This window comes from Bacillus sp. OV166 (genome assembly GCF_900177675.1).
GTDB lineage: Bacteria > Bacillota > Bacilli > Bacillales > Cytobacillaceae > Neobacillus.
Map to the genome: position 1 here is coordinate 173,015 of NZ_FXWM01000002.1, position 115,343 is coordinate 288,357.

Here is a 115,343-nt window from a genome sequence, read left to right on the forward strand (position 1 = left end):
AGATAAAAAGGTGCCAACAACATATTCAAGGACAAATCCATTTCAAGCGAAAGTTCTCAAAAATGTAAATTTAAATGGAGCTGGCTCTAGTAAAGAAACGAGGCATATCGAGATATCGTTAAAAGGATCTGATCTTTCCTATGTCCCAGGTGATTGCCTTGGTATTATCCCTGAAAATGATCCAGAACTAGTGGCTTCCATACTTGAGGAAATGAAATGGGATGCAGAAATGGCTGTTACAATTAATAAGCAAGGTGATACACTCCAATTAAAGGAAGCGCTAATAACACACTTTGAAATTACGTTATTGACGAAAAAAATTATAAAGCAGGCAGCGGAATTAACAGAAAACGAAGAGTTACAAAAGCTTGTATCGGATGAAAGTATAAATCAACTGAAAGAATATATCGACGGGCGTGATTTGATTGATTTGTTACGTGATTTTGGTCCATGGAAAGCTTCTGCCCAAGAGATTGTCTCTATATTAAGAAAAATATCGCCACGGCTATATTCAATTGCAAGTAGCATTACCCCTAATCCTGAGGAAGTGCATCTAACCATCGGTGCTGTTCGCTACACGGCTCACGGACGAGAACGAAAAGGAGTTTGTTCTGTTTTATGTGCTGAACGTCTTCAAAAAGGAGATACACTTCCAGTATTTATTCAACAAAATAAACATTTTAATTTGCCAGTGTCTCAAGATAAAGATATTATTATGGTTGGTCCAGGAACAGGTATTGCACCATTCCGTTCTTTTATCCAGGAACTTGCAGTGAATGAAGCAACAGGTAGATCATGGCTATTTTTTGGAGATCAGCATTTAGCGTCGGATTTCCTTTATCAAAACGAGTTAGAAAAATATCAAAAAGACGGGGTACTGACAAGATTAGAGGCTGTGTTCTCCCGTGATACGACTCAAAAAGTATATGTACAGCATAAAATCCTTGAAAACAGCAAAGAATTATTTGAATGGCTAGAAAATGGAGCATACTTCTACGTTTGTGGAGATAAGCAATATATGGCGAAAGACGTACACAACACGCTTATTAACGTTATTGAAAAAGAAGGTATGATGACCCGTGAAGCAGCCGAAGCGTATCTAAATGATATGCAAAAGCAAGGGCGTTACCAACGTGACGTGTATTAAATTTAATAGGTGTGGGCGGCACTGTCGAAATATTTTCAAAAAGGGTGATTTTTTCCGCAATTAGCAATCATATGGGCACTCTTTTTTTGACAACCTTTTTCGGTATTGATCAGGTTGGTGGGTTCGTGTTATTGCTATTACTTTAATATTTGTTAAAATCCACAGAAAAATATGCTTGATTATTTTATATAGGTGGTGTTCCTTTTGTCATACTGAAAATATAATATAATAGTAGGAACTCGTAAAAACATAGCCTTTACTCAACGAGAGCAAAGGCTATTAAAATAGGGAATGTTTGTGATAGGATGATTTTGGGATAAGCTTTGATAGAAAAAGCACACAAAAGAAGAGGTAAGATGATTCCTCTTTTTATTTGCCTCAAAAACCATGGTTTTTGATAAGTTGGAAGTAGAATTCTTCACAAAAAGAGCAAAGCGTTTTCGTCCTCAATTATGAAAAAATTACTTATTTAATAACACTGAAATGCCATATACAATATTCAGGCCAAGTATAAAAGCATTTTTCCTTCGTACTCTTCGTTCCTTTCATCATCTACCCACAGGGTTTTTCTAATTGATCTAGATTCTTTTCAATTTAAGACAGTCATTCTTGTATTCTATTAGAGTTATATAAAATGAAACAAACTGTTTCTGAAGAATTGACTTGTTGAAATCTTATGATCAGTTTGAATTGCACTACCAAGTGAACGCTTATTTTGCTACTATCAAATACTATGTCGAGTCCGACATGTTTAGTTTGATTACTCCTTATTCAACATGAAATTGGTAAAGATTATAACATAGACGATAAGAAAAAAGAGTATCATTTCAGATACTCTTAACTTTAACTCGGTATATCAAATTCTAAATTAAATAGTTTTGTTTTGATAAAAAATTCACTCGGCTTTTCTGCTTTAAGTTTATCCAGTTCGAAAAAAATTTTTTTATATTCAACAATAGATATTTCCTCATAAATATAACGTTTTTGAAGGTAATCTAGTAATTCATTTACATGTGATGGTGTATCATTTTTTACTTTTGTTAATTGAACTATTAATTCCTCTACTAACATAGTAATCCACCCTTTCACTCGAATTCAATATAGATGTATGCGCTTTCAAATAGTATAACACGCAAATTGCTTGTGTTTTATTATTTGAAAATTCCAACTTTCGACATTTTCAGCATTATTATTTAATCTTGTCCTAATTATGTTTAAATAAAAAATTGTTTTTCTTTATTGAAAAGTTCGGCATCAAACCTCGCCCTTCAACCGATGCTGCGACCTTTCGGCAGCTAATCACATCGGATGCTCGGGATAAGTTTTTTAATGGTAAAAGGATATCGAGCACTTTGCCGTTAGGCGTCTAATACCTGCAATATGTTCGACTGCCACACTCGGACGGTAGTGAGCCTTCTTTGTTCTCCCCAATATAAATGTGAGGGCTTATGACCGTGTGAAGGGCGGGCTCCAGGCAAACAAATTCGGCAAAGGCAAGTAGGCTAAGGGGCAGTAAGGAAGCATTGTTTCTCAATTTATTGGAGATAATGATCGTCAAAGTCATGTGCCTTAAAGCGGAAATAGTGTGGTTGCTGTTCATCTTTGTCATGTTGGAATAGAATGCAAGATGCAAATACTCGATAAAGAGGAGATTTTAAGTTTTTGGAAGAAAGTTTAAAAAAAAGAAATCGGCTCGTCTGCCGATTTCTTCTATTCGTTTTTGTGGATTTTAACTTTATGGAAAATTGTGGATTTCATATTCCTCTTTTTTGTTTCTACTCGTTTGAAGTACATTAAAAAAGAATGATGTTCTCATTACCTCAGAAATCAAGTTTTTTCTAATGAGAGAGTAAGATGTTATTTCAACAATTTAGGTTGTAAATCCAACAGTGAAAGTTGAGTTATTTAAAATCATTTTATTTTTAAAGGTTCAAGTTGCTCTATAATTGCTTTTAAGGGCGCATCCGCTTGAATTAGGGCAGCTGCTGTATAAGCACTCTCAACTAAAGCGGTATCCATAAGGTGGATTTTTTTATCTGTCATTTCTATCGCTATTTCCAAGTTCATTTTTGCGCTGCCTAGATCATAGAAGGCATAAATTTCGTTCGCATGATTTTCCAAGATCGCTTGATGTATCTGATTAAAGCTTGTTCCTACATCACCTTCATCTGTTCCTGCAGCATTTGTGATAGAAACTTCCTTTGCTGCCTCTCTTAATAAATGTGTTAAGCCTTCTGCCAATTCTTTGATATGTGAAACAATGACAATACCATAAGCTTTTTTACTCATCAATAATATCACCTTCTAACAATGCTTCAAAATAATAACCGCTGGAAGTTGCCCCAGGATCCATATGTCCAATGGATCGGTCGCCAAGATATGAAGCACGGCCCTTTGTAGCTTTCATATCTTTTGTTTGATTCACAGCTTCTTGTATTGTTTCTTTATTTAATTTTCCAGATTCTAATGCATGAATCACAGGTGCCCAAACATCTACCATCGTTTTTTCACCAGGTTCTGCTTTTCCACGTTTTTGAATTCCTTCTAGCCCAGCATTTAGTATGGCAACTAAATCTTTTTCGTCATTACCAGCTTGCTTGGCCATTCCCATTAATGCTGATCCATACAGAGGGCCAGAAGCACCGCCAACTTTACTAAGTAACAACATTGATGCAGTCTTGAAGACATCTTGTACAGTTGTAAAACCGCCTTCTACCAATTTGTCTTCCATTGCCTTAGTCCCTCGTGCCATATTTGATCCGTGATCTCCATCACCAATGGCACTGTCCAATTCGGTTAGAAATTCTTTTTGTTCATTAACCTTTTTGGCAAAATTAATGAGCCAATTGGTTGCATTTTCAACCGTTAACATCGATAATTCCTCCTTCTATACCCATGCGGATGTAACAACTGGATGTTTTAAGTAAGTTGTCCACTTTTTATCGACTAACTGTATTAAAGTTAAAGAGAGACCTGCCATATCAATAGATGTCATAAATGAACCGACCTTCATAAAATTTATTTCTAGTTCTTCTTCATCTAATAATTTCTGTACATTATTAATAAAGATATATTGTTCCATTAATGGTGTAGCACCAAGACCATTCACAAATACTCCATAGTGATCACCTTTTTGCCAGTTAAACTCTTTTTTCAACTGGGTTACTAATTCTTTTGCAATATCTTGCGATGATTTAATTTTTTCCCTGCGGTAACCTGGTTCACCATGTATTCCAACACCATATTCCATTTCGTCATCCTCTAATTGAAACCCTGGTTTACCAACTTCAGGAACGGTTGCAGGTGATAAGGCAACACCGATTGTCTTAATATTTTGGACTAATTGTTCTCCTATTTTTTTAATTTCTTCAAGAGATAACCCTTCTTCTGAAGCAGCTCCTAAAATTTTATGAACAAGAATGGTACCAGCCACACCACGTTTTCCTGCAGTATATGTACTATTCTCGACAGCAATATCATCATCGACAATCAATTTTTCTACTTTGCTATCATTCAATTCAGCTAGCTCTTGTGCCATTTCAAAATTCATGACATCACCAGAGTAATTTTTAATTATGAGTAAAACACCTGCGTCTTGATCAGCTTTATAAATAGCTTGTACAATTTGGTCTGGCGTTGGCGAGGTAAAGACTTCGCCACAAACGGCAGCTGAAAGCATTCCTTGACCGACAAAACCTGCATGTGAAGGTTCATGTCCACTTCCACCTCCGCTTACTATAGCGACTTTCCCATTTTCTTCAAAGATACGATAAATAACACCTGTTCCATCTATCCGCTTAACTAATTGACCATTTACATAAGTAAATCCATTTAGCATTTCATCTAAAACATTTTTAGGGTCATTGATAATTTTTTTCATTTCTTTCCTCCAATTGTATATTTTGTAAGGACTAACACAATTGCTAATTTCTTCATTTTTTTGTTTATAAAATTATAATAATTTGGAAGTGTTTTATTGTAAACGGACTAATTAGGTTTTTGTCAAAAAATTCGTAAAATTTATTGTCTGTTTCATTGACAATGCCTTGTAAAATCAATATAAGTTGAATTTACGAGGTGTTTCAACATTTTTCTCTCACACTATCCGAATTGCCCAATGGGGAAATGGGTGAATTTCATACATTTGTTCTTGATCGCCCATTATTTAAAAAGAGATTAGAAGTGAATCATACCAATACTGTATTAAACAGCGGTCTATGGTCATTAGATATTAAAGGGTCAAAATTAGTAGCGAAATGATCTTCCCTAAATGAGGAGCTATTGTTGTTAGATTTAGCAATTAGACGATTCATTCATAGATTCTCTTAACAATTTTTAAGTATTTTTCTTTTGTAATTATCGGGATCTTATTAAATAAAGGCAATAGACAATGGAAATTTACATAATAAAAAATTCAAGAAGTCGATAATTCATCTTTCTGTCGTTCCGTTCGTGTCGCTTTGGCACTAAATGGAACGATAACACGGTCCTTACGGCTGGTGCTTACATTCCTTAGGCTCCTTTCCATTTACGGCAGGGCCGACGAACCAAACGAGTTTTAAAACCTTAAAGACCTTGGGATTCTCGCCCAATCCTAGCCAAAGGACCTTTGGATGGCAATATACGCACGACCCCTATTAATCTCTTTCTTTGTTCTCTTTATTGTAATCGTTTTATCAATAGGGCAGGTAAGGGTGCTACGTTAGCGCATCGCAAACTTTGTGATTTTTTTTTGAGAAGATCAATTTAAAAACTTCACAAATCTCAAGCCCGTTGACAGCCATTTTCGTAAAGATTCGGAGTGGTCAAACAAAGAGGGAGTAATATAGAATGGAAACAAGTTTTCATAGGTTGAAACATGGCTTTAGAAAAACATTTAGCCTATGCCGGGCAATTTCGGGGTTTACATAAATAGAGGAGCTAACTGCCATACATACAAAAAGACAGCTTCACCAAAAGTGAAGCTGTCCATAATGTAATCGGAATTAATTACTACAATTTTTTATTGAATTATAGTAGATTAACAGACTTTTTTAGTTCTATTTTTTGATTTTTCCTTGTAAAAAAGTTAAACCTTTTTCTATTCTAAATTTGCATGTCTGCCGTACATAACCCCTGATTCTAATCCCTTCTTATTCATAATCCTTAATATAACAGCATCAAAAAACAATAAGAGGGTTTGTTCAAATAGTGAACCCATCGGTTGAATGGTTTTGTAATCACTGTCTGCACCTGCTTTAGGTTTCGCAGGAATTTTGATTGCTAAATTGCTTAACTTTCCAATGGTTGACTCAGGAGAAATGGTAACAACTGCAACAGCTGCATCTAAGCTTTTAGCTCTTTCTGCCATTGATACGAGACTTTTTGTTTCCCCAGATCCTGAAGCAATAATTAAAATGTCGTCTTCTTGAACACTAGGGGTTACCGTTTCACCTACGACATAGGCATTAAACCCCATATGCATCAAGCGCATAACAAAGGATTTGGCCATAAATCCAGATCTTCCTGCACCAGCTACAAATACTTTTTTAGATTCAAGGATCCGATCAACTAAATTTTCAGCCTCATCGTCAGCAATTAAGTTGATTGTCCGATTTAACTCATTTACAATTTCAGAAGCATATTTAACCGTCGTCATATTAAATACCTTCTTAAGCAAAAGTCTTTTGTTTAATTAATTCTTGCATTTTAGCAGCTACAGCCTTTTTATTATCTTGGTTAGCAATACCGCCACCTACAATGACAAGGTCAGGGTTTGATTTAAGAACCTCTGGAAGTGTTTCTAATTTAATACCGCCTGCGATTGCAGTTTTTGCATTTTTTACGACACTTTTAATTGTTTCAAGGTCTTTAAATGAGTTTTGACCTTTTGCTTGTAGGTCGTAACCTGTATGGACACAAATATAGTCTACACCCATTTCGTCAACTTCTTGCGCACGTTTGGCAATATCTTTGACAGCAATTAAATCAATAAGGATTTTTTTACCTAGTTTTTTCGCTTCTGCAACTGCGCCTTTGATAGACTCATCTTCAGCTACAGCTAGAATAGTGACGATATCAGCACCATGTTCAGCAGCTTTTAAAACTTCGTAACCTGCTGCATCCATTGTTTTCATGTCAGCTAGTACTTGTAATTGAGGGAATGCTTCTTTAACAGCTTTTACTGCTTGAAGACCTTCAATTTTAACAACCGGTGTACCGATTTCTATGATATCAATGTAGTCTTTTACTTCTTCCACCAATTTAATTGCTTCTTCAGTATTTACAAGGTCTAACGCTAATTGAAGTTCCATTTTTTTCTCTCCCTAATATTTTTAATTTGTTTGCTACAATGCAATTATATTATGTAATTTCGGAGAAACAAAGTATGCACTTTTTTATCATATAGTGTATAAAAAGATACTGTGAGGGAATTGTATAAAGAAAATACTGATAACTGTCGGTTTTGAATTTCCTTTTGTACAAAGTATAAGATAGCCCCCTTGTGAATGAGAGAATATACCAAAATTAGACCACTTTACGATATAAAGCGGGAGTATAACACACATAAAAAAACAACATGCAACAACCTTTATAGGGATTGTTGCATGTTGTTTTTAATATGAACAAATTAGATCTTATACGAACTCCAAATCTCACATCTGCAAGATGGGTCATTAAAGAGATGCTTCATTTGGTACCCTAGGAAAAATAGTATAGCATTTGATACTAGATGACAATAAAGTGCGTACTTACAAATGAAATTTATGGATATTATACTTGTTTTATAACGAACTTTGAAAAAAATTGTTGGAAAATTCAATAATATGTAGATTTCAAATAGTTTACTTAAAATCTTGAGGGGGTACATACGCAGTGTTACCAACCTCAGGGAGTCAATTTAGTTTTATTTTTAGAAATTCTATAAAAAAACACTTCTTGTATAAATTTTATAGGTATCTTAGGAGGGAAAATCATGAATGTTGGGTTAATCGGTTTAGGAAAAATGGGATTAAACTTAGGTCAAAACCTATTGGATCATCAACACGAAGTAGTGTGTTTTGATTTAAATTCAAATGCGGTTGAAGAAATGGAGAGATATGGTGCAAAAGCAACATCAAGTTTACAGGAACTTGTAAATTCTTTAGAAACGCCTAGGATTCTTTGGATTATGGTTCCACATTCAGTTGTTGATTTAGTTATAAGTGAGTTAACTCCATTTTTAAGTAGTGGTGATATTGTAATCGAAGCTGGAAATTCACATTATAAGGAATCGATTCGTCGGTATGATGATCTTAAGAAATTGGGAGTCCATTTTTTAGATGTGGGAACCTCTGGAGGAATGGAAGGTGCCCGTAATGGAGCATGTTATATGGTTGGAGGTGATCAGGAAGCTTGGAGCAAAGTGGAACCTATCTTCAGAGATACAGCTGTAGAAAATGGGTATTTATTTGCTGGAAAGGCAGGAAGTGGTCACTTTTTAAAAATGGTTCATAATGGGATAGAGTATGGGATGATGGCTGCAATTGGAGAAGGATTTGAAATATTAGAGAAAAGCGAATTTAATTATGAATATGAAAATGTAGCAAAAGTTTGGAATAATGGCTCGGTTATTCGTTCATGGCTGATGGAGTTAATTGAGCATGCATTTTCTAAAGATCCAACATTAGAAGAAATTAAAGGAGTTATGCATTCTTCAGGAGAAGGGAAATGGACAGTAGAAACAGCATTTGATCTACAAACCGCCACACCAGTAATAGCAATGTCCTTACTGATGCGCTATCGGTCATTAGAAAATGATACATTTACAGGGAAAGTGGTTGCAGCATTGCGCAATGAGTTTGGAGGGCATTCTGTAGAAAAAAAGGTTGAAGCCTTAATAGGTTAAAATGAATTAAGAAGAATTTGTTTTAAATAAAGTTAAAACTAATGAATTTTGCTTTAATCAATGTAATAAGGGAAGATGAAAAATAACATGATTAACTATTTTTTCTTAAAAGGAGGCTATCATGATGACATTAATGTTAAAACGGTATTATATGAAAGAATTTGAACGTGAGAATTATGAAAAACAGGTACTTGAAGTAATGCCCGAATTAGATGAAGGTGTATTTGAATTAGATGATTTTGAAATAAGAGATTTAGTAGAAAATATGAATAAAAATCAACAAATTGCAATATAATTAACAATTTTTATGAGTTTTAATAATTGAGAAGTTATTTGTATATCTGTCAATATTAATTTGAGCCAGAGTGATTACTTCAAAATTAAGCCACTTGATGAGATTCAACTGCCATTAGTGGGATTAATTGGGTGTTTGGGGTTGTTCTTACCCTGGGAAGGGGCAAGAACCCCAAACACCTCGTAGTCTCGGTTATCCTTCTCCGATTTCTTTTTGCTTCATACTTTGGCGGAAGCGATATGATGCACCATTTAGTAGTTGGATGTGTATCCGGTGTGTTAAACGATCCAGTAAAGCAGCCGTCATTTTTTCATCTCCAATGAGGTTAGTCCATTCCGTAAATTCAAGATTTTTTGTGATGATCACGCTAGCTCGTTCATATCGGCTTGAAAAGAATTGGAATAAAAGCTCTGCTCCCATTTTTGAGAAGGGGACGTATCCTAATTCATAAATAAGAATCACATCAAATTTAAGCCACTTTTTTTCTAATGCCCCGAGTTTATGCTCTTCATGTGCCAGTAAGAGTTCTTCTACCAATTCAGAAGCTGTTATAAATTAAGTTTTGTAGCCGTTCTGAATCATTTCTATTCCAAGACTTATGGCTAGATGTGTTTTGCCAGTACACTATTCACTAGAAAAATAATAAATAATATTCTTTCTTTTCTCCACGAATTCACCTTTTGCTAGAGTGATAACCCTGTTCGGATAGTCTTCTAGGAAGTGTGCTCTAATACCAGTAGAACCAGAGGAGCAAATGCATATCATTGATGTGTCCGTATACTATTTAAACACCGTAATTAATGGTTAAGGCTCAACACCATCTGTGAGAAAAAACTTAGGCATGAACCCTACTCTGCTCTGGAATGGCGTTATGTTGAGTTTCCACATTCAGGCACTAAGTTACTTCTCACTACAGACCACTCTTCAGAAACCAATCTAATCAATCAACGCATGGCTTTGTTGCTTCCTTACTGTTTCAATAATTCTTAGATAAGATTACCATGCCTTTAGTTTAAAGAAATATACTTGAGATTGAGTAGGAAAATGATTCTGAAAACGAGTACACTAAGTAAAGTTTTGGAAGACTGCTTGGAGTAATAGGGAAGAAAGGAGAGAGAGGAAAAAGATACAGAATTAATCCAATTCTTAGATCTGGAAATTAGAACGCCAGAGTCCTAAATTAATAAATGCTCTTTTTAGTTTAAAGATAGTAATTGCTAAAGTATAAATAAACCCGTGAATATTTCAATTTATTCACGGGTTAGAATGTAGATTCATATATTCGCTAAATCGGTGAGAGTATACTAGGACGTAATTTTTCAATGGAATGAAGTATCCTAAAATCAAATTGCGGAAGAGGACTCTTGGGTTTGAACTAATTGTAAAAGGTTACGTACTGCATACGCAAAACCATCTTCGTCATTCGTTTTAGTTACAATAGTAGCTTTCTCTTTTATATTTAGAGGAGCATTTCCCATTGCTATAGAAGTGGTTGCTACTTCGAATTGGGCGAGATCATTACCACCATCTCCAAAGGCAATAATTTCATCGAAGGATAAATTCATGATATGTTGGTAGCGTAATAAAGCCTGTCCTTTTTGGGCGTCATTTGAAGTAATTTCTACATTGTTAGGAAAGGAAGAGGCCATAGCTATATCAAATTTATTTGTTAATCTCTTATTAACTTCCTCAATTTTTTCTAATCGGTCATTCTGAACCAATGCAATTAATTTATAGATTTTAAGGTTTTCTTTGTTTAAGATTTCATCGTAATTAAATTCACCGAAAAGTGTATCTAATTCTTCATTACTTTTATGATGTAGTGGAGGCAAAGTGGAAGGGAAACCACCATAATTAGTGTATACTAGAACATATACTCCTATTTTTTGTAAAGTATAGAATATTTTTTTATAAGTAGAAATAGGTATGGATGTCTCGAATAATAGGTTTTTTGTTTTTGAGTAGAGGACAGAACCGTTTAAACAAATTATCGGAACATCCATGTTTTGTATTTCTTTGATATTTACAATATCTTTATATGCTCGACCTGTGTTTAGAATGATTTCATATCCTTTTTTTTGCAATTCATTTAAGGCTGAAATATTTTCTTTGGATATTTGATGCTGAGAGTTTAGTAATGTGCCATCTAAATCAATTGAAACACATTTCATTGTTTGATCCCAATCCTTTCGTCTCTGTGCAAATTTTGTTCAGACTTACATGATACTACTTGTTGGGTTGATCAACTAAGGGTAATATAAACTTTGTTTTTCCATATCTTGTTGTTCTATGAGCATATTATTCTAGCTAAATTGGTAATAGCTGAACCTTTGTATTTTTTTCTAAGTTCTGGATCATTACATACCAAGATATCGGTTTATTCGATAAAACTGAATAATATCGTTTTAAAAATTTCACAATAATGTTTGTTGGTAGTTCTTTAATATTTTCATTAATTGGAAGAAAGCAAAGATCGAGTCCTGTTACGGGTTCACCATCATTGTTCCAAGATGGGTGGACATAAGGAAAATCAAGACGCTTATAGCCAAGATGCGACAATACCTCACGGCGGACATACGGATCCATAGGCTTAACACTGCCAAATTCATGATTCTCTACTTGGTAAGGGTCATAAATTTCAGCAAACATACCATATAATTCTTTCTCATTTTCGGCTGCTAAGGTATTAAGATCCTCTAACCTCATTTTAGATAAAAATGGACCAATCCCAAGACCAGCTTGGCCGATAATGGTGAAATCTGTCATGGCTATATTAAAGTCTTTGTAATAACGGTATTCTGTCGCTCCTAATACTTTCTTATTTTCAACTGCTACAAAAACCCGAATATTTGGGTCTTCCAAAGGCTCTTTCCATAAATTAAATTCAAGTACCTCTTCTGGAGGAAATACTTCTCCCATTAATTGATGCAATTGTTTAAAATAAGGATCTAGTATACTCGTAATTCGATGGTATTCCATTTTTTACACTCTCCTTTTGATGATTTAATCAGATAAAGGGATTTTTCCACTCCATCAACGTTCCAAAATTGCACGATTCTTCATCTTCTAAATAGTTTGCAACAACATGGATAGGGGAACGGCCACACCGAAGCAGAAATGTGATAACAGGGTCTTTTAATTCACCTTTGACAACAGATTTCAAGTATTGCTCGGGAGTCATTTCATTAACTTTTTTATGATAGCCTGGCATCCTACCTCCTCCGAGCAATCGCTCCAATCCTTTATGAACAACCACTTCATACATCGATAACATTAACCATTTTCCTAATCCGAGTTTTCGATATGAGGGACTTACACTAATATCAACCACATAGAGTGTATTACCGTCAGGATTATGATTCCGAATATAACCATTATCAGTAATTTCTTCCCATGTATGTTCTGGATGGTTAGAATCAAACTCAATCAATAGACCAGTCATTGAACCTGCAATTTTACCATCCACCTCAATGCAAAGGGCACCCTCGGGGAATAACGTAACATGATTATTCAATTGTTCCCTATTCCACCATAATTCAGGCGGAAAGGGTGGAGGAAAACTTTCCTGTTGAACACGGACCAAATCTGAAAAATCCCTTTCTTTATAATTTCGAATTACAGCTGGGATAGCACGATCCTTATCGAAGACAAAAAAATTTTTATAATACACTTTCTTCCCACCTACTTTTTGTTGAGTGAGTGCCTTTAAGGTAACCAATCTGGATATAAATCAGTACGGCGATCACGCCATGTGGTGACGGAACCACTATCACGAACTTGATAAAGCAGGTCTAAATCCAAGTCAGCTGTTACAATCATATCTTGATTAATTTCCCCCTCTACTTGAATACCGCGTGGAGGAAAAGGGATATCGTTTGGTGTAATTACTGCAGCTTGTCCAAAATTTGCTCGCATAAAGTCAACTGTAGGAAGTGAACCAACAGTGCCGGTGGTTACAACATAGATTTGATTTTCTATTGCCCTTGCATGACTGGTGTATCGAACACGATGGAATCCGTGCCGATCATCTGTACAAGAAGGACTGAATATTATATCTGCTCCCTTTGCCTTTGCTATTCGAACTATTTCTGGAAATTCGATATCATAGCAAGTTAACATGGCAATTGTCCCTTTTTCAGTTTCGAAGACTTCTAGTTTTTCACCAGGAGCTAATTTCCACTCTTTAATTTCAGTTGGAGTTAGATGAAGCTTTGATTGTTCGGCAATTCTTCCATCTGGATAGAATAGGTGGGCAACGTTATATAAATGTTCACCTTTACGGAGGACATGGGTTCCACCAATAATGTGCATTTTTGTCTGCACAGCAAAATTACTAAATAAGGATAGATACTGTTCTGTGAAATCTGGGAGATTTTGAATGGTCAAGGGATTCCCTTGTTTAGTGCCAATAGATAGTAATTGTGTGGTGAAAAACTCTGGGAACAAGATAAAGTCTGAATCAAATTCTTGAGCGGTTTTAATATAATGTTCCACTTGTTTGGAAAATTCTTCGAATGAACTTATTGTATGAAGATGGTATTGTACTGCAGAAACTCTTAGTTTCATAGCCTCGCTCCTTCGTTTACCCATGTTTCCATATAGATTTTTGTATTTTTATAATGTATTTTAAATGGATTTATTGTTATTATTAAGCACATAAAGATTTTTAACAAGTACACACTTTTTTGTTAGATAGTGAAAAAAAATATACTATATATAAAATTATATAAATGATTAATGAAGTTGTTTGCAGTTAAACAAAAGTTTAAATCGGGGGTTAATAGTGTAGAAGTCACTCAAGTAATTTCTTAGAAACCTTAATCAAAATTTTTAGGGAGTCAAAATAGAATGATATCTGTTGTAATTCAACTTAAATATAAAAGGGTATTTGGGAACATTTTATAAATGAGGTGCTCCTTTCGTTAAAAAAAATAACAATGAAAAAGAGTTTGGAACATTCTCCAAACTCTTTTTCATTGTTGATTGAAAGTTGATTATGGTTAGACTTTTCCTATTATTTAAGGTCTATTTTACCTCTTTTTAACCTATTTAATGTATGTTCATTAAAAATTTTGGTGAGTTAAATGTTTGACCCTGGTTTTATAATTACTTTTAAAAAATGTTATAGAAATGAAAAAGGAAAATGTTTATTGGATATCTGCCATAAGTGGGGCTTGGTGAGTTGAGTTATTTCTTATCCAATACCGTTTCCATATAATTTTTCCCCCATTCATACATAGATTCAAGAATGGGCATCAGGCTTTCCCCGTGTTCAGTCATTGAGTATTCCACTTTCGGTGGTACAACAGGGTAAACTTCACGATGGATAATGAGGTCTTCTTCTAGTTCTCGTAATTGATTAACAAGCATTCTTTGTGTAATCCCTGGCATCAGAGACTTCAGTTCGTTAAATCGTTTGGTTCCCTCTTTACCTAGATGCCATAAAATAAGCATCTTCCATTTTCCCCCAATAACGGCGAGTGACAATTCTTTTTCACAGTTAAATGCCCTGTCACCAATGTGTCTCATTATTTCCCTCCATTTATAAAGATTTACAGTATCTTTTTTTATACTATATGCTCATAAAGTGCTTACTTACGTGTATAAATTATCTGCATTATACTAGATTGAAATATGGTTAATATTTTATATACATCATTAGTATACTTTTTGATACTATATGATGTAAAAGTACATACTTATACTTAAATATTATACATGTTATGATTAGTTTTGTATAGGTTGTAAGGTAATCAGAATACATGAATTTTAAGTAGAAAAATAGGGCGAGGCTTTAATCAGTGAAGTAAAAACAAATGCTGTTATCCATTTACTCATCAATGAGGCTCATTCATTTTTCACCTTGCTTCTTTATTAGACTGTTGGAAGATCCTGACAGCCTATGAGCTAGGCCTAGCCACTAAGGCGGAGGAGTCAGCAGTCTATTATCCTGAGGATCTATTTGAAAAGGGGAAAAGGATCCTGACTGTACTACTGGATCCGGTCCAATCGTTTAATTAAATAATGGAGGGTGGTAAAGTGATGAAAAAGAAAAAGCAAAAGCCAGAGAGCCATGTGTTTTATCTTTGTACAGTATGTCATACACCTCATGTAGTACCTGACTATCTACTCCCACATATAGTAGATGGATCAGTATCAGGTAAACACTGTGGAGAGTGTGGATATGAGACCACCTTTACCACTCCATTTAAAGAACACATAAATGAATATTTACAAGAGATCCAAAAGAAGGAAATAGAGTGGATATAATTATCCTTGCCATAGGGTTCTCTGGGATGAAATGGGGCGATAGCTATACCAAGCTACGTACAGTTCTCAAAATAGTAATTGGAATATACCTCGATGTAAACGTTTTCTTTTATAGCACTTTATAAAAGGAGGATAGATATGCCGGTAGTTTCGATGAAGGATATGCTAATTGTGGGGAAAAATCGTAAATATGCGGTTGGACAGTTTAATATCAATAATCTTGAGTTTACTCAGGCAATTTTACAAGCTGCAAATGAAGAGAAGTCCCCTGTAATACTTGGGGTATCAGAAGGTGCTGCTAATTACATGGGTGGGTTTAAGTTCACTGTTCAAATGGTCAAAGAGTTAATGAAGGAATACAAAGTAACAGTCCCAGTAGCTATTCATCTTGATCAAGGTTCAAGTTTTGACATATGTATACAAGCAATTCATGCTGGTTTTACATCTGTTATGGTTGATGCATCTCAATATCAACTTGAAGAAAACATTAAATTATCAAAAAGTGTGGTTGAAGTCGCCCATGCAGTTGGAGTTTCTGTTGAAGCAAAACTGGGACGAATTGGGGATCAGGAAGATAGTCTTAATAGAGATGTAGATGCTACATGGGCTATTCCTTTAGAATGTGAGCAATTAGTTCGTGAAACAGGAGTCGATTGTTTAGCACTTTCCTTTGGTTCTTATAACGGACCATACAATTTTAGATTTCACCGAATGAAAGAGATAATGGATTTAACAGGTGTTCCACTGGCTCTTAACGTTGCCGGTTTTCCTATTAAGGATATTCAAAAGGCGATTTTTTTTGGCGCAGCCAAAATCGATGTTGATACTGAGAACCAAGTTTCTGCTACAGAAGTCGTGCGCTCTTTTTTAATTGAAAAGCCGAATAAATGCGATCCACGTATATTCCTGGGGCCCGCTCGTGAAGCAATTAAAAATACTGTCAAAGGGAAAATGCAAGAATTTGGTTCATCAGGTAGAGCTCAGTTAAAATACGAGGTCCTATATAGATAATAATTAAAAATAGTATTGATTTAATAATTAATTATGATAGTACAAGGGACTTTCAACTACCCTTTTAATATCATAAATTATATTTCATACAACTTTAAATGAATTTTTAATTCTTGGTGTCATAACAATTGATAGATGAAAATTTAATATATTCTCTTTACATTACTTTATTTAATGGTTTTTCATTTTAATATTATTTCACATTGTAGTTATGTTTTGCTATGATCAAAATTTTGATTAGGATGTGGTGGAAAACGATGAAGAATGAAAAATTAATGAAAGAGTTACTTGCAAATATTGATTCTAAACGTAAAGAAATGATTAAATTTGCTCGGAAAGTAGGCTTTACGAGTGAAAAAACAGTTAAATGCAGCCAAGAATTAGATATGTATTTAACCCAATATCAGCTAATTTTTTTAAAGAGGACATCCTGAAAACTATTTATAAAGCACTCAAACTGATGAATTATTGGATTATAAATCATGAGGATGTAATTCAAATTTTTAAGATTTAGGAAAAGTATGGGGGATAAAAAATTATTAATTTGTACATTCATTTTAAGTACTATGTTTTACAACTTTAAACCAGAAAGGGGTATTTTTATGTTAATGGATGTGTGTATTACTTGTGGGGATGAGTTATCAAAAATGGAAAGAAATAGATGTGAATGTTGGGAATGTATTGATAAGGCAATTGAAACCTATGGGGAAGATTTTTTAGATGAATAATCAATCTTTAGACAATAATTACAAAAATTAAATTAACAGTATTTAGTTAAACCCATACTTTTTCTAATTCCTACGCTTCTAGTATGTTAAATAATCTTTTTATTATAGCAATGGATAATCCCTCAACTCCCCTTATTTTCTTCAAGTCATGAAGCTCAATTTTGTAGTGCAGAGTACCACCTTACTGTTAACACCAAAAATATTAGCTTGATAGCTATTCGATTAAAAAAGGTTATTTTAACTCCTTCTGTAAAATCCATAGTATGAAGCATTTCCTAAGGTTTCTTGAAAGTTTTTATATTTGTAGATAAACTGTAATTCCTCATTATTCACTATTCTTTTCTTCAACTCTTACAAATAGTATGTTTTTTGACACTATATGATAAAAAAGTGCATACTTTGTTTTCTGAAAACTAAGTCTTAGAATAATGACTAGATGAAACATTACTTATGATCACTTTTTAATCACTTGAATTAGCATTATCTTCAAAATAATCAATATAAAGACTCTAATCCTAAAATTGAAAGGAAGAATTAATTATGACAAAACAACAGATCGGTGTAATCGGCTTAGCAGTAATGGGTAAAAATCTTGCGTTAAACATTGAAAGTAGAGGATATTCAGTATCAGTTTATAACCGTTCATCTGAAAAGACAGAAACATTTTTAAACAAGGAAGCAGTAGGCAAACAGGTTGTTGGCACATATAGTGCTGAAGAATTTGTAAATTCTTTAGAAAAGCCTCGAAAAATATTATTAATGGTAAAAGCAGGTAATGCAACAGATGCAACAATCCATTGGTTAAGACCTTTTCTTGAAGAAGGGGACATTCTTATTGATGGAGGAAATACTTTTTTTCAAGATACAATTAGACGGAATAAAGAATTAGAAGCAGCAGGTATTCATTTTATTGGCACAGGAGTTTCAGGAGGAGAGGAAGGGGCACTAAAGGGGCCTTCTATTATGCCTGGTGGTCAGAAAGAAGCCTATGAACTAGTAAAACCAATTTTAGAAGCAATTTCAGCAAAAGTAGAAGGCGATGCTTGCTGTACATATATCGGTCCTAACGGGGCTGGTCATTATGTAAAAATGGTTCACAATGGTATTGAATACGGCGATATGCAGCTTATATCAGAAGCCTATTTTATAATGAAACAATTACTTGGTTTAAGTGCTGGGGAGCTTCACGAAGTATTTTTAGAGTGGAATAAAGGCGAATTAGATAGCTATTTAATTGAGATCACAGCAAATATTTTTACAAAAGTAGACGAAGAAACAGGAAAACCACTTATCGATGTAATACTCGATTCAGCTGGACAGAAAGGTACAGGTAAGTGGACGAGTCAGAATGCTCTAGATTTAGGAGTGCCACTTCCGATTATTACTGAATCTGTATTTTCTCGCTTTATTTCTTCAATGAAAGAAGAACGCGTAAAGGCAAGCAAGTTGTTAAAAGGACCTAAGGTAAATACCTTTGAAGGTAATAAAGAAGAGTTAATTGAAGCGGTACGTAAAGCTTTATATATGAGTAAAATATGTTCTTATGCACAAGGATTTGCCCAAATGCGAACCGCATCTGAAGAATATAATTGGAACCTTCGTTATGGCGATATTGCCATGATTTTCCGAGGAGGTTGCATTATTCGTGCACATTTCTTACAAAAAATTAAAGATGCATATGACCGTAATCCTAGCTTGGAGAACCTATTATTAGATCTATATTTTCATGAAATTGTAGAAAGTTATCAATCCGCATTGCGTAAAGTAGTTGCAGTGGCAATTGAATATGGTATTCCGGTACCTTCGTTTTCTAGTGCTATTGCTTACTATGACAGCTATCGTACAGAAACATTACCGGCAAACCTCTTACAGGCACAGCGTGATTACTTTGGAGCCCACACGTACCAACGTGTTGATAAAGAAGGCATTTTCCACACAGAATGGTTTCAATAAAAATTATTCCTACTGGCTGGGCTGTTTACATTTAAAACAGTTTTGGTTTTACACAGTTAATAAATAGAACTTTAAAACTTATGTTTATTTTGACTCCGTCTATGTATCCTTGTTGAAAACAAAACAAATATAGTATTTATAAATAATAAGGACCAGGTTGTAATTTTATGTGATACAAAAGGTAAGTTTAAGAATAATACTTAAATGGTGATATAGGACCAGCTATTTTAAATTACTAGTTAAGCGAGGTGTTTATGATTAAAAAAATAGGGTTACTAGTCATGGCATATGGAACTCCTAATAACTTAAATGAGGTTGAATCCTACTATACTCACATTCGTCATGGAAGAAAACCATCTGTAGATTTGTTAGAAGATTTAAAAAGGAGATATAGGGGAATAGGTGGTAATTCCCCACTTGCTAAAATAACGCGAAACCAAGCGAAGCAGTTAGTTCTTAAACTAAATAATTGGTTTGAGACACATGAATTTGTTATGTATCTAGGATTCAAACATGCTGTTCCCTTTATTGAAGATGCCGTTCAGCAAATGAAGAATGATGGAATTGAAGAGGCAATAAGTATTATTCTTGCCCCACATTATTCTATTTATAGTGTAAAAGCGTATAATGATCGTGCTAAGACAATGTCTAAAAAAATTAATGGTCCTGTGATTCATGCCATTAATTCTTGGTATTCCGAGCCTAAGTTTATTACTTTTTGGGCAAATCAAATAAAGAAAATTATGCTTTCGATAGATGATTTCTCCAAATCCATTGTTATCTTTTCTGCTCATAGTCTACCAGAAAGAATTCTATTAAATGGTGATCCCTATCCTGAACAGGTTGCTAAAACAGCAGAATTAATAGCTAGTAAAGCCAATATAAAAAGTTATTCAGTTGGTTGGCAAAGTGCAGGTAGGACTGGAGAACCTTGGCTTGGTCCAGATGTCAAAGAGCTTACGAGAGGATTATACGAACAACATGGTTATACATCATTTATATACTGTCCTATCGGCTTTGTAGCCGAACATTTAGAGGTTCTATATGATATCGATTATGAGTGTAAATTAGTTACGGATAAGTTCGGCGTAAATTATTATCGTCCAAAGATGCCGAATGCAAATAATGGATTTATTGAAGGTCTTGCATCTGTTATCTCAAAAAAAGTCAGAGAAACTCAAAGAATTCTAGTTGAATAAAAGTTTAGGGATAAATAGATAGTCGTAATAGGGTTAAGCTTCAGGAGAAAAATTTTTACATCAAAAAGTATCAGATTATAAAAGTACATCCTATCGTCATTGAGAAATCCACTTCCATCTATATTGCGATTGTCCAATTATACTTGGAGGATGTTGGAACATTGTATGCGGTTGATGGTGATGGACAATTAGCTGTGATTATTTCCAGAAAAAATTTACTTCGGAAAAAATTAAATTACTGGTCCCCCTAATCGTATTTTGCGGTATCATAGCTTCGCTTGTTATACGAGATCTCTTTATCCCAACCAGCCCCTATCATATTTCTAAAAGTAGGGGCTTGACAGGATCCATGTTCCACTGGGGCTTATGTTCTACTCCGTCTATCGTTATAATGAACGATATAAAGAATGGTTAACCAGAAAATATAAAATGTACCCTATAGAGTAGACACCTTAAAAAAGGTCTGCGCTATAGGGTACTTTTATGTGTAATGAATAAAAAATGGGGAACTGGAGAAAAATCAAATGTCAAAAAACACTTTACTGAAAAGGAAATGAGAAACCTATCCAATAATCCTTATGTCAAATCTGTAAGTTCAAAGGGAATTACGTATACAGATGAGTTTAAAAGGATTTTCATAGCTGAAAATGAGAATGGAAAATTACCAAGGCAATTTTTTGAAGAAAATGGCTTTGATGTTGAAGTCCTTGGTATTGTCAGAGTAAATAGATCAGCTTCTAGGTGGCGAGCTGCTTATAATGAATCGGGTGTATTAGGACTTCTTGATATGCGTAAATACGTATGTGAATAATATCACCAGTTTAGAAATTATGAACATTAAGTTCCTTGTTAAACGGGGGGCAAGAGTTTAAGAAGTTCTGTAGCAACTCATCTTTTCATAGTGCTCTCAAAAAATGAAATGTGATAAAGAAAATGTTTTAGAGTATGTAGCAGGGTTAACCCTGTTTTTTTCATTAATGAAAGACTATTGTTTTTGATTTTGTATTATAATTGTTATTTTGCTTGTTCGTAAAAGTACACTTTTTCGAACGGTTGTTTTTTATTAAAAAAAGGCTTTTTTTGACGTTCGTAATACTTGAAAAATGATTTATGAACGTTCTTGGTTTTCATAGTACTTTTACGAACGTTTTTTGGTAGAATAAGAGAAAAAGAACCAAAATGAAGGAGATTCAAATGGACGTTCGAAAATTTGGTTACATACGAGTAAGCAGCAAAGATCAGAATGAATTACGACAACTTGAAGCCATGAAGGAAAAAGGGATAAATGAACGAGACATTTTCATGGACAAACAAAGTAGAAAAGATTTTAAGAGAGCTCAATACCAATTACTTAAGCGTATCATACGGAAAAGGGACGTACTCTATATTCATTCGCTTGATCGCTTTGGCCGGAACAAAGAAGAAATTCTACAGGAGTGGAATGACATTACGAAAAATATCCAGGCCGACATTGTGGTACTGGATATGCCCTTATTGGATACCACTCAATTCAAAGATAGTCTAGGCACTTTCATTGCCGACCTGGTTTTACAAATTCTTTCTTGGATGGCAGAAGACGAACGCAATCGAATTCGGAAACGGCAGCGTGAAGGCATTGAGGTCGCATTAAAAAATGGAGTAGTTTTCGGAAGACCGAAATCTGTAATAACAGAAGAGTTTAAACAAGTTTATCATCGATGGAAAACCGGAGAGATAACAGCAGTGCAGGCGATGCAAGAAATAGGGATTAAAAAGACAACTTTTTATAAGTTAGTTAAGGAGTACGAAAGAGAATTGAAAAGTCTCAATATATAATAGAAGAAACTCTTCAAAAAAAGCCTTTGCTCATCGAAAAAGCAAAGGCTTTTATTAAGAAAATAGGAAATATATGTTGAAGTTTAGAAGAGATTGTGAAGATTTGTACTTAAACTAATGGGGCAGAATACTTCAATAAAGTTTGTTTCCTTTGTATGACGGAATTATAAAAAAATGTACTTTTGAGGTGTTATTATGTCGGTAAATGGTCTTAATCATTTTTTATTTTCTGTGTCTAATTTAGAGAAATCGATAGAGTTTTATAAAAATGTGTTTGATGCAAAGTTGTTAGTCAGGGGCAGAAGTACAGCCTATTTTGATTTGAATGGTATATGGCTTGCCCTTAATGAAGAAAAAGATATTCCCCGTAATGAAATCAGCCAGTCATACACTCATATTGCATTTTCAATAGAGGAAGTTGAGTTTGATGATATGTATACTAAACTTGAGGGATTGAATGTAAACATCCTTTCAGGTCGTCCAAGAGACGAAAGAGATAAAAAATCCATTTACTTTACTGACCCTGATGGTCATAAGTTTGAATTTCATACAGGTACTTTACAAGATAGGCTGGATTATTATAAAAAGGAAAAAACAAATATGGAGTTTTACAATTAATAATTTCCCTGTTCAGATAAAAATTGTTTATCGAAAAGATTGTGAAGAAATACACTTAAAGTAACGGGGGCTTATGTTTAACAAGAAGTTGCTGCGGCAGCTCTTTTTCTTTATTGTGCTAACGTGCAGTTTAGTTGAACAAGGAAATCAACAATACGTATCGAATAATATTGTTAAAACAAATTTTTAAGGAGAAGGACAATGAATAATTTTAGCTTAATTAATGTTTTAATAGTTTTATCAGTAATCATTATTGTTGTTATAGCGTATATGCCTACGTTTTATAAAATCAATAAACGCCTTAATTACTTAGAAAATGAGATAAAAAAATTAAATGGAGAATAAACCTTGTTCAACTAAAGGGTGCGTTAGTTTAAGACTATAGGGGCTGCTCTAATGAAGATAATTGGAGAAGATAATGTGAAGATAGATATGGTATTTGATTATGAAATAGGTAATGATTTAACTTCAAATATACAAGAATTGTTAAGCGAATGTTTTCAAGAAGACTTTCCAAAAAACAGAATTTATTTCAAACAATTACCTCATTTTAGATTTGTAGTTTTTAACGACAAAAATCAACTTGTAGGACAGGTAGGAATAGATTACAGAGTGATGAATCTTAACGGAAATCCTATAAGAGTGCTTGGTCTAATTGATTTATGTGTCACCCAAAACACTCGCTCACAGGGGATAGGTTCGATGTTACTTTTAGAAATTGAACAGTTTTGTTGCAATAGAAATATTGATTTTTTATTGTTATTTTCTGACAACAAAACGTTGTATTTAAAAAATGGGTACAAGTCAGTTACGAACAAATGTAAATGGTTAAAAATTGACCATATAAGTCAAATTACAAGGGATATAGGTTATGAAGTAATTGATGGATTAATGATTAAAGAAGTTGGTAAGTCTGGTTGGAGCGAAGGAGATCTAGATTTTTTAGGCTATCTTTATTAAGCTAACGGGTCCGATAGCTGAATTGGGAGTTGTCGATACGGCAGCTCTTATTGCTTATTGTGCTAACGGGGCAGGTTTGTTGAAGAAGGATATTTTCTGTTTTAAGCGAATTAGAATTTCAAACAGACCTTACACAATACAGGTATTGAAAATAACAGGAACATAGGAGGTATGAGATATGAAGATCAATAGAATAGATCATGTGAGTATAAACGTAAATGATCTTTCAGAGGCTAAAGCGTTTTTTCTTGATTTAGGACTTGAAGTGCAAGCGGAATGGGAATTGGATGGAGAACAGTTGGACAGAATAGTTGGGCTTAATGATGTTAAAACGGCATGTGTAGGATTGGGGATGCCAGATGGTCAGGCATGGATAGAGCTAGTCAAATTTTATACGCCATCAGATGAAAAAGATATTCAGCAACCTTTTGCAAATACGCTGGGTATCCGACATATTTGCTTTGCTGTTGAAGATATTGAAGCTATTGTTGCAAAATTGAAAAAGAAGGGCACGGAAATCTTTAGTGAGATACAGCAATATGAAGAAAGTTATAAGTTATGCTACGTTCGTGGTCCAGAGGGAATTATTTTAGAGTTGGCGGAGAAAATCAAATAAATATTGAAAACTTTAAAGATTTCTTCTTAAACTATCGGGTAGCTTTTGTTAAGGAGATGACCGCTGCGGCGGTCATTTTTTCTTGTTGAACTGGGCAGATTAGCACAACAAGAGCTTCCTTTTTAGGAACATTTGCAGGATTAATAATCTTTTGTGTGGAATGTTTAACCTCATACATAGAACATCTGAAAAGGAGTGGGATAAACTATGAAAACACGAGTAACCGAGATTTTTGGAATTAAATATCCAATTGTACAAGGAGGACTTGCCTACCTTGCTTTTGCTGAACTGGCGGCTGCGGTCTCGAATGCAGGAGGACTTGGACAAATTACTGCGGCAACGCTGCGTTCACCTGAAAAACTTCGGGAGGAAATTCGTAAAGTACGCACACTTACCAATAACCCATTCGCCGTAAACTTTGCCATTGCAAGGCACGATGGACAATATAAGGAATTGCTTGAAGTTGCTATTGAAGAAAAGGTACCTGCAATTTCTATAACAGGAGCTAATCCTCAACCTATTTTTGAACGTATAAAAGGAGAAAATATTCTAACGCTTGTCCTTGTTGCAGGCGTTAGACAGGCACAGAAAGCAGAACAACTCGGTGCTGACGCTGTAATGGCAGTTGGACAGGAAGGCGGTGGACATTTAGGACGAGACGATATTGGTACAATGGTACTTATTCCTCGTGTAGTCGATTCCGTATCGATTCCGGTGTTAGCGAGCGGTGGGATTGGAGATGGACGAGGTTTAATGGCAGCTTTTGCACTTGGGGCAGAAGGAATTGAAATGGGTACTCGCTTTATTGCTACTAAAGAGTGCGTTCACGCAAACGAGAAATATAAGCAGGCAATTGTTAATGCGAAAGAGTCGGATACAGTAATTATTAAGAGAACAATTGGTTCACCAGGACGAGTCTTGAAAAGTGAATTTACTCTGGATATTATCGAACGTGAAAAAGAAGGAGCCACCTATGAAAATTTGCAAGAAATAATTAGCGGAAATGCTAATTGCAGATATATCTATGATGGAAATGAAGATGAAGGTTTTGGATGGGCTGGACAAGTAATCGGACTTATTAACAATATTCCTACTGTTCAGGAGTTATTTGATGAAATGATATTAACAGCAGAAAAAGGATTAAGCCGTATTGGTAATATTATCGGAGAGCAGACCCATCGATAATTATTTATTATATTTATGGACGTTATCTGAATCGTTAATGGTTGCTGCGGCAACCATTTTTATTAGAAAGCAAAGATTGTGAAATAAAATACTTAAGCTAACGGGTGCGTTAATTGAAGAGCCATCTGTCATGTTTGGAGGTGGAGGCTTTTGTTTCTACTTGTATCTAGCAAAAGAGAGTCTTATGCGGATTTACTCCTTCCTTAATTTGTTATAATAATATAATGGGGAGGGGTTTACTTGAGTAATGGAAGAGAACGAAAATCACTCAGAGAAAGAGCAAAAGAAATTATTGATGTAACCGCAGAAGGTGGAATATCAACTGTATCAGAGGTTTTTCTTGAGGGTGCTTTAGGAGCAGTTGTGCCAGGAGCAACTAGCGTTATTTTTAGTTACAAACAAAAAAGATTGGAAGATAACTTACTTCGATTAATTTCAGAACTTCAGAATAGGATATCTATCATAGAAGAAAATTTTCTTAGGATGTCACCTGAAAATCAAACATTAATTAAGGATTTTTTCGCTGGACTAATTTGTGATTATGTTATTGATGAGCAAGAGGAAGAGAAAATTAGATATATAGCAAATGGATTTGTTTCTCTAACAGGGCAAGAAACTCTTGAAACAAAGGAAACAATTATTTACTTGGACATCCTTAGGAATTTAAGAATGATTGACTTAAGGATACTTTTTGATAAAGACAAAGTTATTTTATATGATGGTAATTTTAGTGAATATCTTATCAGTTTAGGAATTGACAATGATCACTACAGAATGTGTAGAGAAAAACTACTTCGACAAGGTTTACTTAAAAGCTCATATGATGACGAATATCAAAAAATAGTTAAAAAAGTAAATGATTTAACCGATTGGGCACTGTCATTTCAAAAAGGAAAAGTAAATAAACTAGCAAGTAATTTTGCAAGTTTTAAGCCAAAGGACAGAGAAAACATTTCTTTAAGTAAATTAGGTCGTTCGTTTATTGAATTTTTCTCAGTTAGTGATGAAATAGAATAGCTGAAAGGAGCCTTTCAGGGCTCTTTTCTAGAATTGATTACTTATCTAAGAAATCCTCCAAAGTTTTATTAGAACTATTTAAATAGTTCTCAATTTTGCTACCAGTTCGCAGTTTTTTTGTATTCAAAAGGGATAGCATATCTATAATAAATGAAATAATAAGTTTGTGAATAAATGTACTTAAACTAATGGGTGCAAGACTTGAAGATCGGAGCTGTCATTTGGCAGCTTTTTTGTTTCGACTAACGGGGCAGGTTACTTGAAGAAGCACAAAAGAATCATACCGTGTATCGGCTATGGGGCGTATGAATTATCTGGCTTTGTAGGAAAATAGAGTGGAGGATGTGAGGTGACGATGTGGTTCTTTGTGCTAAGCGTAGTTGTACTTAACATAGTGTTCCTGTTCATGCCCAAAAAGCTGACCCCTATCGAGATATTTTCTACTTGTATGTTTGCGATGGTTTTTCAGCAACTCGTAGACCTCGCTTTAGACTTAAAACTCGATTGGTATGGTTATTTTGCAAAAGGCATACAATGGACGTACATAATCGCTATACTTGGAATTTATCCTGCAGCGAATGCAATATTTCTGAATTACTATCAATACATGAAGAATATATCACAGAAATTTTGGTATATCATTGGGTGCTCGGTTTTTGCTGTGGTTTACGAGTGGTTGGCGGATGTATCTGGATATTTCTATCATAACCAGTGGAAACTGTGGCAATCTGCAGTTGTTTATCCGTTCTTATACATTATCCTCGTGCTTGTTTTGAAGTTAGTTCGGAAGCTGATTTTACGTCAATTCGAGCGTATTTCCTAATAAGCACGTACTGGGAATTTAATTATTTTGTATAAGTGTAAAAGATAAAGCTAATCACTTCGGCAAGGGACTGGTCTTATGTATATTTTCATTAATACTTTTTATTTAATTGCGGGGTTAATATGGGGGGATTGGAGAAATTGGAAACAGTATTATCCCACCATTCTTTTTTTTATAATAGGAGACTTTTTATATAATTTTTTACTTTATAAGAAATCGATGTGGATTTTTCACGATTTAATTTTGCCTAATCATACAACGATTACCCTTTTATCGATGACAATTTCTTATACTGTAACCGTATTAATATACTTAGGAAAATTTCCTGAAGGTTGGATGAAACGCTTTTTTTGGTTTTTGTTATGGTCAGGAATTTATTTAGTTGCTGAATACTTTAACAATAAAATGGGATTTATTACTTATCATCATAGTTGGAATTTTGGTTGGTCTGTTTTCTTCACAAGTATCATTTTCCTTATTTTGCCGATTCATCAAAAAAACCCTTTGTTAGCTTGGCTCTTATCCATAATCATTATAATATCTTTACTAAATATCTTTGATGTGAAAATTAGTGATATGAAATAATAAAGATTTAAAGATAAGCCTATTCCAACTGTAGGCTTGTAATTGTTGGTATTTTTCAATTAATTTGGGCTACAGTAGTTCCTCAAATGCAATCAAAAAAATTTAAAAATTGCAAAGGAAACCATAATTCTTCGGTTAACTTTTGCTAGTTTGTGAAGAATTACACTTAAACTATCGGGTGCTTGAGTTAAACAAGAAATCTTAAAGGACTTGGATACTCTTCAAGTCCTATTTTGTGTCTATTAGAAGCGATTATTCGGAAGCATATTACTCTATAAAGCACACACGCCTGTAGATGCTCAAGATGGCTCGTGGAGGCGTTTTAGAATGTCTATCCTCCCCACATTCCTCCCCCTTCCCCCTTAATTCAGTTTTGCTCAAGATTGAATCTGAGAGCATTATGTAAGCCTGCTTTGTTGAGTAGGTTTGGTTAGTACCCATCTTTTATTTTGTCTGCTACTGAATGAAATATAACGTGTCTAGCACTTCGAATCTGTAGAGTTAACTCTACAGGAGGGTTTATTTGTTTAGGACAGCACAAATCACTGTATGGGAGTTTATGTAGATATAAGAAGGAGATAATTTTCAAATAGAGGTTAATCAGTTATCTTTCATTTTGAATACTTTTTCCCCTTTAACAAATAATACATATATAATTGGGTATTATTTGGAGGGTCTGTTATTCATGACTGAGAATAAAATTGATTTAACATCGTCCGAGATAGCATCTCTATGGACATCCTACATGAACGATAGTATGTCGATTCAATTTTTAAACTATTTTCTTAGTACAGTTGAAGATACAGAAGTAAGGTCAATTATTGAGATGGGTCATAGCATTTCATCTAGTCACCTCTCCTATTTAAGTGAACTCTTTCAACAAGAAAATATTCCTGTTCCCAATGGGTTTTCTGTGAGTGATGTTAATCTAAATGCTCCTCGATTATATACCGATGCCTTTATGCTTACATATCTCAACCATATGTCTAAAGCGGGAATGCTTGGATATAGTGGCTTTTTGTCTATGAGTGCAAGAAGAGATATTCGGAAATTCTTTAAGGATTCACTTATAAAGATATCTGAATTATATGATGAAAGTTCAGATGTACTTCTTCACAAAGGACTGTTTATCCGTTCACCATATATTGATTATCCTAAACAAAAGGATTTTGTTGACAGTAAAAGCTATTTAAGCGGTTTAAATCCATTTTCAAATAAACGACCGTTAAATGCTATAGAACTTTCTCACTTACATATGAATATTCAAACCAATTTAATCGGGGCAGCTTTATGTATTAGTTTTGCCCAATCTTCACCAAGGAAAGAAGTACAAAAAATTATGCTTCGAGGTAAAGACATTTCTGAAAAGCACGTCAAAATATTCACTGGTGTTTTACTTGATAATGATACACAGTCTCCTGTATCTGCTGATGTATCAATAACCAATTCAACTGCAGAGGTATTTTCTGATAAATTGATAATTTCCCATATAGGAATATTAACAGCAACGGGGTCTGGTAATTATGCAACAGCCGCCGCCGCAAGTCAACGAAGCGATTTAATCTTAAATTATGAGCGTCTTTCACTTGAGATTGCCCAATATGCTAAGGACATTGCCTATTTAATGATTCAAAACGAATGGCTTGAACAACCTCCAGGAACTATGGATAAGGTAAAATTAGCCAAACAAAAAAAGCAAAATTAAAATTGAAGTAATAGAGTTCATAAATAGCAACTCCTTTCTCAAGGGTTGCTATTTATTTTGCTTCATTAATTATGAGAAAAAAGGCAAGCACAATATTATGCTCGCCTCTCTTTTACATCAATGTGAACTAGATGATACTTATAGAATACTCAGTGCTTAATTAAAATTGGCATTCTTAATATAGAGTTTAACCATGATGTCTTCTTGTCTATTGAGATTGCAGCTTTCATTACCAAAAGAATTAAGGTTGAGATTAAGCTAATTAGAATATTCAAAGTATATCCCTCCACATCGAGGTTTAGTGTTAAATACAACACTAGGTTTTAGTTTGTTCCTAATAAACAAACTTATTCAAAATAAAATTAAAGGGTCGTGGTGGCGGTTTACGAGGTCTATATCCTATTAAGTTATTAGAATAAACTCTAGATTGAATCTGAGGGCATTCTGTAAGCCTACTGTGGAGATGCTCCTTTTCTAAAACCATTAACAAAGTGACCTCCTTCCCCGTGAGATACGATACTTTACTTAGAGAGAAGGTTTGTATAGCCTCGCCCCTGCATGGGGGGCATACATATCTCTCTTATTCTATATTTGTCTCTCTTATAAAATTAGTATCTCTTCTTACAGTACCACCATGTGTTATTTTGACGACACTCAATACCACATTCTCGGAAAGAAGTGTCATTTTCGTGACACTCTATTCCCGATGATTTTTATAAAGTAATTGGGTTTTTCTGTTAAAAAAACTATATTGATTGTGAAAGAATGTACTTAAACTAACGTAAGCAGGTTAGTTGAACAAGGGAATCCCTATTCCGTCCGCTGACGCACAGAAACAGGAGAAAATCGCCGTTTTTGGGGTCGGGTTTCCTGATTCTGATTATGCTGGGTATTTTTTCCACAAGAATGGCTGTCTCATGTGGTTTTGCTATTTCGCTAAATCAACAACAAAAATACACACTATGTACGCAAGGGGGAAGTATAGTTGAATTTGTAACATAAACTTTTGGCGGATGGCATTAAAAGGAAACAAATTAAAACATCAGGAATACTTAATATAAACAAACTGGTGAACCCTACTAGCGTGGTACTAGTAGGGCATGTAATTTATTGATTTAGTCCTTCATCAGTTACTATTGGGTTAATCTCATTCGTACTACCATTTTTATTTTTCTCATTTGTAGCATTTTGTGCCTCAAGTTGATTAAGCTGGTTTTTCACTGATTGTGAGTTTGTTAAATTATTTTGAATGTCTTTTTTCATTTATCCATTACCTCCTTTCCTAATTAGGTTTAGAAGACCAATCCAATTTTATTCAGGTTATAATTTTGAAATTTCCAGAGATATAAACAGTTTTTCGAACAGGAAAGTGGTTGCTATGGAGAGATTGTGAAACATTGTACTTTCACTAACGGGTAGCGTTAGTTGATCAAGACCGTCGAAATGACGGTCTTTTCTAATGAGTAAACATAATCGTAGAAATGTTTACTCTGTACATAAACTCGTTATGGAACTAACGTGGCAGTTTAGTGGAATAGTGGGGACGGATTATTTTAAATCTAATCGGGGAATATAAAACCGAATTAGCATTAATTGGAAGGAGGACTTCTTCATTGGTTCTTACCACTTTTATAAGCATATCGTTGCTTCTGGCACTCATTGCCCGATTTGCCGTGAGAACCCTTCACTTTTTTGAAATCATTTTTACTATCACGTTAAGTATTTTTTTGTACTTCACTGGCTGGTGCATATTTTTTTTCAACTACGGCGTGCTTTCCGTTTCAGTACAACCGGGGACATATTGCGGTTTTCTGATTTTTGGTTTAATAACGGTACCGTCGATCGTTCTCATAGAAGTGAGCATTGGCTTTTGGCGAGACAGTCTCAGGTGGAAGCTGCTGGTTTGGTTAGGTAGCTCGGGGGTGCAACTGGGGATGGAAGCATTGGCGGTAAGGGGAAAAGCGATCATAAATTACGCTTGGTCCATTCCTTCATCGTTCGCAGCGTGGATTGTGTATTTTGCCGTAATGTATATACTGGTGCATATGTATCGTAATATGCTCCGCAAGGATGTGTGGATCCCGTGATTCTGTTCCCACCCGAGCGATTCGATGCAAATGAATGGTTTATCTTCATTGTCAGCCTTATTGGGTACAGCCTTATGTGGATGCTGCCTAAGAGGTTTCCGCCTTCGATGGGATTGCTGATTTCTCTCGTCCCTCTGCTATTTGCCAAAATATTCGACACGATCTTGTCGTTACCACCTTTCGAGATGTATTATGTTAACGACACTAATAAAATGGAATGGATCGACCTGTTCTTGTATTTAATGTACCTGCCCTTCGGATATTTTTTTCTGTATGCGTACGACTGGTTTCGCCCTAAACCAGTCAGAACCGTTGCGATACTAACGCTTACTTCGATGCTTGCTGTGTTGTTCGAATGGATAACGGTAAAAGTGGGCGTGTTTCATTATACTGGTTGGCAAATTTACTATTCGCTACCCGTATATATCACAGTGCAAAGCTTATATATCATTTTATATGAGCATATGAATAGAGAATATATTCGTACCAAACGGTAGCTTCGAAAGAACATCCATTAAATACTGACTGTTTCGACCACGATCTAAAGGTACGCTCACGCATATTGTTCAACTAACGGGTGCAAGAGTTAAACAAGAGGTTGCTGCAGCAGCGTCTTTTTTTCTTATTGAACTTACGAAACAGGATAGTTAGTTAAATATGGTATTTACAATTGCAAAGATGAATTATATATATCCCCAAAAAAGTATTCTTCTCTATTGATTTTAGAGGATTTTGAGTATTTTTTTAACTTGATGTGCATTTGATGCTACCTTAATATAAACAAGTGCAAAAGTTTCTAAATAAGAGGTGTAATTATGAAGTTTGATGAGTTTACAGTTGGACAGGTGTTTGAAACTAATTCCTTCAAAATGACAAAAGCGGATATTATGAGATTTGCAGGAGAATTTGATCCTCAATATATGCATTTAGATGAGGAAAAAGCAAAGCAGGGGAGATTTGATGGAATCATCGCTTCCGGACTACATACATTAAGCATTTCAGTAAGGCTTTGGATTGAACAAGGTATCTATGGTGATGATATCATCGCTGGAACAGGGATGAATAATATGAAATTTATAAAACCGGTGTATCCTGGTGATGAATTGTATACCATCGCCAAGGTTATCGATAAGAAAGAGACGAAGAATGAATCGGGAATCATTACTGTATTGTTATCTACTTACAACGATAAAGAAGATAAAGTATTAGAAGTAGACCTGTCGGGATTGATTAAGCGATGATGTGTTGTAATTGAAAATAAGTGAAATAATCTACGCAAGTCAATTACGGCTTATGGGTTGAGTATTTTCATAATTTCATTTTTGGAAAGGGTCTTATTCCACTAAAGGGTGCAAGAGTTGAACAGTGGAGTTGTTGCGGCAGCTCCTTTTCCTGTTGAGCTAACGAAGCAGTTTTGTTAGAAAGTATTGTAAAAAAAAGTTAAATTTGTAATATAATATAAGTAATTCTTTGGTTAGTTTGGAGGTGTTATGATGATTTGGATTTATATATTTACACCTATCATTATATTGGTTGGAATAGCCATTTATTTTGACAAAAAATCTGGGGCGACTTCACCAGATGAAAGAACAGCTGATAAGTTAGAGGAATATCCACCAGAAAATCCTTTCGGACCCAATAATTTTTGACCTTAAAATGATTCAAATACAACTTTTCAAAGACAATGTGAAGGATTGTACTTAAAATAACGTGGTGCAAGAGTTTAAGATCAGTGGCTGCTTCGGCAGCTTTTTTTGTTGTTCCACTAACGGGGCAGGATAGTTAATTTAAAATATTTGGTAATAATAAGTGGAGATACTTAATCGAAAGAACGGTGGTATAAGGTGAACCCTACTTGGGGAGATGTAGTAAAAAAACGAGAAGAACTCTCAACATTAAACCTTGATTATTATCTAAGACACAATTTATTTAATTTTGATTGGTGGTTAATTCTAGCCTTAACGGTATTTAGTTACATTATTTGGTGTAGATTTGTTGATAAAAAGCGAATAAGAGAAATTCTGCTTTTCGGTCTTATGATAATAGCTATTGCTGATTTTATTGATGTTTTGGGAACTGGATATATGCTATGGGGATATCCAAATATGATAATACCAGCAGTTCCGCCTTTATACGGTGTAAACTACGCATTCCTACCTGTAACTTATTCGCTTATTTACCAATATACTCAAAATTGGAAATCTTTCATCATCGCTATGGTAATAATGGCTATTGTTTTTGCCTTTATTGGAGAACCACTATTTATATGGCTTAAAATTTATGATCTGCATAACTGGAAATCGATTTATTCATTTCCACTTTATATTATTTTAGGTGTGATTGTTAAATGGACAATCGATAAAGTAAGTTTTATTAGCAAGAAGCAAACCAGTTAAGAAGAGTATTGTTCAACTATCCTAACGAAAGATTTTAACTGGGTGGAAATGAAATTACCTCGATCAGAGGATTTACAGAGAAACTCCCTTTCAATATGAAGGGAGTTTTTCTTATGGCTTTAGAATGTGAAGGATTGCACTTAAACAAACGGGTGCTAGAGTTAAAGATTGGGGGTTGCTGCGGCAGCCCTTTTCTTGTTCCACTAACGGGGCAGTTTAGTTCAAGAATGTTTACAAGATTTTTTTCAACAATTGGGCGGAATAGATAAGTTAAATAGGAAAGGAATTTAAATATTATTAGAGAACTAATAGATTAGAAATAATGCATACTCATCAAGAGACATTAATATGCATAACAGTGATAAAGGAGTGATTAATTTGAGTGATTTGAAAGTGATTGAAACATACAAAAGCTATCTGCAAAACTATTCTTTGGAGCAACTAAGGTATATAACTGATGAAGGTGTTTGGTCTATCGGTCAAATGTACGACCATTTGATCCTCGTTGCCCATGAGTACCTTGACAATGTGGAAACTTGTTCGGCAGCAGAGGAAGAGCAAAAGCTTGGGAAAACGGAATTTGGTGAGCATTTATATAAAATTGGAGGATTCCCACCAATAAAAATCAAGTTACCGGACGAATTAAATACCCCACCAAGCAATTCGGATAGTAAAGAAAACCTTATGAGTAGGCTAGATCAGGTAATGCAGAGGTTGAGACAATGGGAATCTAAAGTAGATTCTATAAATCCAAATTACAAAGTAAAACATGAGGGCTTTGGCTGGCTTAACGCTAGGGAGTGGTACGATTTGGTAAGCATGCATTTCAGTCATCACTTGCGTCAGAAGTGTGAATTAGAACAAAAACTTGTGTTCTTAGAACTTACAAGCTTAATGAATTAGAAAGCGAGTGTTGATTTATTTATTAAACTACCATGAAAATTAACTTCTGTAACTTCGGTAAAAAGGCAATACTTAAATAGACGCAGCTCATCCATTTTTTAAAAAAGAGCGGGGCGCCTGATCAAGGTGTTTATGGACTACGAGAATAATGGATTAGGATGCTTCGGTAATTGTCACATTATAACCTAAGTTTTCTAGTCTTTGATCCGAGTGCCGTACAATAGATACTTGTCTTTGTTTATCAAAATAATCTTCGCCTAAGTCAACGTACATTTCTTTTCGGGTTAGAAGGTAATATGCGATTCGTAACATCGCATGGGCGACTACAATTGCTGCCTTTTTCTTTCCTTTTCGTCCAGCTGTGCGTCTATACAGTGCACCGTGGTCGTTGGAGTCAGACTAACGGATGGGCTCTAAGGCACCAGAGTTTATCGACCTTCCTCTCCCAGCCTTAGGAACAGTATCGCCGGATTCAATATATTTCCATTCTTTGCGCTTCATGGATGGCTAACGGGTGCAAGAGTTGAAGATTGAATGCTGTCGCTGTGGCAGCTTTTCTTTTTGAGCTAATGAAGCTGTTTACTTCAATTAGCAGGTTTGATGTAATAAATGAAGAATTAGTATTAAATTTAAAAGTGGTGATAAAATGAATTTCAAAGCTATTAAAGGTGAATTTAAAACTTTTGAACAATTGGTTAAATCAATTGATTCAATCCCCAAAAAACAATCAACCTTGTTAATTGGAATAGATGGTTGTGGGGGTTCAGGCAAAAGTACATTCGCAAATAAATTAAAAGATGAATTTTCTAATGTAACTGTTGTACATATGGATGATTTTTATTTACCTTCATTAAAACATATAAACACAAATCCAAAGCAAAAGCCCATTGGTGCAGATTTTGATTGGAAACGTATATTAGATCAAGTTCTTGAACCTATTAGTCAAAACAAAGAGGGTCATTATCAGCGATATGATTGGGAGAATGATGATTTAGCGGAATGGCACACCGTTCCTGTTGGAGGAACCGTCGTAATAGAAGGTGTTTATTCCATTCGTACGGAACTTGCAGATAAATATGATTTTACAATTTGGGTTGATTGTCCACGAGAAACAAGGCTTGCACGAGGTCTTGAAAGAGATTCGGAAGAAGCTCGGGATATGTGGGAAAATAATTGGATGATTTCAGAAGATATCTATGTTGAAGAAGATAAACCTTTTGAGAGAGCAGATCTCTTAGTAAATGGAACAAAATAAATAACTTATTCAGCTAACGGGTGCAATAGTTAAAGATTGAGCTGCCATTTTGGCGGCTTTCTTATTGAGCTAACGGAGCAGGTTAGCTGAAAAATAGTTTTCTGAGTCATCAACAAAAATAGGCCAGATTAGTGAAATAGGAGTAAGTAAATAATATTTGAATTAAAGGAATAATTTTAAGATTCTTTAAAAATAGAAACGGATAAAAATAGGATACATATTTGCAATTACTTTCCCTAATGGTAAATTCTCCTTTGGAAAAAGGTATAAGGATGTAGCTATCGAAATATATAGACAAATAGGTGATTTTATCGAAGATATTCCAAAGAATGAGGATTACCAGTTTATTGTGGGTGCATTTTTTAGAATGCAATTGAAAGAGGAGGAGAAATGATATGTCGCAAACAATAATTCCCAGGGCTGCTGTGCGTGGGACAGCATCCGGAGTTCTCTTCATGGCGTTTTTCGGTACTCTGTGGGCGGGAATTGGTATAAGAGGATTGCAGGGCTGGGGATTCCTTTGGCTTTTGATCTTATCCCTGTTAATTGGTGTCTTACTGCTTATAGGCGGAATCAAATTGATAAAGAATTCAAGAAGGTTATCAAACGCTATGATGGAAGGGGATGCTACCCGTCGTTCGAAACGAATGGGTATGATGTTCGGTATTATTTTTGGTTTAGAAGGCTTGTTGATTGCCGCCGCCAGCGCAATATGCAGTGCTACCAATCATTTAGATTTGTTTGTCCCTGTGATGGCCCTTATTGTCGGTGCTCATTTTTTTCCTCTAGCCCATCTTTTTCGGGTAAGGATCCATTATATTGCAGGTACACTCCTTTGCTTGCTTGCTACAATCACATTGCTAACATTACCTGTGAGAGTTACCTTGGGGCATCATCAAATTGAGGTATGGTGGGCAACTGTCGGATTTGGCTCAGCCCTGATATTGTGGGGAACCGGGGTCGCAGTTTGGCTTACAGGACTTAGACTGCTGAAAAGGGCTCGGAATGGATTCAAAGAGGATGTGGATTCTTTCCGGTTGTAATGCGCTCTTTTTGATTATTGAATTAAGTTATTGTTCTTGAACAATGTATGTAACTTGTCCCTATTTCCGACTTCTGGAGGGGTGCAAATAGCGCACAACAATTTTATTCAGCTAACGGGTGCTTGTGTTTAACAAAGGGTTGCTGCGGCGGCTCTTTTTCTTGTTCCACTAACGAAGCAGGTTAGTTGAAGAACGGTGTTTAACTTGTGTTCAACAATCGGGCCATTTTCTTGAATAAGAGAAGGGATTATTCGTAAATAAATCGAAGTTAATCAGAAGATGTTACTTAGTTTAACATCGGGACGTACTACTCAACATTAAGGAGGAGATTGAATGAAGTTATTACAAATTAGACTATTGGTTAGTGATTTTAAAAAAAGCTCCAATTTTTACAAAGATTTATTAGGACTTCCAATAAGTTGGTATGAGGAAGAAATGGAATATGCACTTTTCAATAATGGAGAAACGAAAATCGAGCTTTTATCCCGAAAAGCCATGGCAGAAGTGGTCGGAGAGGAAAATAAATTTTTAGAAGGGGAATCTCAATCAAAATTTCTACTTCAATTTGAAGTAGAAGATGTTGATAAGACTTATAACCGTTTAAGAGATAATGGGATTGAATTTATTACTAAACCACACGATCGTAAAGAATGGAGATCACGTATTGCACATTTTCGAGACCCAGATAGGAACCTTATTGAAATATATAAAATGCTGTAATTAATTAGGGATTTTTCAACACTTATAGTAACTCCGCTTCAATTTATTCGAACGGAGTTATTTGTGTTGCTACCGATACGAATTATTAGAATAATTTTATACAAGAAAAAGGAGGAATTAACGTGAGAATAAAAATTGAAGAATATGAACTTCCCCATATAGATTCAGGTCCTTATGGAATTACTAGGGGAAAAGATGGTGCCCTATGGTTTACACAACATAAAGCGAATCAAATAGGTCGAATGACTGTTGATGGTAAAGTGACTCATATTGATCTTCCTACTATCAATGCAGGTGTGCTATCTATCACTTCTACAGATCAGGGTGATATATGGTTTACTGAAAATAGGACAAATAAAATTGGAAAACTAACATTAACAGGTGAAATCACTGAATATACGCTACCGAACAGCGATTCTGGACCTTTTGGAATCACGCAAGGACATAATGGAGACATTTGGTTTACAGAAATGAGCGGAAATAGAATAGGGAGAATCTTATCATCAGGTGAAATTATTGAGTATAATTTACCAGTTCCTGATTCTTATCCTTCTTTTATTGTGGCTGGATCTGATCATGCTCTATGGTTTACTCAGAATCAAAGTAATCAAATAGGTCGGATTACGATAGGTGGGGAAGTGACTCCATATAAGTTACCCACAAAACAGGCTGGTCCTGTGGGTATTACAAATGGACCGGATGGTGCACTTTGGTTTGTAGAAATTAACGGAAATAAAATTGGAAGAATTACTACTTCTGGAATAATAACTGAGTTTACCATTCCTACTCCGAATGCTCGTCCACATGCAATTGTAACCGGCCCTGATCGTGCTTTATGGTTCACTGAATGGGGAAGTAATCAAATAGGTCGAATTACAATAAACGGTGAAATTACGGAATATCCTATTCCTACGAAAAATGCGGAGCCACATGGTATGGTAGTGGGGCCTGACAAGGCCTTGTGGTTCGCAGAGGAATGCAATAAGTTAGGCCGGTTAAGCTTTGTATAAAAACCTTGGAACTATTGCCATCTTTTGTAAAACTTGGGTAATAAGTTGGAAGAAGTAGTGACAAATATAAGATAGATTTTTTACGAAGTGGTTAAGGTTATGGTTATGCCATTAAAGGGCGCTTTTCTTTAATAAGAAGGCGTCTTTTTGTATGGAGCAACACATTTAAGGGATTGGAGTTTATTAAGGTGTAGAAAAGATTGTGAAGGATTCTACTTAAACTCCCTCAGTTTGATACGATTTTCTCCCGAATACTCGCTAACGGGTGCAAGAGTTGAACACGGTGTTGCTGTGCAGCATCTTTTTTTATTGTGCTTATGGGGCAAGTAAGTGCAATAAGAAAATGTTATTGAAGTGTTTTTATGCTTGAATATTCAACAACCATAATGCTAACGATAGAATGGGCTAATGAAGAAAGGGAATTTATTAATCACATATAACATCAAATAAAGGTTCAATCTTTATGATTCCATTTTGGGAACAATAAAATAGTAGATAAAATTTAAAAGAATAATTTAAAAGATACAAATTCTACACTTTATTACAAATGACATTCAAGGAGCATAATAATGAAAAAAATATTAATCTGCATGTTTGCAATTGTACTATTAGTAGGTTGCGGTAAGGAGAAAGTTAAAGAGGATACAGTCAAGGAAGAAACTAAACAAGATGAATTCAACCCTGAAGCATTCCTAAAAGAAGCTGAAAAGCACGGCTTCGAGTGGTATGTAGCGGAATCTGCAAAGTTAACACCAGAAGAAATATCAGAGCTCGAAAAATATCAAGCTGATAAAGAAGCTAAAGAACTCGAAGCGTATCAATCTATACTGGACAATGCAAAAACTAAGGAATCTGTTAATGATGAAGGTCAAAAAGTTATTGAATATACGATGGTAAATACATTGGGGCATGATAAAGAGTTCTTTCAATTGCATTGGGTAGAAGGAGAGGATGAGAATGTTTCCGAAACAGCCGATAATGTGAAGGATGGTCAAGAGTTCACGTTAATTGTAGACCCGGCTTTTGATAAAAAATTGGATGATATTGATTTGAGCACGTTGAGTTTGACTGGGAGTTAGAATGATAGCATGTTAGGCTGTTTCTTATTTTTGCCTTCAATTAACGGGGGGCGATGCATTAACCAGGTATCGCCTTTTTGGTTTGATTAACTAATTGGAAGGTTCTTTTCGGTCGCTGGCGGGTACAGCACTGGAATGAAATCGACACAGGGATCTCTGTTGTTATCGGAATAACAGCCAGAGCAGCATAAGGCTTATCACTTATACTAACCGAACTCCCGATAGTCACATGGTAAGGTATGCAGATGATTGTGTGCCACGAAAACTGGCGAGGTGTGCCTGAAAGGCACAATCAACTAGTTGTGCTGCACTCAAGATGAGAGTAGGCCTCTCGCAATCGCTATACAGGTAGAGGTTGCAAACCACCTTAAGGTGCTTTAGTCAAAAGCTATGGTATTGAGCGTTAAGGAAAAGGCAGAGCAAGACTTTGTCAGGTACGTATTAAGGAGACGAAAACCATTGAACCGCTGAGGAAGTATCGAAAGCGTAGTGATGTCATCAAAACTGAGGGGGAGTCGTTAACTCAGGATTAGTTCGGAGGGAACCTGTTTACTGTCCGTTCGGTGACCGGTATAAAGGCGGCGTGAACTTAATACAGGCTTGAGTGTGGAACGTGGGAACCTACGACATGGATGCCAAGGGAGAAATTCAAGTGGATGCACCACAAGAATCAGAGTACCAATGCCATGTATAGGGGCGGAATAACCCGTAGTAGTAATGAAACCTCCTAACGGAGGAGGAGCAAAGGGGTTATGTTATTCAGTTTTATGACCAAGTCAACCATTTAAATGGGAGGAACTTATGAATAAAACAAAGTCGTTTGCGATATCCAAAAAGGTAGTTTATGAAGCCTTTCTAAGAGTAAAAGCAAATAAAGGGTCAGCCGGTATTGATGAAGAGTCGATTGAAGAATTCGAAATGAATCTAAAAGATAATCTCTACAAACTATGGAACAGAATGTCCTCAGGAAGCTACTTTCCTCCAGCAGTAAAAGCTGTAGAAATACCGAAGAAAGGTGGCGGTACTAGGACACTAGGGATCCCAACTGTTGAAGATAGAATTGCACAAATGGTCGTGAAGTTGTACTTTGAACCCTCGGTGGAACCTTTCTTTCACAAGGATTCGTACGGTTATAGACCCAATAAAAGTGCAATTCAAGCATTAGAGATAACCCGTAAAAGGTGCTGGAAATACAACTGGGTTCTAGAATTCGATATAAAAGGACTATTCGACAACATTGACCAAGGTTTACTAATGAAAGCAGTGGAAAAGCACACAAGTAATAAATGGGTAAAACTCTATATTAATAGATGGCTAAAGGCACCTTTTCAAACAAAAGAAGGGATAGTAGAACGGACTTCTGGTACACCGCAAGGTGGAGTTATAAGTCCAGTTCTAGCAAATCTATTTCTTCATTACACATTTGATAAGTGGATGACTATAAACCATACAAATAATCCTTTTGCGAGATATGCAGATGACGCAGTTATCCACTGCGAATCAGAAGCTGAGGCAACAGAATTGCTTATATCACTTAACAAAAGGATGAAGGAATGTAAACTGGAACTACATCCAACCAAAACACGAATTGTGTATTGTAAAGATGCAGATAGGAAAGAAAATCACGAAAATATTTCGTTCGATTTTCTTGGATATACGTTCAGACCAAGACGTTCCAAAAACAGATGGGGAAAGCATTTTATTAATTTTACACCAGCGATTAGTAATAAGTCTAAGAAATCAATTCGGCAAAAAGTAAGGGACTGGAAGCTACAGTTAAAAGCCGAAAAGGACCTTACGGACCTATCAAATATGTTTAACTCACAGATTATAGGGTGGATTAATTACTATGGCAAGTTCTACAAATCTGAAATGTACTCAACATTAAGACACATCAATAAAGCCTTAATAATGTGGGCAAGGAAGAAATACAAAAGGTTAGCTCGTCACAAGAAAAGAGCTGAATACTTATTAGGTAGAATTGCAAAACAGATTCCAAAACTATTTAAACATTGGGAAATAGGTATCAAGCCTACGGCTGAATAATGGGAGCCGGATGAGCTGAGAGGTTCACGTCCGGTTCTGAGAGGGGCTACTGGGGAGGTTCCAGTGGCCTACTTGCCTTGTATGCTGTTTTCAATATAAGAGCGAAGCTTACTCGGAAGTTTCCTTGTTTACTCTTACCACAGTAATGTGTAAAACCTTCAAGATTTCTTCCATTCCTTAAAGCTGAGATTAAAGAAGTTTAGCTTAGAAATAGCTGAGGATAAAACCAAAATTATTTAAGAAATCAAAGGTTGTTGGTTTACCCTCTCCCGTTTGATTTGCATTTTTCTCCGCAAACCTCCCGAAGGGACCATGGCTTGGTGCCTCACTTAGCGCTTCGACTGAGATAAAGGAACTCATAAGATGTTAGCAGAGAAGGCCCATTTTGTTCGGGAAGAGATCAAAATCGTTTGCGTTGAGCTTTTTTCTTTATGTCCATAATAAAGGAGTACAAAGAACCTTCTTTGAGCTTTATACTAGTTTAAAGAGCAATTGAACAGTTCGAACCACATAACAACAAGAACAGTTAAGCAGTTTTCCTGTACTATGTACTAAAATCGCTAACAATCCAAATAACTCAGCACAAAACTTACGATACTAAAAAGTTATAAGTATAGTTAAAGATATTAAAATGATTCCGTCATTTTTAGTGATTAATAAATCTCATCTTTTAATCTTAGAGAGAGGTTTGTCAAAGGGAATGGTTTGATCACCTCCCTAATTATAGGGAGATGAAGCCGCAATTAATTTCGCAGATTATTTAAAAAAAATAGAGGTGTCTACTTAATGAACAATATTCTCATCATTGCTCCCTATGAAGCCTTAGTAGAGCAGGCCGAAAGAATGAATGAAATTTGTGATATACCTTATACCGTTATTCCAGGGAATCTCAAGGAAAATCTTGATGAAATCAGATCTTATATCAATCAAGGTGTAAAGATCCTTATCTCCCGTGGGGGAACAGCCCAAGCTTTACGAAATTCATTCGATTTACCTGTCATCGAAATACCTGTTACGTCTGTCGACATTTTAATGGCGTTAAGTAAGGCAAGTGAGCAAGGTTTTAAAAAAATCGCCTTTATCACGACGTTAAATATTTTATTTCAAGCTAAGCATTTTAATAACATTATGGACATAGATTTGCAAATCTTGCCCTGTCAAGATGCTAACGAAATACCTGCAAAGGTGAAACATCTAATAGAAGACCAGGGAATAGATGCAGTAGTGGGTGATGTAGTAGCCACACAACAAGCGATAGAGCGTGGAATCTATGGATGTCTTTTAGAATCGGGTCCTATGTCCCTTCAAATAGCCCTTAATGAAGCCGCAACAATTTTAAAATCAATGGAAAAGGAGAAGGCTCGTTTAAAGCAACTTGAAGCGATTCTTAATTTTACAACTGAGGCAGTTCTTACAATAGATGATAATGAGAAGGTTACCGTATATAATGCATCAGCTGAGAGAATATTTGGCGTGCCAATAAACCAGGTTCTCGGGAATAAGTTAACTGAGTGTTTACCCGAAAGTCTATTGAATAAAGTTTTATCCGAACATAATGAGGAAAAAAATATCCTTCTTAAGATTAATGGAAAGAAGATTGTTTGTAACCGGGTTCCTATTATCATTCATGGTAGGTTCCATGGAGCAGTGGCTATTTTTCAAGAAATTGGTGAAATTCAAAATTTAGAAATGAACATCAGGACTAGGCTTAATGAAAAAGGATTAGTGGCCAAGAAATCTTTCAATGATATTCAGGGTGGTAGCCCAGAAATGCTCAAATGTATTCAGCAAGCGAGACAGTATGCTAAATCTAACGGTAGAGTTTTAATTTATGGTGAGACGGGGACAGGAAAGGAACTCTTTGCACAGAGCATTCATAATGAGAGCAAGCGGGCTAAGGGACCTTTTGTTTCCGTTAACTGTGCTGCATTGAGTGAAAATCTACTTGAAAGTGAGCTTTTTGGATATGTCGAGGGTACTTTTACAGGTGCACTGAAAGGAGGTAAGATGGGGCTTTTTGAATTAGCCCATGGAGGTACATTATTTCTCGATGAATTAGGGGAAATCTCCCTTAATTTTCAAGCGAAACTCCTAAGGGTATTGCAAGAAAAGGAGGTTCGACGTGTTGGAGGAGATCGGGTAACTCCTATTGATGTTCGGATCATCTGCGCTACGAACCGGGATCTGCGTGAAGAAGTTCGATTGGGGCGTTTTCGTGAAGATCTTTATTACCGGCTGAGTGTATTGGAGTTACAATTAATGCCACTCAGGCTACGTAAAGACGACCTCGTCCCTATGGCTATAAACTTTTTCAAGAGTGAATGTATAAAAGAGCAAAAGGTTTTGTTTTTACCGCTGGATCAACTTTTTGATTGTCTAAAAAGTTACGATTGGTTTGGTAATGCACGGGAATTGCAAAACTTCATCGAAAGGTTAGTCATTAGTACAGAGGAGGGTGAAGAGTTAACAGAGTACAAGATTCGGGAGCTGTTGGCTGAGAAGAAAGGGAAACTTTACGACAGAGTGGGACAAAATCAAGACGAGTTACAGGTCACCATTTCAAATCGATTTGAGGATATGGAAAATCAGCTCTGGAAGCAGCTTCTTGAGCGTTATCATGGAAACAAGGATAGACTTTGCAAGGATTTTGGAATAAGTAAAACTACCCTTTGGCGTAAGTTGAACTTTCATAAATGAGTTGCATCATTTTATATTTGAAAAACAAATTCAAATATGAAAGATAAATTTAAATAAGCTTTTATAAACAGCTTCTTGTTCTTTACTGAATAGGAGCTATTTTTTGTGCCTGACAACCTTAGATTCGGCTGTTTGGTTATTTTTTTAAAAGTTTTATAGGAACTTGATTTTTGGCATGAAATTTGCATTTTAAATTTAGTATCCAGTTTGAAAGGCAAATTAAAGAGGAGGACTAAAATGTTTAAAGGAATTTTTTCACCCGTTATTACTATCTTGGACCAAGAAGGAAAGATTAATTTTGAGGGTATGCATGAACATATTGACTATTTGATTACTAATGGTATCGAGGGTCTGCTATTTCTTGGCAGCATGGGAGAGTTCTTCGCATTTAAACAGGAAGAGAAAAAGGAGTTTATTAAATTTGCAATCGAAAAGGTGAATCACCGGGTACCGGTTTTAATAGGGACAGGAGGAACCTCCGTCGAAGAAGTGGTCAATTTAACTCAGTTTGCGGAGGATGAAGGCGCAGATGCTGCGGTCGTTATCTCACCATACTATTTCAAGCTCGATGATGAAAACCTATATAACTATTATGCAGCTGTTGCTCAGTCCACTAAGCTTCCGATTATGATTTACAATTTCCCTGACAGGACCAATGTCAATATAAGTCCTGAGTTAGTTCTAATGCTTGCTCAAGATTTTCCAAATATTGTCGCAATAAAGGATACGGTCGATAACATTTCACACACTCGTCAGTTGATTCATGTTGTAAAATCTGCGGTTAAAGACTTCAGCGTTTTCTCTGGCTTTGACGAATATTTTATTCCGAATCTAATGGCCGGTGGAGACGGGGTCCTGTGCGGACTTACGAACATAGTACCGGAGCTTTTCAGTGAGCTTTTTAAAGCCTACCAGGGTGGGGATTTCTTTAAGGTCGTTTCGAGTCAGAAAAAAATTAGTAAGCTTTTGAGTGTTTATGATGTTTCACAACCTTTTGTTGCAGCAATAAAGACAGCGGTTATGCTTAGAGGAAGAACAATGATACCAATGGTCAAAGCACCAGGGACTATGTTGGATGAGCAAGGAAAGGAAAAAGTAAGAAGTATTTTGGTTACAGCTAACATTGATTGAAAAATAGGGGGAGAAAATATATAAAAGTTAAGGAACACCGGATGTTCCAAAGATTACTTTAAACCGGTAAAGTAGTTATAGTAGAGATTGAGAGACTAGTAAGATTAAAGAAAAGATTTATAGAAGAATAGAATAAAAAGGAACAATTTTATTTTACAAGGGAGGTCAAGTAGACCCCCTTGTTTTTTTATACTTTTGTTTTTTGAATTTTCCGATATTTTTTTGTAAGGGGGGGTATTTCTAAAGAGTTTTAGATGTGCTTAAACTTCACAGTTCTCCTTTTAGATCGAATTTAGGACATGGAAAAACAGCTCTGGAAGCAACTACTTGAACGTAATTAATGGATACACTTTACAAGGATTTAGTATAACAAAACTACCTTTTATGTCAAAAATTTACATTTTTAAATGAGTCTTCAAATCTTTCATATTTGAAATATGAATTTCAAATATGAAAGATTTGAAGTAAATAAGTAATTAAATTAAATAGTTTCTTGTTCTTTAATGAATAGGAGTTATTATTGTTGGAGCCTGACAAACCTTGATTTGATAGATTGTTTGGTGTTTTTTTTTTGAAAAATAATATCATCTTTCTTTTTGGCACGAAATTTGCATTTAAAATTTATGAGAACTCAAGAAAAATTTAATTGGGAGGGAAACAACAATATAAACGCTCTAATTAATATTTAAAAGGAGGACTATATGCGTATTATTTCTTATTTAAATGAAAAGTCAGTTCCAGTTCTTGCTGCTTTAACAAATGAGGGGCTTATCTATTCACTGCCGCAAAAAGACTTCTTGGAGTTAGCTCAGCAAGCCAAAGATCAAGATACTTCTCTTCTTCATTTTGTTGAAAGCGCTATCTCTACCTTAGATCCAATATCACAATCTCTAGAAAAACTATCATTGCTCGTTCCGATTGAAGCTCCTGAAGTGTGGGCGGCCGGTGTTACATATGAAAGAAGCAGGGACGCCAGAAACTTCGAATCTATTGATGGAATAAACGGTTTAACCACTGTCTATGACAAGGTCTATGATGCCAAACGTCCTGAAATTTTTCTTAAATCCACTGCCGCAAGGACAGTGGGTCCAAATGATAAGCTATATCTTCGAAGTGATTCCCAATGGCAAATCCCTGAGCCAGAATTAGGGCTTGTCATTAATAGCGAGGGAGAAATTTTAGGTTATACCATTGGAAATGACATGAGCTGCCGTGATATTGAGGGGGAAAACCCACTTTATTTACCCCAGGCAAAAATCTGGAGAAATTCCTGTTCTATTGGTCCAGCCATTCTTCTATCTGAAGCGGTTTCAGATCCTTATCAATTTGAAATTACCTGCAGAATCTATCGGAACGGCGATAAAGTGGTGGAAGGAAGGGCTAATACCCGCCAGTTAAAGCGGAAATTTGACGAGCTTGTTTCATATCTCCTTAAAGATAATCAGATTTTTAACGGCACTGTTTTATTGACAGGCACATGTATTGTTCCCTCAAATGAATTTACGTTAGCAGATGGAGACCAAATAGAAATTGACATATCTGATATTGGGGTTTTACAAAATACTGTCCAACTTGCAAAAAACGTAGTACACAATTTGTAAGCCATTCTCTAACTATTTTTAAAAGAAGACCAATATAAAGCAGGGGAGATTTAAGATGAGTACAGCTTTTAAAACGGTGATGATGAAGCCGAATGATAAAGTGGCTGTGGCTTTAGAGGGTATTCCAGCAGGGAGTCATGTCAAGGTCACATGCCAGGGGAACAGCTTTGACGTTGAATTAAAGGAAAAAATTGAATTCGGGCATAAATTCGCTGTCAAGTCGATCTCCAAGGGGGAGGATATTCTTAAATATGGTGAAGTGATTGGTTCAGCCACTACAAAGATTGATATTGGTGAACATGTTCATATTCACAATCTGGAAGGAAAAAGAGGACGGGGGGATAAAGTTGAATAGTGGAAAGAAGTTTTGGGGATATAGGCGCCCAAACGGTCAAGTAGGGGTAAGAAACCACGTGTTAATCTTGCCTACGATTACTTGTGCAACCCAGGCAGCAAAACAAATTACCGAATTAGTGCAAGGCACGGTCTCTTTTATACATCAGCATGGATGTGCACAGGTAGGTGTAGATTATGATCAAACATTCCGTACTTATGTAGGAATGGGGGCCAATCCGAATGTTTATGGCGTGGTAGTTCTAGGGCTTGGCTGCGAAACCCATCAAGCACGCAGTGTTGCAGGAGAGATAGCCAAGACAGGAAAGCCGGTTGAAGTGGTTTCCATTCAGGACCACAATGGAACACTTGGTGCCATCGCTGAAGGATCTAGAATAGCAGTGAAAATGGTACAGGATGCATCCGCCCAAATGAAGGAACTCTGTGATTTCAGTGAGCTCATTATCGGGACCGAGTGCGGCGGTTCGGATGCATGTTCCGGTCTATCAGCCAATCCAGCCGTAGGGGTCGTTAGCGACATGCTTGTTGATAACGGAGGTACTGCGATTTTAGCAGAAACGACAGAACTAATTGGTGCTGAACATCTATTGGCACAACGTGCAGTCGATGACAGGACAGCCAAGCGAGTATATGAAGTAATCGGTGCTATGGAAAATCGGGCCATCATGATGGGAGTAGATATCCGTACAGGGAATCCAAGCCCTGGAAATATCAAGGGAGGGTTGAGTTCTCTCGAAGAAAAATCATTAGGTGCTTCAAATAAGTCTGGCAGCAGCCCTTTACAAGAAGTGATCGATTATGCACAAGTCCCATCCAAAAAAGGTCTGGTTTGGATGGATACTCCGGGGCATGATATTGAACAGCTAACGGGGATGGTGGCTGGTGGAGCACAAATCGTTTTGTTTACTACAGGAAGAGGTACACCTACCGGATCACCTATTGCTCCTGTTATTAAAATTGCAACCAACACTGGAATTTTTGAAAGAATGGGAGATAACATCGATTTGAATGCCGGAACGATTATCGAAGGCATTGAATCAATTGAGTCGGTTGGCCAGTATATTTTTGATGAAATTGAGCTTGTTGCTTCTGGAAAGCTGACGAAGGCAGAAATTCTGAAGCAGTATGATTTTGGTATTTGGCGCATTGGCCCTACATTTTAGGAATATGGAAAGGAGTTTTAATCATGACCACTTCAGTTCAGGTAAAAACCCATCTTAACTATATTAACGGAGAATGGGTATCATCCCTCAGAAATAAAGTCGGCGCAGCCATTAATCCTGCCAATAAAAATGAAATCGTCGGCTACGTACAATGCTCGACAGGGGAAGATGTTGACAGGGCTGTGGCTGCAGCCAAAAGTGCGCAAAAAGAATGGCGCCGTCTTTCAGGAGCAGAACGAGGTGATTATCTCTATAAAATAGCAAATAGTCTGGAAAGGCGGCTTGAAGAGGTTGCCGAAACGATGACAAGAGAGATGGGTAAAACGTTCCCTGAAGCAAAAGGAGAGACAATGCGCGGGATTGCCATCCTCCGTTACTATGCTGGTGAGGGGATGCGCAAAACGGGTGATGTGATACCATCCACTGACAGCAAGGCGTTAATGTTTACGACACGCGTTCCGCTTGGAGTCATCGGTGTAATTTCTCCTTGGAATTTTCCGGTAGCCATCCCGATATGGAAGATGGCCCCTGCCTTGATTTATGGGAATACCGTTGTGATTAAACCGGCACAGGAAGCAGCTGTTACAGCAGCCAAGATTATGGAGTGTATGCATGAGGCCGGCATCCCGGCTGGTGTAGTCAATATGGTTACCGGGGCTGGGTCCGAAGTCGGCACAGCAATCGTCAACCATTCAGACGTAAACGGCATTACGTTTACAGGCTCCAATGCCACTGGGAAACAAATTGGTCAGGCAGCTTTGGCTCGCGGAGCAAAATATCAGCTGGAAATGGGCGGGAAAAATCCTGTCATTATTACAGCAGATGCGGATTTAGATCTGGCGGTAGAAGGAACAATTAGTGGCGGCCTTCGTTCGACAGGACAAAAATGTACTGCTACAAGCCGGGTATTTGTTCAGGCAGAGATATACGATGCATTTAAAGAGAAACTGCTTGAACAGGTAAAAAATATTACAATTGGAAACGGCATGGAAGGCACTTCATGGATGGGACCATGTGCCAGTGAGAATCAGATGAATACCGTACTCTCTTATATTGAAAAAGGGAAAGCAGAGGGTGCAAGATTAATATACGGCGGTGAACGGTACACGGAGAACGGAGGCGAAAACGGTTTTTTTGTCCAACCTGCCATATTTGAAGAGGTTACGAATGGAATGGTCATTGCCCAGGAGGAGATCTTTGGTCCGGTGCTGGCTCTTATAAAAGTGGAATCAATTGAAGAAGCGTTAACGCAGGCTAATGATGTCGAGTACGGGCTTAGTGCCTCCATTTATACAAAAGACATCGGCACCATGATGTCGTTTATCAACGACATCGAGGCTGGACTTGTACGTATTAACGCGGAAACTGCGGGTGTTGAATTACAGGCACCATTCGGCGGCATGAAACAGTCCAGCTCGCATTCCCGTGAGCAGGGCCAGGCTGCGGTCGAATTCTTTACCGCAATCAAAACAGTATTTGTAAAGGCATAGAAAGATAGATTCATTAAGATCGTTCCCTAAAATCTTCTTAGATTTTAGGGGGACGGCATTAAGTTAAAAAGGTTCATTTATTAATCTTGCGATCGTGTTTAAATGATTAGAAATAAAGCAGAAAATTGTAAGACTCAGAATTTTTTCCTCTTTAGACTGTGCACGATGGCTATCTATCATTTGATTAACCAAGGAATGTCTGAAATTGTTATAATATTCTTAATTTCATTTGGAAGCGATTTCAATAATAGGAGGTTTTAAAATGAGAGAAATAAATCAAAAAAGAACGAAAGTTCGATGGAAGATTGCCATCTTCATGTGGGCAGCCATAGCCATTAATTATTTGGACCGTACAGTCCTATCTGCCACCACTCCGTCTATAATGAAGGAATTTGGAATAAATGCTGCTGAAATGGGAATAGTCATGTCTGCTTTCTTTTGGACCTATGCGTTGTTTCAAATTCCTGCAGGGTGGCTGGCTGATAAAGTGGGACAGCGGTTCTCACTTGCTTTAAGCGTTGCCTGGTGGTCCATTGCTACGGCATTGACAGCTGTTAGCCAAGGAATGAAATCCCTCATCATATTTCGTTCCTTATTGGGAATGGGAGAGGCAGGAGCATATCCAAGCTCTGCCGGTGTGACTGCAAAATGGTTCCCTGATAAAGAACGTACAAGAGTGTCTGCTATTTTCGACAGCGGTTCTAAAGTGGGTACGGCAATAGCCATGCCGTTTGTTGTTTGGTTAATGACTGATTTTGGATGGAAAGTTCCGTTTATTGTATCTGGTCTGTTAGGATTAATTTGGGTAGCTGTTTGGTGGGCCTATTATCGTGATCCGGAAAAGCATTTGTATGTAAACAAAGAAGAATTAACCTATATTCGTGATGGTCAGGTAAAAAAGGAAGGTCTTGCTAAAGAGCAGCCGATGAAATGGTATCAACTTCTTAAATACCGTAATATTTTAGCAATGTGTGTTGGGTTTTTCATGTTAAACTATGCCATTTATTTTTTTATCACTTGGTTCCCGACTTATCTTGTACAAGAACGCGGCTTCCAATTGATGAAAATGGGTTGGGTATCCATGATTCCTCCACTCTTTGGTCTAGTTGCTGAACTTTTAGCGGGCTGGTTTTCCGACCATCTTTATTCTAAAGGCTATTCCTTAACCTTTGTTCGTAAATTAAACCTAGGTGGAGGTATGTTATTGGCAACCTCGATTGCTTTTGCGGGGCTGGTTAATTCAGCTGTTCTTTCTATCGCTTTACTATCGATTTCCTATGCGGGTTTAACGACTGCTGCTTGTGCTATTTGGTCACTTCCTGGAGACGTAGCCCCGGTAAATATGACTTCAGTTGTTGGAGGACTTCAAAACTGTGTGTCAAATATGGGTGGCATTTTGGGTCCGATTGTAACCGGCTTTATAATTTCTACTACCCACTCATTTACCCCTGCACTTATAGTGTCAGGAACTGCTACCTTAATCGGTGCATTAACCTATCTCTTTTGGCTTGGCAAAGTTGAACCTATTGTTCCTAAAACAAGCAGTAATCTAGGAAAAATAGATAACCATTCTATAAACATTTAAGAATCATAAAAGCTTATTAAAAGTTGAAAATAGAGGTTTTCATGTCCACGAATACTTAAAATAACAAAAGCGGACCGAAATGGCACAAGATCAAATCTTATACTAATCACTTAATGAGCTGTTCAAACTGCTGGGCAGTTTCTTTTTTTAATGACTGTGTTAAAGATTATTGTTGATTTTTAACATGTAAATTGAAGCGGAAGGGGATTTTTCAGGTGTAATACTTTAAATTCTTTATACTTTCTTCAACTAATGGGGTGCTTGTGCGACCGAGCATAGGTCGTATCATATAGCGGGTGGGATTCCCGTCGAGTAAGAACTAGCCATTCGCTCGTAGCGAGTCTTGGAGGGCTAAAGGTAACTTTAGTCTTTAAGCGTAGACAGTTAGGTGGAGCAGCCGTCAAGGCTGAGAATCTTATGGAGTGGAAGTCTCCTGTCATCAATTGACCGATTCGGATGACTAGCATATCCAATGCGTAACGGCCAATGCAAGCATGGTCCAATCGCGGTTCTATATCCACAAGGAACCTGGTATAAAGAAATGAATAAAACAAAAAGTGAAGAACTAATTCGTCAATTGAAAGAAAACGACAATGTTCATTTAGGCTCTGAACTTTATTACCATGATGGTAAAACATTTAAGAATCATGAGAGTGACCTTAACATCTTATCTCTTTCTCGAAAAAGCGTTTCTGTATAACAGGACGCTTTTCTACTGTAATAAGTGTCGAGTGACAATTGGTGTTTCATTATAATAAAGTGTTTCGAAATAAAGTCATTTAATTTGAATAAAGTTGTTTCTTCTAACAGTACTTTTCTTGGAGGGAAAATGATGTTCAAAACAAAAAGAAATTGCAGAATTAGGAGATTATATTCTTTTTAAAAATGGAATCAAAGGGATCGTTGAGAAGGTATATGAAAATTCGGTCATTGTGAATATAACCGAAAATAAGACGGAATGGCAGTTTGAAGGAAATAGAACCGTTGTGGCACATAAAAATTACAAGGTTTTGGTTGTGCATGATGTGAAAGCAAACGTCATTTATACCCGATTTAAAATAATCTGAAACAAATCCGTTTAAAACCGGAGTCTTACGTTCACATGAAAGGATTAGGGGAACATAGCATGACGGTAAAAGGCTTGTAAGTGCTAACTATAGTAACGCGATGCAAGCCAGCTAGGCAGTTACGTGCATATAGCAAGAAAAATAAATTATATCTAGCATTCCGTGTGCAGAAAAGGAATTCTTTACAGCACTTAAAATGATATTTGTATAAGGCTCTTAATCATAAGGGGTCCAGATTCCAGTTTAAATCCATTATGTGGGAATCTATATTTTAAAGTTATCTTTCCTGGCTACGGGGAGATAACCTTTTGTTTACCTTTTGAAAACAACCTTCCACATTCTTTTTCTGAAATTGGATGCAAAAAGATAGTATTGAAGCAGGCTGAATCAGGATTTAATCAAAACGTTGATTAAATAAGGCTGAAGTTGGTTTTTTATAAAGTGTTAATCTTATTGAAAATTAAATCTATTAATTCCTACTTGACCGATTGGAATTTGTGTATTAAAATTTCGATAATATTATTAGTAAATAAAAGAGGGGGAAGAGGATGAACACGATTCTTATTATTGTGAATATTGCTGTTTTGCTTTTGCTCATGTTTGGTTTGTTTATCTTGCAAAAGAAGCATGTATCTTTTTCAAAACGTGTTTTCATTGGTTTGGGTTTAGGTCTTATTTTTGGTTTTATTATTCATCTTATCTATGGAACAACATCCGAGGTTACAATAGGAACAATCGATTGGTTTAACATTGTTGGCAGTGGTTATGTAAAACTATTACAAATGGTTGTTATGCCGCTGGTATTCATTTCTATTGTCGGAGCCTTTACAAAATTAAAATTAACAAAAAATATTGGAAAAATTAGTGTTCTAGTTATTGGAATTCTACTTGGAACGACCGCCATCTCTGCAGCAATTGGAATTGGAGCAGCTTTAGGCTTTGGGCTTGATGGAATTGAGTTAACTGAAGGTGTGGCTGAAGCAGCTCGTAATGCGGAGTTACAGGATAGAGCTGCCGGGGTTCATGCTATGACAGCTCCTCAACAAATACTAGAGTTATTCCCAGGTAACCCGTTTTTAGATTTAACAGGCGCTCGTGCAACCTCAACGATTGCAGTCGTTATTTTTGCAGCTTTTATCGGAATTGCTTATCTTGGTGTAAAACGTAAGGAACCGGAGCATGCAGAATTTTTTGCGAAGATCATCGATACTTTATACGCAGTAATCATGAGGGTTGTAACACTAATTCTTCGTTTAACACCTTATGGTATTCTAGCAATCATTACTAAGGTTGCAGCGACAAGTAATTATGATGCCATCGTGAAATTAGGAAAGTTTGTCATTGCATCCTATGTGGCGCTTATTCTAGTGTTTATTGTGCATTTACTATTATTATCATTTGCAAAACTAAGTCCTCTTCATTATGTGAAAAAAGGCTTACCAACCCTGACATTTGCCTTTACTTCACGTACAAGTGCAGGGACATTGCCAATGACAATTAAAACGCAAACAAAGGATTTTGGTGTCTCTGAAGGGATTGCAAACTTTGCGGGATCCTTTGGACTTTCAATTGGTCAAAACGGATGTGCAGGTGTTTATCCAGCGATGTTAGCGGTAATGGTTGCTCCAGCTGCAGGTATTGATCCTACAAGTCCAGGATTCATATTCTCTCTTATTCTAGTAGTGGCAATCAGTTCATTTGGTGTCGCAGGTGTTGGCGGTGGCGCAACGTTCGCAGCCCTAATCGTGTTATCCGTAATGAACCTTCCAATTGCGATTGTCGGTCTACTAATCTCAGTCGAGCCTCTTATTGACATGGGCCGTACAGCCTTAAACGTCAGTGGAGCGATGACCTCTGGGGTACTAACAAGTAAAGCAACAGGTGAATTCGAAACAGAAGTATACAAACAACCCAACATTGTAGAAGCCTAAAAATGGTGAAATAAATGGGGCAGGCACCGATCATGGACAAATCAATGTGATTTGTCAGCTTGGAGTGGACAGTAATGTTTTTCCTGCTACTTTTAGTTTGATCGGTATTAAAGGATTTAATTTATGATAAGCAAAGAGACACCAAGGTAATGGTCCTTGTTGTCTCTTTCTATATTTTTAGTGTATTTCATTGCCGAAAAATCCTAATGCATATTTAATGCCTTCTTCAATTACATTTGTTTCATATCCTTCTAAGTCTTCATTGTAATTTCTTATATAGTTCTTGATAATGAATAACCGCTGTCTAAGTTAACATGAAGCAGGACTTCATATCAATTTGTTATTTTGATAATGGGATCATCGCGAAAGGGGTTCCAATCGTATTCCACAGGCTCTAATTCTGACATGAAAACAACTCCAAATTTTTCTTTCAATGATATATCAAGATTTTTACTGCTTTTATTTTAAGGAACATTTGTTTGATTTTCGAGACAGTCGCTTTTTCATGAAATTTATCATTTAACTACACTAAAAATTATCAGGGATTTGAAGAGATTTATAGATTCATACCTTCAGTGATTTAATAAATTGTGTTAGCTGCATTTAGGCTAGCTTTTTTTCTTCAGAAAAAGACTTGAAGGGCTTTTAAATAAATGTAAAGTACATTCTTTTGCGGCAGCACTACGAACTGATCAGAAAGGAAAGACGCCTTTCTGTCATTCCGTACGTGTCGCTTCGGCATTAAATGGACCGATAACCACGGACTGTACGGCTAACGCATTTCATTCCGTAGGTTCCTGTTCCATTTACGGCAGGCCGTCATACCGAACGAACCGAAAACTTATCCTCAAATAGAAAATCCTACTCAATACAATAATCAACATATTAAGTACGATATAGAATCAAACATTCCAGAAAGAGAAAAGGACACAGTAAGAATGGTCAGAAGTTTACCTCAGAATCAAAAGTACTTACTTTGGGATTTAATAATAAAATGTAGTAGTGATGGAATCACAATTTTTTATGGTGACAAAAGGACTCTAACGGTTTTATTGGAAAAAAACTTGATAATGATAAATTCATTCTATAAAGCTAAAAACAAGAAATTAGTATTTTTGTTTTACAAGGAGCTCCTAATTTGTTTCGTTATTTACAAAGAAAAAATAGATATTAAAAATTTATTTCTTAACAGGAAAAAACTATAAATAAATAAGACAGGGTTATTAAAATAATATTTCCCACAATTTGAAAGTGAAAAGAGATCAAAAATTATTGCACTGGACTACTAGAAATGTTATTATTCAAAAGCTGCTTCAATAAATATATCAATTGAAAATCAAATCTATTAAAAGAAATTAATTTTTAGTTGATTTTTATAGAACAGCATGATAAAATATTCTTTGTCGCTAATTTAAAATCAATAATTTTTAAAAAAGCTATTGACATTGTTAATATGAGATGGTAGACTAATATTCTGTCTCGAAAAATTGTTCTTTGAAAACTAAACAAACAAAATCGTGCAAACAAACAAAAATTATTAGTTTCAACTATGAAACTAGCCAACGTAACAAAATGAGCTAATCAACTTTCTTGGAGAGTTTGATCCTGGCTCAGGACGAACGCTGGCGGCGTGCCTAATACATGCAAGTCGAGCGAATCAATAGGAGCTTGCTCCTGTTGGTTAGCGGCGGACGGGTGAGTAACACGTGGGCAACCTGCCTGTAAGACTGGGATAACACCGGGAAACCGGTGCTAATACCGGATAATCCTTTTCCTCTCATGAGGAAAAGCTGAAAGACGGTTTCGGCTGTCACTTACAGATGGGCCCGCGGCGCATTAGCTAGTTGGTGAGGTAACGGCTCACCAAGGCGACGATGCGTAGCCGACCTGAGAGGGTGATCGGCCACACTGGGACTGAGACACGGCCCAGACTCCTACGGGAGGCAGCAGTAGGGAATCTTCCACAATGGACGAAAGTCTGATGGAGCAACGCCGCGTGAGCGATGAAGGCCTTCGGGTCGTAAAGCTCTGTTGTTAGGGAAGAACAAGTACCGGAGTAACTGCCGGTACCTTGACGGTACCTAACCAGAAAGCCACGGCTAACTACGTGCCAGCAGCCGCGGTAATACGTAGGTGGCAAGCGTTGTCCGGAATTATTGGGCGTAAAGCGCGCGCAGGCGGTCCTTTAAGTCTGATGTGAAAGCTCACGGCTCAACCGTGGAGGGTCATTGGAAACTGGGGGACTTGAGTGCAGAAGAGGAAAGCGGAATTCCACGTGTAGCGGTGAAATGCGTAGAGATGTGGAGGAACACCAGTGGCGAAGGCGGCTTTCTGGTCTGTAACTGACGCTGAGGCGCGAAAGCGTGGGGAGCAAACAGGATTAGATACCCTGGTAGTCCACGCCGTAAACGATGAGTGCTAAGTGTTAGGGGGTTTCCGCCCCTTAGTGCTGCAGCTAACGCATTAAGCACTCCGCCTGGGGAGTACGGCCGCAAGGCTGAAACTCAAAGGAATTGACGGGGGCCCGCACAAGCGGTGGAGCATGTGGTTTAATTCGAAGCAACGCGAAGAACCTTACCAGGTCTTGACATCCTCTGACACTCCTAGAGATAGGACGTTCCCCTTCGGGGGACAGAGTGACAGGTGGTGCATGGTTGTCGTCAGCTCGTGTCGTGAGATGTTGGGTTAAGTCCCGCAACGAGCGCAACCCTTGATCTTAGTTGCCAGCATTTAGTTGGGCACTCTAAGGTGACTGCCGGTGACAAACCGGAGGAAGGTGGGGATGACGTCAAATCATCATGCCCCTTATGACCTGGGCTACACACGTGCTACAATGGATGGTACAAAGGGCTGCAAGACCGCGAGGTTTAGCCAATCCCATAAAACCATTCTCAGTTCGGATTGCAGGCTGCAACTCGCCTGCATGAAGCCGGAATCGCTAGTAATCGCGGATCAGCATGCCGCGGTGAATACGTTCCCGGGCCTTGTACACACCGCCCGTCACACCACGAGAGTTTGTAACACCCGAAGTCGGTGGGGTAACCGTAAGGAGCCAGCCGCCTAAGGTGGGACAGATGATTGGGGTGAAGTCGTAACAAGGTAGCCGTATCGGAAGGTGCGGCTGGATCACCTCCTTTCTAAGGATAAAGCTGGACCTGTGAGCCAGACAAAACAGTTTGTGACACGATCTTTGTTTGTTTAGTTTTGAGAGTACAATTCTCTCAAAGCTTTTTTTAATCGTTCTTTGAAAACTAGATAATCGTAATGAAGAAGTCAATGTAAGAACCGAGAAAATGCCATTTTAGTTTTCTCTCTTATTAAGTTAAGAGAATAACCTTTTAGGTTAAGTTAGAAAGGGCGCACGGTGAATGCCTTGGCACTAGGAGCCGATGAAGGACGGGACTAACACCGATATGCTTCGGGGAGCTGTAAGTAAGCTTTGATCCGGAGATTTCCGAATGGGGGAACCCACTGTTCGTAATGGAACAGTATCTTTACCTGAATACATAGGGTATTGAAGGCATACCCGGGGAACTGAAACATCTAAGTACCCGGAGGAAGAGAAAGCAAACGCGATTCCCTGAGTAGCGGCGAGCGAAACGGGACATAGCCCAAACCAAGAGGCTTGCCTCTTGGGGTTGTAGGACACTCAACATGGAGTTACAAAGGAACGGGGTAGATGAAGCGACCTGGAAAGGTCCGTCATAGAAGGTAAAAACCCTGTAGTCGAAACTTCGTTCCCTCCTGAGTGGATCCTGAGTACGGCCGGACACGAGAAATCCGGTCGGAAGCAGGGAGGACCATCTCCCAAGGCTAAATACTCCCTAGTGACCGATAGTGAACCAGTACCGTGAGGGAAAGGTGAAAAGCACCCCGGAAGGGGAGTGAAATAGTTCCTGAAACCGTGTGCCTACAAGTAGTTAGAGCCCGTTAATGGGTGATAGCGTGCCTTTTGTAGAATGAACCGGCGAGTTACGATCCCATGCAAGGTTAAGTTGAAGAGACGGAGCCGCAGCGAAAGCGAGTCTGAATAGGGCGTATGAGTATGTGGTCGTAGACCCGAAACCAGGTGATCTACCCATGTCCAGGGTGAAGTCCAGGTAACACTGGATGGAGGCCCGAACCCACGCACGTTGAAAAGTGCGGGGATGAGGTGTGGGTAGCGGAGAAATTCCAATCGAACTTGGAGATAGCTGGTTCTCTCCGAAATAGCTTTAGGGCTAGCCTCACGTAGTAAGAGTCTTGGAGGTAGAGCACTGTTTGGACTAGGGGCCCTCATCGGGTTACCGAATTCAGACAAACTCCGAATGCCAAAGACTTATCCGTGGGAGTCAGACTGCGAGTGATAAGATCCGTAGTCAAAAGGGAAACAGCCCAGACCACCAGCTAAGGTCCCAAAGTATACGTTAAGTGGAAAAGGATGTGGAGTTGTTTAGACAACCAGGATGTTGGCTTAGAAGCAGCCACCATTTAAAGAGTGCGTAATAGCTCACTGGTCGAATGACTCTGCGCCGAAAATGTACCGGGGCTAAACGTATCACCGAAGCTGTGGATTGACATCTTAGATGTCAGTGGTAGGAGAGCGTTCTAAGGGCGTTGAAGCTAGACCGTAAGGACTGGTGGAGCGCTTAGAAGTGAGAATGCCGGTATGAGTAGCGAAAGATGAGTGAGAATCTCATCCACCGAATGCCTAAGGTTTCCTGAGGAAGGCTCGTCCGCTCAGGGTTAGTCGGGACCTAAGCCGAGGCCGAAAGGCGTAGGCGATGGACAACAGGTTGATATTCCTGTACCACCTCTTTATCGTTTGAGCAATGGGGGGACGCAGGAGGATAGGGTAAGCGCGCTGTTGGATATGCGCGTCTAAGCAGTTAGGCTGAGAAGTAGGCAAATCCGCTTCTCGCGAAGGCTGAGCTGTGATAGCGAGGGAAATTTAGTACCGAAGTTCCTGATTCCACACTGCCAAGAAAAGCCTCTAGCGAGATAAAAGGTGCCCGTACCGCAAACCGACACAGGTAGGCGAGGAGAGAATCCTAAGGTGAGCGAGAGAACTCTCGTTAAGGAACTCGGCAAAATGACCCCGTAACTTCGGGAGAAGGGGTGCTTTTTGAGGTGAATAGCCTCGAAGAGCCGCAGTGAATAGGCCCAGGCGACTGTTTAGCAAAAACACAGGTCTCTGCGAAGCCGCAAGGCGAAGTATAGGGGCTGACGCCTGCCCGGTGCTGGAAGGTTAAGAGGAGGGGTTAGCGCAAGCGAAGCTCTGAATCGAAGCCCCAGTAAACGGCGGCCGTAACTATAACGGTCCTAAGGTAGCGAAATTCCTTGTCGGGTAAGTTCCGACCCGCACGAAAGGCGTAACGATCTGGGCACTGTCTCAACGAGAGACTCGGTGAAATTATAGTACCTGTGAAGATGCAGGTTACCCGCGACAGGACGGAAAGACCCCGTGGAGCTTTACTGTAGCCTGATATTGAATTTTGGTACAGCTTGTACAGGATAGGTAGGAGCCTGAGAAGCCGGAGCGCTAGCTTCGGTGGAGGCGTCGGTGGGATACTACCCTGGCTGTATTGAAATTCTAACCCGCACCCCTGATCGGGGTGGGAGACAGTGTCAGGTGGGCAGTTTGACTGGGGCGGTCGCCTCCTAAAGAGTAACGGAGGCGCCCAAAGGTTCCCTCAGAATGGTTGGAAATCATTCGCAGAGTGTAAAGGCACAAGGGAGCTTGACTGCGAGACCTACAAGTCGAGCAGGGACGAAAGTCGGGCTTAGTGATCCGGTGGTTCCGCATGGAAGGGCCATCGCTCAACGGATAAAAGCTACCCCGGGGATAACAGGCTTATCTCCCCCAAGAGTCCACATCGACGGGGAGGTTTGGCACCTCGATGTCGGCTCATCGCATCCTGGGGCTGTAGTCGGTCCCAAGGGTTGGGCTGTTCGCCCATTAAAGCGGTACGCGAGCTGGGTTCAGAACGTCGTGAGACAGTTCGGTCCCTATCCGTCGTGGGCGCAGGAAATTTGAGAGGAGCTGTCCTTAGTACGAGAGGACCGGGATGGACGCACCGCTGGTGTACCAGTTGTTCTGCCAAGGGCATCGCTGGGTAGCTATGTGCGGACGGGATAAGTGCTGAAAGCATCTAAGCATGAAGCCCCCCTCAAGATGAGATTTCCCATAGCGCAAGCTAGTAAGAACCCTGAAAGATGATCAGGTTGATAGGTCAGAGGTGGAAGCGTGGTAACATGTGGAGCTGACTGATACTAATCGTTCGAGGACTTAACCAATTTTTAAGGCATACTCGTTTTTACAACTTCTTTTGCATTATCTAGTTTTGAGGGAATGATACCTCAACCAAATAGTCTGGCAATTATGGCGAGAAGGTCACACCCGTTCCCATACCGAACACGGAAGTTAAGCTTCTCAGCGCCGATGGTAGTTGGGACACGCGTCCCTGTGAGAGTAGGACATTGCCAGGCTACCCCTTTGGGGTTATTTTTTTGTCAAAATTTATTACGGCCCCTTGGTCAAGCGGTTAAGACACCTCCCTTTCACGGAGGTAACACGGGTTCGAGTCCCGTAGGGGTCACTATATTTGGAGGATTAGCTCAGCTGGGAGAGCATCTGCCTTACAAGCAGAGGGTCGGCGGTTCGATCCCGTCATCCTCCACCATATTATTTTTCCAAACTAATGCCGGGGTAGCTCAATTGGTAGAGCAACTGACTTGTAATCAGTAGGTTGGGGGTTCAAGTCCTCTCGCCGGCACCATGCTTCTTACAAAGGATTAGAGAATCATCTTAGGATGAGCCATTAGCTCAGTTGGTAGAGCATCTGACTTTTAATCAGAGGGTCGAAGGTTCGAGTCCTTCATGGCTCACCATTTAAAATTAATATGCGGGTGTGGCGGAATTGGCAGACGCACCAGACTTAGGATCTGGCGCCGCAAGGCGTGGGGGTTCGACTCCCTTCACCCGCACCAAAGTTTTTTGCGATAGCAAAATAACTTACCATATATGCGGAAGTAGTTCAGTGGTAGAACACCACCTTGCCAAGGTGGGGGTCGCGGGTTCGAATCCCGTCTTCCGCTCTCTATTTTTGCCGGGGTGGCGGAACTGGCAGACGCACAGGACTTAAAATCCTGCGGTAGGTGACTACCGTACCGGTTCGATTCCGGTCCTCGGCACTTAAAGTTTTTTGTGAAAGCAAAATAACTCACAATATATGCGCCCTTAGCTCAGCTGGATAGAGTGTTTGACTTCGAATCAAAAGGTCGGGAGTTCGAATCTCTCAGGGCGCACTTTAACGGGAAGTAGCTCAGCTTGGTAGAGCACTTGGTTTGGGACCAAGGGGTCGCAGGTTCGAATCCTGTCTTCCCGACCATTCTTCACTTAAATCTTAAGGGGCCTTAGCTCAGCTGGGAGAGCGCCTGCTTTGCACGCAGGAGGTCAGCGGTTCGATCCCGCTAGGCTCCACCATAATTTAATTGTATATTTGGCGGTGTAGCTCAGCTGGCTAGAGCGTACGGTTCATACCCGTAAGGTCGGGGGTTCGATCCCCTCCGCCGCTACCAAATGTTTCTTTAAATAAATTTTAACTTGGACCTTTAGCTCAGCTGGTTAGAGCAGACGGCTCATAACCGTCCGGTCGTAGGTTCGAGTCCTACAAGGTCCACCATTAGCTTTATATTTAATAAGGAGGAATACCCAAGTTTGGCTGAAGGGATCGGTCTTGAAAACCGACAGGCGGGTCATACCGCGCGGGGGTTCGAATCCCTCTTCCTCCTCCATATTTTTCAATAAAATAATAATTTCTATTGTCGCGGGGTGGAGCAGTCTGGTAGCTCGTCGGGCTCATAACCCGAAGGTCGTAGGTTCAAATCCTGCCCCCGCAATATGGTCCGGTAGTTCAGTTGGTTAGAATGCCTGCCTGTCACGCAGGAGGTCGCGGGTTCGAGTCCCGTCCGGACCGCCATTTTTATTCCGGTAGGTTAACTACTGTTGATATAAATTGTGTGGCTCAGTAGCTCAGTCGGTAGAGCAAAGGACTGAAAATCCTTGTGTCGGCGGTTCGATTCCGTCCTGAGCCACCATTAGACCTAATAATACCTTAGTCTATTTGACAATATGGAGGGGTAGCGAAGTGGCTAAACGCGGCGGACTGTAAATCCGCTCCCTCAGGGTTCGGCGGTTCGAATCCGTCCCCCTCCACCATTATTAGAGATATTAGTATTAATGATATAAAAAAAGTCTAAGAAATTTTGATATTGATTTCTATTATAAATTGTTGATTATGGCGGTTGTGGCGAAGTGGTTAACGCACCTGATTGTGGTTCAGGCATTCGTGGGTTCGATTCCCATCAGTCGCCCCATTTATTTTTAAATTATTGGGCTATAGCCAAGCGGTAAGGCATCGCACTTTGACTGCGACATGCGTTGGTTCAAATCCAGCTAGCCCAGCCATAATTAGGCAGCATAGCCAAGTGGTAAGGCAGAGGTCTGCAAAACCTTTATCCCCGGTTCAAATCCGGGTGTTGCCTCCAATTTTAGAAATGCGGGTGTAGTTTAGTGGTAAAACCTCAGCCTTCCAAGCTGATGTTGTGAGTTCGATTCTCATCACCCGCTCCAATGGGCCTATAGCTCAGCTGGTTAGAGCGCACGCCTGATAAGCGTGAGGTCGATGGTTCGAGTCCATTTAGGCCCACCATAATAAAATAGTATATTTTTTGTTCCACAGTAGCTCATTGGTAGAGCAATCGGCTGTTAACCGATCGGTCGTGGGTTCGACTCCCACCGTCTCCACTAATACATACTTGGTGTCAACCTTTAAAATCAAACCTTCAAGCAATGAAATGTTATCGAACGGTAATCGTGCAAGGGAATACTATCCCTATTTCGTTACTGCTTTGATTAATTCATTCTTGGAGGTTTTTTGTTATGGGAAGAAACACTAAGTTAGGAATATTCGATATTGAACTAGAAGAGGTTGAACACCAGCATAAACATAAAGTTAGTAGTTCGGTTGCTGTATCTGCTTTGCAAGAACGATTAGCAGTAACAACCGCATTATGGTCAGATAAAAGTAGTCCAAGAAGAGCTAAAACCAAAATAAAAAGAGGCTTATTTAGCCTCAGTTCTTTTTCCCTTTTCTATTTCATTCTTGATGCTCTTATAAATGAATACACCTTGTAATATGCTCAATACTGCTCCTAAGGCTATCTGTAAAAATGTCTCAGGAAAATTTATCTCAGGTTTTGTTCTTCTCATTCTACATCTAACTCCTTTTTTATTATCTTTTGTTAAATTTAGCTAAATAATGCAAACAGTGTAAAAAAAGTGGAGGAAAGGCATCAGCTCTAAAAGCTACCGGTGTAAAAGTTTCATCACTCTTTTCATGGAGCAATGAAACAACCATGGCTCCCCACTCGAAAAAAACGAACTAATATTCCTTTTACATAAGAAAGAACAAAGGAGACAAGTGTCATGATAGGAGATCAAGGTAAATTCAAATGGCAAGGTTTCACAAAAAATAAATGATAAAGGTGTAGGCATCTTTTTTTATTTTTCTATACCCTGGTATGGGACAAACTTGGATCGGGGAAGGATAGGGGTAAGGAGGCGATTAATAAATGGCTACATTCGAAGTTCTGTCCTTGATGCTTAGTTTTGGCATGTTTGTAATCGCTGTTTTGAATTTTCATGATAAAGATAAGAATTCTTGAACACGCTGAAAATGCGTGTTGTTTTTTTGTCTCGTATACATCGGTAGGAGAGGTTATTTTTAGAAAGAAGATGATCTAGTTCAAATATTGGCGGCATCACTACGGTCTGAAAAGGAAGCAAAAGACGCTTCCCATCATTCCGTACGTGTCGCGTCGGCACTAAATGGATCGGGAGGGTCTAACCGATATGGAAATTTTACCTTCCTAGGTTAGACCCATTTTAAAGGTGTTTCCGAATCTTGCTCAGTTGAATCAGTAGTAGCCGTATCTTGTGCCAACGGAATAACATAAATAATATTTTTAATATTTCAAATAATTTAAATGATTGACATAATGTCGCTATAGATGTAAATTACACATATAGAAGAATAATCCAATGGCAAAAGATAGCGCCAATCAAATCATTCAACTATCAAAGAGTTTTGTTCTGCCTTTTATATTATTAATTCTTAGTAGAATGTCACTTCATGGATACGAGCTATTTCAAAAGCTTGAAACATTTGGGTTTCATACGATTGATCAAGGAAGCTTATATCGGCTCCTTGGTCAGCTTGAAAAGGAAAACCTTGTTTCATCTGAAATGGGATACTACGGGAAATGGTTCGGCAAAGCGATGTTACAAAATCACAGAGGTAGGCGTTACATACTTAAAGGGATATGCAAATCAACTAGAAACCTACCAATCAATGTTAGATCAATTCTTCACAACGTATTCTAATTTACTAGAGCTCTTTATCCCTTCATTTAAAAGGAAGGATCCAATAGAGAAAGGCACCAATGACAAGAGGAGGAATGAAAATGAGTACAACGACAAAAATAAGTGAGCAAGCAAAGAAAGCTGCTGTAGTTAAGGAAGAAGGTTATCAAGTCATGCCATTTGTAGACACCTTATGGAATCAATTCGGGCTATCGTTAGATTGGGCAAAGGAACTACAAGAAAGTGGAGAAGAAGCTTATCTAAAGACTGTAAAAGAAACGATTAAGGTCAATAAAGACTTTAGAAATTCTTTTTTAAATCTTTATCAAGAATCTAAAAAGACCAACAGTGAAATCGTTGATAGTGTAAGTGCCCTTTATAAAAAAAATGATGCCTTCCAGATTGATTTTCCAGAGCTTACAGACCAATTTCGAGATGTATCTGATCGTGTAGAGAATCTAGCGTTAACTCCAATTAAATTATCCTTCGATCTAATGGATCGATTTGATAATAACCTTGTGGAAAATAGTGAGAATTATGTACACTATGTAAGAGAGCGTCGTAACGACTTGCTAAAAGTTACAAGTGATTATGTTGAAATTGCAAAAAACAATCATAAAAACATCGTTTCCATGATCGAGAAAAGTGTAAAGGTACTTGTTAACAAATAATTAATAAGGATAAATCATTAAGATTCATCCTTGAAAAATAGTAAAGAGACAATCGTTCGGGCGATTGTCTCTTTTTTAAATTCAAAATCTATTACTTGGATTATAGTTTAAAAATTTTAATGATAAAACAGTCCCTGAGCTATCTGCTTCCCAAGGACTGTTTTATTTTTCTTTAATTTTCGCTTAACAGCTGAAAATTGAAAGTAATTATCTACCAGAAAATAGGAAGGCACAGATTTCAGCTACAATCGTATCTTAAATTTAAGGATAGATTAAATAGAATATCTTTTTTCTTATTTTTTGTTCTTGTCCTTCGGATCAATCGCCATTCAAGGGGCAAAAAAGTTTTCGATGATAAATGGGCTATCTCTCATCGAAAACTTTTTGTGCTGTTCCCTTGACCGTCGATTGATGCCCACTAGTTCGTCTTACGGTTCAAAAGGCAAAAAATCATTCATTTTGGAACGGTTGTACCTTGGCGGGGAGCTTTTTAAGAACCCTTAATAAAAGTGAACTATCCGCCGTTTATTACATTGTATTTGCTTAGTTTCTTCTATTATATATACTCTCCAAATACTTCTGGCTTCCAGGCATGAATCGCATGGCGCTCTTTTTCAAATACCTTCTCCAAGTAGATCATTGTCGTTTCGATTTTCTCATGGCCAAGAGAACGCATAATTTGATAAATGTCCACCTTACTTAAATGTGAAATAATCGCAAAAGCATGACGAAATGTATGTGGTCCTACCGCTGAGGAACGATTCATCAGAAAAGGAAGTTTGGTTTCCGTAATAGTTTTGGTTAAATACTGCGATAAATAGGAAGGGGAATAGGATTTTCCTGTATTAGTTGTGACTAATGGGCTTTCCTTATCTGCAACCGTTATGTCTTCAAGCCCTCTTGCATTCCGAAACATTCGAATGCTGTTCACACTTTTTTCTCTTAAAGGGACCTGTCTCTTTTTGTTACCTTTTCCTAATACGTCTAGATAATATCCACCGCTGATTGAATCATATTGGAGATCTCTCACTTTTAACTTACAAAATTCTTCATTTCTTAATCCGGTTGTGGTCAGAATATGAATCATCGAAAAGGCAACAGGATGATTTATTTTATGGAAGTAAACGAGCAGTTGTTTCACTTCCTGTGGTCCTAAGTCACGATTAGGCCGGTCATCTTTTCTTACCGTTGCAGTAAAAAATCCTTTATTTAGTGGTTCACTAATATATTCCACTTCGTATAAGAACTGCAGAAAGTTTTTAATGATCGTTGTCTTTCTTGCCAATGTTGCTTGGGAGTACAAGCCTTTCTTCTGCACATATGGACTTCTGTTTGCCAACCATTCCTGGTATCGCCTTATATGGCGAGGGGAAATAGACTTGAATAAAGAACTTTCTATTATATTCTCAATATCAACATCAATCTCTCGGGAAAACTGGACTAGTTGTTCAACAAATTGTGTGATCTCCCGCCCGTATTCTTTGATTGTTCGTGGAGATTTATCATGCTGCCGATTCAAATGCTCCTGACGATATAAAAACCACTGTATCATTTCCACGTCAGAAAAATCAGAAAATTGCTTCTCTTGATTTTTTTCCGCAAGATCCAATTGCTCCTGCAAAAGAGGAATGGATGAACTATCCTTAATCTTCTTTTTCCATTCATCTATTTGAAGGTCTTTTTTACTTTCCATTGGGGTTTGCATATCTATACACCTCCTTTTTCTTAATTTCAAAAATAATACCATTATTAATTAATATATGTGTTCTAGTCAATGATTTAAGTTAGTTAGATTATAACAAATTTTAATTTTAATATAGATTTTTATCAACATAAAAAAATATTCCCTTTGTTTATATAATAATAGTTATTTATATTTTCCACTTTTATTTTAATCTATATAATTATTTATATTTAATAATTGATACATTATTTTTAATTTATTAAAATATCCATTAATATATTATTAAAGATATAATATTATAAGTAATGTCTAATTATCTTTTAATGATAAACAACATTATCTTTTTTATATTATTGTAAAAAAGGATAATAAAGAAATGATATCGAATGATAAAGACATACAACTTATAAAAGAAATTGTACCTGTTAATGAACAATTCGAAAATTAACTGAACGAATACTAAAAAATGATTAGCTTTGATTTGGCAGCTCTAAGGAGGAATAGTAGATGAATGAATGGTATACACAGAAAGAAGTAGCTGACCGATTAGGTGTTTCTAAACCAACGGTCTATCACTATGGCAAACAAGGAAAAATAAAAAAAATTATGGATCCTTACCGACTGCATAGAGAAGCTCGTTATTATAAAGAGGATGTGGACCGTTTAGCCATAGTGCGGAAACAGATTCCTACCGGAATGCGTCCGTCAGAAGTTGCAAAGCAGTTAGGATTATCCGTTCAAAGTGTCTACAAATATATAAAAGATGACACTATTAAAGCCTTAGAGGTACCTTTTGGTGATGAAAGAACCACATATGTCATATCAGAAGAGGCATTTGAGGAAGCAAAAGAATTGCTGCAATTTTCGGAATCAGAACGTGTTCGGAAAATTGAATATTATGAATCCAGCAATGATATTGCACTCTTTCAACTATTCCAATCTTCAGATAACCTAATAGCTCGAGTTATAAGGAATAAGGAACTGGATTGGGGATTTTATCTTCCAAACTATCAAAAGTGGGTTAATTATGAAGAGGGCACTGAAAGATATTCATTGAACCCTTGTTATGGCATCCATAAAGAGCCATTTGACAATAAAGGTTACGTTCACATTAAGATTCTAAAAGGGGAAGATATATTGTACCCTTTTATTGACTTCATTTATGAATTGTGGGGTATTGAAAACTTAGGAATCCGTGAGCATGATCTATGGGTTCATATATCATTGAAAGCTGGAGAAGTGCCGTTTACTGAACTACCTTTTCCCATTGAACAGCTACTTCTTCATGTACAAGAAGGAACTATTGAAATAGCTGAAGGTTTAGTGATTGTCAGAAGTGCTTATCGAAAAACGAATTTGGAATTACCAATAAAAATTTTAGATAAAGTAAAGCAATTTGCTGAAAATGAGAAAATAACGATGAGTCAATGGGTAGAAAGGGCACTTCAGCAATCCATCGATGAAGAGGAATAAAAATTAAACTTATATTGTAAAGTGATTCAAATGGCTGTAACCAAAGCAACTGTAAAATAGTTTAGTGATACACCACTCATGTTAAAACAGGATCAAAAGGAATGTACCTAGTACGAGTGGGGAGTACTTTATAAAATGTTAGCATTGTTTTAAAAATAGTTCGTGGATAAGAAAAAACAAGGGATTATATAAGTTATTCTCTTGTTTTGTTCTTGTATTTATGTTTTCACTATTGTGGAAAACATAAGGAGAGTCTGGAAGGTTTGTCATTAATGGCGTTTATTGGAATGAGTGCTGGCTCATTAATTCAGTGCAAGCATTTGAACAGTATTTGTTTACTGTTTTAATGATCATGATTTTTGAGCTGCTCTAGAGATTTCTTGGTGGAACCACTTTTTTATTATTCAGATTTAGAGACCGAATGGAAGAAGAATCTCAAACAAAATTGGATATTTATGTTACATTGGTTTGGAGTTTGTGAAGGATTGTACTTAAACTAAAGTAAGCAGTTTGGTGGAAGAGTCCAGTTTGATCTTTGTTCAGCAATCGGGCCATTTAATGGAGGAAGAATTTCAAGGGTGAATTAGAAAAAATACTTTTTAAGTTGAGATCGAGATAAAAATTGATCAAATTTTATAATAAAAAACGCCATTTTAAAAAAGTTTGATTAAAATGGCGTTTCTTCATTTGCTGTTTAATAAGTATTCGAGAGAAACTGTTAATATTGCTTTTTTCTAAAGCTATATATTATACTCTCGAACTAAAAGGGAAAAATAATGGCTGGTCGTCTTTTAAGTTTTATAAAATTAATGTGCATTCATTTCTTCTGCAATTTCTTCTCCACTTAGATTAGAAAAATAATAAGTCGGCCAATTGTCTAATTCATTTAAAAGAGTGTCATGATCTTCATCTCCAAAATAAATATGGTAATGTTCTGATTTTGTTGGATAAATACTATGATCACTGAATTGAACATGTTTTGGTACACCATCTACTTCTCCAACTAAATCAAATAAATAACGAACGCCTCTATTTCCGGATTCATAAGTCAAAATTTTGTATCCATCATACTTATATTCTCCTGTTTTTCCTTCTCCATTTTTATAAAATGTCATCGTATCATCTTTTATAACGATTCGTTCAATGTCTGTTTCATACCCAACTTTATAATATTCTTTGTACTCTTCAAAGATTTTATCTTTGTTTGTTTCTACTTTTTTCTGTAAGACCTCATCTAAAGTTCCATCTAATAAGTATGGATAGACTGATTGCCAATCTCCTTCCCAATCTGATAATTCTCTATCTTCAACTTCGTCATCTTCAAATATCCCTGAATATATTTCTTTCTGCTTTTCATCATCGTGACTATGGTTATGATTGGTACTTTCAGTAGATTCAGAATCAGAGGGAGCATTTCCGACAGGTGTGTCTACTTTTTCTTGACAGCCTATAAGGATTATACCTAATAAGAAAAACACAAATATTGATTTGATAAGTTCCTTTTTCATAAATAAAATATCTCCTTTTCCTTTTTAATAATCGATGCAAATCGTAACAATTCCTATTTATAACCTTTATGAATATACTATGTTTTAAATCTTCTGTCAATATAAAACGTAATGATTATGATTTGTGTTATTTTTGTAATTTAATAAAAGAACGAATGTATATAATTAAATAAATTTTAAACAAAAGATTGTAAAAAAATGTACTTAAACAACGGGAGTATTCTTCAATAGGTAGAACGCTTTTTTTACTAAACGGGTGCTAGTTCAATAAGTGCGATCCATCTTAAACAGCCTTTTATCTTCAACAATCGGGCGCTTTTCTTAAATAAGAAGACGTCTTTGTAATGAGTTAAATTCTAGAACAATCTATTTAGGGATTGGATTATGTTAAAGTGTATAAGAGATTGTGAAGGTTTCTACTTAAACTATAGAGTGCAAGTGTTGTAAATCGGAGCTGTCATTGTGGCAGCTTTTTCTTGTTCCACTATCGGGGCAGTTTAGTTTAAGTATATTTCTTCACAAAGTTATAAAAAAGCTGATTTCCAAATTAGGAGAATCAGCTTTTTGCTATTTAATTCTTAAATTCATAGTTTGTCTCTAAACCTAATACCTACCGTGCGTTTGAGACTGCATGTACACGACCGTATGAAACTGCTGCTACAAAAGCTGCAAACACTGCTGATGCTGCACCGAACCAAGTGATTACCATGACTGACATGCCTCCGACAGCACCCCCCCCCATGCCAGCACCCGCAGAAGTACCTAATTGCACAAATGAATTGTTCAGGCTTAGGAAAATACCAGAGGCATTAGGTACAAGAGATACTAAGTTAAAGTTCTGAGGCGATACAAACGTCCATGCAGCTATCATCCATAACATAAGTAACACAATGGTGACGATGACCGATCCAGAGAATATTGACAATAGAGCTAGGGAAATCGCTTGGATACCCATTCCTCCCACAAGTGTGCGGGTAATGCCCACCTTATCTGCCAAAGATGGATTGAAGAGGGAGAAAAAACATAATCTAGACTAAGAGATGGAACCTTTTCCAAGTACTTTTGTTTTTCTATATTTCCATACATAAATCGACAAAAAAAAGACCCCAAATAGGGTCCATTCATTAATTCAAAGTGTTTCTATAAACATAAGGGTCATTAGGCTTTGGAATGGTTTTGTAGCTTGTTACTTTTAAAACAGGAATTTTGGTTTTCATTTGTGGATAATAAACTGTATCCATTGTTCCTGTTACTTGATACCATTGGTCATTCGGTATGTGTACGTTTTTCGGGAATTGAATCATCATTCCAAAGGCACCAGAGTCAGCGACACAATGAATGAGCCCAAATCGAAGTAAAAACAGCTGGTTAGGTTGTTCTCCTGGACCATTGTAAGTAAATCCTTTCATGGTAAGAGTTTTCCCTGCAAAAGCCCCTGAAAAATTATACATTACTTCTAACCCGACTAAATAGTCTTTATCCGTTAAAGTAATATTATTTTTTGGAATATAAGACTTAGACTCTTTCCTTACTAAATCCTCAAAATCAGTTTGATTCATGAATTTACTCATATCAGGATTTAGAACTTGGTGCATCCCTTCCCGATTAGTTCCGTCTTCTAATGTTGGAAATGAAAACCCCTTTGCATCCACAAGCTGTGAATCAAGAGTTGCCACTGGCAAAACTACTCCAGAAATAGCAGGAATTAACACAAGCGTGTAAGCCAAGAATTTTTTTATCTTTTTTCCAGCAGATTGTTTCTTTTTTTCGTGACCATGTTCATGATGGTGTTCATGCTCATGATGATCGTGGCTACATTCACAATCATGATGTTTCTCTTTCTCGTCTCCAGATGACCATAATTTAATTCCTTCGACAACTGTAAGTATGAATAAAATCACGATCATACTTGCAGATAAGAAGCTATACTTCATGTTTATATATTTTGAAATGTTTCCTGTGGCATGCAGCATAAGAAACAAGTTTGTAGTAAGTATTAAAATAAGGACTTTAAACATCATCCCACATCCTTTACAAAAGAAGTGAACCAATGAATACAAATGAAGAAATTAATGAAACTAAAAGAAGAGCAAATTTTGCTTTAAAAGACCCAAACATCATAAGTAAATTTTTAATATCTACCATATTGCCAAACACTAAGAAAGATACAACTGAAGCTTGGGGAAAAAAATTACGAAAAGATGCTGCTACAAAAGCATCTGCTTCCGAACAAACAGATAAGATAAAAGCTAAAGCCATCATAACCAATATAGCAGTTACGTGCGTACCGCCCAGTGTTGTTAATATCCGAGTAGGTACATAAACTTGCATAGTAGATGCAATTAGTGCACCCAGCACTACGTATTTTCCCATACTAAAAAATTCGTCAACGGTGTGGTTAAAAACACTCATTAATTTTTGTTTAGTATTTTGGTGAGAATGGTCATGAGTGTGTAATTCACTATTTTCCTTTAATGGATTCTCCTTTATGACAAAAGATAATACAAGACCAACTAAAATAGAAACACCTATCGCTAACCCTGCTCGGTACCCTACCATCTTCCAGCTATCTCCGAAAGCAATAAATGTAGCAAATAAAACAATCGGATTGATAATTGGTCCAGAAAGCATAAAGGAAATGGCTGCATGTGGGGCGAGCCCCTTTTTTATGAGCCTCGTAACGATGGGAACAATGCCACATTCACACCCTGGAAATAATACTCCCATTAAACTAGCAGCAATAACAGATAAAAATCTATTTTTTGGCAGAATTTTAAGTAATGTATTTTCAGAGATAAAAACTTCAATCAATGCAGAAATAAATGCCCCCACTACAATAAAAGGGAATGCCTCGATGACGATACTTATAAAAATGGTGTTTAATTGTAATATTCGGTCCATGCAATTTCCTCCTGTGGTAGAACACAATTGGTTTCTTTAAAAAAATAAATTCTGTCATATCAAAAATATCACTAATTTGATATGTTTTGATTTTCCATATGGGGTAGATATGTTTCCCATTAAAATATATTAAACAATCTTTGTGATGAAAATGTTAACAGTTCAAAAGAATTTTCTAATTGTTTTATTTGAAACCAATAATAATTAGAAATAGAAAATCCAGCACAATTACGGCTGGATCTCTCTGTATTAGGTAATGGTTCGTTTACCCAAAAATGATTCTACTACTTAAATGTGAATATTTTATGAATAGATAAAAATAAATGCCTTTAATCTTGTTGTTAATTTGATGGAGTAATCATTTTTTTCATTAATAAATAAAGGGCTATTCAATTTTAATGCCTGCATCAAATACATAGGGCTGCTGTGGAGCAACAATTTTTGAAAGTTGATCAATTTTTATAACGGGAATTGTCTCCCCATTGAATTGGGTTTGCTCAATTTTCCCTGTTACTTGAACCCATTTATCCTTCGACAAGGCAGCTACCTCTCCTTTTGCCATCATTCCATAAACTGAGGCATCGGCAACACAACATGTGATTCCAAATCGAGCAACAATAATCTGGTTTTGCATAAATTCTTTTTCCCGATACACAAATCCTTTTGTGGTTACGGTTTTTCCAATCATCACATTTAAATTATCTTGAATAATGTTCATTATGTTTACATACTGGTTATCGTCTATATTAATGATATTAGCCTTTAATATTTTATTCTTCAACGCATCATAATCTTTTTGAGTTAAAGGCTCAGGTTGATTATCAAGTACATTTTGTGTGTTAGTTGAAGTATTAGTTTTATTGGTATTAGATGATGATGGTAATTTTGGACTGTTATTTAAAGTTATATTTTGTTTAGACGGTTGAGAACTAGCTCCTAATTTAATTGTTCTATTCATTGCAACAGAGCTGCCTAGAACATTGTTCGAGAAAAGAAATCCTGTGGTTATAGGAATAATAAACAATAAATAAAGAAAGACACTTTTCCCGAAAGAGGAAGGATAGTTATGATCCCCGTCACAATCACAATGATAAGAATGATTTTGCCCTGAAGTTCCTCTCATAATCAGAAGAACTCCAAGAATAAGGCATATAAAGAGTGTAAAGTAAATAAATCGAATCATTTTTGGTGCGATTAAAAGAGATATATTATTCGTTAGAAGTAATTTGAGTAACAGTAGCATAAATCCAATCAAAATGATTCCCCTGATAAGATGATGAAAAGAAAAATCTTGGACTTTATTAGGTCTCAGCATTGGACACCCCTTTTATAAAAAAATTAGTTGAAAAATATAAACGGAAAAATAGACGACAAGAGGAGTTACCATTAGTAGATATAGGACGAATTTTTTCTTAAAAAAACCAAATAACATTAAGGTGTTTTTTATATCAATCATAGGACCGAAGACTAGAAATGCAAGGATGGAACCTTCTGTAAAAGTGGAACGAAAAGAAGAGGCTACAAAGGCATCTGCTGAAGAGCATAGAGAAAGGACGTAACCTAGTCCCATCATAGCCATTGGTGCAAAGGTTGTGCTTGTCCCTATTGATAAGAGAACATTTCGGTCTAAGAAGGCTTGAAATAAACTGGCAAGAAATGCACCTATGAATAAATACTTCCCTGTATCAAATAATTCATCACTTGCATGATAAAGTGTTTCTAATAGTTTATTTCCTCTTTGGTGGTTGTGGTGGTGATGGTTTTCCTTCTGCATTTTAAGAATATTTTCACCTTTAAAGCGTCTGTAAATGATTAATCCAATAATAATGGAACTTATAAATCCTACAAACATCCTTGCATTGGCTACATAAGGTGTGCTTTTAAATGCAAAATAAGTAGACGCATAAACGACAGGGTTTAAGATTGGAGCACTAAGCATAAATACAACACCTACATGTGAAGGCATGCCTTTTTTTATTAACCTGCGTACGACAGGAACGATGGCACACTCACATATAGGAAAGATAATCCCAAGTAAGGCAGCAGGTATAAGGGCTAAATAGGCATTACGGGGCAAAACCCTTCGGACTACATTTTCGGAAACAAATGATTGGATAATAGCTGATACAAATACACCCAGTAAAATAAATGGAATAGCTTCTAAAATAATACTAAGAAAAATGGTATTTACATTAAAAAACGTACTTGGGATTCTAGTAAAAATAGTGATGTTTTTTAGCTCCTCCGCAAAGAGAAATAGAAAAAGGAATAAACAAAATAATAGAAAAACAAGACTATCTTTAAACATCTTATATATAATGGTCACAGCAATTCTACCTCCTCAAATCTATCATTCCTATCATATGGATATGCGATTATGATTCGTTTATTTCATTAAAATTTGATGATTGACATGAATAAAAAATCGTTATAAGATTTAATTCGTAATAATTACGATTTGTATATTACTAATAATCTTAAATAATACAAAATAATTATTCGATTTAAATCGTAATAATTCCTAATTAAAGATAACTTTGGAGGTAAATGAACATGAAAAGACTCTTAGTCCTATTAATTATTTTTCTATTAATGGTAAGTGGTTGCTCTAACACAGCGTCAACGAAAAGTGAAAAAACAAGTGAAGAATCTAAAAAACTGCAAATTGTCACTACTTTTTATCCGATGTACTACTTTACAAAAGAGGTGGCTGGCAGTTCAGCAAACGTGGAACTATTAATACCAAATGGTGCAGAACCACATGATTGGGAACCGACAGCAAAGGATTTGATAAAAATTCAAAACGCCGATGTTTTTATTTACAATAGCCAATACTTTGAGCTTTGGACTGAAAAAGTATTGAAAAGTATTAATGATTCCAATTTAAAGGTTGTTGAGGCTGCTAGTGGGATTAAATTGATGGATGCACTCGAATCAGAAGATGATGAGGAACATGGTCATTCGGAACATACATCGTCTGTAGATCCTCATGTCTGGCTTTCTCCAGTTCTAGCTCAGCTAGAAGTAAACACTATTGCTAAGGCTTTAGAACAGGCAGATCCCAAAAATAAAGACCAGTTTCAAAAAAATGCAGAGGCTTTAAATGCGGAGCTAGCTGATTTGGACCACTTATATAAAGAGACTATCGATAAAGCCAAGAAGAAAGAATTTGTTACACAACATGCTGCATTTGGATACTTGGCAAAACAATATGGATTGACTCAAATTCCTATCGCAGGATTATCACCCGATGTCGAACCAACATTAGGAAAATTAACTGAATTAACAGAGCTAACAAAGAAGAAAAATACCGAAGTTATTTATTTTGAGGAGATGACATCTTCAAAAGTGGCGGAAACGTTAGCAAAAGAAATAGGTGCTAAAACGGAAGTATTAAATCCATTAGAGGGATTAACGAAGAAAGAGCAAGAAAAGGGCTTAGACTATTTAGATGTTATGAAAAATAATCTGGAGTCATTAAAATTATCGATTTTAGATTAGTTATCTAATTTGGAGTTAATTAATAATTTTATAAAAGTTTATGATTTTATTAATTTATCTAATGGTTTACGCTGCCTTTTTCTGCTTTTCTTTTTGAGCTAAAAGGGTAGCGTTTAGTTGGATATCATTAAAAGGAATTTTCTAAAAATAAATGATTCAAATAACAAGAATTTTATATTGAGCTTGACATGATAAAAAGAACTCATGTAAAATACAAATCGTAATGATTTCGATTTATTAAAAGGAGGAAGTTCTATGAGAGTAAAAATAACTCTTCAATGTACAGAATCAGGTGACAGAAATTACATCACTACTAAGAACAAAAGAAATAATCCTGAAAGACTGGAATTGAGAAAGTATTCTCCTAGATTGAAACGCTATACAATACATAGAGAAACGAAGTAGATACAAAGTTATTTGTCAGTCTATGGACATAAAGAATGTTCCGATGATTCATGGATAAGTATAATGTTTAAATCGTAATGATTTTGATTTAAGCGAAATGGAAGGAATGATAAAATGAAAGATATTAAAATTCCAGTAACCGTTTTAAGTGGCTATTTAGGTGCAGGTAAAACAACATTATTAAATTATATTCTTCAAAACCGTGAGGGATTAAGAGTTGCGGTTATCGTCAATGACATGAGCGAAATTAACGTAGATGCCGAATTGGTTAAACAAGGAGGCGGGCTTAATAGGACGGAAGAAAAACTGGTAGAACTAACCAATGGATGTATTTGTTGTACTTTAAGAGAAGATCTTTTAAAGGAAGTGAAACGGCTCGTCCAAAAAGGAAACATTGATTACATTGTGATTGAATCAACAGGTATTAGCGAACCAGTACCAGTTGCTCAAACATTTTCTTATATTGATGAAGAATTGGGGATTGACCTGACCAAGTATTGTCGGCTAGATACCATGGTCACGGTGGTTGATGCAAATAGGTTTTGGCACGATTTTGCCTCTGGTGACCTGCTATTAGAAAGAAATCAGGCATTAGGTGAAGATGACGATCGATCTGTTGCGGACTTATTAATAGACCAAATTGAGTTTTGTGATGTTTTAGTCCAAAATAAATGTGATTTACTAGAAGAGGAGCAATTAAGACAACTGGAGGTATTTTTAAGAAAGCTCCAGCCTGAAGCAAATTTCCATCGTACCGTAAACGGAAAACTTCCACTTAAAGAGGTATTGAATACAGGTTTATTTAATTTTGAAACTGCAAGCCAATCGGCAGGATGGTTAAAAGAATTAGAGGCACCTGAGCATAACCCTGAAACGGAAGAGTATGGGATAAGCTCCTTTGTTTATAGAAGTTTGGTTCCATTTCATTCTGAAAGATTTAATCGTTGGGTAGAGGAAATGCCTGAAGTGATAGTGAGGGCAAAGGGAATTGTATGGTGTGCAACTAGAAATGACTTAGCTTTATTATTCTCGCAAGCTGGTCCATCGATACAATTAGAGCCTGTTTCTTACTGGATAGATTCTTTACCTTCTGAACAGCAAGCTCAGTATTTTGAAGAAAATCCTGAATTAAGAGATGATTGGGATGAAAAGTATGGAGATCGGAAAAATGAACTTGTCCTAATTGGAATCGACATGGATAAAACCCTTGTAAAAGCCTCTTTAGACAGATGTTTGTTGACCGATGAGGAGATGACACAAAATTGGAATGAAATGAATGATCCTTTTGAATGGACCATTACGACAGCAGTATAAGATATAAATTTCCAACAAATACCTTACAATTAAGTGTATCCAGTAATAATATTTTTACTATTTCCGCAGAGGTAATGCTGAAGCACTTTGTCCTTTTTTATGTAAGAAAAAGTAAGTTTGTGAAGAAATGTACTTAAAGTAACGGGTGCAAGAGTTGAAGATCCAGCTATTATTTTAGATGGTGTGTTATGAAGTTAATGTAATCAGGAGGTTTGAAGAAACTTTCATACTATACTGAAGATTTAAGTGAAATCTCTGTCGGGAAGTATACAAAAGTAGAGAGGGAAATTTAAGAGGTAAGCACCAGAAAGTGCTTACCTAATAACCTCATCCAGAGAAATGATTCTATGCTTTAACTCCTTATTCGAATCTAAAACACCTATTACAAATTGATTATCTTCTGTTATTGTCGCATATCTGAAATGTTCATCCCCATTAATAAGGAAAGCTGTTTCCTGTTTTGCCTCCAACTTAGCAAAGACATCATCTGTGTAATCAAGTGGTAGAAAATCATCTAATCCTTCTGTTGGTCTACCAACCCATTGGAAGAGGAAATCTTTGATTGCATATTGCTCAATCATCGATAAATTTTTCTTGAATTTTAGTTTATTCACCAATATTGTGTTCACTTAATCACTCCTCAGAAAGTATGTATAGTTTATACTTTAAAATACCTAACTACAACGGTATTACTGTGACATATTATTTACATTTTATTTCGAGTTAATGAAAATATGGGTCCAATTTGTCAATCCTTTTTTCTTATTGTGCAAACGGTCAGGTTGGTGAAAAAAGAGAAAGCCCCAAAGTAAATATTTACTTGGGGGGATGTTTTTCATAGGGAAGATATGGAACTTTCTTAGGCGTATATGTAATTACATCAGAAGAATAAATTTCGATTATTAATTTGTTTTCTATCGATTTTGCAAGTATGAGTATAGGTTGATTGTAATCATTTTTAAAGATTAAATCAGGTCCATTCCAACTAACGGTGGCATCCCGCTTTGGTGGAACGTATGGAACCTCTCTACTGTGTGAATTACGCTGAACAACTTTTAAACCAGCATTATCAACTGCATTAAAAAGGGTAGATGATACTTGACAAATTCCACCACCAAAGTCCTCTGAAAATTCCCCATTAACGATTACCGTAGCTGGCATATATCCTTTTCCTGCTGTTCTTTCTCCAACCACTTTATTAAAGGAAAATATTTCACCTGGAAAAAGAACATAATTATTAATGGCTTTTGCAGCAAGATAAATATTATTGTTTCTTTCTTTTTTATTGGAATTGAAGAATGTTACATATTTCCCTATTTTTTCACCTCTAATATTTCCAAGTAATTCACTGTCGACCCTTGGATAAATAGCTATTAAGGGGACTTCTAATGTGGATGAGCCATTATTAAAATAATAAGAAAAAATATTTTCTGTGAAAACTTGGCGGTTTAAACGGTAACCGATTTGTTCTGGTATAATATTTCCGTTTTTATCTATAATTGCATTTTTAGGATTTTTAGTTACATGCTGGTCAATATCGTCCATGAATTTTTTAAACTTTTTTGTATCCAAAATGGGTAATATAGGCAAGTACATCGAAAAGGTAGTACGGTTGGCAACGGAGATAGGATCACTGTTGTTAGTGATTACTAAACTTCCTGGCATAATCACTTGTTGAGATAAAATTATTAGTCCAAGCATCCAACTGAAATTCATATGCTTAAAACCTCCCTAATTTAATTATGAGTTAAAATATCCATTTCATGTAATTGCGGCTATTCTTTTATTACGGTCATTTCTGGAAATAAAACCTTTACAACAATGATTGTGAAAAATTTCACTTAAAGTAACGGGGTATTTAGTTGAAGAAGAAATGCATAAATATTTAAATACGAGTGATTTTCAAATATTAATTTATGGGTGTGCGAATTAAGAGGGACTTAATTAATTTAAGGGAGATAATACAGGAGGATAGAACTACAATATTTTTTCTACATAAACAAAATTAAACCAAACAACATATACTAACAATATGTGGTAAACCAAAAAGAAGACCGTGGCCGATGGACACGGTCTAAAAAACAACTCAAGCAGTGAATGAGTAATCTAACCTCGTCGGCCAAAACAGGGTGGATTATTCTTTTTGTTTTTTTGTTTGCTCAAGTGACCTCACCTACATATTTATTTTGGTTAAAATAAGTTTATTAAGTTTCTAGTACATAAGGTATTTACGGTAATTGTATTGTTTTGATATGCTCTAAATTCCGACAAACCGTTTCCCCTTCAGCTGTTATAAGAATCAACTTGTTATTACGAACCTTTTGGAGTAAGCCTATTTTTTCAGTATCTTCTCCACCATCTATAATAACTAGTTGATTTTCTAATCTTTTCAACTGTTCATCAAAAGATCTAGCTAAAGGAGTCGATATAGGCACCAGGGGTAGATTCTCCTTGTTTAAGGAATACGGTATAGTATTAGGGGGATACGGAATTATCCATTTAACATGATTCATCGAAATAAACATTGTTTTGTACACAGGGGAGTGAAAAACAAAATAGTCGTTCATAATACTGGTTATATAACCATGAATGGATTTATTCCCTGTGACATAAATCTTGACAAACAAACCTTTAGCAATAGTTAATGATTTTCGAAACGATATGACATCCAATTCAATTGGTTTTTCTGAAGGAGGGTTATAAGTGGTATATTCTTCTTCTAAACTGGTTTCTTTCAATCTTTGAACATGAACAAATGGAATGTAGAGGTATGAATCGGTCCTGCCATCGTATAAAACAATGATGTCCAACCCAGCATCTATTAGGATTCCCTTGTGAATAACGCCTCCTGAAATTTCAACCTCAATAAATATTCCTATTGAATCTACAAAATCAATAAGCATCTCAATTCTCCTTTTTTCTCAAATTATCGTTGAAGTGCTCCACTAAAGAGCCAAGAAACCCAATAATACAAGACAACTAAGGTAAACAATGTCGCAGGGGGAATAACGACAACTGTGATTTTTATATATTGCCACCAACTGATCATTACCTTCCCTTTCCTTACGATATGCATCCACATCAGCGTAGCAAGCGTTCCCATTGGAAGTAATAACGATCCCATGTCGCTGCCAATTACGTTTGCTAAATAGGCAATTTTCAATTCGAGTAAACTTAGATTCATATGCGTTAACGTGAGTGTTCCAACCATGAGTGCTGGGTGATTATTAAAAAGATTGGAGAGAACAGATAGAAGTACACCCATCATGACACTCGCATGCAGCAGGCTTCCAGAAACGATTGGTTTCATGAATCCAATCAACCAGTCCGTTAAACCAATGTTATTGAGACCGTAAATGATGGTATACATACAAAAGGCGAAAACGATAATATACCACGGCGTTTTTTTCACCATATCGGCAGGGGATATTTTTAAATAAGCCCATCTCCATGCTAAAAGAACAAGCGAGCCGATAACAGCCATAAGAGAAACGGGAATGTTTACAAACGAAGCGACAAACAGGCTACAACGGACAGCAAATACGAAAAGAAGAACATTTCTCATAAATCTTGAACGAGCTTTTTCCGTATCATGCTGAAGAATTCCTATACTTGATTTAAGTGGGTGGTAAGAGGAACTTGTCAGACCCGAAACATTAGTAGGAACGGTTTTCGGCAAGATTTTTCTAAATCGTAGGAACAGGAGAACAACTAGCAAAAGTAAACCAAGAGTTGCTGGAACAAACATCATCGCCGTATGCAAATACAAACTCATATGCACAATTTTTAGAGCGATCAAATTTACAATGTTACTTACACCAATTGGAGCACTCGAAGCAGTCGCAATTAATGCTCCAGACAGCAAATACGGAATTTTTTGATGGTTTTTTAAGCCCATGTTGTTTAATAACATGACTAGGATTGGAGTTGTAATTAAAATACTCCCGTCGTTATTAAAAAAGAGTGTCATGAGAAAACATAAAAGATTGACGTACCAGAATAAACGTACCCCTGACCCCTTTGCCATGGCAGCCAGTTTTTCTGCTACCCAATTAAAGAATCCAAAACTTTCTAAAACAATCGCCATGACAATCGTTGCCATAATCGTAATGGCGGCACCACTTATGGTGTTTGTAATTATACCCAGGTCTGTTAATGAAACACTTCCACTAAGTACGACAATGACCGCACCTATTGCAGCAGGTATGGCTTCATTAATGTTTCTAGGTCTCCAAAGAATAAATCCGAGGGTAACCAAAAAAGTGATGATGGTTATCCAAACGGTTAAATGACTCATATTTTTTCTCCTTTCATCTAGCTAGTTTTTCATGATGTATCCATGAGACGACCTAACCACCTCAATAAGTTAGTCCACTCTTGTCCCCCCCTTCCATCTATCCCTCTTGTTAGTTTGTACTGTATTTATATGTATCAAGAATAGGACATGCTTTGGGTTTGTACCCGTTTTTCCAAAAAATCAAATAGAGTCTAAAAAACAATGATTCAAGTAATTACACATGTCAAGATAGAAGAACATACCTAATTACAAGAATTAACCCTTATTATTAAATTGAAGTAGTTTCTAATGGCAAAAATAAAAAGCGATACTAAGTAAGCGTCGCCCGATATGGTTTAACCTTATTTTTAACCTTCTGCTTATGGCTTTAAGTAGGCATGGAATTTTCTTAGTTGGAATAACGATGCAGATTGTGAAGAATTGTACTTAAAGTAACGGGGGCTTATGTTTAACAAGAAGTTGCTGCGGCAGCTCTTTTTCTTTATTGTGCTAACGTGCAGTTTAGTTGAACAAGGAAATCAACAATACGTATCGAATAATATTGTTAAAACAAATTTTTAAGGAGAAGGACAATGAATAATTTTAGCTTAATTAATGTTTTAATAGTTTTATCAGTAATCATTATTGTTGTTATAGCGTATATGCCTACATTTTATTAAATCAATAAACGCCTTAATTACTTAGAAAATGAGATAAAAAAATTAAATGGAGAATAAACCTTGTTCAACTAAAGGGTGCGTTAGTTTAAGACTATAGGGGCTGCTCTAATGAAGATAATTGGAGAAGATAATGTGAAGATAGATATGGTATTTGATTATGAAATAGGTAATGATTTAACTTCAAATATACAAGAATTGTTAAGCGAATGTTTTCAAGAAGACTTTCCAAAAAACAGAATTTATTTCAAACAATTACCTCATTTTAGATTTGTAGTTTTTAACGACAAAAATCAACTTGTAGGACAGGTAGGAATAGATTACAGAGTGATGAATCTTAACGGAAATCCTATAAGAGTGCTTGGTCTAATTGATTTATGTGTCACCCAAAACACTCGCTCACAGGGGATAGGTTCGATGTTACTTCTAGAAATTGAACAGTTTTGTTGCAATAGAAATATTGATTTTTTATTGTTATTTTCTGACAACAAAACGTTGTATTTAAAAAATGGGTACAAGTCAGTTACGAACAAATGTAAATGGTTAAAAATTGACCATATAAGTCAAATTACAAGGGATATAGGTTATGAAGTAATTGATGGATTAATGATTAAAGAAGTTGGTAAGTCTGGTTGGAGCGAAGGAGATCTAGATTTTTTAGGCTATCTTTATTAAGCTAACGGGTCCGATAGCTGAATTGGGAGTTGTCGATACGGCAGCTCTTATTGCTTATTGTGTTAACGAAGTAGGTTAGCTTAAGAAAGATTTTATTTCATTTCCCTATTATTGGGTTTTACGATTAAAATAGATGCAGGTTGATAAGGGGGCACTGACTATTATGAGGGTTAATCAAAGAGCAATATTTATTAATGAAAGACAAATTCATTACACTTATATTGAAAATGGAAGTCCAGTTGTTTGTTTTATGTTCTCTGGGGCAGGTTACACATATGAGAAGCCATTATTTTATTATTCAACAATGATAATGCTTGAAAATAAGTATGATGTTGTACATATTCATTATTCTTATGAACAGGACATATTAAAACTTCCTTTAAGAGATATAACACAAATAATCTTTAATGATGTAAATCCCGTTATTACTGAGGTGCTTAGAGATAATCAATATCAAGAAATTGTGTTTTTAGGAAAATCACTTGGTACAATTCCTATCATTAATGGACTTATGAAAAATGATATGTATTTAAATTCTAAAATGGTTTTGCTTACACCATTACTGAAGTATGATTCAATTTATGAAACCTTACTGATATGCAATCATTCATCCCTAATTGTTATAGGAGAAAAAGACACTCATTATATCCCAAGCAAAATTGAATCAATAGCAAACAAAAACAATATAAAAATTGCAAAAGTCCCCATTGCCAATCATTCTTTAGATATTGAACCATTTAATACTTCAATGTCCATCATAGCTATGGAAAAGGTAATGAAAAGATTGGACGAATTTATAAAATCATAATTCTTCTTCAACTAACGGGTGCTTGAGTTGAGTAAGGTATGGCTGCTGCGGCAGCCTTTTTCGTTGTTCCACTAACGTAAGCAGATTAGTATAACAAGCAAAAGTGATACAATAATAAAATAGGTCTTGTTTTCAAGGAGGTAAAACATGGATTACATTTCACCGAAAGAAGCGGCGTTAAAGGTGAAACGGTGGCCTAAAGATACCATAGCGGCGGGTCGTCGTCATACCGTTGGTCTTAAATCTGACGGAACGGTGACGGCTGTGGGTGATAATAAATATGGCCAATGTAATGTAAGCGGTTGGCACGATATTGTGGCGGTCGCGGCGGGTAATGTTCATATGGCGACGAACACGGGTAATGCTCATACAATCGGTCTTAAATCGGACGGTACTGTGGTGGCTGTGGGTTGGAATAAGCATGACCAATGCGATGTAAACGACTGGCGCGATATTGTAGCGGTTACGGCGGGTTGGCGTCGTACCATTGGGCTTAAATCGGATGGTTCGGTGGTAGCTGTGGGCCGAAATAATGAAGGTGAATGCAATGTAAGCGGCTGGCATGATATTGTGGCGGTCGCGGCGGGTGACTGGCATACCATCGGTCTTAAATTGGACGGCACGGTGACGGCTGTGGGTAATAATAGGTATCGCCAATGCAATGTAAGCGACTGGCTCGGCATAGTGGCGGTTGCGGCGGGTTATCTTCATACTGTTGGGCTTAAATCGGATGACACGGCGGTTGCTGTGGGTCAAAATAAGGTAGGCCAATGCGATGTTAGCGGCTGGCGCGGTATTGTGGCGATAGCGGTGGGTAGTAGTCATACCATCGGCCTAAAATCGGACGGTACTGTGGCGGCTGTGGGCTGGAATGAGTATGGTCAATGCAATGTAAGTGACTGGTGCGATATTGTAGCAGTTGCGGCGGGTTGCGCTCATACCATCGGCCTAAGATCGGACGGCACGGTGGTTGCTGTGGGTGATAATGAATATGGCCAATGCGATGTAAGCGGCTGGCGCGGCATCCAACTGCCCGGCAATTAGTTTTCGGGTAAAAAGGATACAGTTCCTGCAACTAGTAAATCAAAAAAAGGATTAAATATAAAAGGTAAAAATCCCCTCTTCAGCTAACGGGTGCAAGAGTTTAAGATCGGTAGCTGCTTCGGCAGCTTTTATTTTTGCTTGTTCAACTAACATAGCAGGTTAGTTGAAGAAGGAATTGATATTAACGTAGCATTTGACTCAAAGGGCGACATAAAAAGATAATTAAAGAGGGTTCTAAAATAATTTTTAGAACCCCTCTAGTGATTATTAGTATCCTCAACACATGAAGGATGCTCCAACAATGATTAAAAGGATGAATAGAACAACAATCAAAGAAAAATGTGCCCATTTCGCCACCTTGGTAGCCCATCAATCATCACCACCTTTATTAGACATCTATAAAAGAGCTTTCGGGCTCTTTTTTCTTGTAATATTTGAATTCACCAATTAACTAAAAAAGTGCATTTAATCTTTTAAAATAGGTAGTAGTTTAGTCAGTTATAAATGTCACTCATATTCTATAAAGACCATTTGGACAGGTTTATTGTAAAGGAAGTGAAAACATGCGTTATGTAAAACATCAATCTACTGCGAATAAAAAGATCTCCAATAATGAAACGAACGATGATATTGAAGTAAGTATTATAATACCTTCCCGAAATAAGTATCCGTTAAATTTATTTACCCTTTATTCACTTGAAAATCAATCCTTTAACGTTAAGAAGATGGAAGTAATTTTTATTAATGATGCATCTACTGATGAAACAGAAGAAAAATTAAAAAACTATCATCCTCCCTATATTTTTAAATATATTCACAGCACACAAAAACTCGGAAGAGCCAGGGTTAGAAATTTAGGTATCGAATCAGCAAGCGGCAGGATTCTTATTTTCCTTGATGCTGAAATGATTACTGAACCTGAGTTTGTACAAAATCACTATAACTATCACCATATAACCGATAATCTGATTGTGACAGGCACGATGCATTCAAAAGCTCTATATTCTTGTATTTTCCCCGAATTTTCCGACCAATTCACACCCTGTTAGAAATGCCATCCATGGAAACATGAACCCTTCTAACTTTACATTGTAATTACTAATTATTTCTTCGAACCATGGGTACGCAGACTGTTCAAAAAGAAGAAACCTGAATTTGGGAATTACTCTTACGAATATGGCTTTGATATGGACTGTAGACTGCTACGAGTAAAGGGTGTAAATGAGTTTACAACTCCAGACAGTGGTTTTAACGAAGAGTATTTGATATATATCGGAGATGTGGTTTATGGTTTGGAATTTGATAACTTAGGCGAGTTGGGAGTGGTGTCCAAGTGCATTTACGATAACGGAAAATTAATGAAGTATGAACGAAGCGTGTGCGGGATGAAGAAATTTGCCGACCTTCATTATGAGGAATACACATACGACAACAATAGGCTTTCCGAAGTAGATTTCTTTTTTAATATTACGCCGCAATTAGAACTGTACGAAGAGCAAAGATTGCGTGTAGAACACGATGAAGATGGTAATATCATTAGGTTAATCAGCGATGAAATTGTTGATGGTAAAGCAGAGCAGTATATATATAATGTTAAACCGCCCAAAAAATAAGTGGCTGCACTAAAAAGATAACAGGATAGGGGTAGCTCTATACACAAAAGGTGAGATTAATTTGGCTTTTTATAGGATTTTCTTATTAAACAAACGGGGTGCAAGAGTTAAAGATTGGGATGGCTGTGGCGATCCCTATTTTTATTGCACTAACGAAGCAGAATAGTTGTAGAAGAACATAATAAAAACAGTGCATATGTAAAAGCTAATTTCTATTACTTGAAGTTTGGATGGTTCTAATGACAAAAAGATTTAAAACTATTTTAATGACGCTAATCATAATATTTTTTGTATTTATGGCTGGTAAATATCTATTTGATTTCTTATTTGCGGATATGTGTGGAAATGATATTAAACAAAAAATCCCTTCTCCCAGTGGTGAGAATGTGGCTTACATTTTCGAAAGAAGTTGTGGTGCGACAACGGGATTTTCACCCCAATTATCGATTTTAAATAAAGATGATGATTTTCAAAATGAATCTGGAAATACATTTAGGTCAGATAAAGATTTTTCGATTGAATGGCATAATGAAAAGAATCTAAAAGTTATCTATGATAAATCTTCCGAAACTTATGAAATGGATAAAAAGGTGAATGGGATTAAGATTGAATATGTAGGTAAGTAAAAGCCTGTTATATTATAATAAGTTATTAAGCTAACTGGGTGCTTTACTTTAATAAGAACAACCAAAGAATAAAAAACAAATATCTACATTTCATGAGTGGCTGACAAGTCGCTCTTTTTTTTTATGATTTTTTAATTTTCTTAAACATTTCAGACATCAATTCACGGTTCTCCATTCTCAATGCTTTTTCTTGTGTAGCATATTCTTTACAGATATTTATAGAATGTTGTAAATCTGTCTGAATAATATCCATTTTATATTCATCAATGTCTCCAATTAGATAGTTGATCATATATTCAAGATGTTTTGAAATAGTATTTTGTTTACTCTGTTTAATTTTAATTCCTTTAATCTCATTGTTATTCATTTTTATCTTTTTAACGTACTGTTTGATTTTCTCTGTATTCTGCTTATTATCTGAATCAAGTGTAACGTCAAATAATGTGACTAATTCTTTCTTGTTTGGTTTCATTACAATCAATGTTTCATTGTTAATATAGTAATCAAGTGTATCTCTTCTTGCTGGAGCATAATTCTCTATTAGTAATTCAGCATTGTTTACAAATTCTAAGATTCTATAGGCTACCTCATACTCATTATTCGTAATAAATTTATTGATTTCACTTTCTCCCTTAATTCCCATTATCCGTTGAACAAATCTAAATTTAACATGACCATCTATTAACAACTTTATCACCTCACAATTATTATAAATATTAGTGGTTGAAAAGTCGCTCTTTTATTTTTTTCTTCTTCAACTAACGTAAGCAGGATAGTGGAAGAAAAAAGAATAAAAAGTGGGTATCCATAAACACTAAAATATAAAAAGAGATATAGAAGGAAATATTATGCAAAAAGTTATAAAAGTGGTGTGCCTTTCTTTAATTTATTTGTTATTTATTTTACGTTTTTTTACTGATGTCTTTGTAGGAAATCCAATTATAGCAATACTTTTAGGGATACTCTTTCTACTGCTAGGAATTGTTGAACGTAAACAAAACAATGCTATGTCTAAAGTGTATATGGGTGTATCAGGAATAGTTATTCTATTAGCAGTTTTTATGCTTTTGTTTCCAGATGCCCCTTTATTTAGTAAAAGCTTATTAAAGTAACGGGTGCTTCGTATTATAAGTATTAATATTGATAAAAGTAAATTGCACACAAATTGCACAGAATTTCTAGAAACAACGGAATTAACAGATTTTATTTGCATAAATAACCATTCGGTTCTGGAATTATCGGACTTAATGGAATTGGTTTATACAAAAATACTGCATAAAAGTGCCATTAGAGAATTGACAGGGAAGAGGTCTTCAAACCAGCAATAATAATCCTAGAAACAGCCCAAATCTTTCTTAAAAAAAGATTTGGGCTGTTTTCTTTACTCTCACTTTCTACTAATGCTCAATCTCACTTCGATGATAATAACAATTTAGTTGTTTCAAAAATGATGATTAATAAAACTAATTAGACTCTCTAGGAAAAAGTAATAAAGATAGACTAGTGAAGATGTCAACAACGGTTTATTTTCCCCCATTTCCAACGGTTAAAAAATCCCCAATTTCAGCGTTCAACCTTGTATTGGTTGAACGCCAGCCCGCTGTTTTTCTCGATTGTCCTTTAATATTAAACGTTATTGAATGGTGCAATAAACGGTCGAGAACGGCAGTAGCTAAAACATCATCTCCAAATATTTTCCCCCATTCAACATAGGATTTATTGGACGTAATAATTATAGATCCGTGCTCATACCTTTTTGAAATGATTTGAAACAATAGATTAGCACTAAGCTCATCAAATGGAAAATAACCCATTTCGTCAATAATTAATACTTCAGGAACACACAATTTATTAACTAGGCGGGCAGTAGTTCCACGCTGCCTCACACCTAGTAAACTTAAAATAATTATATAACAGTTGTTGACTTTTAAAATCTGTTATAATACAATCAATCTAACAAATATATCCACTATTTCAGGAGGTCATGAAAATGTTAACTTTAGAATTCTACCGTAACTTACCGGAAAAAGAATGTCGTGAATGTGGAGACACCATTGAGGAGCAACACGAATCTTATTTATATGAGTGTGAAAGATGCATCGGAAATCATGAAGCCTAAGGTAACGAATATGATTAATCGTGCTAGATGATTGCCCTGTTCCTTTTTCACAACTATAGGTCAGATAGCAGGGGGGCTATCACGGTATACAGCGTAGGTGGGGCTCATACCAAGAACAGGGCATGAAGATAGTGCAAAAACTAGCTTCCTATGAATAATCTTACAAAAAGTCACAGGTACAGAACGAAAGGAGAACAAGTAAAATGGGAATGTATGAACAAGCCTATAGCAGGTATATGGAGAAATGTGAGGAATTTGGAATTAAGGCCATTGATTTTATTGAGTTTATTCGGAACTTAACGACAGAACAAATTCAAATTATAGTAAGTAACTAATCAGACTGGAACATAGTATCCTCTTATTAGTTTAGTCTATTTAACTAACGCCTACATTCCATAGGTTCCTGTTCCATTTACGGCAGGCTGCCGTACCAAACGAGTCGAAAATCTTAAAGACCTTGGGCTTCTCGCCCAAACCTATCCAACGGTAGCCCGTTGGATCGTATTATACGGCCCCTATTAATCTCCTTCTTTGTTCTATTTATTGTAATCGTTTGCTCATAAGGGCGGTCAAGGGTGCTACGCTAGCGCTTCGCAAAGTTTGTGAACTTTTTTAAGAAGGGCGCTTAAAAAACTTCACAAACTTGAAGCCCGTTGACAGCCCTTTTTGCAAAGATTGGGAGAGGTCAAACAAAAAAGGTGTGATAGAGAATGGAAACAAGTTTTCATGGGTTGAAGGTAGCAAAATCAAGCACAGGTTATTTTGTAGGTAGATTTTTTCAGGAAGATGAGGCTAGCACAAAATTTGTTCGACTAACCGATGATTTGAGCAGCAAACAAGAAGCCATCCAGTGGATCGAAGCCATTTATGGAAGATGGAGCAGAAAGGAAAGAGGGGTAGCTTTATCAAGACTAAAGGTGAAAATTCATTGATTTTAAAAGGCTCTTACATATTAGATATGTATCATATATGCCCTTGGCTTTGAACCTTGCAGGGTCGTGTTTCTCTTACAAAGGGAGCAAGTTGCCTCTACTCCAACACCTATCAAGGTTACACGACCCTTCTTCAAAGTAAAGGGACCGCTAACGCTCATATATTATACATAGTGGACATAATTAATTTGGTCCGTTTAATGTGTAAAAGATGTTGAAATTTCACCAAAAAGGCGTACATATTAAACATAATGTACGCCTTTTTTTATGGTCTAGTTAAATTTTCTCCCTCTTCTTTGTTATTTTTTATTTTTGTGTTATTTCGTCTTGTTTGGAGGCAGCGAGCCCCAACAAGACGGCATCATCTATGCTGCGCATGGATGAAGCATAAAAACCTTAAAAGGTCTGTTTTAAACTTGTACTGTTCCAGAATCTCATTTCAAGAATTTTAATGAGGTTTTAATAGAAAAATTCCGAAAATGTGCGCTAAGCCATTTCCTAACTATTAATTAAAGATAAAAAATTGTTGGATTATTGTAAATATTCGGTTAAATCGACAAACATTTTACAATCACTTATTTATAATGGGGGAAGGTGATTCTAGTTTGTCCAAAAAGGTTTTTCTACATTTTTTATAGGGGGAGATGTAAACATGGATTTTTATGAAAAGTTACCTACTGATTTTTTAATTGCTTTTTATGATGAAATGATGAAAAACATTGAAAAAGGATTATTAACGAAAAATATGTATTATGAATTAGGTTTACTGATTTCAGTTGCAAGTCATAGGGGTTTTACATTAGAGCAACCATGCGACTTTGAACAGATAGTCGATCAAAAGGCTCTGGATGATTTTATTCAATTTACGCAAAATGTAACGTAATAAGGGATGTTTTTAACCATCTTGTGAACTTTTACTATGTAACCATCAAAAGAAAATCAAAAAAAAATTCCCGTATTCATTTGTGAAAATACAGGACTTTAATCAAACCTCTGAATGTTGTTGATTTTTACTTTTTTGATACATCGTGATGAGCTCGTCTAATTTCCGACTGCAACAAAGGGTGTCATCGCTATTTAATCCAGTTTTTCCCGCAATTAGGATCAAAATCTTTCTCATCTGATTGATCCGGTCCTCTAGTTCCTCAATCTCGATAAACATCATACATTCCCCTGATTCTCTTTAACTGTTTTTAATTCGATAAATTGGTTTTCCTCGCAATTATTATTATGCGAAAAATTCTGTATAATTGGAATACATCTGACAAAACCCCCTAAAACATTACAAATAATTTTGTAGATAAAAGAACTTAGGGCGAAAAGAAAGGAACAAGAGGCCTTTCTCTCAGTCGTACTTGTCGCTTTTTTCGGTTTCCTCCTTCATTCCGTACGTTTCCAAGGTATTTATAGGTAGCCACGAGCATACTTAGAAAAACAAGAATAAATCGTAGACTGCGCATTCATGCAGCTTAAAAGACAATCAATTTTCCGTTTCGATGTTGACTAAGTCAACAGGAAGGGATAGGATGACACGCAACTAAACGGATCATTGAAAAGTTTCCGAAATTTAAAGGTAAGTTAAAGCTGTATTCCGAAGATTAGCTTGGTTTTTTGAAGCTCCCAAATATGAAAGTTTTAATATCGGATTATTGTATCATCATTTAGAGAATGAATGGCTCGAATTCGCGTTAGAATTAATGACTCAGTTCTTTAGAGAGGATACGTATTTAATTCAAAAACCTACCTTTCCCATTCTTCGAGAAACGCCGGATCATTATTTTAATCAAAAGCAGTTTGCTGATTTCTTATCGGAACAAGGCTTGAATTATGATAAGCGGAAATTAAATGTGTATTATAGTCGAGGGAAAATACCGAAAGCGGATGTTGAACTTGCAGGTAGACCGTATTGGAGTAAATCTACAGTCGAAGAGTTTTGCGAACAGGAGAAAGTTCGTTTGAAAAAGGATTAAGCTAAACCAGAAGTTTTTCTAGTTAAACCCATAAGGGTGAGATATGGTCATGAATGTTCAAGTACTAAAGATGCATTTAAACGAATTAAAAGCCGTAGCGATATGATATGGCTTCAGATTTTAGCGGGAGTGACAATTCCAACGTCAAACGAGGACGATAATTCCTGTTCCGTCATTATACACTTATTTATTACTCTAAGGTTTCGTAGTTGGAATCATTTTTTATGAAATCGAAAAATACGCAGTAAAACAAAAGGTATTTTTAAAAAACATCGTAACCGAAATAAATGCATATTTTCTGCACATTTTTGTTGTAGGATTTGTATGATTCTAATTTTTAGGAGGATTACGATGAAGCGAAGATTTCTTACATTGGTTGTTTTTTCACTAATTATATCAGTATTCTTAGCAGCTTGTTCAAAAGATGATTCAATGGATCATGGAGATATGGACCATAACTCAAATAAAAAACAACCGGTAACAAGCCATGAAGGGATGAATCACGGTGATATGACATCCACTCCTCAAAAGGATAATACCAAAGTAGAGTTTTCCTTTAATGAAAAACCTGAAAGTGGAAAACAAATCCCTTTAAACATTCAGGTAAATAATAAGAATGGTCAACCAATAAAGGATTTTGAAGTCGAACATGAAAAACTCATGCACTTAATTGTTGTAAGTAAAGATTTATCCTATTTTGACCATATTCATCCTGAATATAAAGGGAGCGGATTATTTACAATTAATTCAAATTTTCCTTCCGGAGGGGAATATAAGCTCTTTGCCGATTTTGTACCTAAAGGAGCAGAAAAAATGGTAAAAACTTATGACGTAACAGTAGCAGGAAACAAAGTAAGGACTACACCTTTAACAGAAGAAAAGGAATTAACAAAAGTAGTGGATGGTAAAGAGGTGACGTTGAAATTTGACCATTTGATGACTGAAATGGACTTGACGATGACATTCACGATTAAAGATGCTAATACAAAGCAGCCTATTATTAATTTACAACCATATTTAGGTGCAGTAGGACATGTTGTAGCAATTAGTGGTGATACAGAAACTTATTTACATGTTCATCCAATAGACGAAAAAGCAACAGGTCCAGATGCGAAATTTATGACAAGTTTCCCTGAGGGTGGTCTCTATAAAATTTGGGGACAATTCCAACAAAACGGAAAAGTAATTACTGTGCCATTTACCATAAATGTACCAAAATAAAAAAGACCTATGTGGGTTTGAACTGCACCCCAATTGTTGGACACATTCTAACAGTGAGGGGTGCAGTTTTTCTATGGCTAAATTTACTGCAGATGATAAGTTAGCGGCGGTTCAACGTTATTTAGAAGGTGGAGAGACGTGATGATTCCTTTATTGACAGCATGTTTGTAGCAGTTTTAACGTAATAAAATTCTATGTCAAATACCTATTTTAAAATTTTTTATAAAAAAGGCTTCACATACCATAGAGGGGTATAGTATTATGTGGTTAAGGAGGTGAGGCAATGTTGATGAATTCAGAAAATCTTAATGAAATTGTTGAAATCGATCAATGCTGCTCATCAGACGGTGAAAGAAAAAGCCACCAATCAGATAAAGTGAAGAATAACTTAACAACAAGATTAAACCGAATTGAAGGACAAATTCGAGGAATTAAAGGATTAATTGAAAAAGATACGTATTGTGATGATGTCATTACTCAAATATCTGCGACTCAATCCGCTTTAAACAGTGTCGCTCGTATTTTACTTGAAGGGCATATGAAGTCATGTGTTCTAGAAAAAATTCAAGAAGGGGATACGGAGATTTTAGATGAGGTAATGGTGACAATTCAAAAATTAATGAAAAAATAAAAGGAGACTAAGCTATAAAAAAAAATGACTCTAAACATAAAAGGTATGTCATGTGGCCATTGTATAAATTCAATTGAAGGCAGTGTAGGCAAATTATCCGGAGTTACTACTGTTAAAGTAAACTTGGATTCAGGAACTGTTAGTGTAGAGTTTAACCCGAACGAAGTAACGATTGATAAGATAAAACAATTGATGACCAAGGGTATGAAGTCCAATAAATTTGATTAAAGAACGTGCAGAATAAAGCACGATTTCTTTTCAGAAAATATATACTATACTTGGGTATAGTAATTACGAATAAGGAGGATGAAAGAATGGAGAATGTAATATTAGCTGTGAAAGGAATGTCATGTGGGCATTGTATAAATTCAATTGAAGGTAACGTAGGAAAATTAAATGGTGTTCATTTTGTAAAGGTTCACTTACATGAAGAAAAAGTAGATGTATCATTTGATTCGAAAGAGGTTTCTTTAAAGGAAATTACTGACATTATAGAAGATCAAGGTTATGATGTAGAGCTGAGTAAATCGTCTAAAGGTCAAAGCTGTCACTAAGAACTGTAAAAACGTGCTGTCTTTAGCGGCACGTTTTATTCCCCTAAAAAATATACCCCACTATAGTATATGGTGATAGGAGTGTAAGGTTATGATCGATAAAAAAGAAACAACACTTCAAATAGCTGGAATGACGTGTACAGCTTGTGCAGTGAGAATAGAAAAAGGTCTCAAAAAAATAGATGGAGTAGAGGATGCGAGCGTAAATTTTGCATTAGAAAAATCAAAAGTAACATTTGATTCGTCTAAAGCAAATGTAAATCAATTGAAGAAAAAAGTGGAATCTTTAGGATACAAAGTAGTGAGTGAGAAAGCTGAATTTGATATAAGCGGCATGACGTGTGCAGCGTGTGCGAATAAAATTGAAAAACGTTTAAATAAGCTAAATGGTGTCCAAACCGCAACGGTGAACTTCGCCTTAGAATCAGCCCTTGTAGAATATAATCCTGATGAAGTTTCGGTCTCAGATATGAAGGAGGCCATTAATAAATTGGGTTATCGCTTGGAACAAAAGCAAGAAGCAAAAGGTGAAAAGGTTGATCAAAGACAAAAAGAAATAGAAAAGCAAAAAGGGAAATTTATTTTCTCTGCTATTTTATCGATCCCTTTACTTTGGGCGATGGTCAGTCATTTTGAATTGACTTCTTTTATTTGGTTGCCAAAGATGTTCATGAATCCTTGGGTTCAACTCGCGCTTGCGACTCCAGTTCAATTTGTAGTTGGCGGTCAATTTTACGTAGGTGCTTATAAAGCATTAAGGAATAAAAGTGCAAACATGGATGTTTTGGTAGCGCTTGGAACCTCAGCAGCTTATTTCTACAGTATCTACTTGAGTATTTTATCAATAGGCTCTGATGCACATATGGTGGAATTATATTTTGAAACAAGTGCTGTGTTAATTACTCTTATTATATTAGGTAAACTGTTTGAAGCAAAAGCAAAGGGACGTTCATCTGAAGCCATTAAAAAGCTTATGGGTTTACAGGCGAAAACGGCCACAGTATTAAGAGACGGGCAAGAATTGAATGTACCAATTGAAGAGGTAATCACTGGTGATATCGTATATGTGAAACCAGGTGAAAAGGTACCTGTAGATGGAGTGATTTTTGAAGGAAGATCTGCCCTTGATGAGTCAATGATTACAGGTGAAAGTATTCCTGTCGATAAAACAGTTGGAGACTTCGTAATAGGATCAACCATTAATAAGAACGGGTTTTTAAAGGTAAAAGCAACAAAGGTAGGAAAGGATACTGCCTTAGCTCAAATCATCAAAGTAGTCGAAGAAGCTCAGGGATCAAAAGCACCAATCCAACGTTTAGCCGATGTTATATCAGGAATTTTTGTCCCAATTGTTGTTGGGATAGCCATTGTGACATTTCTAGTTTGGTACTTTGTGGTAAGTCCCGGAGAGTTTGCAGTAGCTCTTGAAAAGTTAATTGCTGTATTAGTTATCGCATGTCCATGTGCACTAGGCTTAGCTACACCTACGTCCATTATGGCAGGGTCAGGCCGGGCTGCTGAATATGGAATTTTGTTTAAAGGCGGGGAGCATCTTGAAACGACTCATCGATTGGATACAGTGATCCTTGATAAAACGGGAACTGTAACAAATGGAAAACCAACACTTACAGATGTTATTCTTTCAAATGGATTTGAAGAAAAGGAATTTTTAAAGTTAGTCGGTGCTGCAGAAAGAAATTCTGAACATCCGTTAGCTGAGGCAATTGTTGAGGGCATTAAAGAAAAAAGCATAGAACCGGGCAGCTCCGAACAGTTTGAAGCATTTCCTGGATTTGGAATACAATCTAAAGTGGAAAGCAAATCCTTGCTTATCGGAACGCGCCGGCTTATGGAGAAAAATAATATTGATGTTGGGAACATATTACCTAAGATGGAAAACTTAGAAAAGCAAGGTAAGACCGCAATGCTAGTCGCAATTGATCATCAATTTGCTGGAGTGATTGCTGTCGCAGATACAATTAAAGAAACCTCTCAAAAAGCGATTGAACGGTTAAAAAATATGGGTCTTGAGGTTGTTATGATTACAGGAGATAACAAGCAGACGGCTCAAGCAATTGCAAATGAGGTCGGAATTGATCATGTTATAGCAGAGGTTCTGCCAGAAGGTAAGGCAGAAGAAGTTAAAAAGCTTCAACAAGCAGGAAAGAAAGTAGCGATGGTCGGTGACGGTATTAACGATGCACCAGCGTTAGCTATTGCAGATATTGGTATGGCAATCGGTACAGGTACTGATGTAGCAATGGAAGCTGCTGATATCACCTTAATCAGAGGAGACTTAAATAGTATTGCCGATGCCATCTTTATGAGTAAAATGACGATTCGAAATATCAAGCAAAATCTATTTTGGGCCTTTGCTTATAATGCTATAGGAGTTCCAATTGCAGCACTAGGATTTCTGGCACCATGGCTTGCAGGAGTAGCAATGGCGTTTAGTTCAGTTTCAGTTGTTTTAAATGCACTCAGATTACAAAGGATTAAGTTAAAAGGATAATCTATCTATTAAAAAGAGAGGAGTGTTCCTTATGAAACAAAAAAACATTTTGACCTGGGCGATTTCAGCTATTATTTATCTCGGGTTAGTAATTGGCGGATATACCGTATATGCAAGCTTGGACAGTAATGACGATCACACTGATACCCATGCAGAAACAAATGGTAACGAGGACAAAGAATCTATTAATGAGCAAGCACATAACGATCATCATACTAGCCAAAGAAGTGATGGTAAGGATTCAGGGCATTCAGAACATGTAGCTCAATCAGAAAGCGAAGTGGTCACAAACGTAAAATATGAAGATGGTTTAATGATCATAGATGTGAAGGACAAAGATCAAAAATCACCTGAATTAGAAATTTCACATGAAAAGATTATGCATTTAATTATTGTAAGTGCCGACTTAGACGATTATTATCATTTACATCCTGAGGAAAAGGGAAATGGCATTTATACTTTGAAATTCGCCCTACCTGAAAACTCTTATAAAGCATTTGTTGATATTAAACCCAAAAACCTTGCCTATCAGGTTAGTCCGATAGAGCTGCATCTGGGGAAAGGTCATGGTGAACATGAAGAAAATTCACTAAAGGTTGATACAAACTTAACAAAAACACTCAATGAAAAGACAGTTGAATTAACAACTACACAGCTAGGAATAAACAAAGATGTTACGTTAAGTTTTGATACCAAAGGGATTACTCCAGAGCCCTATCTAGGGGCTTTAGGCCATGTTGTTATTTTGGATGAGAAGGGTGAGAAATTTGTTCATGTGCACCCAACATCAGAAGAAAAGATACTATTTGAAACAAAATTTGATAAACCTGGGATCTACAAAGTGTGGGGAGAATTTAAATTTGATGGTAAAGTCAGTAGCTATCCATTTGTTATAGAGGTCAAATAAAAGGAAGAACAAAGGGGAATTCTTATGAACTTAGATGGGGTTAGCAAACATCTATTAATTTGCAATGGGAAAACATGCACGAAAAATGGAGCAGAAGAAGTAACGAGACCATTAGGGGAGAAGTGATAAACTTAGAGCTGCAAAAGGAGATTCACACAACAAAAACATTTTGTAACGGCCAATGCAAGCATGGTCCAATCGCGGTTCTATATCCACAAGGAACCTGGTATAAAGAAATGAATAAAACAAAAAGTGAAGAACTAATTCGTCAATTGAAAGAAAACGACAATGTTCATTTAGGCTCTGAACTTTATTACCATGATGGTAAAACATTTAAGAATCATGAGAGTGAACTGTAACATCTTATTTCTTTCTCGAAAAAGCGTTTCTGTATAACAGGACGCTTTTCTACTGTAATAAGTGTCGACGGTATATGAAAATTCGATCATTGTGAATATAACCGAAAATAAGACGGAATGGGAGTTTGGAGGAAATAGAACCGTTGTAGCACATAAAAATTATAAGGTTTTGGTTGTGCATGACGTGAAAGCAAACGTCAAATATACCCGATTTTAAATGAATTGATTGCTTTCCTCGAGTAAGAACTGGCCATTCGCTCGTAGCGAGTCTTGGAGGGCTAAAGGTAACTTTAGTCTTTAAGCGTAGACAGTTAGGTGGAGCAGCCGTCAAGGCTGAAAATCTTATGGAGTGAAAGTCTCCTGTCATCAATTGACCGATTCGGATGACTAGCATATCCAATGAATGGTAACTAGGAGGAGCCGTGTGCATTAATAGTGCAAGCAAGGTTCTGTGAGGGTTGCGCCTTGAAAGCTCAAGGAATACATACGACTTGAGATAGTCGTCTAGATAATGCTTAGCCAGCAGTCTTGTACCGAGTCTTGCGTGGTACACGGTAACGTGTACTGCGAAGCGTAGACAGGAAGATGGCAGGCCGGAATAAAGTGAAAAGGATAATTAGTCCCGAAATTAAACGTGATGTGGAGTAGCCGACCTTTTCTCTCAATGGGGAAGGCAACAATGAAATAACCGCTATAGGCAAGGGTATTATCGTTACTCCCGGGATTCGTACCTACGGCATGTCATCAATGGATTCCTTTGGGAACAAGGGAGATCCAATAAACTTCTATAACATATAGATAAGAATTCAACAAGCCCACAAAGCAAGGAGAATTCGATGGTTTATTGGAAGTCTTACTAACTGATAGTACTCTGAGATAGGGAGAGCCTATTACATGGGGAAGCGGTTAGCGGAAATTGAATCAATCTAAGGAAACATGAGCTTCATTCAATGGAAGATTTCGGTCCTTAATTCAAAGTAAGGAGAAACCAATCATGACAACAGGATTAGAGAGAATAGCAGTAAAAGCTCAACAAGATGAAAAACTACAATTTACATCATTAGCACATCACATTACAAAAGAGTTGATTTGGACTAGTTTAAACCATATGCCAAAGAACACTTCACCTGGCATTGATGGTACCTCAAGGGATATGGCTATAATTGAGTTTGAAAATTGGGTTGGAGATATGATGAATTCAATCTACAGACATAGCTATAAACCTCCAGCAGTAAGAAGGGTCTGGATACCTAAACCTGGGAAAGTAGAAAAACGACCGATCGGAGTACCTTCGGTGGCAGATAGAGCTTTACAAAGAAGTACAGCAACGGTACTTTCATCAATTTATGAACAAGACTTTCTAAATTGTTCATACGGTGGTAGGCCAAATAGGGGAGCACATAATGCCTTAGCTACCCTTAATGAGATTATTTCAGGGAAGAAAGTTAGCTGGGTGCTGGAAGCCGACCTGAAGAACTTCTTTGGAACCTTAGACCATGATTGGATAATTAAATTCGTGCAACATAGGATTGGTGATCCTAGAATTATTAGTCTGATTAAAAGATGGTTAAAAGCAGGTGTAATGGAAGGTAAGGATATTTATGCCAGTGAAACTGGAACACCGCAAGGTGGTTCAATTAGTGTACTATTAAGTAACATTTATCTTCACTATGTATTGGATTTGTGGTTTGAGAAAGCAATAAAACCAAGACTCAAAGGAGAGTCATATCTAATAAGATATATCGATGATTTTGTAGTGTGTTTTCAATATCGTTCAGATGCAATAAGGTTTGGGAAAGTCCTTGTGAAAAGATTAAGGAAATTCTCATTAGAGCTTGAACCTAATAAGACTAGGTTAGTAGAGTTTGGACGGTTTGCCAGTAAACATGCCCTGCAAAAAGGAAAGAAATTAGAAACGATCTATTTCCTAGGTTTTACACATTATTGTACAAAAAACCGTAAGGGTAATTTCATGGTAGGTAGGAAAACCGAGAAGACCAGATTTAAGCGAAGTGTAAATAAAATCCAAGAAGTACTTCGTACTATCAGACATTGGTCTATAAAAGACCAAGTTGAGAAGATAAATCAAATTCTTAGAGGTCATTACAATTACTATGGTATGGCTGGCAATCTTCGGTCAATAACAAAAATCTATAAAATTACGGAACGTTATTGGAGAAGAATGTTAAGTAGTAGAAGCCAAAAGAGCTATATAACGTGGGAAAAGTTCAATAAGATTAAGTCGTTTTTTCCTCTAAAGCGTCCTAAACTTTCAATTCCATTTTCGGAATTAAAAATGTACGCGAAACTGTGAAGCAATTTCTGAAGAGCCCGGTGCGGGAAATCCGCACGCCGGGTTCTGTGGGGGTTTGAGTCGCCAATTGGGCAACTTTTCTACCCGGAGGGTGGAGTACAATCTACCGCAAGGTAGAAAGGCTCCCTTCTACTCGACTAGTGGAAGAACAGGAGGAAAATATAATTTTTTAATGTCGTAATTTACAACTATTGAGCACATTTTAGAGTGGTCTATTCGGCAATAATTAAAGAAAACTTTACGACTTTTTAATCTAAACTAAAAAAATAAAGGCTAGAATTAACGTAAGTAACCGGATGTAATACCTGAAAAAAATAAATTAAGGAAAGACAAATATTATTCATAATGGAAGGATGATATTTATGTATATTTCCTATAAAAACTTTCAAGGCGGAATTAATAATTTGGTGGTAGTAGAAAGCAATGGAGTGGTTACAACAAGTATAAAAGATACGGAAACAGCTATAAGAACCCATAAAAGAAAATTAAAACGATTAAAGGCTAAACAAAAGTGAACAAAACGAACATAATGTGCAATAGAAGAAATAGAGCTTGTTCAACTCGGGTGCATTAGTTTACTAAATAAGTAAGAAATTCATCTTAGCAAAGGTGGTTTTTTTACTTTGGGGAAATTTAGTTTGAAGGATTAAAACAAAAAGGTAATTTAAGATTGGTATAAGGAGTCGGCCTTTTTTAGTTTTTATATTTCGACATTTTTCTGCATTCTAAGAAGTGTAACAAAATACATAAGAGATTAGAATCATAAAAAGTTTGTTGATTTTATTGACTTTGCCAGTCATTACCGTTGCTAGTGAGTATATTAATTTTTGTTAAGTTGAGAATTTGTCAAATCTTGACCTTTTTTTTAGCTTTAATCACTTTCATTTTATTTGTAAAATAAAAAAAAGTTAAAAAACATTTATAGGGATAACTAAATGAAATTGGATTTATTAGAGAAGTGGAATGAACAAAAAGTGAGAATTATTAGAATTATATAAAGGAGATAGAACAAAATGTACAAGTATACAATCTATGTAACACATAAAGGTAAAGTTTATCAAACCAACGTAATAGCTACCAAAAACCAAACAGAACATGAAGTTTATCGTATAGCAAAAGAACAAGTTCTGAAACAATGGGCAAATTAAATACGGATCCTGGGATTAAAAGGATTTCGAATGGAACTTCCACTTGAAGAATAGATTTTGGATAGCTTCCTTTACTTGAATATCCCGCTGCCAATAGCGGCTTTGGAGGATTTTATGAAGAATATTAATTATATATAAATTATAATAAGAGGAGATGGTGGGTTTATGAAGAATACTAATAACCTTACTATAGAGGAGTTGGAAAGACGTATTGCTCATTTTGAGGATCGTCTTACGGATTTTATTATTACCGAGGAACAAAGAGAGTTAATCAAAGAAAGGTTAAGGGAACTAAAGAACGCTAAAGAGCGCAAGGCTTCCTAAACTTTTTAAATAAAATAATACATATAAATTAAAGAGCATTATCTTTTTAAGATAGATGCTCTTTTTTGTAACCGCATTTTATTAACCTAGTCTATACCTCTCTGACTCGCACCATGCGTCTGGGTTTTGATAGTGCTGAACATTAGCGTTCAAACCAAAGAAAGAACATGTTGAGGTGGGTTTATGTTTGATTGAATTTATTCTCATTTCGTAAATACTTGGTTCTTTCTTTTTCTAGTGAGGGGCGGATTCGTAATAAAATGGGCTACTTATCTGTATTTTTTATTTAAGAAATCAAAGAAACAAGATGGTTCGTAAAATTGCCTTAAAGTACCTTAACGTAATGCACCTTGCTTGAATATCCATCCAAGTATTGCTTCCTTATACTTTTTAACTAAGCATATAAAATATACATTATATTCATTTAAACTACCAAAATCATATGTTGTACTCATTGTATAATGTTTATTTTTAGCTCAATTTTGTATGATTTTTATGTGGTTAAACTCGGCATATAATTGAAGAGGTTAAAAGATGATAGAAGAGCCAATCTGCAGAAAAAGAACAAGTCGTCCAGAACCATTATTTCCCATCGGAATGATATTCTTATTTTTGTTATCCAGCTGCTAAGTATCTAACAAAATTCCAATATATGAGAATAAAATAAAAGGCCACCCATTTTTAAATGGTGGCTTTGTTTTTCGACGTTTTCTTTCACAATGTGCACAATATTCGAAGTGTTCTTTAAACTCAACTTTGATATCAGACAAATTCCTACGGCAAACGTCTCTTCTTTATCTTTAATAAAACATTACATATAAAAAGTGTTATACTTTTTAATTAAAAAAATTAGAGGTGGGTCCATGAAACTTAAATACTTTATACATCGGATTGCTGCGTTGGATATCAAAACCTTTTAAAAGACCGTTAGTAAGTTCCATGTGTAATCATCCCCCTGATTTATAAATAAATTTGATAACCAACATAACAAAGATATACGACTAAAACGGTGAAAAATCCTTGTTCAATTGCACCGCCGGTACGAATTCCGCCAGGTATACCTATATCGATTTTTAAAGGCCATAAAAACTTAATTCCTTGTTTTGTAAGCATATCCAGAGCCATATGACTGAACATTCCCAGCAAGATACCGAATTCAAGATCTTTAGGCCAGAAAGTCTGCTGAAATAAGAAGAATGCTAAAACTAAAAACAAAAGACTATGAGTAAAGGAACGATGACCGAATACCTTGCTGATTATATTATCAATCAACGGTACCTTTCGGCCAATCGATGAACCGGTGTGGTCGATATCCGGAATTAAAGCACCAAGAGCTAAACTACCAAAAAAAAGAGCTTCATGGCCAACGGCTCCTCCCAAGTTTAAATATAGAGCGCCAGCTGCTAAGCCCCCAACAATATGTGTTTTCCCTTCCATGTTTCTCCCCTATTCTTTTCATCCACAAATGAAATAGCTTGATCACCTTTTGTCCAATACACAATACGGAATAAATTCATTATAAATAATCCTTTATTCATCAACTTCTCCAGTTCCCATGCAAACAGGACAAACCAATATTAAACGGAAAACAAAAAGAGAGGAAAGAGGAGTTCGACCCAACTTCCCTAAATAAGGTTAGACTTTTTCACCTTAGGAATCCATTTTTTTAAAGTATTCATCGACTTGCTGACTAAAAAAGTCTTTTAGATTAGATTTTCCTACTTAGAAATCCGCTTTTTTACTTGTTAAACTTATCGCTACATTTGCATTTGTCAAGAATTCGACTAATGAACCAGCCATATGATCGTTTCATAATCTTCATCGGCAATAAATATTGTATTTCTTGCATTGGATTATGTATACACCCACTTGATCGGTTTGATAGGGGTACAGACAGCAAAACAGAAAAATTGTACGTTAAGGCTGAAAGCCTTGATATAAAAGGGTTCCAATAATGACCGTTTTTGGTGCTTGAATAAGCGAAGTCTTATAAGACCTAAAATCAGTTAATTTATAGCACCAAAACTCATTACCAAAACCAAAGCTCCAATTATTAAGGCTAAATACATTTTTGGTAAGATCTTAGTGTACACATAACAAGCAATTTTCTTATTTTAATTTGCTTACCGTACAAAATTTCCGAAATGTTGGCGAGACCCCTGATAAAAATAAATTTATCATCCGACCCCAATACTGATGTGGTCCGGAACGTTTTTCCGATAGATTGGGATAATTATCACATTATCTCTTTAAATGTGTTATACAATTTATTATTGACAAACCAAATGTGACATACTATTATAATATTAACAAATAAAAAACGCTTACATTTTAAGAAATTAGAATTGTCTATCTTATAAAATTCAAACAAAAGGGAGTTTTTATAATGGGAACTATCATTTGCCAAAGTTGCAATAACACAATTGATCATTTTGAGAATGAGAAAGTATCAACTTTATACGGACAATGCACTTGCTGTGATAAAAAACAAAAGAAGACTTCTAAATAATTCAAACATAAATCAATACTATAAAAGCCGTTCTCAAATGTTGAGAACGGCTTTTATAGTTAAAATCATTAATATATGGTATTTTTTCTCAGGATAATAACCAAATATGTAACTTTTGAGTCTATTTTGTTATGCTCTTTTTTTGGCTTTTTGAATTTTCATGGGAGTGAAAATATTTTTGTTTTTTATTACATAATTGATTTCACTTTAATACTTCTAATCGGTAAATAAGCCTTGATATAACTTGGAAGGGGAGATCCACTGTTCAAGTTGACTTTGATTTAACTTTTTGAGAGAAAACCTCCGTCCAAATAACGTAAAAAAATCCTTGCCTGGACTTCATGATGCTTTCAAAAGTTACAAGTTAACTTTAATGGGTGGGGAAAGATCCAAGCTATTTTTTAGTTAATGGGTCAAAAAATATTTTTGTCCCTAATAATTATTGAATAAAAATGTGTAGTATTGTATATTTATTCAATAGTTATTGAAAAAGGAGATACAGAATGGATATTTATCATGCAGTGACAAGTGATGTTAAAGATATTTATGATTTAATCCAAATTTATGCTAAAAAAGGAATCGTATTGCCTCGTACGTATTTATCACTCTATCAACATTTACAATGTTTGTATGTTATGAAAGAGGATAATATTATACTAGGGGTTGCAGGATTACATGTTTTAGGACAGGACCTGGCAGAGATACGATCTTTGGTTGTTTCTCCCGATTATGCTGGAAAAGGTATTGGTCGCAAATTAGTTAATCGTATTATAAGTGATGCACCGAAACTTGGAATTAGCCGTGTAATGTCTTTCACATACGAAACAGAGTTTTTCAAAAAATGTGGTTTTAAGATCGTAGCAAAGGAGACTTTGCCTGAAAAAGTGTGGGTGGATTGTATGAATTGTCCTAAGTTGGATTGCTGTGATGAAGTCGCAATGATTAAGTATGTTGGGTAAGGTGTCAGATAGGTTGCATACAGTGATATTAAACTTGGCAGTTTATAAGAGAAATAGGAATGGCGCCATTATGTGGTGCCATTTTCTTCGGTGTTTAGGAAATGATAAATTTTAGATTTGTAATCACAATACGACGTGCGAGAAAAGACCCAAGTAAATAATCGCCACTTGGGCCGTGATTTAAGTCGAGTTACCTATTTTGTTGAAAGATAAGAAAGTATAAAATTTCGACTTTGAGAATTGTCCAGCGCCAGCGCCTATCTAGACTCAATACAGCCATTTAAATCCGATTATTCTATAAGATAATGATTAATGGTCTGTTCTTTTATCCATTGTTGTACCTTAAATAATCGGAGGTCGAAGGCCATTTGAAATAGACCAGTCAGACGATATTGGAAGAAGTCATTTTTTTTTTGAGTTTCTTGAGTGCTTCCACATAAGAAGAAAGACCAAGCTTACGTGAAAGCAAACGTCATATATACCCGATTTTAAATGAATGGATTGCTTTTGTGGTCAAAAGTGTTTGACCTGAAAGGATAGAGGTTGGGCTTTGCACACTTATTGATAAAGTAATAGCAAATATATAACTATAAGAAAAATTTCTGAAAATTCAATTTAAACTTGAAGTTGTAAGCGCTTTCTATTATAATAAATAGTGGGTTGGATGGCATGCGTGGCCGTCAGCGTATCTGGCGTAGGTGGGGCCGATACTAGGGACAGATGTAGATTGTCCTTATAATAAAATACTTAAATGTTCGTTAAATATGTGGAAAATGGGTGAAGGAGAATAATAAGAAAAACTTCATATCAATAATACGTACTGGATCGATTAAATCGCTATCCAGTTTTTTATTGGGAATTAATACTTCGATATTTCGAAACGACTTTTACGACACCGTTCATTCTTCTAAAATTTTAAGATATGAAATGGGCAACGCTTGAAATGCTTACCCTCTAATTGTCGATCATAATTGTACGTTTGCACTCGTACCTATAACAGCCCTTCACAGCTTAAGCGTAGCTGGAAGGGCTAAATATTTTGAACTAGCGGAAACACTGAAAACGGTTCACCGTTACATTCGTTGTATTTCATTCATTTTTTCGTTTTGTTCCATTTGATTTAATGTACTCCTTGTGTATCTATTGGAGAAAAATAACACTATGATGAAAAAAATCAAGCATCCACCCATCATAACCAACAAGAAATATTGCAACCCTAAAACGAGAACTGAAAACTCCATTCAAATCCCCCTTGTATAATGACTTGTCTTCTATGTATTTCTATGAATGTGAAAAAATCCCTTCTATTAAAGCGCAATAATGTAAAGGTTTGACCTTTTTATGGTAAGTATTTATTTGACCATTACATTGGTTAAGGAAAAGAAATCAAGATGGATGGTGGATCTCAGTTCATACTGAATTTGAATTTTTTTCTTTAGAGGATCAATTTTTGTTACAAATCCAACGCGTGAAGTAAAAAAGCCGTTTGTCCATGTGGTAATTTCTAATAGCTTTTTGGTGGCCATGCCTTCAAATAATAATCGTTCCATCTCTTCAATTTTTGTTTCAACGAGATGTGGTCTAGGAGTTTTATGATCATCCTCCCAAAGATTCTTCCACATTTTTATGGTTTCAGGCATGAAAAAGCCATTCCATTTCTTCATACCACGATCTTTATGATCTTTATTCATTAAAAATTCCCCTCTCTATATATTATAGGAACATTCGTTCTTATTATTCAAGGGGAATGTTACAAAATTTTAGATATTCCTACATCCCCCTACAGATTTTTGCCAGTCAGGCAGCCTTAAGGCTGCGATTTTTCTTCAGAAATAAGGACTTTATAATCTTAAGGTTAAAAGCATACAGAACGACTTTGGGCAGCAGCACTACGGACTGAACAGAAAGGATAAAACCCTTTCTGTCAGTCCGTACGTGTCGCTTCGGCATTAAATGGACCGATAACCACGGTCTGTACGGTTTACGCAACATTCCGTAGGTTCCTGTTCCATTTACGGCTTACACCGCCATACCAAACGAGCCGAAAACCGGAAAATCGGAAAATCAAAAGATTAAAAGATCAAGAGAATAAAGGACAAAAGGAGAGCAGCCGAAACGGCTGCTTTTGTTGTTTATTTTTCCCTTTTGCCTTCCGAATCGTAAAACATCGCAAGCTTTCTAAGCTTCCAGCCGGTAGTACACCCGAACCTTTCCGGCTAGAAGCTAAGAATGCTATTAAATCGGTCAAGGGGCACAAAAGTTTTTTGCTTAAGGGCGCTTTCGCAACAGCAAAAAACTTTTGTGCAAAGAGCGCCCTTGACCCTAGTTTTAGTGACCAAATGTCCATTATATTGATTGAGTTCCATCGATGTAATGTAATTCATTTGGTTTATTTATTTCCATATAGTTTTTTCCCCATTTATGCATGGCTTCTAAAATCGGCATTAAGCTTTCCCCTTGTTTAGTCAGTGAATACTCCACTTTAGGAGGAACAACTGGATAAATTTCACGATGGACAATATGAACTTCTTCTAATTCTCGTAATTGATTTACCAACATTCGTTGTGTAATTCCTGGAATTAACTTTCTGAGTTCACCAAAGCGTTTTGTTCCTTCTTTTCTTAAATACCATAAAATTAACATTTTCCATTTTCCACCGATTATAGAAAGAGTAAGTTCTTTTTCACAGTTAAATGTTTTTCCTTGAAGATGACTCATTTGTTTTCCTCCTATAGTATATTGTTTCGCACTATCTATAAAAGTGCTTATATATCAACCTGAATTATTCAAAGTATACTAATATTTGTTAAATGAAAATTGTAAAAATCCAACTTTTTGAAAAATTTAACGAATATCAATGTATGATTATCTCGTAAGATTATGTAGATCCATGGTTTTGAAGATGAAAAGCTCTTTATTATTTAAGTGAATTTGCAGAAAAAAAGAAGCTGATTCCAATAGTCGTCTTTTAACGACCTTTAGAGACAGCTTCTTTCTATTTTGATATCCATATTTTTTTCCAATAAACCTATTCAAGGTTGGCGTGTTTACCATACAGTTTATTAGAGTTTAAGCCTTTTTTTTCCATGAAACGTAAAATCAATGCATCATAAAATAACAACATTGTTTGTTCGAAAAGGGACCCCTTCCCCAACATACTCAGGAGTAATATCAATTAGAAAAGGTAGTTCCAATGCATCTGGATTATTCGAATAACGATAGGAATCCGTTTTAAAAGGAAAAGGAAAACGATCGATTAAAGGTTGATCAGGGATTTTTACTTGAGTAAGGTGATTTTGTTTCATATTTTCATCCTCCAGGTAATCATGTATTTTTTATAGAACAAGCATTCTATAAAAGAGAGAACTTAATCATAGAATGCTTGTTATGATCATGAAAAACGAATAGAAGGATAATTTGATTACCTTCTGATGGCTATATCATTTTTATTCCTCTTTAATGAAAGTCTCACTTTATTACAAAAAAGCAGGCTAAGGTAGTCGATGTGCTGTATAGATAGCGTCACCGTCACGTTCTCCATCAAAAATAGCAGTTGTGTCAGGAGTGAAAATTAACACATCTCCCTTCTCTGCTACATATTTTTGATCTTGATCATCACGAATCACGATCTTTCCATTTAGCACAACCTTCATCTCCAAAAACGTATAAGTAAATGTAAAGCTTTCACATGGCTGCATCGAAAAGTATTCCAGTTGCACAGCATTTTTCTGATCTGTAATAGGTACGTCGATGATTACCTTTTTAATGCTGGTAATGTTGTAATCCATTTAATTCTTTCTTTTGGTAAGTACCAGCTTTAATTAATTGGACGCCTGGTTGTTGGCTTAGAAAAGTAAATTCTGTTTTCGATAACACTTTTTCACTCATTTTCTTCACCTCTTGATTTTATTTAGATTAGGAATTTGTTTCTCTATGATATTAGTTCCTCTTATATCTATCTTTTTTGGACACCCTTATCATGACATGAAAAAAATAGGAGGATATAGTCGATTTTCTTAACTATTGGAATAATGTTAGAAAGAGCGTTAGGTAATCTTACATGAATTTCGTTTTTTACAATAAAATGTCATCAAACAGAATTATGTTTAGAAAGAAAACATTCTAGATAAGAGAGGGAAGATAGAAAAATAATGAAAAAGGTATAAATAATAGAGTTCCGAGAAGAAGCGGGAGGAAATTATTCAAAAGTACATTTTAAAACTTTGGCTTTTAGTCATTGTATTACTAGTATGGAAAGGGAAGATGTATATTGTCTGAGGTCATTCGAAAGTCTATCAAACTTTTATTAGTTCTTACACCTCAGGAGGAAAAGGTGGAGTGGAGTGCTACAGAGATTAGTCGAGAACTTGATATCCCTGTTCAAACAGTGCATAGGTTACTTTCTTCACTTGAAGAAAGTGGAGTTGTCTTTAAAAGTTTGGAAACAAAAAAATACCGTTTAGGCTTAAATTTGCTAAGAATTGGATTTTCATTAAGAAATAATCTATTAGTGCGAAATATTGCTATTCCAATTATGGAAAGATTGGTAGATAAGACAAAAGAAAGTGTATATTTAACAGTTCCTGAAGGTGATGAAGGTGTATTTATTGACTGTATAAATACGATGCAATGGTTAAAATTAGCTGAGCCAATTGGGATGAGAGTTCCTCTCTGTACTGGTGCCTCTCAAAAAGTCATTTTGGCCTTTATGAATGGAAAATCTCAACAAAATATCATACAAATTCTTAGCGAAAAAGGAAAAATTAAAGATTTACAAAAATTAAAAGAAGATATTAGAAATATTAAAGAAAAACGTTTAGCCATATCACTCGGAGAAATTACAAAAGGAACAGCTAGTATAGCCGCTCCCGTTTTTTCTTGGGAAAATAAGGTTGTAGCCTCGATCACCGTGAATGGTCCAGAAGCAAGAGTTACAGGGAGTCGACTAAGAGACATTGAAGTTTTTGTACAAAAAGCCGCGAGGGAATTATCAGAAGAATTGGGATGGATTAAAACAACCTCAAAAATAAGTTTAAGGTAATATTTCTCAATAATTATATGGGGGAATAGGTTCGGAGTTTGATAGATCTTGGATTGGAAATGAGAAATTAAAAAAATCCTATAGTGATGATGACAGTTTACTGCAGCTTTCATTGGATTAGAAAAAAGTGGTTTAGGTTGTTATATGATTATGGTTCTGAATATTTAAAATAGCATAAAAATAAGTGCGAGGAGGAGAAAATATATGAAGAAATTGTTGAAAATAAATGGATTATTATTTGTATCTGCTTTGTTTCTTATTTTTCTATTACCCATAAATGCCTTCGCTGCTACTCCTGGAGAGATTGATACAGGAGATACTACTTGGATAATAGTAGCCACAGCACTTGTATTGTTTATGCATGTACCTGGTCTTGCACTCTTCTATGGAGGACTGGTCAGTGAGAGGAATGTTGTATCTACATTAATGCATAGTTTTGTCAGCCTATTAATTGTTAGTGTCGTTTGGGTTTTATGGGGTTATAGCTTAAGTTATGGTACAAGTATCGGAGGCTTTATTGGGGGGTTGGATTATGTAGGATTTAAAGGAGTTGGACCAGAAGCATATGGTTCATTAATGATTCCTCATTATTTGTTTGCGGTATTACAGATCGTTTATGTAGCGATCACAGTGGCGATCATTTCAAGTGGAATCGCTGGAAGGATTTCTTTTAAAGCATGGATTTTATTTACGATTTTATGGCCAACTGTTGTGTACGCACCGATGGCTCACATGGTATGGGGAGGTGGTTTGCTAGCACAATTGGGCGAACTAGATTTTGCTGGTGGAACCGTTGTTCATATTACGTCAGGAGTTGCAGCTCTTGTGGCTGCCATCATGATTGGTCCTAGACGGGCTTATTCCTTGGAACAAAAGCCACATAATGTTGTTCTATTCTTATTCGGTGCCGCTACTTTATGGTTTGGTTGGTTTGGATTTAATGGTGGGAGTGCACTAGCATCAGGTGGCCTCACCGCTCTAGTTGTTCTTAATACTCATGTAGCGGGAGCAGCCGCTGGAATAGGTTGGCTTATTATCGAGTGGATCATACGTAAACGCCCGACGCTTGTCGGCACAGCTACAGGTGCTATTGCTGGTTTAGTCGCAATTACTCCAGCAGCAGGTTTTGTATCTGTTCCGTCAGCATTAATCATTGGCTTTATTGGTGCACCTGTATGCTATTTTAGTATTTATTTTTTGAAAGCAAGGTTAAAGTACGATGATACATTGGATGCATTTGGCGTTCATGGTTTGGCTGGTATCTGGGGAGCGATTGCTACAGGTCTTTTTGCTAGCAAAGCGATAAATCCAGCTGGTAATGATGGGGTGTTCTATGGAAATCCAGAGCAATTGCTTCATCAGCTTACTGGTGTTGGGGTAGCGATCGTTTTGACAGTAGTAGGGACGTTCGTCATCTTAAAAGTTATTAGCTTATTTACACCGTTGCGCGTGAGTGAAAAAGAGGAATTAGTAGGTTTAGATTTAAGTTTTCACGATGAGCCTGCTTATAATACAGAATCTAAAATGATCTTAAAAAAATACGAGATAAGATAATAACCGTTAAGTTGTAGTGAAAATGCCGTCAGTTTTCGATCCTTGAACATTCAAGTATTTTGAAGCTGACGGCTTTTCATTTCATAAATTTCCCTAACCTCTTCTTATGATATTTCAAAAAAGATATCCTTTACATTCGGAGATGCAGGTATATAAGAATTAAATAGGGTTTTCACTAAAGTATTTTTTATATTGTTTAGGTGTTAAATTAGCGAATTTTTTAAAACTCTTAATAAAATGGGCTTGATCATAGTATCCATTTTCATAAATGATATCTAAAATGTCGGATCCGTCTTTTTTTAAATACATATCTAAGGAATTTTGAAACTTAACAATTTGAAAAAATTGTTTAGGGGAAAATCCAATATACGCCTCAAACTTTCTACGAATATGCTGTTCGGAATACCCAAGGGAATCGGATAATTCATGAACACTCAGCATGCCTTGAGAGGAATAGATTTTTTCAATAGCATAACGGATCATTTTTTTGTCTCTACCCATATCAGAAAGAATCCTTTGTAAATACTTTTCGAATTGTGTGATTCTCTTGCTGAAAGATTTCCCCGAAACAATTGATTCCATAATAGATTCATCATCAGGAAGCACCTCAAATAACGGAATATGCTGATCGAGAAGTTCTTTCATTGGGTAATTTAATTTAATTATACTTTGCTCTGGGAAAAATCTAACACCAAAATACTCACAGTCTGATCGGAATTTTGGTTCTTTTTTTCGATGGAAAGGGCTTGTCCAAAGGACGGCAGACGGATATGTTGGATCGCAACAAAATAAAAGATCAAAACTACCATCAGGAATAATCGAAAGAAGCGTAGTAGAATTAGGCACTGTTTTAAATTGGTAAAACAGTGCAATATTTTGGCTAAACCACAATCCAATGGGTTTAAACTCTTGATAAAAAAATGTATTTTTCGGAATTTCAGGTTGGGAAGGAAAAAAGTAATTTCGACTATTCTTATGTTTATTCATTTTGATGCTCCTTTCTTTAATAACAGAAGATGTAATAGATTAATGGAAGATTTGTAAATGGGCTAATTAAACATTTTGATAAATTTAAATTTTTTATATGAAAACATAATATCATTTACACTATATATATAGTGTTTAGTGTCAGAAAATCTTACGTGAAAATTGAAGGAAACATAACATAGTTTCGTTTTTTACAATAAATTCTACAAAAAAATAAATATTCTTAAAGAGTAATAAAGATGAAACGTATATAAAAATCAGATTATTGATTGCTAATTAAAGGGAGGAATTGCGTATGCAAACACATGAAATGAAAGTAAAAAAAGCTACTCATCCATTAGAGCCTTTAACAGCTGAAGAAATTACAAA

The 115,343-nt window shown here is 36.3% G+C and carries 114 protein-coding genes, 23 tRNA genes, 3 rRNA genes and 3 pseudogenes (2 of these 143 running past the window's edge); 106 read left to right on the forward strand and 37 right to left on the reverse strand.

Features of this window, described 5'->3' with window-relative positions; translation table 11 throughout:
• Nucleotides 1–1,147 carry the 3' portion of a sulfite reductase subunit alpha gene (locus CCK98_RS32500; RefSeq protein ID WP_088090749.1) on the forward strand. It extends 38 nt beyond the left edge of the window, so the window shows 1,147 of its 1,185 coding nt (coding positions 39–1,185); its start codon lies off the left edge, out of view; it ends in the stop codon at nt 1,145–1,147.
• A gap of 843 nt (nt 1,148–1,990) precedes the next feature.
• On the opposite strand, the gene yppF is transcribed toward CCK98_RS32500, so the two are convergent.
• From yppF to dhaK, 4 genes are all read right to left on the reverse strand, one after another.
• Nucleotides 1,991–2,218: a YppF family protein gene (yppF, locus tag CCK98_RS32505; RefSeq protein ID WP_088090750.1), complete on the reverse strand. Its 228-nt coding sequence runs from the start codon at nt 2,216–2,218 to the stop codon at nt 1,991–1,993.
• A gap of 840 nt (nt 2,219–3,058) precedes the next feature.
• Nucleotides 3,059–3,436 (reverse strand): dihydroxyacetone kinase phosphoryl donor subunit DhaM, encoded by a 378-nt coding sequence (gene dhaM / locus CCK98_RS32510; protein WP_088090751.1) that lies wholly within the window; start codon nt 3,434–3,436, stop codon nt 3,059–3,061.
• Nucleotides 3,429–4,019 (reverse strand): dihydroxyacetone kinase subunit DhaL, encoded by a 591-nt coding sequence (dhaL, locus tag CCK98_RS32515; protein ID WP_088090752.1) that lies wholly within the window; start codon nt 4,017–4,019, stop codon nt 3,429–3,431. The genes dhaM and dhaL overlap by 8 nt, the downstream gene beginning before the upstream one ends.
• Nucleotides 4,020–4,034: 15 nt before the next feature.
• Nucleotides 4,035–5,027 carry a dihydroxyacetone kinase subunit DhaK gene (gene dhaK / locus CCK98_RS32520; RefSeq protein WP_088090753.1) on the reverse strand — a complete coding sequence of 331 codons (993 nt, stop codon included), beginning with the start codon at nt 5,025–5,027 and terminating at the stop codon, nt 4,035–4,037.
• Between the two features lie 245 nt (nt 5,028–5,272).
• Here dhaK and CCK98_RS32525 point away from each other — a divergent pair, with 245 nt between their 5' ends.
• Complete coding sequence (locus CCK98_RS32525; RefSeq protein ID WP_142292250.1) at nt 5,273–5,407, forward strand: hypothetical protein; 135 nt, start codon at nt 5,273–5,275, stop codon at nt 5,405–5,407.
• Nucleotides 5,408–6,227: 820 nt separating this feature from the next.
• Here the strand turns inward: CCK98_RS32525 and hxlB are convergent.
• Complete coding sequence (gene hxlB, locus CCK98_RS32530; RefSeq protein ID WP_088090755.1) at nt 6,228–6,785, reverse strand: 6-phospho-3-hexuloisomerase; 558 nt, start codon at nt 6,783–6,785, stop codon at nt 6,228–6,230.
• A 13-nt stretch (nt 6,786–6,798) separates the two neighbouring features.
• Nucleotides 6,799–7,440: a 3-hexulose-6-phosphate synthase gene (gene hxlA, locus CCK98_RS32535; RefSeq protein WP_088090756.1), complete on the reverse strand. Its 642-nt coding sequence runs from the start codon at nt 7,438–7,440 to the stop codon at nt 6,799–6,801.
• A gap of 662 nt (nt 7,441–8,102) precedes the next feature.
• Between hxlA and gnd the strand changes: the two genes are divergently transcribed.
• Complete coding sequence (gnd, locus tag CCK98_RS32540) at nt 8,103–9,014, forward strand: phosphogluconate dehydrogenase (NAD(+)-dependent, decarboxylating) (RefSeq protein WP_088090757.1); 912 nt, start codon at nt 8,103–8,105, stop codon at nt 9,012–9,014.
• 121 nt (nt 9,015–9,135) lie between these two features.
• Entirely contained in the window at nt 9,136–9,309 is a 174-nt protein-coding gene (locus CCK98_RS35835) for a hypothetical protein (protein ID WP_179196059.1), read from the forward strand.
• A 192-nt stretch (nt 9,310–9,501) separates the two neighbouring features.
• On the opposite strand, the gene CCK98_RS32545 is transcribed toward CCK98_RS35835, so the two are convergent.
• From CCK98_RS32545 to CCK98_RS32570, 6 genes are all read right to left on the reverse strand, one after another.
• On the reverse strand, nt 9,502–9,861 hold the full coding sequence (locus tag CCK98_RS32545) for an ATP-binding protein (RefSeq protein WP_306299008.1): 360 nt from the start codon (nt 9,859–9,861) through the stop codon (nt 9,502–9,504).
• Nucleotides 9,862–10,652: 791 nt separating this feature from the next.
• Nucleotides 10,653–11,480: a Cof-type HAD-IIB family hydrolase gene (locus CCK98_RS32550; RefSeq protein WP_088090758.1), complete on the reverse strand. Its 828-nt coding sequence runs from the start codon at nt 11,478–11,480 to the stop codon at nt 10,653–10,655.
• A gap of 136 nt (nt 11,481–11,616) precedes the next feature.
• Nucleotides 11,617–12,288 carry a GNAT family acetyltransferase gene (locus tag CCK98_RS32555; protein ID WP_088090759.1) on the reverse strand — a complete coding sequence of 224 codons (672 nt, stop codon included), beginning with the start codon at nt 12,286–12,288 and terminating at the stop codon, nt 11,617–11,619.
• Between the two features lie 28 nt (nt 12,289–12,316).
• Nucleotides 12,317–12,979, reverse strand: a complete 663-nt coding sequence (locus CCK98_RS32560; RefSeq protein WP_088090760.1) for a GNAT family N-acetyltransferase — start codon at nt 12,977–12,979, stop codon at nt 12,317–12,319.
• Nucleotides 12,980–13,014: 35 nt separating this feature from the next.
• Nucleotides 13,015–13,875, reverse strand: a complete 861-nt coding sequence (locus tag CCK98_RS32565; protein ID WP_088090761.1) for a carbon-nitrogen hydrolase family protein — start codon at nt 13,873–13,875, stop codon at nt 13,015–13,017.
• A 621-nt stretch (nt 13,876–14,496) separates the two neighbouring features.
• Complete coding sequence (locus tag CCK98_RS32570) at nt 14,497–14,838, reverse strand: helix-turn-helix domain-containing protein (RefSeq protein ID WP_088090762.1); 342 nt, start codon at nt 14,836–14,838, stop codon at nt 14,497–14,499.
• 513 nt (nt 14,839–15,351) lie between these two features.
• On the opposite strand from CCK98_RS32570, the gene CCK98_RS32575 reads away from it, so the two are divergent.
• The 16 genes and pseudogenes from CCK98_RS32575 (at nt 15,352) to CCK98_RS32645 (ending at nt 29,794) form a co-directional block, all read left to right on the forward strand.
• Nucleotides 15,352–15,579, forward strand: a complete 228-nt coding sequence (locus CCK98_RS32575) for a hypothetical protein (protein ID WP_142292251.1) — start codon at nt 15,352–15,354, stop codon at nt 15,577–15,579.
• Between the two features lie 138 nt (nt 15,580–15,717).
• On the forward strand, nt 15,718–16,590 hold the full coding sequence (locus CCK98_RS32580; RefSeq protein ID WP_088090764.1) for a ketose-bisphosphate aldolase: 873 nt from the start codon (nt 15,718–15,720) through the stop codon (nt 16,588–16,590).
• A 257-nt stretch (nt 16,591–16,847) separates the two neighbouring features.
• Nucleotides 16,848–17,024 carry an aspartyl-phosphate phosphatase Spo0E family protein gene (locus CCK98_RS32585; RefSeq protein WP_256942614.1) on the forward strand — a complete coding sequence of 59 codons (177 nt, stop codon included), beginning with the start codon at nt 16,848–16,850 and terminating at the stop codon, nt 17,022–17,024.
• Between the two features lie 168 nt (nt 17,025–17,192).
• Nucleotides 17,193–17,318 (forward strand): hypothetical protein, encoded by a 126-nt coding sequence (locus tag CCK98_RS36680; RefSeq protein ID WP_256942615.1) that lies wholly within the window; start codon nt 17,193–17,195, stop codon nt 17,316–17,318.
• Between the two features lie 540 nt (nt 17,319–17,858).
• Complete coding sequence (gene gndA, locus CCK98_RS32590) at nt 17,859–19,271, forward strand: NADP-dependent phosphogluconate dehydrogenase (RefSeq protein ID WP_088090766.1); 1,413 nt, start codon at nt 17,859–17,861, stop codon at nt 19,269–19,271.
• Between the two features lie 254 nt (nt 19,272–19,525).
• On the forward strand, nt 19,526–20,470 hold the full coding sequence (gene hemH / locus CCK98_RS32595) for a ferrochelatase (protein ID WP_088090767.1): 945 nt from the start codon (nt 19,526–19,528) through the stop codon (nt 20,468–20,470).
• 490 nt (nt 20,471–20,960) lie between these two features.
• Nucleotides 20,961–21,266: pseudogene (locus CCK98_RS32600) on the forward strand (HTH domain-containing protein); the annotation flags it as partial.
• A gap of 398 nt (nt 21,267–21,664) precedes the next feature.
• Complete coding sequence (locus CCK98_RS32605) at nt 21,665–22,285, forward strand: recombinase family protein (protein WP_088090769.1); 621 nt, start codon at nt 21,665–21,667, stop codon at nt 22,283–22,285.
• 195 nt (nt 22,286–22,480) lie between these two features.
• Nucleotides 22,481–22,903, forward strand: a complete 423-nt coding sequence (fosM, locus tag CCK98_RS32610) for a FosM family fosfomycin resistance protein (RefSeq protein ID WP_088090770.1) — start codon at nt 22,481–22,483, stop codon at nt 22,901–22,903.
• Nucleotides 22,904–23,299: 396 nt separating this feature from the next.
• Nucleotides 23,300–23,863 carry a GNAT family N-acetyltransferase gene (locus CCK98_RS32615; RefSeq protein WP_256942616.1) on the forward strand — a complete coding sequence of 188 codons (564 nt, stop codon included), beginning with the start codon at nt 23,300–23,302 and terminating at the stop codon, nt 23,861–23,863.
• 178 nt (nt 23,864–24,041) lie between these two features.
• Nucleotides 24,042–24,479, forward strand: a complete 438-nt coding sequence (locus CCK98_RS32620) for a VOC family protein (RefSeq protein ID WP_088085025.1) — start codon at nt 24,042–24,044, stop codon at nt 24,477–24,479.
• A gap of 207 nt (nt 24,480–24,686) precedes the next feature.
• Nucleotides 24,687–25,664: a nitronate monooxygenase family protein gene (locus CCK98_RS32625; RefSeq protein WP_088090771.1), complete on the forward strand. Its 978-nt coding sequence runs from the start codon at nt 24,687–24,689 to the stop codon at nt 25,662–25,664.
• 240 nt (nt 25,665–25,904) lie between these two features.
• Nucleotides 25,905–26,681 (forward strand): hypothetical protein, encoded by a 777-nt coding sequence (locus tag CCK98_RS32630; protein WP_088090772.1) that lies wholly within the window; start codon nt 25,905–25,907, stop codon nt 26,679–26,681.
• Between the two features lie 355 nt (nt 26,682–27,036).
• Nucleotides 27,037–27,504: a CBO0543 family protein gene (locus tag CCK98_RS32635; RefSeq protein ID WP_306299009.1), complete on the forward strand. Its 468-nt coding sequence runs from the start codon at nt 27,037–27,039 to the stop codon at nt 27,502–27,504.
• Between the two features lie 78 nt (nt 27,505–27,582).
• A complete protein-coding gene (locus tag CCK98_RS32640) occupies nt 27,583–28,089 on the forward strand; it encodes a CBO0543 family protein (RefSeq protein WP_088090774.1) in 507 nt (168 codons plus the stop codon).
• Between the two features lie 685 nt (nt 28,090–28,774).
• A complete protein-coding gene (locus CCK98_RS32645; RefSeq protein ID WP_088090775.1) occupies nt 28,775–29,794 on the forward strand; it encodes a DUF3231 family protein in 1,020 nt (339 codons plus the stop codon).
• 1,107 nt (nt 29,795–30,901) lie between these two features.
• Here CCK98_RS32645 and CCK98_RS35840 read toward each other — a convergent pair.
• On the reverse strand, nt 30,902–31,057 hold the full coding sequence (locus CCK98_RS35840; protein ID WP_179195812.1) for a hypothetical protein: 156 nt from the start codon (nt 31,055–31,057) through the stop codon (nt 30,902–30,904).
• Nucleotides 31,058–31,407: 350 nt separating this feature from the next.
• Between CCK98_RS35840 and CCK98_RS32655 the strand changes: the two genes are divergently transcribed.
• The 53 genes from CCK98_RS32655 (at nt 31,408) to CCK98_RS32910 (ending at nt 66,428) form a co-directional block, all read left to right on the forward strand.
• Nucleotides 31,408–31,881 carry a hypothetical protein gene (locus tag CCK98_RS32655; RefSeq protein ID WP_088090777.1) on the forward strand — a complete coding sequence of 158 codons (474 nt, stop codon included), beginning with the start codon at nt 31,408–31,410 and terminating at the stop codon, nt 31,879–31,881.
• Nucleotides 31,878–32,378 (forward strand): hypothetical protein, encoded by a 501-nt coding sequence (locus CCK98_RS32660; protein WP_088090778.1) that lies wholly within the window; start codon nt 31,878–31,880, stop codon nt 32,376–32,378. Before CCK98_RS32655 ends, CCK98_RS32660 begins: the two co-directional genes overlap by 4 nt.
• A gap of 318 nt (nt 32,379–32,696) precedes the next feature.
• Nucleotides 32,697–33,122: a MaoC family dehydratase gene (locus CCK98_RS32665; RefSeq protein ID WP_088090779.1), complete on the forward strand. Its 426-nt coding sequence runs from the start codon at nt 32,697–32,699 to the stop codon at nt 33,120–33,122.
• A 249-nt stretch (nt 33,123–33,371) separates the two neighbouring features.
• A complete protein-coding gene (locus CCK98_RS35845) occupies nt 33,372–33,530 on the forward strand; it encodes a hypothetical protein (protein WP_179195808.1) in 159 nt (52 codons plus the stop codon).
• Nucleotides 33,531–33,725: 195 nt separating this feature from the next.
• A complete protein-coding gene (locus tag CCK98_RS32670; RefSeq protein WP_088090780.1) occupies nt 33,726–34,277 on the forward strand; it encodes a CBO0543 family protein in 552 nt (183 codons plus the stop codon).
• A gap of 113 nt (nt 34,278–34,390) precedes the next feature.
• Nucleotides 34,391–34,546 (forward strand): hypothetical protein, encoded by a 156-nt coding sequence (locus tag CCK98_RS35850; RefSeq protein WP_179196060.1) that lies wholly within the window; start codon nt 34,391–34,393, stop codon nt 34,544–34,546.
• 109 nt (nt 34,547–34,655) lie between these two features.
• Nucleotides 34,656–35,180 (forward strand): DinB family protein, encoded by a 525-nt coding sequence (locus CCK98_RS32675; RefSeq protein ID WP_088091080.1) that lies wholly within the window; start codon nt 34,656–34,658, stop codon nt 35,178–35,180.
• 646 nt (nt 35,181–35,826) lie between these two features.
• The gene (locus CCK98_RS32685) at nt 35,827–36,435 is read left to right on the forward strand and encodes a uridine kinase (protein ID WP_088090781.1); all 609 of its coding nucleotides are present in this window, start codon (nt 35,827–35,829) and stop codon (nt 36,433–36,435) included.
• Nucleotides 36,436–36,830: 395 nt separating this feature from the next.
• The gene (locus tag CCK98_RS32690; protein ID WP_088090782.1) at nt 36,831–37,478 is read left to right on the forward strand and encodes a hypothetical protein; all 648 of its coding nucleotides are present in this window, start codon (nt 36,831–36,833) and stop codon (nt 37,476–37,478) included.
• Nucleotides 37,479–37,811: 333 nt separating this feature from the next.
• A complete protein-coding gene (locus CCK98_RS32695; RefSeq protein ID WP_088090783.1) occupies nt 37,812–38,198 on the forward strand; it encodes a VOC family protein in 387 nt (128 codons plus the stop codon).
• 122 nt (nt 38,199–38,320) lie between these two features.
• The gene (locus tag CCK98_RS32700) at nt 38,321–39,208 is read left to right on the forward strand and encodes a Virginiamycin B lyase (protein WP_088090784.1); all 888 of its coding nucleotides are present in this window, start codon (nt 38,321–38,323) and stop codon (nt 39,206–39,208) included.
• A gap of 569 nt (nt 39,209–39,777) precedes the next feature.
• A complete protein-coding gene (locus CCK98_RS32705; RefSeq protein WP_088090785.1) occupies nt 39,778–40,287 on the forward strand; it encodes a hypothetical protein in 510 nt (169 codons plus the stop codon).
• Nucleotides 40,288–41,088: 801 nt separating this feature from the next.
• Nucleotides 41,089–42,333, forward strand: coding sequence for a group II intron reverse transcriptase/maturase (gene ltrA, locus CCK98_RS32710; RefSeq protein WP_088087260.1), 1,245 nt, complete (start codon nt 41,089–41,091; stop codon nt 42,331–42,333).
• Nucleotides 42,334–43,119: 786 nt separating this feature from the next.
• Entirely contained in the window at nt 43,120–45,030 is a 1,911-nt protein-coding gene (locus tag CCK98_RS32715) for a sigma 54-interacting transcriptional regulator (protein WP_088090786.1), read from the forward strand.
• A 237-nt stretch (nt 45,031–45,267) separates the two neighbouring features.
• Complete coding sequence (gene dapA, locus CCK98_RS32720) at nt 45,268–46,161, forward strand: 4-hydroxy-tetrahydrodipicolinate synthase (protein WP_088090787.1); 894 nt, start codon at nt 45,268–45,270, stop codon at nt 46,159–46,161.
• Nucleotides 46,162–46,862: 701 nt separating this feature from the next.
• Complete coding sequence (locus CCK98_RS32725; RefSeq protein WP_088090788.1) at nt 46,863–47,762, forward strand: fumarylacetoacetate hydrolase family protein; 900 nt, start codon at nt 46,863–46,865, stop codon at nt 47,760–47,762.
• 55 nt (nt 47,763–47,817) lie between these two features.
• Nucleotides 47,818–48,117, forward strand: a complete 300-nt coding sequence (locus CCK98_RS32730) for a UxaA family hydrolase (protein WP_026563296.1) — start codon at nt 47,818–47,820, stop codon at nt 48,115–48,117.
• Complete coding sequence (locus CCK98_RS32735; protein ID WP_256942617.1) at nt 48,110–49,279, forward strand: UxaA family hydrolase; 1,170 nt, start codon at nt 48,110–48,112, stop codon at nt 49,277–49,279. Before CCK98_RS32730 ends, CCK98_RS32735 begins: the two co-directional genes overlap by 8 nt.
• A gap of 23 nt (nt 49,280–49,302) precedes the next feature.
• Nucleotides 49,303–50,769: an alpha-ketoglutaric semialdehyde dehydrogenase GucD gene (gucD, locus tag CCK98_RS32740; protein WP_088090790.1), complete on the forward strand. Its 1,467-nt coding sequence runs from the start codon at nt 49,303–49,305 to the stop codon at nt 50,767–50,769.
• Nucleotides 50,770–51,031: 262 nt separating this feature from the next.
• Entirely contained in the window at nt 51,032–52,354 is a 1,323-nt protein-coding gene (locus CCK98_RS32745) for an MFS transporter (protein WP_088090791.1), read from the forward strand.
• A 472-nt stretch (nt 52,355–52,826) separates the two neighbouring features.
• Nucleotides 52,827–53,054: a hypothetical protein gene (locus tag CCK98_RS32750; RefSeq protein WP_179196061.1), complete on the forward strand. Its 228-nt coding sequence runs from the start codon at nt 52,827–52,829 to the stop codon at nt 53,052–53,054.
• A gap of 151 nt (nt 53,055–53,205) precedes the next feature.
• Nucleotides 53,206–53,421, forward strand: a complete 216-nt coding sequence (locus tag CCK98_RS32755) for a DUF2187 family protein (protein WP_088090792.1) — start codon at nt 53,206–53,208, stop codon at nt 53,419–53,421.
• A 548-nt stretch (nt 53,422–53,969) separates the two neighbouring features.
• Nucleotides 53,970–55,352: an L-cystine transporter gene (locus CCK98_RS32760; protein WP_088090793.1), complete on the forward strand. Its 1,383-nt coding sequence runs from the start codon at nt 53,970–53,972 to the stop codon at nt 55,350–55,352.
• Between the two features lie 1,587 nt (nt 55,353–56,939).
• Nucleotides 56,940–58,489 (forward strand): 16S ribosomal RNA (locus CCK98_RS32770).
• Between the two features lie 204 nt (nt 58,490–58,693).
• Nucleotides 58,694–61,628, forward strand: a 23S ribosomal RNA gene (locus CCK98_RS32775).
• 75 nt (nt 61,629–61,703) lie between these two features.
• Nucleotides 61,704–61,820: ribosomal RNA gene (rrf, locus tag CCK98_RS32780) — 5S ribosomal RNA — on the forward strand.
• The 16S, 23S and 5S rRNA genes sit together here with 23 tRNA genes alongside, the layout of an rRNA operon.
• A 38-nt stretch (nt 61,821–61,858) precedes the next feature.
• Nucleotides 61,859–61,930 (forward strand) — tRNA-Glu (locus CCK98_RS32785).
• Nucleotides 61,931–61,938: 8 nt separating this feature from the next.
• Nucleotides 61,939–62,014 (forward strand) — tRNA-Val (locus CCK98_RS32790).
• 20 nt (nt 62,015–62,034) lie between these two features.
• Nucleotides 62,035–62,110: transfer RNA gene (locus CCK98_RS32795), tRNA-Thr, on the forward strand.
• A 36-nt stretch (nt 62,111–62,146) separates the two neighbouring features.
• Nucleotides 62,147–62,222 (forward strand) — tRNA-Lys (locus CCK98_RS32800).
• 14 nt (nt 62,223–62,236) lie between these two features.
• Nucleotides 62,237–62,321, forward strand: a tRNA-Leu gene (locus CCK98_RS32805).
• 36 nt (nt 62,322–62,357) lie between these two features.
• Nucleotides 62,358–62,429: transfer RNA gene (locus tag CCK98_RS32810), tRNA-Gly, on the forward strand.
• Nucleotides 62,430–62,439: 10 nt separating this feature from the next.
• Nucleotides 62,440–62,525: transfer RNA gene (locus tag CCK98_RS32815), tRNA-Leu, on the forward strand.
• 40 nt (nt 62,526–62,565) lie between these two features.
• A tRNA-Arg gene (locus CCK98_RS32820) sits at nt 62,566–62,639 on the forward strand.
• Nucleotides 62,640–62,645: 6 nt separating this feature from the next.
• Nucleotides 62,646–62,722: transfer RNA gene (locus CCK98_RS32825), tRNA-Pro, on the forward strand.
• A 19-nt stretch (nt 62,723–62,741) separates the two neighbouring features.
• Nucleotides 62,742–62,817 (forward strand) — tRNA-Ala (locus CCK98_RS32830).
• Between the two features lie 18 nt (nt 62,818–62,835).
• Nucleotides 62,836–62,912 (forward strand) — tRNA-Met (locus CCK98_RS32835).
• Nucleotides 62,913–62,939: 27 nt separating this feature from the next.
• Nucleotides 62,940–63,016, forward strand: a tRNA-Ile gene (locus tag CCK98_RS32840).
• A 19-nt stretch (nt 63,017–63,035) separates the two neighbouring features.
• Nucleotides 63,036–63,128, forward strand: a tRNA-Ser gene (locus tag CCK98_RS32845).
• Between the two features lie 31 nt (nt 63,129–63,159).
• Nucleotides 63,160–63,233: transfer RNA gene (locus CCK98_RS32850), tRNA-Met, on the forward strand.
• A gap of 3 nt (nt 63,234–63,236) precedes the next feature.
• A tRNA-Asp gene (locus tag CCK98_RS32855) sits at nt 63,237–63,313 on the forward strand.
• A 42-nt stretch (nt 63,314–63,355) separates the two neighbouring features.
• Nucleotides 63,356–63,431 (forward strand) — tRNA-Phe (locus CCK98_RS32860).
• Between the two features lie 36 nt (nt 63,432–63,467).
• A tRNA-Tyr gene (locus CCK98_RS32865) sits at nt 63,468–63,552 on the forward strand.
• An 82-nt stretch (nt 63,553–63,634) separates the two neighbouring features.
• A tRNA-His gene (locus CCK98_RS32870) sits at nt 63,635–63,710 on the forward strand.
• A 16-nt stretch (nt 63,711–63,726) separates the two neighbouring features.
• Nucleotides 63,727–63,801 (forward strand) — tRNA-Gln (locus tag CCK98_RS32875).
• Nucleotides 63,802–63,807: 6 nt separating this feature from the next.
• Nucleotides 63,808–63,881 (forward strand) — tRNA-Cys (locus tag CCK98_RS32880).
• 11 nt (nt 63,882–63,892) lie between these two features.
• Nucleotides 63,893–63,966: transfer RNA gene (locus CCK98_RS32885), tRNA-Gly, on the forward strand.
• A gap of 2 nt (nt 63,967–63,968) precedes the next feature.
• Nucleotides 63,969–64,045: transfer RNA gene (locus CCK98_RS32890), tRNA-Ile, on the forward strand.
• Nucleotides 64,046–64,074: 29 nt separating this feature from the next.
• Nucleotides 64,075–64,140, forward strand: a tRNA-Asn gene (locus CCK98_RS32895).
• 135 nt (nt 64,141–64,275) lie between these two features.
• Nucleotides 64,276–64,530: a hypothetical protein gene (locus CCK98_RS32900; protein WP_088090795.1), complete on the forward strand. Its 255-nt coding sequence runs from the start codon at nt 64,276–64,278 to the stop codon at nt 64,528–64,530.
• Nucleotides 64,531–64,967: 437 nt separating this feature from the next.
• Nucleotides 64,968–65,060: a putative holin-like toxin gene (locus tag CCK98_RS36685; RefSeq protein WP_256358119.1), complete on the forward strand. Its 93-nt coding sequence runs from the start codon at nt 64,968–64,970 to the stop codon at nt 65,058–65,060.
• Nucleotides 65,061–65,436: 376 nt separating this feature from the next.
• Nucleotides 65,437–65,778, forward strand: a complete 342-nt coding sequence (locus CCK98_RS32905) for a helix-turn-helix transcriptional regulator (RefSeq protein ID WP_256942618.1) — start codon at nt 65,437–65,439, stop codon at nt 65,776–65,778.
• A gap of 80 nt (nt 65,779–65,858) precedes the next feature.
• Entirely contained in the window at nt 65,859–66,428 is a 570-nt protein-coding gene (locus CCK98_RS32910) for a hypothetical protein (protein WP_179196062.1), read from the forward strand.
• Nucleotides 66,429–66,984: 556 nt separating this feature from the next.
• On the opposite strand, the gene CCK98_RS32915 is transcribed toward CCK98_RS32910, so the two are convergent.
• The gene (locus tag CCK98_RS32915) at nt 66,985–68,133 is read right to left on the reverse strand and encodes a tyrosine-type recombinase/integrase (protein ID WP_088090797.1); all 1,149 of its coding nucleotides are present in this window, start codon (nt 68,131–68,133) and stop codon (nt 66,985–66,987) included.
• 486 nt (nt 68,134–68,619) lie between these two features.
• Between CCK98_RS32915 and CCK98_RS32920 the strand changes: the two genes are divergently transcribed.
• Nucleotides 68,620–69,585, forward strand: a complete 966-nt coding sequence (locus CCK98_RS32920; protein WP_088090798.1) for a helix-turn-helix domain-containing protein — start codon at nt 68,620–68,622, stop codon at nt 69,583–69,585.
• Nucleotides 69,586–70,391: 806 nt separating this feature from the next.
• Here CCK98_RS32920 and CCK98_RS32925 read toward each other — a convergent pair.
• From CCK98_RS32925 to CCK98_RS32950, 6 genes are all read right to left on the reverse strand, one after another.
• Nucleotides 70,392–71,093, reverse strand: a complete 702-nt coding sequence (locus CCK98_RS32925) for a metal-binding protein ZinT (RefSeq protein WP_088090799.1) — start codon at nt 71,091–71,093, stop codon at nt 70,392–70,394.
• A gap of 610 nt (nt 71,094–71,703) precedes the next feature.
• The gene (locus CCK98_RS32930) at nt 71,704–72,078 is read right to left on the reverse strand and encodes a hypothetical protein (RefSeq protein WP_142292252.1); all 375 of its coding nucleotides are present in this window, start codon (nt 72,076–72,078) and stop codon (nt 71,704–71,706) included.
• Nucleotides 72,079–72,217: 139 nt separating this feature from the next.
• Complete coding sequence (locus tag CCK98_RS32935) at nt 72,218–73,114, reverse strand: TIGR03943 family protein (RefSeq protein ID WP_256942619.1); 897 nt, start codon at nt 73,112–73,114, stop codon at nt 72,218–72,220.
• 10 nt (nt 73,115–73,124) lie between these two features.
• Complete coding sequence (locus CCK98_RS32940) at nt 73,125–73,994, reverse strand: permease (RefSeq protein WP_088090802.1); 870 nt, start codon at nt 73,992–73,994, stop codon at nt 73,125–73,127.
• A gap of 385 nt (nt 73,995–74,379) precedes the next feature.
• Entirely contained in the window at nt 74,380–75,249 is an 870-nt protein-coding gene (locus tag CCK98_RS32945) for a TIGR03943 family protein (protein WP_373408553.1), read from the reverse strand.
• A 72-nt stretch (nt 75,250–75,321) separates the two neighbouring features.
• Nucleotides 75,322–76,302 carry a permease gene (locus CCK98_RS32950; protein WP_088091081.1) on the reverse strand — a complete coding sequence of 327 codons (981 nt, stop codon included), beginning with the start codon at nt 76,300–76,302 and terminating at the stop codon, nt 75,322–75,324.
• Between the two features lie 245 nt (nt 76,303–76,547).
• Between CCK98_RS32950 and CCK98_RS32955 the strand changes: the two genes are divergently transcribed.
• From CCK98_RS32955 to CCK98_RS32965, 3 genes are all read left to right on the forward strand, one after another.
• Entirely contained in the window at nt 76,548–77,495 is a 948-nt protein-coding gene (locus CCK98_RS32955) for a metal ABC transporter substrate-binding protein (protein WP_088090804.1), read from the forward strand.
• A gap of 255 nt (nt 77,496–77,750) precedes the next feature.
• Nucleotides 77,751–77,900 carry a 50S ribosomal protein L33 gene (gene rpmG, locus CCK98_RS32960; RefSeq protein ID WP_088090805.1) on the forward strand — a complete coding sequence of 50 codons (150 nt, stop codon included), beginning with the start codon at nt 77,751–77,753 and terminating at the stop codon, nt 77,898–77,900.
• A 114-nt stretch (nt 77,901–78,014) separates the two neighbouring features.
• Complete coding sequence (locus tag CCK98_RS32965) at nt 78,015–79,214, forward strand: GTP-binding protein (RefSeq protein ID WP_088090806.1); 1,200 nt, start codon at nt 78,015–78,017, stop codon at nt 79,212–79,214.
• A gap of 314 nt (nt 79,215–79,528) precedes the next feature.
• Here CCK98_RS32965 and CCK98_RS32970 read toward each other — a convergent pair whose 3' ends face one another.
• The 4 genes from CCK98_RS32970 to CCK98_RS32985 form a co-directional block, all read right to left on the reverse strand.
• The gene (locus tag CCK98_RS32970) at nt 79,529–79,843 is read right to left on the reverse strand and encodes a hypothetical protein (protein WP_088090807.1); all 315 of its coding nucleotides are present in this window, start codon (nt 79,841–79,843) and stop codon (nt 79,529–79,531) included.
• A 187-nt stretch (nt 79,844–80,030) separates the two neighbouring features.
• Nucleotides 80,031–80,915 (reverse strand): VanW family protein, encoded by an 885-nt coding sequence (locus tag CCK98_RS32975; protein WP_373408554.1) that lies wholly within the window; start codon nt 80,913–80,915, stop codon nt 80,031–80,033.
• Nucleotides 80,916–81,442: 527 nt separating this feature from the next.
• Nucleotides 81,443–82,117, reverse strand: coding sequence for a DUF2642 domain-containing protein (locus tag CCK98_RS32980; protein ID WP_088090809.1), 675 nt, complete (start codon nt 82,115–82,117; stop codon nt 81,443–81,445).
• A 23-nt stretch (nt 82,118–82,140) separates the two neighbouring features.
• Nucleotides 82,141–83,511, reverse strand: coding sequence for an arsenic transporter (locus CCK98_RS32985; protein ID WP_088090810.1), 1,371 nt, complete (start codon nt 83,509–83,511; stop codon nt 82,141–82,143).
• A 767-nt stretch (nt 83,512–84,278) separates the two neighbouring features.
• Between CCK98_RS32985 and CCK98_RS32990 the strand changes: the two genes are divergently transcribed.
• The 3 genes from CCK98_RS32990 to CCK98_RS33000 all read left to right on the forward strand — a co-directional run bounded on the left by CCK98_RS32990 (nt 84,279) and on the right by CCK98_RS33000 (nt 86,694).
• On the forward strand, nt 84,279–84,842 hold the full coding sequence (locus CCK98_RS32990) for a GNAT family N-acetyltransferase (RefSeq protein ID WP_256942616.1): 564 nt from the start codon (nt 84,279–84,281) through the stop codon (nt 84,840–84,842).
• Nucleotides 84,843–85,005: 163 nt separating this feature from the next.
• Entirely contained in the window at nt 85,006–85,650 is a 645-nt protein-coding gene (locus tag CCK98_RS32995; protein ID WP_088090811.1) for an alpha/beta hydrolase, read from the forward strand.
• A gap of 147 nt (nt 85,651–85,797) precedes the next feature.
• Complete coding sequence (locus CCK98_RS33000; RefSeq protein ID WP_088090812.1) at nt 85,798–86,694, forward strand: chromosome condensation regulator; 897 nt, start codon at nt 85,798–85,800, stop codon at nt 86,692–86,694.
• A gap of 276 nt (nt 86,695–86,970) precedes the next feature.
• On the opposite strand, the pseudogene CCK98_RS33005 reads toward CCK98_RS33000, so the two are convergent.
• Nucleotides 86,971–87,064, reverse strand: a pseudogene (locus CCK98_RS33005) (YjcZ family sporulation protein).
• Nucleotides 87,065–87,257: 193 nt separating this feature from the next.
• Here CCK98_RS33005 and CCK98_RS33010 point away from each other — a divergent pair.
• The 3 genes from CCK98_RS33010 to CCK98_RS33020 all read left to right on the forward strand — a co-directional run bounded on the left by CCK98_RS33010 (nt 87,258) and on the right by CCK98_RS33020 (nt 88,933).
• Nucleotides 87,258–87,743 (forward strand): glycosyltransferase family 2 protein, encoded by a 486-nt coding sequence (locus CCK98_RS33010; protein WP_088090814.1) that lies wholly within the window; start codon nt 87,258–87,260, stop codon nt 87,741–87,743.
• 138 nt (nt 87,744–87,881) lie between these two features.
• Nucleotides 87,882–88,307, forward strand: a complete 426-nt coding sequence (locus tag CCK98_RS33015; RefSeq protein ID WP_088090815.1) for a hypothetical protein — start codon at nt 87,882–87,884, stop codon at nt 88,305–88,307.
• A gap of 239 nt (nt 88,308–88,546) precedes the next feature.
• The gene (locus tag CCK98_RS33020; RefSeq protein ID WP_088090816.1) at nt 88,547–88,933 is read left to right on the forward strand and encodes a hypothetical protein; all 387 of its coding nucleotides are present in this window, start codon (nt 88,547–88,549) and stop codon (nt 88,931–88,933) included.
• Between the two features lie 121 nt (nt 88,934–89,054).
• Here CCK98_RS33020 and CCK98_RS33025 read toward each other — a convergent pair whose 3' ends face one another.
• A complete protein-coding gene (locus CCK98_RS33025; protein WP_088090817.1) occupies nt 89,055–89,621 on the reverse strand; it encodes a hypothetical protein in 567 nt (188 codons plus the stop codon).
• A gap of 160 nt (nt 89,622–89,781) precedes the next feature.
• Between CCK98_RS33025 and CCK98_RS33030 the strand changes: the two genes are divergently transcribed.
• Nucleotides 89,782–90,045, forward strand: coding sequence for a DUF3953 domain-containing protein (locus CCK98_RS33030; protein WP_088090818.1), 264 nt, complete (start codon nt 89,782–89,784; stop codon nt 90,043–90,045).
• Nucleotides 90,046–90,456: 411 nt separating this feature from the next.
• Here the strand turns inward: CCK98_RS33030 and CCK98_RS33035 are convergent, their stop codons facing one another.
• Nucleotides 90,457–90,819: an ATP-binding protein gene (locus tag CCK98_RS33035; RefSeq protein ID WP_373408555.1), complete on the reverse strand. Its 363-nt coding sequence runs from the start codon at nt 90,817–90,819 to the stop codon at nt 90,457–90,459.
• A 104-nt stretch (nt 90,820–90,923) separates the two neighbouring features.
• On the opposite strand from CCK98_RS33035, the gene yhfH reads away from it, so the two are divergent.
• From yhfH to CCK98_RS33050, 4 genes are all read left to right on the forward strand, one after another.
• On the forward strand, nt 90,924–91,052 hold the full coding sequence (gene yhfH / locus CCK98_RS33040; protein ID WP_088090819.1) for a protein YhfH: 129 nt from the start codon (nt 90,924–90,926) through the stop codon (nt 91,050–91,052).
• Nucleotides 91,053–91,255: 203 nt separating this feature from the next.
• Nucleotides 91,256–91,387, forward strand: a complete 132-nt coding sequence (locus tag CCK98_RS36690) for a hypothetical protein (protein ID WP_256942621.1) — start codon at nt 91,256–91,258, stop codon at nt 91,385–91,387.
• Between the two features lie 375 nt (nt 91,388–91,762).
• The gene (locus CCK98_RS33045; protein WP_088090820.1) at nt 91,763–91,984 is read left to right on the forward strand and encodes a hypothetical protein; all 222 of its coding nucleotides are present in this window, start codon (nt 91,763–91,765) and stop codon (nt 91,982–91,984) included.
• Between the two features lie 652 nt (nt 91,985–92,636).
• Entirely contained in the window at nt 92,637–92,867 is a 231-nt protein-coding gene (locus tag CCK98_RS33050) for a hypothetical protein (RefSeq protein ID WP_088090821.1), read from the forward strand.
• 102 nt (nt 92,868–92,969) lie between these two features.
• Here the strand turns inward: CCK98_RS33050 and CCK98_RS33055 are convergent, their stop codons facing one another.
• Nucleotides 92,970–93,149 (reverse strand): aspartyl-phosphate phosphatase Spo0E family protein, encoded by a 180-nt coding sequence (locus CCK98_RS33055; protein ID WP_088090822.1) that lies wholly within the window; start codon nt 93,147–93,149, stop codon nt 92,970–92,972.
• A gap of 484 nt (nt 93,150–93,633) precedes the next feature.
• On the opposite strand from CCK98_RS33055, the gene CCK98_RS33060 reads away from it, so the two are divergent.
• The 13 genes from CCK98_RS33060 (at nt 93,634) to CCK98_RS35860 (ending at nt 103,924) form a co-directional block, all read left to right on the forward strand.
• Nucleotides 93,634–93,954, forward strand: a complete 321-nt coding sequence (locus CCK98_RS33060) for a hypothetical protein (RefSeq protein ID WP_142292254.1) — start codon at nt 93,634–93,636, stop codon at nt 93,952–93,954.
• Nucleotides 93,955–94,305: 351 nt separating this feature from the next.
• Nucleotides 94,306–95,175, forward strand: a complete 870-nt coding sequence (locus tag CCK98_RS33065; protein WP_088090824.1) for a hypothetical protein — start codon at nt 94,306–94,308, stop codon at nt 95,173–95,175.
• Nucleotides 95,176–95,464: 289 nt separating this feature from the next.
• Nucleotides 95,465–95,806, forward strand: a complete 342-nt coding sequence (locus CCK98_RS33070) for a metal-sensitive transcriptional regulator (RefSeq protein WP_088091082.1) — start codon at nt 95,465–95,467, stop codon at nt 95,804–95,806.
• Between the two features lie 45 nt (nt 95,807–95,851).
• Complete coding sequence (locus CCK98_RS33075) at nt 95,852–96,034, forward strand: cation transporter (RefSeq protein WP_306299010.1); 183 nt, start codon at nt 95,852–95,854, stop codon at nt 96,032–96,034.
• An 86-nt stretch (nt 96,035–96,120) separates the two neighbouring features.
• Complete coding sequence (gene copZ, locus CCK98_RS33080; RefSeq protein WP_088090825.1) at nt 96,121–96,360, forward strand: copper chaperone CopZ; 240 nt, start codon at nt 96,121–96,123, stop codon at nt 96,358–96,360.
• 91 nt (nt 96,361–96,451) lie between these two features.
• Nucleotides 96,452–98,872 carry a heavy metal translocating P-type ATPase gene (locus CCK98_RS33085; protein ID WP_088090826.1) on the forward strand — a complete coding sequence of 807 codons (2,421 nt, stop codon included), beginning with the start codon at nt 96,452–96,454 and terminating at the stop codon, nt 98,870–98,872.
• Nucleotides 98,873–98,903: 31 nt separating this feature from the next.
• A complete protein-coding gene (locus CCK98_RS33090) occupies nt 98,904–99,779 on the forward strand; it encodes a hypothetical protein (RefSeq protein ID WP_088090827.1) in 876 nt (291 codons plus the stop codon).
• 122 nt (nt 99,780–99,901) lie between these two features.
• Complete coding sequence (locus tag CCK98_RS33095) at nt 99,902–100,138, forward strand: hypothetical protein (RefSeq protein ID WP_088090828.1); 237 nt, start codon at nt 99,902–99,904, stop codon at nt 100,136–100,138.
• Between the two features lie 61 nt (nt 100,139–100,199).
• Nucleotides 100,200–100,355 carry a DUF2187 family protein gene (locus tag CCK98_RS33100; protein WP_088090829.1) on the forward strand — a complete coding sequence of 52 codons (156 nt, stop codon included), beginning with the start codon at nt 100,200–100,202 and terminating at the stop codon, nt 100,353–100,355.
• Nucleotides 100,356–101,132: 777 nt separating this feature from the next.
• Nucleotides 101,133–102,452 (forward strand): group II intron reverse transcriptase/maturase, encoded by a 1,320-nt coding sequence (gene ltrA, locus CCK98_RS33105; protein ID WP_088085493.1) that lies wholly within the window; start codon nt 101,133–101,135, stop codon nt 102,450–102,452.
• Between the two features lie 362 nt (nt 102,453–102,814).
• Nucleotides 102,815–102,967, forward strand: a complete 153-nt coding sequence (locus CCK98_RS35855; protein ID WP_168243671.1) for a hypothetical protein — start codon at nt 102,815–102,817, stop codon at nt 102,965–102,967.
• Between the two features lie 498 nt (nt 102,968–103,465).
• Nucleotides 103,466–103,600: a BA3454 family stress response protein gene (locus CCK98_RS33110; RefSeq protein ID WP_088090830.1), complete on the forward strand. Its 135-nt coding sequence runs from the start codon at nt 103,466–103,468 to the stop codon at nt 103,598–103,600.
• 165 nt (nt 103,601–103,765) lie between these two features.
• On the forward strand, nt 103,766–103,924 hold the full coding sequence (locus CCK98_RS35860) for a hypothetical protein (RefSeq protein ID WP_168243672.1): 159 nt from the start codon (nt 103,766–103,768) through the stop codon (nt 103,922–103,924).
• Nucleotides 103,925–104,884: 960 nt separating this feature from the next.
• On the opposite strand, the gene CCK98_RS33115 is transcribed toward CCK98_RS35860, so the two are convergent.
• The gene (locus CCK98_RS33115; RefSeq protein WP_088090831.1) at nt 104,885–105,361 is read right to left on the reverse strand and encodes a metal-dependent hydrolase; all 477 of its coding nucleotides are present in this window, start codon (nt 105,359–105,361) and stop codon (nt 104,885–104,887) included.
• Nucleotides 105,362–106,310: 949 nt separating this feature from the next.
• Here CCK98_RS33115 and CCK98_RS33120 point away from each other — a divergent pair.
• Together CCK98_RS33120 and CCK98_RS33125 are read left to right on the forward strand one after the other, a co-directional pair.
• Nucleotides 106,311–106,433, forward strand: coding sequence for a GapA-binding peptide SR1P (locus CCK98_RS33120; protein ID WP_088090832.1), 123 nt, complete (start codon nt 106,311–106,313; stop codon nt 106,431–106,433).
• 503 nt (nt 106,434–106,936) lie between these two features.
• The gene (locus CCK98_RS33125; protein ID WP_088090833.1) at nt 106,937–107,392 is read left to right on the forward strand and encodes an N-acetyltransferase; all 456 of its coding nucleotides are present in this window, start codon (nt 106,937–106,939) and stop codon (nt 107,390–107,392) included.
• A gap of 1,073 nt (nt 107,393–108,465) precedes the next feature.
• On the opposite strand, the gene CCK98_RS35865 is transcribed toward CCK98_RS33125, so the two are convergent.
• The 7 genes and pseudogenes from CCK98_RS35865 to CCK98_RS36890 form a co-directional block, all read right to left on the reverse strand.
• Entirely contained in the window at nt 108,466–108,633 is a 168-nt protein-coding gene (locus CCK98_RS35865) for a hypothetical protein (RefSeq protein WP_179196063.1), read from the reverse strand.
• Between the two features lie 111 nt (nt 108,634–108,744).
• A complete protein-coding gene (locus CCK98_RS33130) occupies nt 108,745–109,083 on the reverse strand; it encodes a YolD-like family protein (RefSeq protein WP_088090834.1) in 339 nt (112 codons plus the stop codon).
• Nucleotides 109,084–109,738: 655 nt separating this feature from the next.
• The gene (locus tag CCK98_RS33140) at nt 109,739–110,110 is read right to left on the reverse strand and encodes a helix-turn-helix domain-containing protein (protein WP_088090836.1); all 372 of its coding nucleotides are present in this window, start codon (nt 110,108–110,110) and stop codon (nt 109,739–109,741) included.
• Between the two features lie 310 nt (nt 110,111–110,420).
• Nucleotides 110,421–110,537: pseudogene (locus CCK98_RS36695) on the reverse strand (6-phospho-3-hexuloisomerase); the annotation flags it as partial.
• Nucleotides 110,500–110,697 carry a hypothetical protein gene (locus CCK98_RS33150; protein ID WP_088090837.1) on the reverse strand — a complete coding sequence of 66 codons (198 nt, stop codon included), beginning with the start codon at nt 110,695–110,697 and terminating at the stop codon, nt 110,500–110,502. The pseudogene CCK98_RS36695 and the gene CCK98_RS33150, both read right to left, overlap by 38 nt.
• 186 nt (nt 110,698–110,883) lie before the next feature.
• Nucleotides 110,884–111,180, reverse strand: coding sequence for a cupin domain-containing protein (locus tag CCK98_RS33155; RefSeq protein WP_306299002.1), 297 nt, complete (start codon nt 111,178–111,180; stop codon nt 110,884–110,886).
• Nucleotides 111,155–111,280 carry a hypothetical protein gene (locus tag CCK98_RS36890; protein ID WP_306299003.1) on the reverse strand — a complete coding sequence of 42 codons (126 nt, stop codon included), beginning with the start codon at nt 111,278–111,280 and terminating at the stop codon, nt 111,155–111,157. The genes CCK98_RS33155 and CCK98_RS36890 overlap by 26 nt, the downstream gene beginning before the upstream one ends.
• Nucleotides 111,281–111,662: 382 nt before the next feature.
• Here CCK98_RS36890 and CCK98_RS33160 point away from each other — a divergent pair, with 382 nt between their 5' ends.
• Both CCK98_RS33160 and CCK98_RS33165 read left to right on the forward strand, forming a co-directional pair.
• Nucleotides 111,663–112,433: an IclR family transcriptional regulator gene (locus CCK98_RS33160; protein ID WP_088090838.1), complete on the forward strand. Its 771-nt coding sequence runs from the start codon at nt 111,663–111,665 to the stop codon at nt 112,431–112,433.
• A gap of 204 nt (nt 112,434–112,637) precedes the next feature.
• Complete coding sequence (locus tag CCK98_RS33165) at nt 112,638–113,987, forward strand: ammonium transporter (protein ID WP_088090839.1); 1,350 nt, start codon at nt 112,638–112,640, stop codon at nt 113,985–113,987.
• A gap of 159 nt (nt 113,988–114,146) precedes the next feature.
• Here CCK98_RS33165 and CCK98_RS33170 read toward each other — a convergent pair whose 3' ends face one another.
• A complete protein-coding gene (locus tag CCK98_RS33170; protein ID WP_088090840.1) occupies nt 114,147–114,974 on the reverse strand; it encodes a helix-turn-helix domain-containing protein in 828 nt (275 codons plus the stop codon).
• A gap of 295 nt (nt 114,975–115,269) precedes the next feature.
• Between CCK98_RS33170 and CCK98_RS33175 the strand changes: the two genes are divergently transcribed.
• Nucleotides 115,270–115,343 carry the 5' portion of a primary-amine oxidase gene (locus CCK98_RS33175; RefSeq protein ID WP_088090841.1) on the forward strand. The gene runs 1,888 nt beyond the window's last position, so 74 of the gene's 1,962 nt are visible here — the first part of the coding sequence; the start codon lies at nt 115,270–115,272; the stop codon falls past the right edge of the window.

Bases quoted from the DNA above. Each gene is read 5' to 3' on its own strand.
- gndA (WP_088090766.1), top strand. From the start codon at position 17,859: ATGACAAAACAACAGATCGGTGTAATCGGCTTAGCAGTAATGGGTAAA.
- CCK98_RS32750 (WP_179196061.1), top strand. From the start codon at position 52,827: ATGCGTAACGGCCAATGCAAGCATGGTCCAATCGCGGTTCTATATCCA.
- CCK98_RS36685 (WP_256358119.1), top strand. From the start codon at position 64,968: ATGGCTACATTCGAAGTTCTGTCCTTGATGCTTAGTTTTGGCATGTTT.
- dapA (WP_088090787.1), top strand. From the start codon at position 45,268: ATGTTTAAAGGAATTTTTTCACCCGTTATTACTATCTTGGACCAAGAA.
- CCK98_RS32555 (WP_088090759.1), bottom strand. From the start codon at position 12,288: ATGGAATACCATCGAATTACGAGTATACTAGATCCTTATTTTAAACAA.
- hemH (WP_088090767.1), top strand. From the start codon at position 19,526: ATGATTAAAAAAATAGGGTTACTAGTCATGGCATATGGAACTCCTAAT.
- CCK98_RS32565 (WP_088090761.1), bottom strand. From the start codon at position 13,875: ATGAAACTAAGAGTTTCTGCAGTACAATACCATCTTCATACAATAAGT.
- CCK98_RS32985 (WP_088090810.1), bottom strand. From the start codon at position 83,511: ATGAGTCATTTAACCGTTTGGATAACCATCATCACTTTTTTGGTTACC.
- copZ (WP_088090825.1), top strand. From the start codon at position 96,121: ATGGAGAATGTAATATTAGCTGTGAAAGGAATGTCATGTGGGCATTGT.
- CCK98_RS33085 (WP_088090826.1), top strand. From the start codon at position 96,452: ATGATCGATAAAAAAGAAACAACACTTCAAATAGCTGGAATGACGTGT.
- CCK98_RS32615 (WP_256942616.1), top strand. From the start codon at position 23,300: ATGAAGATAATTGGAGAAGATAATGTGAAGATAGATATGGTATTTGAT.
- CCK98_RS35850 (WP_179196060.1), top strand. From the start codon at position 34,391: ATGGCTTTAGAATGTGAAGGATTGCACTTAAACAAACGGGTGCTAGAG.
- CCK98_RS33115 (WP_088090831.1), bottom strand. From the start codon at position 105,361: ATGGAAGGGAAAACACATATTGTTGGGGGCTTAGCAGCTGGCGCTCTA.
- CCK98_RS32975 (WP_373408554.1), bottom strand. From the start codon at position 80,915: ATGCTTGGACTAATAATTTTATCTCAACAAGTGATTATGCCAGGAAGT.
- CCK98_RS32760 (WP_088090793.1), top strand. From the start codon at position 53,970: ATGAACACGATTCTTATTATTGTGAATATTGCTGTTTTGCTTTTGCTC.
- CCK98_RS32905 (WP_256942618.1), top strand. From the start codon at position 65,437: ATGGCAAAAGATAGCGCCAATCAAATCATTCAACTATCAAAGAGTTTT.
- CCK98_RS33120 (WP_088090832.1), top strand. From the start codon at position 106,311: ATGGGAACTATCATTTGCCAAAGTTGCAATAACACAATTGATCATTTT.
- CCK98_RS32645 (WP_088090775.1), top strand. From the start codon at position 28,775: ATGACTGAGAATAAAATTGATTTAACATCGTCCGAGATAGCATCTCTA.
- CCK98_RS32715 (WP_088090786.1), top strand. From the start codon at position 43,120: ATGAACAATATTCTCATCATTGCTCCCTATGAAGCCTTAGTAGAGCAG.
- dhaM (WP_088090751.1), bottom strand. From the start codon at position 3,436: ATGAGTAAAAAAGCTTATGGTATTGTCATTGTTTCACATATCAAAGAA.
- CCK98_RS33045 (WP_088090820.1), top strand. From the start codon at position 91,763: ATGGAAACAAGTTTTCATGGGTTGAAGGTAGCAAAATCAAGCACAGGT.
- CCK98_RS33150 (WP_088090837.1), bottom strand. From the start codon at position 110,697: ATGAAACAAAATCACCTTACTCAAGTAAAAATCCCTGATCAACCTTTA.
- CCK98_RS33130 (WP_088090834.1), bottom strand. From the start codon at position 109,083: ATGAATAAAGATCATAAAGATCGTGGTATGAAGAAATGGAATGGCTTT.
- fosM (WP_088090770.1), top strand. From the start codon at position 22,481: ATGTCGGTAAATGGTCTTAATCATTTTTTATTTTCTGTGTCTAATTTA.
- CCK98_RS32605 (WP_088090769.1), top strand. From the start codon at position 21,665: ATGGACGTTCGAAAATTTGGTTACATACGAGTAAGCAGCAAAGATCAG.
- dhaK (WP_088090753.1), bottom strand. From the start codon at position 5,027: ATGAAAAAAATTATCAATGACCCTAAAAATGTTTTAGATGAAATGCTA.
- CCK98_RS32635 (WP_306299009.1), top strand. From the start codon at position 27,037: ATGTGGTTCTTTGTGCTAAGCGTAGTTGTACTTAACATAGTGTTCCTG.
- CCK98_RS32900 (WP_088090795.1), top strand. From the start codon at position 64,276: ATGGGAAGAAACACTAAGTTAGGAATATTCGATATTGAACTAGAAGAG.
- CCK98_RS33055 (WP_088090822.1), bottom strand. From the start codon at position 93,149: ATGATGTTTATCGAGATTGAGGAACTAGAGGACCGGATCAATCAGATG.
- hxlB (WP_088090755.1), bottom strand. From the start codon at position 6,785: ATGACGACGGTTAAATATGCTTCTGAAATTGTAAATGAGTTAAATCGG.
- hxlA (WP_088090756.1), bottom strand. From the start codon at position 7,440: ATGGAACTTCAATTAGCGTTAGACCTTGTAAATACTGAAGAAGCAATT.
- CCK98_RS33070 (WP_088091082.1), top strand. From the start codon at position 95,465: ATGAATTCAGAAAATCTTAATGAAATTGTTGAAATCGATCAATGCTGC.
- CCK98_RS32910 (WP_179196062.1), top strand. From the start codon at position 65,859: ATGAGTACAACGACAAAAATAAGTGAGCAAGCAAAGAAAGCTGCTGTA.
- CCK98_RS33075 (WP_306299010.1), top strand. From the start codon at position 95,852: ATGTCATGTGGCCATTGTATAAATTCAATTGAAGGCAGTGTAGGCAAA.
- CCK98_RS32705 (WP_088090785.1), top strand. From the start codon at position 39,778: ATGAAAAAAATATTAATCTGCATGTTTGCAATTGTACTATTAGTAGGT.
- dhaL (WP_088090752.1), bottom strand. From the start codon at position 4,019: ATGTTAACGGTTGAAAATGCAACCAATTGGCTCATTAATTTTGCCAAA.
- CCK98_RS32695 (WP_088090783.1), top strand. From the start codon at position 37,812: ATGAAGTTATTACAAATTAGACTATTGGTTAGTGATTTTAAAAAAAGC.
- CCK98_RS33065 (WP_088090824.1), top strand. From the start codon at position 94,306: ATGAAGCGAAGATTTCTTACATTGGTTGTTTTTTCACTAATTATATCA.
- CCK98_RS32665 (WP_088090779.1), top strand. From the start codon at position 32,697: ATGAAGTTTGATGAGTTTACAGTTGGACAGGTGTTTGAAACTAATTCC.
- ltrA (WP_088085493.1), top strand. From the start codon at position 101,133: ATGACAACAGGATTAGAGAGAATAGCAGTAAAAGCTCAACAAGATGAA.
- CCK98_RS32745 (WP_088090791.1), top strand. From the start codon at position 51,032: ATGAGAGAAATAAATCAAAAAAGAACGAAAGTTCGATGGAAGATTGCC.
- CCK98_RS33010 (WP_088090814.1), top strand. From the start codon at position 87,258: ATGCGTTATGTAAAACATCAATCTACTGCGAATAAAAAGATCTCCAAT.
- CCK98_RS32575 (WP_142292251.1), top strand. From the start codon at position 15,352: ATGAAAAAGAAAAAGCAAAAGCCAGAGAGCCATGTGTTTTATCTTTGT.
- CCK98_RS33020 (WP_088090816.1), top strand. From the start codon at position 88,547: ATGACAAAAAGATTTAAAACTATTTTAATGACGCTAATCATAATATTT.
- CCK98_RS32915 (WP_088090797.1), bottom strand. From the start codon at position 68,133: ATGCAAACCCCAATGGAAAGTAAAAAAGACCTTCAAATAGATGAATGG.
- CCK98_RS33015 (WP_088090815.1), top strand. From the start codon at position 87,882: ATGGACTGTAGACTGCTACGAGTAAAGGGTGTAAATGAGTTTACAACT.
- CCK98_RS33030 (WP_088090818.1), top strand. From the start codon at position 89,782: ATGCAAAAAGTTATAAAAGTGGTGTGCCTTTCTTTAATTTATTTGTTA.
- CCK98_RS36890 (WP_306299003.1), bottom strand. From the start codon at position 111,280: ATGAGTGAAAAAGTGTTATCGAAAACAGAATTTACTTTTCTAAGCCAA.
- CCK98_RS33110 (WP_088090830.1), top strand. From the start codon at position 103,466: ATGTACAAGTATACAATCTATGTAACACATAAAGGTAAAGTTTATCAA.
- CCK98_RS32585 (WP_256942614.1), top strand. From the start codon at position 16,848: ATGAAGAATGAAAAATTAATGAAAGAGTTACTTGCAAATATTGATTCT.
- CCK98_RS32685 (WP_088090781.1), top strand. From the start codon at position 35,827: ATGAATTTCAAAGCTATTAAAGGTGAATTTAAAACTTTTGAACAATTG.
- CCK98_RS32725 (WP_088090788.1), top strand. From the start codon at position 46,863: ATGCGTATTATTTCTTATTTAAATGAAAAGTCAGTTCCAGTTCTTGCT.
- CCK98_RS33155 (WP_306299002.1), bottom strand. From the start codon at position 111,180: ATGGATTACAACATTACCAGCATTAAAAAGGTAATCATCGACGTACCT.
- CCK98_RS35865 (WP_179196063.1), bottom strand. From the start codon at position 108,633: ATGGAGTTTTCAGTTCTCGTTTTAGGGTTGCAATATTTCTTGTTGGTT.
- CCK98_RS33000 (WP_088090812.1), top strand. From the start codon at position 85,798: ATGGATTACATTTCACCGAAAGAAGCGGCGTTAAAGGTGAAACGGTGG.
- CCK98_RS32950 (WP_088091081.1), bottom strand. From the start codon at position 76,302: ATGTTTAAAGATAGTCTTGTTTTTCTATTATTTTGTTTATTCCTTTTT.
- CCK98_RS32980 (WP_088090809.1), bottom strand. From the start codon at position 82,117: ATGCTTATTGATTTTGTAGATTCAATAGGAATATTTATTGAGGTTGAA.
- ltrA (WP_088087260.1), top strand. From the start codon at position 41,089: ATGAATAAAACAAAGTCGTTTGCGATATCCAAAAAGGTAGTTTATGAA.
- CCK98_RS33140 (WP_088090836.1), bottom strand. From the start codon at position 110,110: ATGAGTCATCTTCAAGGAAAAACATTTAACTGTGAAAAAGAACTTACT.
- yppF (WP_088090750.1), bottom strand. From the start codon at position 2,218: ATGTTAGTAGAGGAATTAATAGTTCAATTAACAAAAGTAAAAAATGAT.
- CCK98_RS33050 (WP_088090821.1), top strand. From the start codon at position 92,637: ATGGATTTTTATGAAAAGTTACCTACTGATTTTTTAATTGCTTTTTAT.
- CCK98_RS35855 (WP_168243671.1), top strand. From the start codon at position 102,815: ATGTATATTTCCTATAAAAACTTTCAAGGCGGAATTAATAATTTGGTG.
- CCK98_RS32640 (WP_088090774.1), top strand. From the start codon at position 27,583: ATGTATATTTTCATTAATACTTTTTATTTAATTGCGGGGTTAATATGG.
- CCK98_RS32580 (WP_088090764.1), top strand. From the start codon at position 15,718: ATGCCGGTAGTTTCGATGAAGGATATGCTAATTGTGGGGAAAAATCGT.
- CCK98_RS35835 (WP_179196059.1), top strand. From the start codon at position 9,136: ATGATGACATTAATGTTAAAACGGTATTATATGAAAGAATTTGAACGT.
- CCK98_RS32550 (WP_088090758.1), bottom strand. From the start codon at position 11,480: ATGAAATGTGTTTCAATTGATTTAGATGGCACATTACTAAACTCTCAG.
- CCK98_RS32955 (WP_088090804.1), top strand. From the start codon at position 76,548: ATGAAAAGACTCTTAGTCCTATTAATTATTTTTCTATTAATGGTAAGT.
- CCK98_RS35840 (WP_179195812.1), bottom strand. From the start codon at position 31,057: ATGAAAAAAGACATTCAAAATAATTTAACAAACTCACAATCAGTGAAA.
- CCK98_RS32940 (WP_088090802.1), bottom strand. From the start codon at position 73,994: ATGGACCGAATATTACAATTAAACACCATTTTTATAAGTATCGTCATC.
- CCK98_RS32570 (WP_088090762.1), bottom strand. From the start codon at position 14,838: ATGAGACACATTGGTGACAGGGCATTTAACTGTGAAAAAGAATTGTCA.
- CCK98_RS35860 (WP_168243672.1), top strand. From the start codon at position 103,766: ATGAAGAATACTAATAACCTTACTATAGAGGAGTTGGAAAGACGTATT.
- CCK98_RS33090 (WP_088090827.1), top strand. From the start codon at position 98,904: ATGAAACAAAAAAACATTTTGACCTGGGCGATTTCAGCTATTATTTAT.
- CCK98_RS32625 (WP_088090771.1), top strand. From the start codon at position 24,687: ATGAAAACACGAGTAACCGAGATTTTTGGAATTAAATATCCAATTGTA.
- gucD (WP_088090790.1), top strand. From the start codon at position 49,303: ATGACCACTTCAGTTCAGGTAAAAACCCATCTTAACTATATTAACGGA.
- CCK98_RS33125 (WP_088090833.1), top strand. From the start codon at position 106,937: ATGGATATTTATCATGCAGTGACAAGTGATGTTAAAGATATTTATGAT.
- CCK98_RS32965 (WP_088090806.1), top strand. From the start codon at position 78,015: ATGAAAGATATTAAAATTCCAGTAACCGTTTTAAGTGGCTATTTAGGT.
- CCK98_RS32730 (WP_026563296.1), top strand. From the start codon at position 47,818: ATGAGTACAGCTTTTAAAACGGTGATGATGAAGCCGAATGATAAAGTG.
- yhfH (WP_088090819.1), top strand. From the start codon at position 90,924: ATGTTAACTTTAGAATTCTACCGTAACTTACCGGAAAAAGAATGTCGT.
- CCK98_RS32935 (WP_256942619.1), bottom strand. From the start codon at position 73,114: ATGATGTTTAAAGTCCTTATTTTAATACTTACTACAAACTTGTTTCTT.
- CCK98_RS32620 (WP_088085025.1), top strand. From the start codon at position 24,042: ATGAAGATCAATAGAATAGATCATGTGAGTATAAACGTAAATGATCTT.
- CCK98_RS36690 (WP_256942621.1), top strand. From the start codon at position 91,256: ATGGGAATGTATGAACAAGCCTATAGCAGGTATATGGAGAAATGTGAG.
- CCK98_RS32525 (WP_142292250.1), top strand. From the start codon at position 5,273: ATGGGTGAATTTCATACATTTGTTCTTGATCGCCCATTATTTAAAAAG.
- CCK98_RS32990 (WP_256942616.1), top strand. From the start codon at position 84,279: ATGAAGATAATTGGAGAAGATAATGTGAAGATAGATATGGTATTTGAT.
- rpmG (WP_088090805.1), top strand. From the start codon at position 77,751: ATGAGAGTAAAAATAACTCTTCAATGTACAGAATCAGGTGACAGAAAT.
- CCK98_RS32995 (WP_088090811.1), top strand. From the start codon at position 85,006: ATGAGGGTTAATCAAAGAGCAATATTTATTAATGAAAGACAAATTCAT.
- CCK98_RS33165 (WP_088090839.1), top strand. From the start codon at position 112,638: ATGAAGAAATTGTTGAAAATAAATGGATTATTATTTGTATCTGCTTTG.
- CCK98_RS36680 (WP_256942615.1), top strand. From the start codon at position 17,193: ATGTTAATGGATGTGTGTATTACTTGTGGGGATGAGTTATCAAAAATG.
- CCK98_RS32925 (WP_088090799.1), bottom strand. From the start codon at position 71,093: ATGAAAAAGGAACTTATCAAATCAATATTTGTGTTTTTCTTATTAGGT.
- CCK98_RS33170 (WP_088090840.1), bottom strand. From the start codon at position 114,974: ATGAATAAACATAAGAATAGTCGAAATTACTTTTTTCCTTCCCAACCT.
- CCK98_RS35845 (WP_179195808.1), top strand. From the start codon at position 33,372: ATGATGATTTGGATTTATATATTTACACCTATCATTATATTGGTTGGA.
- CCK98_RS32690 (WP_088090782.1), top strand. From the start codon at position 36,831: ATGTCGCAAACAATAATTCCCAGGGCTGCTGTGCGTGGGACAGCATCC.
- gnd (WP_088090757.1), top strand. From the start codon at position 8,103: ATGAATGTTGGGTTAATCGGTTTAGGAAAAATGGGATTAAACTTAGGT.
- CCK98_RS32920 (WP_088090798.1), top strand. From the start codon at position 68,620: ATGAATGAATGGTATACACAGAAAGAAGTAGCTGACCGATTAGGTGTT.